Here is a 113,641-nt window from a genome sequence, read left to right as displayed (position 1 = left end):
GACGGCCTGGTGGTGGACCGCATCCCGGCCGGCTTCGAGATCGAGAACCTGAACCTCAGCCAGGGCCCGCAGGCCGGCGAGTTCACCGTGGACGGCGTGAACGTCGCGCAGGCCAACGCCAGCGAGCGCATCGTCCACACCGAGTACCGCGACGACCGCTTCGTCGCCGCAGCGCGGCTGGGCGCGCCGATGGACCTGTTCTACCTGCTGCGCGCGGTGACGCCGGGCCGCTACGTCGTGCCGGCGACCTTCGCGGAGGACATGTACCGGCCGGAGATCCGGGGCGTCGGCAAGGCGGGCGGGGAGGTCGTCGTCGTGGACCGGCCGTGAGCGCGCGCCCGGCGCGGCGTTAGCCGGGTGGGCCCGCCGCCTCGTCCGCGCACCACCCGCCGCTCTTGCCGCCCTGCTTCTCCAGCACGCGCACGCCGTCGATGACCATGCCGCGGTCGGCGGCCTTGCACATGTCGTAGATGGTCAGCAGGCCCAGCTGCACCGCGCACAGCGCCTCCATCTCGACGCCGGTGCGGCCCAGCGTCTCGACCTGGGCGCGGCAGCGCACGCGCGAGCCGGCCTCGTCCAGCTCGAAGTCCACCGACACCCGCGTGAGCGGCAGCGGGTGGCACAGCGGCACCAGGTCGGCGCAGCGCTTGGCGCCCTGGATGGCGGCGATGCGGGCCACGCCCAGCACGTCGCCCTTGCGGGCGCTGCCGCTGGCGATCAGCGCCAGCGTCTCGGGCCGCATGCGGATCTCGCCGGCGGCGACGGCGACGCGGTGCGTCTCGGCCTTGGCCGACACGTCCACCATGCGGGCCTGGCCCTGCGCGTCGAAGTGGGAAAGCGGTGGGGTCATGCCGGAGAAACAAACAGGAAACCGAGATGCGGGCATCATAGGCAGCCGGCCCGTGGCCGGCCGGAGCCCCTGTTCGATGATGAAGAAGCCGTTCGCCGCCCGCCCCCTGATCACGCTGGTCGCGGCCGCCACGCTGGCGCTGCCCGGCGCGCCGCTGCGGGCCCAGGTCAACCTGCCCGCCCTCGGCGACGCGGTGTCGCAAGACCTCGACGTGGGCACCGAGCGCCAGCTCGGCGAGCGCTACATGCGCCAGATCCGCATCGACCCGGCCTATGTGCAGGATCCGCTGCTGCGCGAGTACCTGGACGGCATCTGGAACCCGCTGATCGCCGCCGCGCGCAAGCTCGGCAACATCAGCGACGAGACGCAGACCCGCTTCGCGTGGGAGCCCTTCCTGGTCGAGGACAAGAGCGTCAACGCCTTCGCGATGCCCGGCGGCTACGTCGGCACCCACCTGGGGCTGATCGCCATGACGGTGTCGCGCGACGAGCTGGCCTCGGTCATTGCGCACGAGATCTCGCACGTCACGCAGCGCCACATCGCGCGCCGCATCGCGGGCGACTCGCGCAACAGCTGGGTGGCCGTGGCCGGCTTGCTGCTGGGCGTGCTGGCCGCGTCGCGCGGCAACATCGACATGGCCAACGCCGGCATCATCGGCGGCCAGGCGGCTACCGCGCAGATGTCGCTGAACTTCTCGCGCGACATGGAGCGCGAGGCCGACCGCGTCGGCTTCAACGTGCTGGTCGAGGCTGGCTTCGCGGGCAGCGGCATGGTCAGCATGTTCGAGCGCATGGAGCAGGCCTACCACCTGATGGACAACGGCGCCTTCCCCTACCTGCGCTCCCACCCGCTGACCACCGAGCGCATCGGCGATGCGCGCACGCGCCTGGCGCTGGAGCCCTTCGCGCGTCCGCGAGGGCTGGCCGAGCACGCGCTGATGGCGGCCCGCGCCCGCGTGCTGATGGACCCGCGCGTGGAGGCCTGGCAGGTGCTGGAGAACTACGACGCCGGTGCCCGCAACCTGCGCGACAGCGGCGGCTACGAGCAGCTCGGCGCGCGCTACGCGGCGGCGCTGGCGTCCATCAAGCTGCGCCACTTCGACCGCGCCGAGGCCTCGCTGCGCAGCGCCGAGCTGACGCTGCAGCTGCTGGCGCCCGGCGACGCGGAGCGGGCCGCCGCGTCACGCCAGCTCACCTACCTGCGCGCCGAGCTCGCGCAGGCGCGCGGCCGGCCGGCGGACGGCATCGCCGCGCTGGACCGGCTGAACGAGAAGTCCCGCCCGCTGCTGCTGCAGCGCGTGGGCCTGGCGCTGGCCGCCGGCGCGGACCCGGCGCTGCGCGACGCGGCCGAGGCGCTGCAGACGCACGTCAGCCTGGAGCCGCACGACGCCTATGCCTGGTCGCAGCTCGCGCTGGTCTGGGAAAAGCTGGGGCAGCCGCTGCGCGCCATCCGCGCCCGGGCCGAAACCCATGCCGCTGCCGGTGACCTGAACGGCGCGATCGACCGGCTGCGCTCCGGGCTGCGCCAGTCGCGCGGGCCGGACGCTGACCAGGTGGAAGCCTCCGTCATCGACGCGCGGCTGCGCACGCTGGTGTACGAGCGCCAGTCCCTGCTCGCCGAGATGTACCGCGGCCGCTACATCCCGCCGGACGTCGAGCTGCCGAATTAGGGCTCAGCCCAGCCGTTCGACGACCACGTCGATGACCATGCCGCACAGGCTGTAGATCAGCGAGCCGACCAGCGCCGCGCCGAAGCCGGTGACCGTCAGGCCATCCAGCACGGTCGCCGCGGCCCAGAAGATCAGCGCGTTGATGACGAACAGGAACAGCCCCAGCGTCAGCACCGTCACCGGCAGCGTCAGCAGCACCAGGACGGGCCGCACGATGGTGTTGAGCAGGCCGATCACCAGCGACGCGATCAGCGCCGAGGTGAAGCTCTTCACCACCACGCCCGGGTAGAGGTGCGCCACCAGCAGCAAGGCACCGGCCAGCAGCAACCAGCGGATGAGTGTCTTCATGCCGGAGAGCATACCGACACTTCGCGCCTGCTTATCAGAGCAATGAACAGATACGTAATGGGAATAATTCGCATTTAGTGCTAGCATGTGGTTTTCCCTATCCAGGCCCGTCCGGCGTGACTTCAGCTGCCCCCCTTGCCGTCGAAACCGCCTCGCCCGCACCGCAGCGGCCGCTGCTGGCGCCGGCACTGCCGCCCGCGCGCGGCGATGAACTCGGCCCGAACGGCCGGCGGGCGCTGATTGGCGGCGTCGTCGTGGCCCACCTGGTGGGCGGCTGGGCGCTGCTGCAGGTCGACGCGGTGCGCAGCGCGGTGCGCGAGGTCGCGCCGGTGCTGATGGTCAACATGATCGCGCCGCCGGAGCCGCCCAAGCCCGCGCCACCGCCGCCGCCTCCCGCGCCGGCCCGGCGCGTCGCGCCCACGCCGGCGCCCATCATCGCGGCGGCGCCGTCGCCCAGCCCGGCGCCGGCCGCCTTCGTCGCGCCGGAGCCGGATCCCGCGCCGCCGGCACCCGTGCAGGTGGCTGCGGCGCCGGCCCCGCCCGCGCCCCCGGCGCCGCCGGCCGTCGCCCCCGGGCCGCGCCAGATCGCGCCCAGCGCGGTGCGCTACGAGCGGCTGCCCGAGCTGCACTTCCCGGCGCTGTCCCGACGCGCGCGGGAGGAGGGCACGGTCGTGCTGCGTATCACCGTGGACGCCGCGGGCCGGCTCAAGCAGGCCACCGTGCAGCGCTCCTCGGGCTTCGAGCGCATCGACCAGGCGGCGCTGCACGACATCCGCAGCGCCCGCTTCGTGCCCTATATGGAAGACGGCAAGCCCGTCGAATGGCAGACCCTGGCCCCGCTGGTCTACGAACTTTGATCGCTAACTGAAAAATCCCCATGGACGCCACCGCCCTCGCCACCGCCACGCCAGCCCCCGGGTTCGGCCATTTCATCGCCCAGTCGGACGCCGTGGGAAAGTTCCTGCTCGGGGTGCTGGTGGTGATGTCCATCGTCTCGTGGGGCCTGATCGTCGCCAAGGGCGTGGCGCAGTTCCTGCGCAACAAGCGCGCCGCGACCTTCCTGGACTTCTTCTGGAACGCCCGCTCGCTGGACGCGGTGCAGGCCGAGCTCAACACCCACGGCGCGCGCGACCCCTTCTCCCACCTCTCCGCCCACGCGCTGCACGCCCAGGCCCACCACGCCCGCCACGGCGCGGCCAAGCTCGCCGAGGCCGGCACCGCCAACGACTTCATCACCCGCACCATCAAGAAGGTGCTCGACGAGGAAACCACCCAGCTCGAATCCGGCCTGACCACGCTGGCCACCATCGGCGCCACGGCCCCCTTCGTCGGCCTGTTCGGCACCGTCTGGGGCGTCTACCACGCGCTGCTGGCCATCGGCATGAGCGGCGCGGGCACGCTGGACAAGGTCGCCGGCCCGGTGGGCGAGGCGCTCATCATGACCGGCATCGGCCTGGCCGTGGCCATCCCCGCGGTGATGGCCTACAACGCCTTCACGCGCGGCAACCGCGTGCTGACCGCGCGGCTGGACGCCTTCGCCTACGAGCTGCACAGCTTCCTGACGCTGGGCGAGGCGCCCGGGGCGGCCGCGCAGACCGGCGCGGCGGCCACGGTGCGCCCGCTCAAACCCGCCGCGGCGGCGCACTGAGGGAGGGCGCGCGATGGCCTTCGCCTCCTTCGACAACAAGCGCGGCAACGCGCCGGTGGCCGAGATCAACATGGTGCCGCTGATCGACGTGATGCTGGTGCTGCTGGTGATCTTCATCGTCACCGCGCCGCTGCTGACGCACGCGGTCAAGCTGGACCTGCCCAAGGTGAGCTCGCAAACCAACGAGGTCAAGCCGGACAAGATCGAGTTCGCCATCGACGCGCAGGGCCAGCGCTACTGGAATGGCGAGGTGGTGACGCGGGAGGAGGCGCAGCAGCGCTTCCTGGCCGAAGGCAAGAAGCCCGTGCAGCCCGAGATCCACCTGCGTGCCGACCAGGACGCCGCCTACAAGACCGTCGCCCAGACCCTTGCCGACGCCTCCAAGGCCGGCCTCTCCAAGGTCGGATTCGTCAGCGAACCCGAGCGCTGAGCGGGCCACCCCGGCTCAGGCGTCGCGTGAATGCAACGCCCGGCCTCATGACGACGGGACTTTTTGACGCCAGTTAATGAGAATTATTGGCGTTTGCATCGTTGCTGCTGCCAGCAACCGTGCCCACCCCCCGAGGTTCTTCTCCCTGCCCCCTCCGGCCCGGCGCGCGATCCGCGCGCTGGCGGGTGTTTTCGCCCGTCGCCCCCTTTCGAATTCCCTGGAGCTTCCATGTCCCTGATCAAGAGCCGCAAGCATGCGCTTGCCCCCCATGCCCTGGCCGCGCTGGCCGCGCTGAGCGCCAGCCTGCCGCTGGCCGCGCAGACCGCACCCGCCGCCGACGCGAAGAAGGACGAGGCCGCCCTGCCTGCCGTGAAGGTGCGGGCGGGCAACGAAGTGCCCTTCAAGGCCGACAGCGCCGGCAACACCAAGTTCACCGCGCCGCTGGTGGACACGCCCAAGTCGGTGACGGTCGTTCCCAAGCAGGTGCTGGAGGAAACCAACGCCCGCAGCGTGCAGGAAGCGCTGCGCACCGTGCCGGGCATCACCTTCGGCCAGGGCGAGGGCGGCACGCCGACCGGCGACCGCCCCTTCATCCGCGGCTACGACAGCCAGACCTCGATGTACATCGACGGCCTGCGCGACCCCGGCTCGCAGTCGCGCGACGTGTTCAACATCGAACAGGTGGACGTCGTCAAGGGTTCGGACTCCGCCTTCGGCGGCGCCGGCTCGACCGGCGGCTCGATCAACCTCACCAGCAAGCAGGCGCGGCGGGGCAATTCCGGCGCCTTCGACCTGGGCCTGGGCACGGCCCGCTACAAGCGCGTCACCGCGGACCTGAACCAGCAGATCGGCGAAACCACCGCGGTGCGCGTGAACGCGATGCGCGAGAAGAGCGGCGTGGCCGGCCGCGATGCCGTCTTCGACAGCAAGACCGGCGCGGCGCTGTCCTTCTCCACCGGCCTGGGCACGCCCACGCAGATCGGCGTGGACCTGTACTCGTTCAAGAGCGACGGCCTGCCCGACTACGGCATCCCGTTCAAGCTCGCCGGCGGCGCCGGCACGCCGAACGAAGCGGCGGGCCTGAACTCGGGCCACGCGACCCGGGACACCGTGATCAGCACGAAGCGTGAGAACTTCTACGGCCTGAAGGACCGCGACTTCCGCAAGACCGGCCAGGACTCCGGCACGCTGCGCCTGGAGCATCGCTTCGACGAGAAGCTGACGCTGCGCAACCGCACCCGCCTGACCCAGTCGTACAACGACTACATCGTCACCAACCCTGCCGACAGCGCGGGTTGGTACAACGCGGACCCCACGCCGACCAACCTGACCGACACGCCGCCCCGCGGCTCGACCCGCAACGACGCGAGCGGCGAATACCTGTGGCGCAGCCAGAAGAACCGCAACGTGAAGACCGACGCCTGGATCAACCAGACGGAGATCGTCGGCGACTTCGACCTCGGCGGGCTGCGCAACAGCTACACCGCCGGCCTGGAGATCAGCAGCTCGGAACTGGACAGCCGCGGCTACACGGTCACCGGCAATTCCTACGCGCACATCGCCAACCCGAACCCGAACGACCTGTGGAACGGCGTGGTCGGCCGCGCGACGGCCGGCAACAAGACCAAGACCGACGTGCAGGCGCTCTACGCCTTCGACACCCTCACGGTGACCGAGCACTGGCTGGTGAACCTGGGCCTGCGCTACGACCACTTCAAGACCCGCCAGACGGCCTACAACGCCGACGGCGCGCCGCTGACCACCGCGCAGCAGGCCCAGGACATCAAGAGCGACGCCAACCTCTTCAACTACCAGGTCGGCGTGGTGTTCAAGCCCGCCAGCAACGGCAGCATCTACCTGAGCCTGGCCACGTCGGCCAGCCCGTCCGGCTTCGCCAGCGGCGACAGCACCGAATCGGCGGTGGCGCTGACCAACAAGGACCTGGATCCCGAAAAGACCCGCAGCCTGGAACTGGGCACCAAGTGGGAGCTGCTGGACAACCGCCTCTCGGTGACCGCGGCCATCTTCGACATGAAGAAGACCAATGCCAAGGTCACGAACGACCTGGGCGTCACCGCCACGGTCGGCGAGCAGGCGATCAAGGGTGTCGAGCTCGGCGTCACGGGCGCGATCACGCCGGCCTGGAACCTCTCGGCGGGCTACACCTACCTCGACAGCGAGCTGGTGGACGGTGGCTACAGCTGCACCAACGCGAAGCCGCCGGTGTGCACGCCCTCGGCGAACAACGGCAAGCAGTTCGCCAACACGCCCAAGAGCAGCTTCACGCTGTGGAGCACCTACACGGTGGCCCCGGGCCTGCAACTCGGTGCCGGCGCGAGCCACGTGGACAAGGTCTATTCGGACCCGGCGAATACGGTCTGGCTGCCGGCCCACACGCGCTTCGACGCGATGGTCAGCTACCAGATCAACAAGAACGCCAGCGTGCGGCTGAACATCAGCAACCTGACCGACAAGACCTACTACGAGCGGCCGCAGAACCCGCACATGGCCTACGTCGCGCCGGGGCGCCAGTTCATCCTGACCGGCAGCTACAAGTTCTGACCTCGGCTTGACCGGAAGCGCGCCATGCTGCTGCACGTGCCCGCCGTCCTGACCCGCGACGAAGTCGCGGGCCTGCGGGAGCGCCTGGACCGCGCCGACTGGGCCGACGGCCGCGAGACCGTCGGCGCGCAGGGCGCGCAGTTCAAGCACAACCTGCAACTGCCCGAGGCCTCGCCGGTGCGGGCCGAGGCAGGGCGGGTCGTGTCGGCGGCGCTGGAGCGCAACCCGCTGTACTTCTCGGCGGCGCTGCCGACCAAGGTGCTGCCGCCGCGCTTCAACCGCTACCAGGGCGGCGGCGAGTACGGTTTCCACGTCGACGGTTCGGTGCTGGTGATGGGCCCGCCGGACGCGCGCTGGCACGTGCGTTCGGACATCTCGTGCACGCTGTTCCTCAGCGACCCGGACGAATACGACGGCGGCGAGCTCACCGTCACCGACACCTACGGCGAGCACGAGGTCAAGCTGCCCGCGGGCGACATGATCCTCTACCCCTCCACCAGCCTGCACAAGGTCACGCCGGTGACGCGCGGCGCGCGCGTCGCCGCGTTCTTCTGGGTGCAGAGCATGGTGCGCCTGGACTGGCACCGCACGATGCTGTTCGAGCTGGACCAGACCATCCAGAAGCTGCGTGCACGCCACGGCGAAACGCCCGAGGCGGTGGCGCTCACCAGCCACTATCACAACCTGCTGCGCCTTTGGGCCGAGGTGTGACCCGTCAGCGATCCGGGCGCTGAGCGCCCCGCTGCGGGCGTCGCATGGATGCAACGCTTGACCCCATGGAGGCGGGGCTTTTCGTGATTCTTAATAAGAATCATTAACATTTACATTGTTGCTGGCGCCAGCAACATTTCCGCCCCCCGAGTTTTCTCCCGCCCCCCCGGCCCGGCGCGCGACCCGCGCTGGCGGGTGTCTAGCGCCCGCCGACCCCTTGGAGTTCCCATGTCCCTGATCAAAAGCCGCAAGCACAAGCTTGCCCCCCATGCCCTGGCCGCACTGGCCGCATTGAGCGCCGCCAGCCTGCCGCTGGCCGCACAAACCGCGACGGCCGCCACGCCCGCCGCCGACGCGAAGAAGGATGACGCCGCGCTGCCCGCCGTGAAGGTGCGGGCCGGCAAGGAAGTGCCCTTCAAGGCCGACGTCAGCGCCTCGTCCAAGATCACGCAGACGCTGCTGGAGACGCCCAAGACCATCCAGGTCGTGAAGAAGGAAACCCTGCAGGAACAGGGCGCCGTCTCGCTGATGGAGGCGCTGCAGAACACCCCGGGCATCACGATGCAGCTGGGCGAGAACGGCAACACCTCGGCCGGCGACACCTTCCAGATGCGCGGCTTCTCGCTGCAGACCTCCACCTTCGTGGACGGCGTGCGCGACCTGGGCGCCATCACGCGCGACGTGTTCAACCTGGAGCAGATCGAGATCGTCAAGGGCCCGGCCGGCGCCGACACGGGCCGCGGCGCGAGCGCGGGCTACCTCAACCTGATCAGCAAGCTGCCGCAGCTGGACGCCATCACAGACGCCACGCTGACGCTGGGCACCGACAGCCGCAAGCGCGCCACGGTGGACGGCAACTTCCGCCTGGGCGAGAGCAGCGCCGCGCGCCTGAACGTGATGGCGCAGGACAACGGCGTCCCCGGCCGCGACGTGGTGAAGAAGAAGGGCTGGGCGATCGCCCCGTCCATCGCTTTCGGCCTGGGCACGCCGACGCGCCTGTACCTGTTCTCGCAGCACGTGCGCCAGGACAACACGCCAGACGGCGGCGCGTCCACGGTCGGCTTCCCCGGCTTCTACAACGCGACGGCCGCGGTGCGCGCCGCGCCGCGCGCCACCCACCAGTACTACGGCAGCAACAACGACTATGAGAAGGTCGATGCCGACATGGTGACCGCCAAGCTGGAGATGGACCTGGGCGGCGACACCACCGTGCGCAACCTCTCGCGCTACGGCCGCACGCACATGGACCGCGTGCTGACCGGCATCCTCAGCATCGGCGCGACCACCGGCAGCGGCGCCAGCGCCACGGTGCTGCCGATGGAGCAGTGGACCATCAGCCGCCTGCGCCAGCGCATCGACCAGACCAACGAGATCCTGGCCAACCAGACCAGCCTGAACACCTCGTTCACGCTGGCCGGCATGAAGCACGACCTGGCCACCGGCATCGAGCTGTCAGCCGAGGAGCAGCGCACGCTGGGCACCGGCACCGCGAAGCAGACCATCAACGGCGTCGCCTTCGAGGCCATTCCCACCACGCCGCCGGCCAACCTCTACAACCCCAACGCCAATGACGCGATGGGCACGCCCTACCTGACGGGCGCGAACAGCGAGGGCCGCACCACGACGCAGGCCTTCTACGTCTTCGACACCGTCAGCGTCACCGACGCGCTGAAGCTCAACGCCGGCCTGCGCCACGAGCACTTCACGATCTCGACGCTGTCGGCCTCGGTCGGCCTGATCCCGGGCCAGGCCACCGGCAGCAACGTCAACACCATCAACCGCAACGCGCTGCGCCACAGCGACTGGATCACGAGCTGGAACCTCGGCGCCACCTACAAGCTGGCCGACAACGGCACGGTCTACGGCGCCGTCGCCAACTCCATGACGCCCCCGGGCAGCGCCAACTTCTCGCTGTCGACCAGCGGCATCAACTCCGGCGCGGCGGAACCGCAGGAAACCAGCAACTACGAGCTGGGCACCAAGTGGGAGCTGCTGGACAAGCGCCTGAACGTCAGCGCCGCGCTGTACCGCACCGAGAACGACAAGCAGGTCACGCAAGACCCGATCACGCGGGAGAGCCTGCAGGAAGGCAAGACCCGCGTCGAGGGCATCGAGCTGGCCGCCGTCGGCCAGCTCACGAACTTCTGGCAGATCAGCGCCGGCCTCCAGACCATGAAGACCAAGCAGATCAACCAGCAGAGCGTCAGCTCCAGCAGCGGTGTGGTCACCGTCACCGACGGCGTGCGCTGGTCGCCGGAGTTCTCGGCCACGCTGTGGACCTCCTACCAGTGGGGCGACCTGACCCTCGGCGGCGGTGCCCGCCACATGGGCAAGCTGAAGCGCCAGATCAGCTCGACCACCACGCCGCTGGACCAGATCCTGATGCCCAATGTGCCGGCCTACACGGTGGTGGACCTGATGGCCTCCTACCGCCTGTCCAAGCAGGTCAACCTGCAGCTGAACGTGGCCAACATCGCCGACAAGGTCTACCTGCAGGCGCTGAACAGCGGCGGCGCCCGCCTGTACCTCGGCACGCCGCGTTCGGCGACGTTGACGGCGCGCTTCTCGTTCTGATGGATCTTTTGAGTTAGGAGTTTGCGCGGCAGAAGCAGCGCGCCGCAAAAGCAGGCAGTTTCAGGGGTTCTGGACCCCTGCCCACCTCAAGAAAATCGCTCCTGAGCGGTTCTGATCGGTCGAAATTCTGATGACCATTGTCGAATCCTTCTGCCGCGCAGACTCCTAGCCAACACCGGGCCCGCGCCGGCTTCGCACCGGAGCGGGCCTGGCCATTCCAGCCATGCCCCAGAGCATGGTGCGCGACGATGCCCGCCGCACCCTGCTGTACGAGCTAGACCAGACCGTCCAGCGCCTGCGCGTAGCTTCGGGGCATCAGTAACTACTCACCGGCTATAGATGAAATCGCGCTGACCAGCCATTTCTATGCTGACAATTTCTACGTAGATTTCGCGTGCCAATCCCGTCTACAACCATTTTCCAACCATGAGCCGCAAACCTATTATTGACTTGAAGCTGGGCGAATCAGATTTCCGCGAGATTTTTGAGAAAAAGGTAGCCTTCTTTGAAGGAGCCCTTCATGGACTCAATTACGAATGGAGCGACTTCTCTCGGGACTTTCATGGAATAAATCCCGTCGGCGGTGAGGTCCGCTTCTTCCAAAGCGAACGACTTTCTCCACCTGATTACCTCGTAGCGATTGAAGAAAATCAAAATGTGATCCACGAGTACAAAGTTGAGGAAATCGAGGAGCGGTTTCGCCAGGGCGCATCGCTCGTTGTAAATCGTTTTGATAGATACAGTGTCCTGGGTTCTCGAGTTTGCAGTGACTTGGCGCAAATTTCGAAAAACATCGTTCTTGGGAACGCGTATGTCTCCAAGGGACGGTCCAGGACTTTTGGATCGCACTGGGATCGACATTGCGTATTCGCAGTTCAAGTGATTGGCAAGAAACGATGGAAGGTCTATCGACCAACGATGGAGCTACCGCTTTACAATCAGCCGAGCACACTGCACAAATCGAATGGTGTTGACCCGGATGAGAAACTTGAACTAGTGGTTGACAGAGTACTGTCGCCTGGCGATATCCTATATGTTCCCAGAGGTTGGTGGCATGAAACTGAAACCGTGGGCGCTGAGCCATCAATGCATATCTCTTGTGGAGTACACACGCTGCGACTCCACGATTACCTCAGATGGGTGCTGATGAGCAAAGCTGATCAGAAGATTGAGTTGAGGAGATCTGTGTCGTCGCCCGAAGAATTTGGGAAACAAATAAATTTTGCCCTGAAGGTGTTTGCTGAAGAATGCGCCAAAGACGAGAACCACCAGCAATACTCGCTAGAGAGGGAAAGCTTGTACAAGCGGAACAAGCTGGTCCATTTCGAAAATTTTATTTCTGAAAATTTCCGAGCGGAGGAATAGAGGTGCGATACATCAACGAATACAGCGCAACCATCCAGGGTGCCACCGTGTGCAAACCCCCAAACAGTGGGGGGCAAATTCTCACCGCCAACCTGCCGGCGGGCTGGAAAGCCACTGTGAACAAAGAAGGTAATGGGTCGTACACATTTGCCATCAAAAACTCGTATGGCGCTGATGTCGTGAAGGAGAACACTGGGGTCGGATTGATATGTACTGCCTTCGCGGGCGGTGTGGGACTTGCCGTATTTTCTTACAGCGGTGCGAATATCGCATTGGGCAGATACGCTGCGAGCTTGGCGTATGCCGGTTGCTCAACGGTTCTTGACGATAGTTGGGAAGATGGTGACGAGGAAGGGCTTCCGGAATGTTGACCAAGCGACACAGCAAAGCCATGGCCTTCGTGACTGCGGTATTGCTGGCCGGCGCAGGGGCCGGATATTGGTTCGACGACCGACTTGCCGTCAGCGCAGCGTTGATCGCTCCAATGTTTTGGCTAGATTCATGGATAATTGATCGATCACAGCGGATTACCCCCTTCAACTCGTGGAGTTGGTCGTTTATCGGCATAACTTCACTTTGCGCCTCCATACCTGCATTTCTCTGGACCCGGACGCTGTTGGCCCCCTGCTTCCTTGCATCTTTCGGCCTTGCGGCGTTAGTTAAGGCTATTGATGCTTCGTTCTGCAAGCCAAAATTATAAGCAAAGGGCAACCATGAATATCGAAGAGAAAGAGATTTCCGGGCGGCGCCGCCGCGAGTTCCTTCGCATCCTGGGCGTTGGATCAGGCGCTGGAGTTTTGACTGCGTTGCAAGCCTGTGGTGGCGGAGGCGACTATCAATCGAGCGAAAGTCTCTACAGCGACCTGCTGGCTGACTCTGACTTCTGGTCTCGCAGCAGGAAGCTATTTACTGGGCGAACTGGCAACAAGATCTATTTCGACATTGATGCCGATCTAACGAAGCCATCGTCGACCTCTAAGATTCTCGCGGCATCCACGCTGAGAAAAACTCTTTCCACCAGTCTCACTCAAGATGATTTGGTCGAGCCGCGCGACGAGCGCTTGAGAATGGCTCGTAATCTCGGGGTGGATTTGAGCCAGGTTGCATTTGTCGACAGCGCAACTGATGGCATGATGAAACTACTTCTCGGCTTGGCTTGGGAACCGGGACAAGTGGTGGTTACATCCAATCAAGAACATCCGAGCATTCTTGCTTTTTTGAGATCCGCCCGCCACATATTTCAGATAGAAATAGCGGTTGTAAACCTTCCACTGCAAGTGTCCGGCGCAGAAGAGATCGCGGATCTTTCCGCCAACGGATAAAGGCACTAAAAACCTCTGGCAAGAAGCCAAAAGCTTTGCTTTGGTCTTCTCCCACCTACGTGACGGGCCTCATGTTGCCGATTGCGGCGCTGGCCAACTTGGCGCGCGAGCATGAGATGCTCAGCATTTGCGACGCGGCACATCTTCTTGGAATGGTTGAGTTTGACTTCAATGCGTTGAATCTTGATTACCTGGTCACCTCGGGAAGCAAGTGGCAGGCTGGTGCAAATGGCACTGGAATTCTATTAATGAGGAGAGGGCAAGCTGCTCCTTCAATGGTTTACAAAGTAACTGGTGGTGATCAGGACGTCGCGTCTGCGCTCTCCAAAATTTCGTCATCAAAGCTGCCCACTTTCCAGGCGCTGGCCAACTCCTGCGATGTGTACTCTGAAATTGGCCGCTCCAAGATTTCTGGATACACGCTCAGTTTGGCCGCCTATTTCAGGAAGTTGGTTGCCTCGCAATGGGGTAGTGATCGGATTTATGGCTTTTCAGAGACTTCAGAGCTTTCCTCTGGGTTGCTGACCTTTAACCCGTTCACCAATCCCATTGATGTGCAAAATGAGGGAAAGGCTCGAGAAGTAGTTGCAAGGCTCCGCTCGGAGCATGGCTATACTGCACGGGTCGTTAGGTTCCAACGCGACTCTTCGTCCGCAGTGGAGTGGCCGCTTCGCGTTTCAACGCCGCTTTGGCTTTCCCCGCCTGACCTCGACGCGTTCGTTAAGGCGGCGCAAGCGGTAATAAGTACTAAGGCAACCTCTCAAGTGTTTTAGCATCCAACGTGATAAGGGATAATACCAATACGTCGAACTTAAGCCCCATCACCTCTCCTGATCAACACTGATCAACAAGGATGGGCTCTAGCCAACACCGAGCCTGCGCCGACTTCGCACCGGCGCGGGCTTGGCCACTCCAGCCATGCTGCTCCATATCCCCGCCATCCTCAGCAAAGACGACGTGCGCGAAATGCGCCGCGGCCTGGACGCGGCCGACTGGACCGACGGCCGCGAGACCGTCGGCGCCCAGGGCGCGCAGGTCAAGCGCAACCGCCAGCTGCCGGTGGACCACCCCGTGGGCCGGCAGATCGGCGACCACATCCGGCAGGTGCTCGCGCGCCATCCGCTGTTCATCTCGGCGGCGCTGCCGCTGCGCACGCTGGCGCCGCTGTTCAACCGCTACGAAGGCGGCGAGCACTACGGGCTGCACGTGGACGGCGCGCTGATGCGCCAGGCCGGCACCGAGCAGCCGCTGCGCAGCGACGTGTCCACCACCGTCTTCCTGTGCGAGCCCGAGGAGTACGACGGCGGCGAGCTCATCGTCACCGACACCTACGGCGAGCACGAGGTCAAGCTGCCGGCGGGCGACATGGTCGTCTACGCCAGCAGCAGCCTGCACCGCGTCGAGCCGGTCACGCGCGGTGCGCGCGTGGCCTCCTTCTTCTGGACCCAGAGCCTGGTGCGCGACGACGGCCGCCGCACGATGCTGTTCGAGCTGGACCAGACCATCCAGCGCCTGCGCGGCCGCCTCGGCGACGACGCCGACACCAAGGCGCTGACCCACCACTACCACAACCTGCTGCGGCAATGGGCCGAGACCTGACCGCCATGGCCGCACCCTCCGCCTCCGCCCAGCGCTCCGCCTGGCTCAAGACGCTGCACCAGTGGCACTGGATCAGCTCCGCGCTGTGCCTGATCGGCATGTTGCTGTTCTCCGTCACCGGCATCACGCTGAACCACGCCGCCGACATCGGCGCCACGCCCGTCGTCACCCAGCTCAAGGGCCAGCTGCCCGCGCCGCTGCTGCTGCAGCTGAAGCCCGCCGACGACGAGGACGAGCGCAAGGCCCCGCTGACGCCCGAGCTGCGCAGCTGGCTGGCCGACACGCTGAAGCTGCGCCTGGACGGGCGCGACGCCGAATGGTCGCCCGAGGAGATCTACCTGCCGCTGCCGCGCCCCGGCGGCGACGCCTGGCTGCGCGTGCAGCGCGACAGCGGCGCCGTCGAGTACGAGCTGACCGAGCGCGGCTGGATCTCCTATTTCAACGACCTGCACAAGGGCCGCCACACCGGTACCGCCTGGAGCTGGTTCATCGACGTCTTCGCGGTCGCCTGCCTGGTGTTCTCCATCACCGGCCTGCTGATCCTGAAGATGCACGCCACCAACCGCCCGAGCACCTGGCCCATGGTCGGCCTGGGGCTGTTGCTGCCTTTCCTGCTCGCCATCCTGTTCATCCACTGACATCACCACGAGGGCTTTCCATGCAACTCCGCTACTCCTTCGCCCTGGCCGCCGCGACGGTGGCCCTGCCGGGCCATGCCGCCGAACTGGCGCTCAAGCTCGAAATCCCGCGCCTGGCCGTGGCCGAATACCACCGGCCCTACGTCGCCATCTGGGTCGAGAAGGCCGACCAGAGCGTCGCCGCCAACCTGGCCGTCTGGTACGACGTGAAGATGAAGAACAACGAAGGCAGCAAGTGGCTCAAGGACATGCGGGCCTGGTGGCGCAAGAGCGGCCGCGACCTGGCCCTGCCGGCCGACGGCCTCAGCAGCGCCACGCGCGCGCCCGGCGAGCACAGCGTCAGCTTCAGCGGCGCCAAGGGCCCGCTGGCCACGCTGCCGGCCGGCGACTACCAGCTCGTCATCGAGGCGGCCCGCGAAGTGGGCGGCCGCGAGGTCGTCAAGGTTCCGTTCCAGTGGCCGGCCAAGGCCGCCGCCGCCACGGCCACCGCGAAGGGCGAGCATGAGCTCGGCGCGGTCAGCCTCACCGTCAAACCCTGAACCCCCTAGGAGCACTCCCATGAAGCTGAAGCACATCACCGCCGCCATCGCCATCGCCGCCGCCCTGCTGCCCGGTGCCGCCCAGGCCCACCGCGGCTGGCTGCTGCCGTCCGCCACCGTGCTGTCCGGCACCGAACCCTGGGTGACGGTGGACGCCGCCATCTCCAACGACCTGTTCTATTTCGAGCACGTCGCGATGGGCCTGGACAACCTCGTCGTCTTCACGCCCGACGGCAGCCCGGGCAAGGCCGAGAACGCCGCCAAGGGCCGCTACCGCAGCACCTTCGACGTGAAGCTCTCGCAGCCCGGCACCTACAAGATCGCCGTCGTCAACAACGGCGCCAACGCCAGCTTCAAGGTGGACGGCGTGCAGAAGCGCGTGCGCGCCGCCTCGCTGGAGGCGCTGGCCGCGCAGATCCCGGCCAATGCGCAGGAGGTGCAGGTCTCCGTGTCGGCCGGCCGCAACGAGATCTTCGTGACCTCCGGCAAGCCCACCGACAAGGTGCTGGCGCCCACCGGCCAGGGCCTGGAGCTGGTGCCCATCACCCACCCCAACGACCTGACGGCCGGCGAGACCGCCCAGTTCCGCTTCGTGCTGGACGGCAAGCCTGCGGCCAACATCGCCGTCACCGTCATCCCCGGCGGCATCCGCTACCGCGACAAGCTCGGCGAGATCAAGCTGACCAGCGATGCCGAAGGCAAGATCAGCGTCAAGTGGCCCGAGCCCGGCATGTACTGGCTGAGCGCCGCCCCGGCCCGCGACCCCAATGCGCCGCGCACCGCTGAGGCCGGCACGCTGGACAAGCCGGCACGCCGCGCCAGCTATGTGACGACGCTGGAAGTGCTCGCGCAGTGATGGATGCCCCTCGCCCAGGCCCGCGGCGCTGAACGCGCGCGGGTCTGGTCGATCGCGAGAGGATGGCGATGCATGCGGCATCGAGCCGCATGCATCGCCCAACGGGCCGGCTTGGGAGCGGCCCGGCGCTCGGCCCTTGGGCCCTTGAATACCGAACTGAATACCGACATGAGTCCGTCCCTGGCCGAGCCGCGCGTGCTCGTGCCGCTGCAACTGGAGCCGCAGGCCGAGCCCGCGCTCGGCGCGCGGCTGCATGCGCTGGGCGGCGCCACGATGGGCACCACCTGGCGCGTGCTGGCGCTCGCCGGCCTCGCGCAGCCGGCCGCATGGGCGCCGGCCATCGACGCCTGCCTGCGGCTGGTCATCGAGCAGATGAGCACCTGGCTGGCCGACTCGGCGCTCAGCCGCTTCAACGCCGCGCCGGCCGGCAGCTGGCATGCGCTGCCCGATGAGCTGATGGGCGTGCTGGACTGCGCGCTGCGGGTGGCCGCCGCCAGCGACGGCGCCTTCGACCCCGCCGCCGGCGCGCTGGTGGACCTGTGGGGCTTCGGCCCCGGCCCGCAGCGCTTCGACGCCCCCGGCTTCACGGCGCCCGATGCCGCCGCCTGCGCCGCCGCGCTCGCGCACGGCGGCTGGCGCCGGCTGCGCGTGGACGGCGCCCGCGTGCTGCAGCCGGGCGGCCTGCGGCTGGACTTCTCCGGCATCGCCAAGGGCTATGCGGTCGACCTCGTCGCCGACACGCTGCGCGCCCTGGGCGTGCGGCACTGCCTGGTCGAGATCGGCGGCGAGCTGCGCGGCCACGGCCTCAAGCCCGACGCCCAGCCCTGGTGGGTGGACCTCGAAACCCCGCCCGACATCGCCGCGAGCCCGGCGCTGCCGGCCACGCGGCTGGCGCTGCACGGCCTGTCCGTCGCCACCTCCGGCGACTACCGGCGCTTCTTCACCGCCGCCGACGGCCGCCGCCATGCGCACACCATCGACCCGCGGAGCGGCCGCCCGGTCGCGCATGCGCCCGCCTCGGTCAGCGTCGTGCATGCGCAGTGCATGTGGGCCGACGCCTGGTCCACCGCGCTGACCGTGCTCGGCCCCGACGACGGCCTGGCGCTCGCCCGCCGCGAGCGCATCGCGGCCCGCTGGCTGGTCCGCCGCGCCGACGGCGGCGTCGACGAACGGCTGTCGCCGGCCCTGCTGGAGCTGGCCCAGTGAACGCGCTGGCGACGCTCGCGCCGGAGCGCATCGCGCTGGCGCTGCTGGGCGTGGCGCTGTACGCGCTGCTGTGCGGCGGCATCGCGTGGCGCCAGCGCCGCCGCGCCCAGGCGGCCGCCGCCGCGGCGCAGGCGCTGCTGCCGGCCGCCGACGGCCAGGCGCCGCTGCTGGTGCTGCACGCCAGCCAGACCGGCCAGGCCGAGGAGATCGCCTGGCAGACCGCCCGCGCGCTGCACCTGGCCGGCGTGCCCGTGCGGCTCGCGGCGCTGGGCGAGGTCACGCACGCCGAGCTGCAGGCGGCCGAGCGCGCGCTGCTGATCGCCAGCACCTACGGCGAGGGCGACGCGCCCGACGGCGCCGCCGCCTTCGTGCGCCAGGTCATGGGCGCGGCCGGCGGCGCCGGCCTGTCCGGCCTGCACTTCGGCCTGCTCGCGCTCGGCGACAGCAGCTACAAGCACTACTGCGGCTTCGGCCGGCTGCTGGACGACTGGTTGCGCCGCCAGGGCGCGCAGCCGCTGTTCGAGTGCATCGAGGTGGACTGCAGCGACGCCGCCGCGCTGCAGCGCTGGCGCGAGCAGCTCAGCCACATCGCCGGCACGCTGGACCTGCCGGACTGGACGGCGCCGGACTTCCAGCCCTGGCGGCTGCTGCGGCGGGAGCGGCTCAACCCCGGCAGCCAGGGCGAGCCCGTCTGCCACCTCGAACTGGCGCCGCCCGAGGGCAGCGCGCTGCCGCACTGGGAGGCGGGCGACCTGGTGCAGATGCAGCCCGCCGCCGACCCGCAGCGGCCGCGCGAATACTCCATCGCCTCGCTGCCCGCCGACGGGCGGCTGCACCTGCTCGTGCGCCAGGCGCAGCGCAGCGACGGTAGCCCGGGCCTGGCCTCGTCGCAGCTGTGCGCGCAGGCCGCCGTCGGCGACACCGTCGCGCTGCGGCTGCGCGCGCACACGGGCTTCCGCATCGGCGACAACGCGCAACGCCCGCTGATCCTGATCGGCAACGGCACCGGCCTGGCGGGCCTGCGCGCGCACCTGAAGGCGCGTGCCGCGCAAGCCGCCGCGCCGGCCTGCTGGCTGCTGTTCGGCGAGCGCGAGGCCGAGCACGACGCGCTCTACCGCGCCGACGTCGAGGCCTGGCAGCGCAGCGGCGTGCTGGCCCATGTGGACTGGGTGTTCTCGCGCGACCAGCCCGAGCGCCGCTACGTGCAGCACCGCCTCGCCGAGCAGGCGGCGCAGCTGCGCGAGTGGGTGGCGGCCGGCGCGGCCCTCTACGTCTGCGGCAGCCTGCAGGGCATGGCCGGCGGCGTCGAGGACGTGCTGCGCGACGTGCTCGGCGACGCGCGGCTCGACGAGCTCACGGTGCAGGGACGCTACCGCCGCGACGTGTATTGATGCACGGCCACGACAACCCGCGGTTTTCACCCCCGCCGATGGGCGGATGCGGCCTTTTCACGCCTAGAAATCCTTCTCTTCCCAGAGGGAGCGCAGTACCATCGCCGCCGCAGGGTGCCAGCGAGTATTGAAGGCTTACGCGGCCTTCACCCGGACCCGGCACATCAACAACTTTTGATGGAGTGAATCGACATGGCAACTGCGAAGAAGGCCGCGCCCGCGAAGAAGGCAGCGGCGCCGGCCAAGAAGGCCGCCCCGGCGAAGAAGGCGGCGGACCCGGCGAAGAAGGCCGCCGCGCCCGCGAAGAAGGCAACCGCGGCCAAGAAGGCCGCGGACCCGGCCAAGAAGCGCACGCCCAACGCCGCCTTCATGAAGGCCCTGACCCCCAGCGCCGCGCTCGCGGCCATCGTCGGCGCGGCCCCGCTGCCGCGCACCGACGTGACCAAGAAGGTCTGGGAGTACATCAAGAAGAACAAGCTGCAGGACGAACTGCAGAAGCGCGTCATCAACGCCGACGCCAAGCTGAAGGAAATCTTCGGCAAGGCCAAGGCCGACATGTTCGAGATGACCAAGCTGATCAACAGCCACCTGAAGTGACGCGGCCGCCGCGCGCGGCGCGGCCCCCGCAGGTTCCGAGCCCGGCACTGCCGGGCTTTTTCATGTCCGGCGTCAGAACAGCGCCTGCAGGTCGCGCTGCAGGCGCGGCACGTCGATGGGCTTGAGCCAGTAGTCGTCGAAGCCGGCCTCGCGTGCGGCGCGCACGAGGGCGCCGGGGTCGTCGGCCGACAGCGCGATCCAGCGCACGCCCCGCAGCGCACCGGCCAGCGCCGCGTCCGCCGCCACGCGGGCGCGCAGCGCCAGGCCGCTCATGTCGGGCAGGTGCATGTCCACCAGCACCAGCGCCGGCCGCTGCGCGGCCAGCGAGGCCAGCGCCTCGGCGCCGGTCTCGGCGCAGCACAGCTCCCAGCCCGGCAGCAGCCGGAACACCTCTTCCATCAGGATCAGCTGGATGCGGTCGTCTTCGACGTAGAGCACCTGCGGCGGGGCGCGGTCGGGCATGGGGCGGAGGAGGAGCGGCGAGGGGGGCGGGTCGGCACGATAGAGCAAGCCCCGGCGCCCCAGGGGGGCTGCGGCGTCACGGTTCCTTGCAATTCCGTGACATTCCTCACTGGATGCTTACCCCATGTCCGAGGGACGGGGCCGCAGGCCGGCCCACCCGCTCTCTAACATGCGGGCATGCGCCCTGATTCGTGCGCGCCCTGTGTTTTCGGGCCCTATTTATGTCACTGATCGCCACCTTTGCCCTCGCCGTTTCCGCCGGTTCCACGCTGCCGCAATGCAACTGGGACCGCCCCGGCGTCAACCCCTTCATGGGCGACGTGGTGGCGGCCGTGGACCGCTACCAGGACATCCCCGCCGCCACGCGCGAGAAGCTGAAGGCGCGCATGAAGGCGCGCAGCTATGACGACATCGCCGTCATCGCGCGCGACGGCATCCAGGGCCAGGGCAAGGCGCAGTACGCGCCCGAGATCACCGACATGCATTTCGGCCCCGGCGCGGTCTGCCGCACGGTGACGCGCGCCAAGTGGTCCGCCCAGATGCAGGAGCGCGGCCTGGTGTATTGCGAGGACGGCCAGTGCATCCTCGTGCCCACGGTGTGCCGCAACGTCAGCCGCATCCGCCGGCAGGAGGCACCCGCCGCCGCGGCGGCGCCGGCCGCCGGTGGCGGCAGCACGGCGGCCGCGCCCGCCGAGCCGCTGGAGTTCGAAGCCCCGGGGGCCGGCCCGATGGCCGCCGCGGCGCCGGACAGCTTCGCGCAGCAGGCCGGCCTGCCGGTCGGCCTGTCCACGCCGCCGGCCAACAGCTTTGCCGGCCTGGGCGGCGGCATGCTGCCGAGCGCGCCGGTCGCGGGCGGCGGTGGCGGCGGCGTCGCCGTGCCGCCGCTGATCTTCCCCGGCATGCCGATGCTGCCGCCCGGCACGGTGCGCCCGACCGAGGTGCCGCCGGCCGTGCCGGAGCCCGGCACCTGGGCGATGCTGGCGGCGGGCCTGCTGCTGGTGGGCGCCCGCGCCACGCGGCGCCGCCGCTGAAGCGCGCCGGTCAGCGTTTTTTGAGCAGCGGCGCCAGGTAGCGCCCGGTGTGGCTGGCCGCGCAGGCGGCCACGGTTTCCGGCGTGCCGGCCACCAGCAGCGTGCCGCCGCCGGCGCCACCTTCCGGCCCCATGTCGATCAGCCAGTCGGCCGTCTTGATGACGTCCAGGTTGTGCTCGATGACGACGATGGTGTTGCCCGCGTCGCGCAGCTGGTGCAGCACCTTGAGCAGCAGCGCGATGTCGGCGAAGTGCAGGCCGGTGGTCGGCTCGTCGAGGATGTAGAGCGTGCGGCCGGTGTCGCGCTTGGAGAGCTCCAGCGCCAGCTTGACGCGCTGCGCCTCGCCGCCGGACAGCGTGGTCGCGCTCTGGCCCAGCTTGACGTAGCCCAGGCCCACGTCCAAGAGCGTCTGCAGCTTGCGCGCCAGCGCCGGCACGGCGCTGAAGAGCTGGTAGGCGTCCTCCACCGTCATGTTCAGCACCTCGGTGATGTTCTTGCCCTTGTAGAGCACCTCCAGCGTCTCGCGGTTGTAGCGCCGGCCCTGGCAGACGTCGCAGGGCACGTAGACGTCGGGCAGGAAGTGCATCTCCACCTTCAGCACGCCGTCGCCCTGGCAGGCCTCGCAGCGGCCGCCGGCGACGTTGAAGCTGAAGCGCCCCGGACCGTAGCCGCGCTCGCGCGCGGTGGGCATCTCGGCGAACAGCTCGCGGATGGGCGTGAACAGGCCGGTGTAGGTGGCCGGGTTGGAGCGCGGCGTGCGGCCGATCGGGCTCTGGTCGACGTTGATGACCTTGTCGAAGGCGTCCAGGCCCTCGATCTCGTCGTGCGCGGCCGGGTCGGCATGGCTCTGGTAGAGCTTCTTGGCGACGGCGGCGTACAGCGTGTCGTTGACCAGCGTGCTCTTGCCCGAGCCGCTGACGCCGGTCACGCAGGTCAGCAGGCCGACCGGGATCTCGACCGTCACGCCCTTCAGGTTGTTGCCGCGCGCGTTGACGATGCGCAGCCGCTGGCCGTCCACGGCGCGGTGGCGCTCGGCAGGCACGGCGATGCCGGCCGCGCCGCTCAGGTAGCGGCCGGTCAGCGAGGCCGGGTCGGCCGCCACCTGCTCGGGCGTGCCCTGCGACATCACGCGGCCGCCGTGCACGCCGGCGCCGGGGCCGAGGTCCAGCACCCAGTCGGCGGCGCGGATCGCGTCCTCGTCGTGCTCGACGACCAGCACCGAGTTGCCCAGGTCGCGCAGCCGGCGCAGCGTGGCGATCAGGCGGTCGTTGTCGCGCTGGTGCAGGCCGATGCTGGGCTCGTCGAGCACGTACATCACGCCGGTCAGCCCCGAGCCGATCTGCGATGCGAGGCGGATGCGCTGCGCCTCGCCGCCGGACAGCGTGTCGGCGCTGCGGTCCAGGCTCAGGTAGTTCAGGCCCACGTCGTTCAGGAAGCGCAGCCGGGACGCGATCTCGCGCACCACCTTGTCGCCGATCTCGGCCTTGTTGCCCTTGAGCTGCAGGCCCTCGAAATAGTCCAGGCATTCGCGCAGCGTCGCGTGCTCGACCTCGTAGATGGGCCGGCCCTTGAAGCCCGGCGGCGCGTCGGCGGGCTGCAGCACCACGTGGCGGGCCTCGCGGCGCAGCCGCGAACCCTCGCAGGCCGGGCAGGGCTTGGCGGCCATGTAGCGGGCCAGGTCCTCGCGCACGGCGGCCGAGTCGGTTTCCTTGTAGCGGCGCTGCAGGTTGGGCAGGATGCCCTCGAAGGGGTGGCTGCGCTTGACCGAGCGCTTCTTGCCGCTGGCGCTCTCGGCCTGGTAGGTGAAGGCGATGTCCTGCTCGCCCGAGCCGTGCAGCAGCACCTGCCGGGCGTCGGCCGGCAGCGTCTCCCACGGCGCCTCGACGTCGAAGCCGTAGTGCGCGGCGACCGATTCCAGCATCGAGAAGGTGTAGGGGTTGCGCCGGTCCCAGCCCTTCACGGCACCGCTGGCCAGGCTCAGCGTCGGGAAGGCGACGACGCGGTCGGCGTCCAGCGCGGTGACCTGGCCCAGCCCCTCGCAGCCCGGGCAGGCGCCCACCGGCGAGTTGAACGAGAACAGCCGCGGCTCCAGCTCCGGCAGCGAGTAGGCGCAGACCGGGCAGGCGAACTTGCTGGAGAACAGCGTGGTCGCGTTCGAGTCCATGTCCAGCACCAGCGCGCGGCCGTCGGCCAGCCGCAGCGCGGCCTCGAAGCTCTCGGCCAGGCGCTGGCGCAGCGAGTCCGCGGCGTCGTGGCGCAGCTTGATGCGGTCGATGACCACGTCGATGTCGTGCTTCTCGGTCTTCTTCAGCGCCGGCACGTCGGGCGCCTCCACCGTCGCGCCGTCGACGCGGAAGCGCACATAGCCCTGCGCCTGCAGGTCCTGGAACAGCTCCGCGAACTCGCCCTTGCGGTCGCGCACGACGGGCGCCAGCAGCATCAGCCGCGACTCGTCAGGCATCGCCAGCACCGCGTCCACCATCTGGCTGACCGACTGCGCCTCCAGCGGCAGACCGTGGTCGGGGCAGAAGGGCGTGCCGGCGCGGGCGTAGAGCAGGCGCAGGTAGTCGTGGATCTCGGTGACCGTGCCGACCGTGGAACGCGGGTTGTGGCTGGTGGCCTTCTGCTCGATGGAGATCGCCGGGCTCAGGCCCTCGATGACGTCCACGTCCGGCTTGTCCATCAGCTGCAGGAACTGGCGCGCGTAGCTGGACAGGCTCTCGACGTAGCGCCGCTGGCCCTCCGCGTACAGCGTGTCGAAGGCCAGCGACGACTTGCCCGAGCCCGACAGCCCCGTGATGACCACCAGCGCATGGCGCGGCAGGTCCACGTCGATGTTCTTCAGGTTGTGGGTGCGCGCGCCGCGCACGCGGATGAATTTCGACTCAGGGGACGGCATGGGAATTTTCACGAGCGAACCGGCCATGATAGGCGGGCAGAATCCCGCGCTCCACAGCGAGGGGCGGGCGGATGAGGACAAGCACAGGGACTTGGCTGGCCGCGCTGGCCATCGGGCTGGCCGGTGCGGCGGCGCCGGCGGAGGCCGCGCCGGCCGCGGCGCCGCCGTCCATCACCGCGTTCTTCAAGCGGCCGCCGCTGCGCGCGCCCAAGCTCAGCCCGAGCGGCCGCTACCTGGCCATCCAGATGGCCGGCAAGCGCGACCGCATGTGGCTGGCCGTGCTGGACCTGCAGGCCATGGCGCCGCCCAAGGTGGTCGCCGGCTTCAACGATGCCGACATCGCCGCGCACCACTGGGTCAACGAGGACCGGCTGGTGTTCCAGGTCTCCGACTCGCCCGACGGCAGCACCCGCGTGATGGCCGAGGGCCTGTGGGCGGTGGACCGCGACGGCGCCGGGTTCCGCCAGCTCATCAGCAGCCACAAGTCCTTCATCAGCAACGACAGCAGCCGCATCGCCGACCGCCGGCTGGACATCAACTGGACGCTGCACCGCGTCCCGCCGGACGGCGGCAACGAGGTCATCGTGCAGCGCCGCCGCTGGTCGACGGACCCGGAGGCCCGCGGCGTGCAGCTGGCGCGGCTGGACACCCGCACCGGCCTGACCCGCAACCTCAGCGCCGGCGTGCCCGACCACGTGTCCGCCTGGGTGCTGGACTGGCGCGGCGAGCCCTACGCGGTCGAAACCTTCCTGGCCGGCCGCAGCCGCTTCTACAAGCGCGACGCCGAGGGCGCCTGGCAGCCGTGGTTCGAGGACGACGGCTACAGCCGCCGCCAGGCCTGGCCGACCTGGATCGGCCCGGACGGCCGGGTGCTGGGCACGCGCGGCCACCGCGGCTACACGGCGCTGTTCGAGCTCGACCCCGGCACGGGCACGCCGGTCGAGGCGCCGCTGGTCACCACGCCCGGCTACGACTACCAGGGCCGGCTCGTGTTCGACCCCGCCGCCCGCCGCCTGCTGGGCGTGCGCTTCGAGACCGACGCGCCCGGCACCGTCTGGCTGGACCCGGCGATGAAGGCCGTGCAGGCCGACATCGACGCCCGGCTGCCCGGCACCGTCAACCTCGTCGAGTGCAGCCGCTGCCTGGATGCGATGCACCTGGTCGTCACCGCGCTGTCCGACCGGCAGCCGGCGGCCTACTACCTCTACACGCCGGCCGACCAGCGGCTGCAGAAGCTGGCCACCCCGCCGGCCGAGCTGCGGCGCGACGCCATGGGCCAGCGCGACTACCACCGCGTCACCGCGCGCGACGGGCTGGCCTTCCCGGTGCTCGTCACGCAGCCGGCCGGCGGCCTCAAGGGTGGCCGGGTGCCCACGGTCGTGCTCGTACACGGCGGCCCCTACGTGCGCGGCACGCACTGGGCCTGGGAGCGCGACGCGCAGTTCCTCGCCAGCCGCGGCTACCTGGTGCTGGAGCCCGAGTTCCGCGGCAGCACCGGCTATGGCGCGAAGCTCTTCCACGCCGGCTGGAAGCAGTGGGGCCTGGCCATGCAGGACGACCTGGCCGACACCCTGGCCTGGGCCGTCGGGCAGGGCTGGGCCGACCCCGCGCGCGCCTGCATCATGGGCGCCAGCTATGGCGGCTACGCGGCCCTGATGGGCGCCGTCACGCAGGGCGAGCTGTTCAAGTGCGCCGTCAACTGGGTGGGCGTGACCGACATCGGCCTGATGGGCAGCATCGGCTGGAGCGACGTCTCCGAGGAGTGGAAGCAGTACGGCATGAAGCGCCTGGTGGCCGACCCCGACACCGACGCCGAGCAGATGCGCCGCACCTCGCCGCTGCTGCGCGCCGGCGAGATCCGCATGCCGCTGCTGATGGCCTACGGCGGCGAGGACCGGCGGGTGCCGATCAAGCACGGCCGGGACATGAAGGCCGCGCTGCGCCCGGACCAGCCGCTCGAATGGGTGGTCTACCCCGACGAAGGCCACGGCTGGTTCGACCTCGAGACACAGCAGGACTTCTGGGGCCGCGTCGAGCGCTTCCTGGCCCGGCACCTCGGCCCGCCCGATTGAGCGCGGCTCTGAAAGACAATCGGGCTCCTTCATCCGGAGCCCGCTTGTGAAAGAAGAGCTGCGCAAACGCCGGTCCTGGCTGGATGGCTTCATGGCCTATCCGGCCCCGGCCGGCCTGAGCGAAACCCAGCTGCGCGACAACATCATCGTGCTCGACCAGGCGCTGTACGCGCTGTGGCACCTGGGGGACAACCTGATCTTCGCGTGGACGCCGGAGGCCAGCGGCCTGCGCGCGCTGGTGGCGCCGCACCAGATGCTGACCGAGTTCGCCCTCGGCGACGGCGACCTGGCGCCCGACGAGCTGCAGCGCCGCGCGCGGCTGCTGGACGGGCTGCTGTCCAGCCAGGCCCACCTCGACCCCCAGGCCTTCGACGCCGTGGCCGCCGCGCTCGGCATCGCGCCCTGCGCGATCGCGCTGCCGTTCTCGCCCGAACGGGGCCTGGGCCTGCCGCTGATCGCCGCCATCGCCGCGCGCTACGGCGTGCGCCTGGTGGAGGACCGCGCCGTCATCCTGTTCGACGCCGTGGGCTTCTCGCTGCTGACGCCGCTGCAGCAGGTGGTGCAGCTCAACAGCCTGTCCTGCTCCGTCAACGCCGCCTACGCCAAGCTGCTGGACCAGGAAATCAACATCAACTTCGCGCGCACCACCACGGGCGACGGCTTCTACATCTGGAACCGCATGCGCGGCGTCGAGGCCAACGTCGAGCTGTACCAGCTGATGCAGTTCATCCTGGCCGACAACGCGCTGGCCCATGAGCGCGCGACGCGGCCGGAGTCCGTGCCGCGGCTGCGCGCCTGCTTCCACGTCGGCTCGCACTACGAGTTCTACCAGTCCGAGGGCCTGAACCCGACCTCGTTCAGCTACTTGGTCGGCCAGGTCACCATCGAGCTGGCGCGCATGATCGACAACGCGCAGCCGGGCCAGATCCTGGTCGGCAAGTTCAACACGCTGATGCGCGACGAAGCCAGCGGCGAGGACGTGCGCATCGACAGCCTGGACTTCGTCGAGCGCACGCGCGCGCCGCTGCGCAGCCTGAACGGCCTGAAGCTCGCCGGCTCCGAGGTCGACGAGATCGCCTGCTACCTCACCGGCCGCCGCGACGACGCCGGCCTGTGGGGCATCAGCGAGTACCACGTGGCGGACAAGCACGGCTTCATCCACCGCGTCTACAACGCCAAGATCAACATCCACCGCCGCAACGGCGCGCCCATCTACCTCGGCCTGCGCGAAGAAGACCTGCCGCCGGACGCGCGGCGCACCGTCGCCGACGCCCAGCCGCCGCGCGGCTGAGGGGCCGTGACCGCGCTGCCCGCCACCGCGCCCGCCGGCCAGCGCCGGCTGCTGACGCTGCTGTTCACCGACCTCAGCGGCTCCACCGCGATGGCCGGCTGGATGGAGGCCGAGCACTACGCCGCGATGCTGGCCCTGCTGCGCGAGTTGTACGAGCGCATCGTGCCGCACCACGGCGGCGTCATCGCGCGCATCCAGGGCGACGGCATGCTGGCCGTGTTCGGCCATCCCGAGGTGCGCGAGGACGACGGCCGCCGCGCCACCGAGGCCGCGCTGGAGCTGCACGCCGCCGTGCGCGGCCTGCTGCCGCCCGGCCCCCGGCCGGCGGACTGCACCGGCCTGACGCTGCACAGCGGCATCCACGCCGGCATCGTGCTCGTCAACGACGGCGACCAGATGCGCGGCCGCTTCGAGCTGCTGGGCAACGCGCCCAACATCGCCGCGCGGCTGTGCGAGGCCGCGCGGGCCGACGAGATCATCGCCAGCGACGAGAGCCTGGGCCTGCAGGGCCAGTTCTTCGAGACCGGCCCGCGCCTGGGCCTGCAGCTGCGCGGCCGCGCCACGCCGCTGGCCGCCTACCGCGTGCTGGGCCGCGCCGCCGTGGGCCGCCGCTTCGAGGCCAGCATGCGCCGCGGCCTGGCGCCCTTCGTCGGCCGCGCCGACGAGCTGGCCGCGCTGCACGCCGCGCTGGACCGGGCGCTCGCCGGCCGCACGCTGTGGCTGGGCCTGCGCGCCGAGGCCGGCGTCGGCAAGACCCGGCTCATCGAGGAATTCCTGCGCCAGGCCCGCGGCCGGCCCTGCCGCCTGCACCGCGGCTACTGCGAGAGCTACCTCAGCGCCGAGCCGCTGCAGCCCTTCCTGCAGATGCTGCGCGGCCTGGACGGCCTGGCGGATGCGCCGCCCGAGCTCGCCGCCGCGCGGCACAGCCCGCCGGGCGCGCGCGCCGATGCGCTGCTGGCGCTGCTGCTGGCGCTGGTGCGGCGCGCGCCGCAGCTCGTCTTCATCGACGACCTGCAATGGGCCGACGACGCCTCGCTGCGCCTGCTGCACCGCCTGCGCGCCAGCGCCGCGCGCGAGGGCCTGCCGCTGCTGCTGCTGACCGCCAGCCGCCCGCCGGCCGGCGACGGCAGCGTGCCGGACGGCCACGACGGCGGCGCCGAGCGCATCGTGCTGCCGCCGCTGGCCGAGCCCGAGGCCGCCCGCGCCGTGCGGCAGCTGTTGCCGCAGGCCGACCCCTTCATCGCCGCCGAGGTGCAGCGCCATGCCGGCGGCAACCCGCTCTTCATCGAGGAGCTGTGCCACGCCGCGGCCGACGCCCGCGACCCCGCCGGCACCGGCCTGGCGCCGGGGCCGAGCAGCTCGGCCTGGCTGGCCGCGCTGGTCGAAAGCCGCATGGGCCGGCTGCCGCCCGAGCAGGCCGCGCTGGTGCGGCTGGCGGCCGTGATCGGCAACGTCATCCCCGTGTGGCTGCTGCAGGCGCTGTCCGGCTGCGGCGAGCAGCACCCGGCCGTGCAGGCGCTGGCGGCGCAGGACTTCATCTTCCCCGACCAGCGCCCCGGCCATTTGCGCTTCAAGCACGGCATCACGCGCGACGTCGTCTACGAAGCCACCGGCCTGCACGAGCGCCAGGCGCTGCACCGCCGCATCAGCGCCGCGCTGGCCGGGCACGGCGGCGCGGCCGCGCAGCTGCACGAGCCGCTGGCCTACCACGCCGCCGCCGCCAACGACTGGCCCGCCGCCGCCGCGCACGCCGAGGCCGCGGGCGACCAGGCGCTCGCCGCGTCCGCGCTGGACCGCGCCAAGAAGCAGTTCCGCGCCGCGCTCGCCGCGCTGGAGTTCCTGCCCGACGACGACGCGCGCCGCCGCCGCTGGGTGGGCATCGCGCAGCGCCTGGGCATGGCCTGCGTGTTCGACGCCTCGCGCGACGACCTGCGCGTGCTCCGCCACGCCGCCGCGCTGGCCCATGCGGCGGCCGACCCCGGCCTGGTCGCCCGCACCGAGTACTGGCTGGCCTACGTCGGCTACGCGCTCGGCGAGACGCGCGACAGCCTCGCCCACGCCCGCGCGGCCGTCGAGACCGCGCAGCGCTGCGGCGACGAGGCGCTGCTCGCGCAGCTGCCCGGCACCGTCGGCCAGCTGCAGGCGGCCGCCGCCCACTACGCCGAGGCGCTGCCGATGCTGGACCTGGCCATCGCCCGCCAGCGCCCGCGCGCCAGCCGGAGCGCCGTCAACCAGATCGGCCTGTCGTTCTCGCTGTGCTGCCGCGCCTACGTGCTGGGCGACCAGGGCCGGTTCGCCGACGCGCACGCCGTGTTCGCCGAGGCGCTGGCCCCGTTCGACGGCAGCGGCCACGCGGTGGAGGCCAGCATCCAGGGCTGGCGCGCCGCCGTGCTGCTGTGGCAGGGCCGCTGGGCCGAGGCCCGCGAGGCGGCCGCCGTGGCGCACCGCGTCGGCGCGCAGGTGCGCAGCATGTTCACCTGCGCGATGGGCCACGCGGCCGGCGCCTACGGCGCGTGGATGCAGTCCGCCGACCCGGCCGCGCGCCAGCAGATCCTGGACGCCACCGCCTGGCTCGCGCCGCGCGGCGGCGGGCTGTACAGCAGCTTCCAGCACGGCTGGCTGGCCGACATCTTCGCCACCCAGGGCGACGCCGCCGGGGCGCGCCGCCACGTCGCGCTGGCGCTGCGGCGTGGCCGGCAGGACGACTGGATCGGCGGCGCCATGGCCTACCGCGCCGCCGCGCGTCTGGCGGCCCGGGCCGGCGACACCGCGCAGGCGCGGCGCTACCTCGCGCGGGCGCGCGGCGCCGGCGAGCGCCGCAACTCCGCCCACGAAGCCGCCGTCACGGCGCTGCTGGAGGCCGAGCTGCGGCTGGACGACGGCTGGCGCGCCCTGCTGGACGTCGCCAGCGCGGAGTTCGAGCGGATGGGGATGACGGGCTTCTCTGCACGCGCCGTGTGGCTGGGCTGAGGCGGCCATCCGCATCGGAAAAAGTTGCAAATGAGAATGAATCTCATTACATTTCCGAGCTGTTAGGTTAGAGCAGAGAGAGAATTATGTTTAGAGCCTTAATGTTAATAATTCTTGTTGGCTTGAGCGCATGCGGCGGTGGAGGCGACGCTGGCGCTGATAAATATCAACCCACGCTAAGTAAAGCAACTGCTTATGTGGGAATGTTTAGGCTGGCAGCCTTTTCAAGGGCAAATTGCATAAACAACGAAAGCATTAGCTGGGACAAAGGTTTTGATGTTTGGAACTTGGCTGTGGGGTCTGAGCAAACAAATGATATTGGTGATGTTGTCTGGGAATACTACGATGCTCCAGGGGAATTTTGGGCTAACGCAGCTAATTGGGGTGGCGGACTTAGCCCTGGAAAATGGAAGGTCAGAGGCTTCCACTGGGTGGATGGCGCAGGGGACCATGGAAAGAATCATTTCTTGAGTGAGTCCTTTTGTACATCTCCCGACTATATTGGGTCGCATTGGTACAAAGCCGATCTATGCAAGGAAACGGTCGCAACTGACTGCAATCTGACGGAGTTCTAGAATGTACAAAAACTCGTTGATAGGGTCGTTGGTGATATTGTTGTTTGCCTCAGCATATGGCAGCTCATCAAGCCCTCAGGTCCAACAACGCATTCAGGCCGCGTATGAAGAAGCTAGTAATTCAGCGCAGCAGTCGGCAATGCAGGCGGGAGATTTTTCCGCGCCAAAAATTGTACCTCCTGAAGACATATTGTCAGTTGAAGTGTTAAGGGGGAGGTTCAAGTTATTGGAGCGCCAGTTGAAGCCTGAGTTCCATAAGAACATGTTGGCATCGCCACAAATCAGCCTACTTCAAGAAGCAAACTGCCAGCCAGAAATTACTTTGCCGGCGGGTATTGAAGTTGAGCCCGGCCGCTTGAATGGCACATTGACGCTCTTTGTGTGTAACGATGGCAGCTATGGGAGGCTGGGCATATACAAAAGAGTAGTGACGCCCACCAAGGTTTATGATCGAAAATGTCAAAAAAACGACCGCATAGGTGAAAAACCTGCACTCAGCCGACATTATCAAACGCATACCGGACGCAGAAGCACTATTCTAGGATGGGAAAATGCGAACAATGAGATCGTGACTTTATATTTGGTGGAAAACGAAAAACCAGCCTGCATGAAAGGATTTGAAGGCGCACAAGAAAGAGCCAAAATGATCGCCAAGAAACTGCTCAAAATAAGTGCTGGAGAAGAGTCTTCAAGGACCGCCAAGTAATTGCGGTAGAAATGTTGCATCAATAGGCCGCAGGTATGGTTCGTGAGCGATAGCTGAGTTCCACCAGATCGGGATCAGCTTCCTGGGCCGTCCGGCGCAGGATCTGGGCCGCCAGGCCATCACGGGGCGTGCCGAGGATGCGGGTGCCATGCGCGTGCCCAGCCTGCGCGGCGTGTCCCGCACGGCGCCCTATATGCACCAGGGTGCCGTGCCGCAGTTGCGCGGCGTGCTGGACCTGTACAACGCCGGCCTGCCCCAGCCGCGCGGCCGCGAGCCGCCAGTGCCCCCGCCCTCGCCGCTGATCAAGCCGCTGAAGCTGACCGTGGAAGAGGTGCAGGCCATCGAAGCCTTCCTGCGGACCTTGTGACGCGGTGCCGAAGCCTCCCGGCACGCCGGCCGTGCGCGTCCGGAACTACGTGAAATCACGTATCCATAAAAACAGAACAACGTTCCATGATTGCCGGGCGATGCGCGGCGGTGCCGCGCCGACCTGACGTCGCCGCGCCGTGCGCGCGGATCGACCGGTAGCGGCCTGACGCCGCGGCCCCGGTTCCCTCCCCGCCACCCAGCCTTCGCGGCAGGCGCTCCGTTCCGGCGCGCGGCCGACGCGGGCCTGGCTGCGCGCGCGAACCCGAGGGTTGCCGCGCGGCCGCCTACCGGAGACAAGCCATGACGACCCAGATCACGATCCCGCCCCTGACCCCGCCGCCGCTGCCGCCGCAGCGCCAGGCCGCCCCGCTGCGCGCCGCCGGCACCGCGCTGTCGCTGCTGCTGGCCGCCTCGGCCGGCCATGCGGCGGACTGGCCCTCGGGCTATTCCAAATGCGCCGACGAGGGCAAGACCTGCAAGGCCGGCACCGCCACGCGCGCCGTGTCCTTCGGCATCAAGAACCAGTGGGTGGTGAAAAACCTCAGCGGCGACCTCGCCTGCACCACCGCCACCTTCGGCAGCGATCCCTACCCGGGCCTGAAGAAGAAGTGCGCCGTGGGCCCCACCGCCGGCAGCCCGGCGCCCGCGCCCGCGCCGACGCCCGCCCCGGCCCCCGCGCCGGCCCCGGCCGGCCACAGCGGCGGCTATGCCGGCCTGGTGACCGGCGGCGGCACGGCGGCGGTGCAGACCGTCAGCACCGCCGCGCAGATGCAGGCCGCCATCAACGCCTACGACGGCAGCTCCGGCCTCAGGCTGCGCTACACGGGCGGCTTCGACTTCTCGTCCATCACCGACAGCTGCGCGCAATGGCAGAAGCCGGCGGGCACCATCGTCGAGATCAAGAACAAGGACAACATCACGATCGAGGGCGCCAACGGCTCGGCCGCCAACTTCGGGCTGGCCATCAAGGCCGACTCGCAGAACATCATCATCCGCAACATGACCCTCGGCCTGCTGCCCGGCTCCATCGACGCCATCGGCATCGAGGGCCAGGGCGGCAAGGCCCCGGCCTATGTGTGGATCGACCACAACACGCTGTTCAGCAGCCTGAAGGACTGCAGCGGCGCGGGCGACATGGAGTTCGACGGCCTGATCGACAGCAAGGCCGGCGCGCACCACATCACCTACTCGTACAACCACATCCACGACCACCAGAAGGTCGGCCTGATCGGCTCCAGCGACAGCGACGCGAGCGACCGCTTCATCACCTTCCACCACAACCACTACCAGAACGTCAGCTCGCGGCTGCCGCTGCAGCGCGGCGGCTACACGCACCTGTACAACAACCTGTACAGCGGCGTGAAGACCTCGGGCGCCAACATCCGCATGGGCGGCTACGCGCTGATCGAGGGCAACTGGTTCGAGAACGCGCAGAACCCGGTCACCTCGCGCGACAGCTCGGCCATCGGCTACTGGCAGCTGCGCAGCAACAACATCACCAGCCCGGCCGACTTCGGCACCTACGGCATCACCTGGGTGGCCAGCGGCTCGTCGCCGTCGCGCGACGCGACCGACTGGGCGACGACCGCGAACTTCCCGCTGGGCATCCCGTATGGCTACACGCTGCAGCCGGCGTCCTGCGTGAAGCAGAAGCTGCCCGCGGCGGCGGGCGCGGGGACGAACTACGCGCAGGTGAGCTGCTGACGCCGTGGGGTGGGGGCGCGGCCCCCACCCTGCGCGCTCACTCCAGACCCATCGCCAGCACCGTCGGCGCGCCGGTGGGGCGCAGCACGCCGGCATCCAGCACCGCCGCGATGACGCCCAGCATCACGCCCATGCCCATGCCGTAGCCCGGGCAGGCGTGCGGCGGCGGGCCCTCGGGGTCGGCGCGGTCGCCGCCGAAGGCGAGGTGGTGGCGCCGCGGGTCCTGCTGCGTCGCCGAGCCCAGGCCGACGACGAGCACGCGGCCCGGCGCCACGTCCACCCGGCCCAGCCGGTGCGCGACGCGCGCCTTGCGCCAGACCTGGAAGGGCGTGGGGTGCTGGTTCAGCGTCGCGACCAGTGCGGGCCGCAGCCGCGCGACGGCCTCGGCGTAGGGGCGCAGGCCGGCGGCGTCGGCCGGCGCTTCGTGCCACTGCGGCTGCAGCTCCCACAGCCTGCGCGTGTGCACCCAGGCGGCCAGCACGCTGACGAGGTTGCCGTGCGTGGTGGGCGGGAAGCCCAGCATGATGCCGGCCAGCGTGCGCGCGGGCAGGTCGGGTGGCGCGCCGGGCACGGCCCGGGCGGCGGCGATGATCTTGGCGGCCAGCGGCGGCAGCTGCGTGCCGGGTTCCGCCAGCCAGGTTGCGATCGCGGCCAGGAAGCGCTGGCCGGCGGCGCGGCCCTCGGCCTGCACGGCCTTGGCCGGGTGGGGCCCGAACACGTGGCGCGACACCTTGAACAGGTCGCGCGGGCAGCGCGGCGCGGCGCCGCCCGGCTGGGCCCCGGCATGGAACTCGGTGCCCCAGATGTGGCGGCCGTCGGGCTGGCCGAACCAGGCGGTGCACAGCGCGGCCAGCACGTTCTCGCTGAGGCGCTCGAGGTCCAGCGGCGTGTCGGCGGGCAGGTCCCGGGGCTTCTGCGAACCGGGGAGCACGGCCAGCAGCGCGTGCGCCTCCTGCTTCAGCTGCGCCAGGCCCAGCCTGGCGATCCTGTAGGCCGCCAGGTAGCAATGCTCCTCGCCACAGGCCTCGATGGCGGCGTTGACGGCCGGCGCCTGCTCGCGGTGGCCCGTGTCGTCGTCCAGGCCCAGGTAGCCCACGCCGATGGCGTCGTGCATGCGTTCGCCGTAGCCGCCGACGGAGTAGCGGTCGGGGGCGTTCCTCAGCACCTCGCAGACGCGCTCGGCCGCGCCGACGAGCACGCCGTAGGCGGTGTCCACGACGCCGCCGGGCTGGGCGCGCACCCAGGCCCAGGCGGCGTCGCGGGTGTTGCCGTCCTCCAGCCAGAGCTGCCAGGCGGCGAAGTCCTGCGGGTCGGGCGCGCGCAGCGGCACCGGCACGGGCGCCGGCAGCGGCAGGGGCAGTTCGACCAGGCCGGGCAGGGCCTGCAGCGCGGCGATGGACGGCACGAAGAAGTAGGCGCCCCACTGCAGCGTGACGAAGGGCTCGGGTCCCAGGTCGATCTCGTAGGCCTTGCCGCCGTGCTCGAAGGGGTAGAGGCGCGGGCCGGCGCCGCCGTCGACGACGGCCAGCAGCGGGTCGGGCTGGCCCGAGTAGCCGCCGCTGGCGTTGCCGCCCGAGATCCAGCGCTGCATCACCTCGAACTGCTCGGCCAGGTGGGCGTTGTAGGCCATGAAGACCAGGCCGCGGTCCCGGTCGTCGGGCGCGTCGGCCTGCACCGGCGCGCCGTAGCTCATGCCGCGGCGCAGCAGGCGCGGCATGCGGCTCCTGGCGAACGCGGTGCCGGCCAGGTCGCGCGGGTTGGCGCGGCGGATGTGGGCGTGGAAGGGGCAGGCCGCGCCCTGTTCGTCCCGGGCGTAGTTGAAGTCGTTGCCGGTCATGCCCGGCGCGGCCAGCGCGCGGCCGTCCGGCCAGCGGCCCATCAGCTTGGCCAGCACCAGGCCGTGGTCCAGGCCGATGGCCTGGGCCTGTCTGTAGGTCTGGCGCGCGAAGCGGCCGGTGTACTGGCGCAGCTTGCGCACGACGAGGAAGCTGCCGCGGTCCAGCAGCGGGTCGGGCTGCTCGGGCACGGCGTGGCCCTTGTCGCGCGCGGTCGGGAAGCCCTGCAGGATCTCGCCGCGCGGCACCTGGTCGTTCCATGCGGTGCCGGGGCTTTCGTCCAGCGTGGGCTGGCTGATGCCGTCCTTGAAGCCGAAATGCTCCCGGTCGGCCGCGTTGCTGCGCATGGGCTCGATGGCCATCAGCGCCAGGCCGGTGCCCAGGGTCAGCGCCTCGGCCAGCTCGCGCAGCCGCCGCTCGTCCGCGGGCGAGAAGGCGTCGCCGGGCTCGTCGGCCGGGAAGCGCAGCTGCACCAGCACGTGGGCGTTGGCGGGGTCGAAGCGGTCGACGCCGTTGACGTGGCGGGCCAGCGCCCAGTGCGCCGGGTGGTTGTGGCGCACGTCGCCCAGCAGGCCGGCGCGGGCGGCCATGCCTTCCTTGAAGGCCTGCGGGAAGCGGTCCAGCCGCGCGGCGGGCACGCCCAGCGCCTGCAGGCCCGCCAGCGTCAGCGCGACCTGGCGCCATACGTCGCGCGGCGCAGCGTCCTCGTGGTCGCGCTGCACCGGCGCGGTGCCGAGCCAGGCGACCGCCAGCGCCGGCTGCGCCACGCGCAGCATGACCAGGCCGCCGCGGTGGGCGGGCGGCTTGGCCAGGATGCAGCACTGCAGGTCGCCGGGCTCCAGCGTCAGCGCGCGGGCCTGCACCGCGGGCTCGGGCAGGGACTGCTCGAACCAGGCCAGCATCTCGTGGTGGCGCAGGCGCAGCAGGCCGCCGGGGGTCGCGCCGCCGTCCTGGGGGAACTGCCGCGCGGTGTCCAGCGCGCGCAGCTCGAACAGCACGTCCTGCGCCGCGCGCAGCAGGCAGTCGCGGTCGGGCGCGTCGGCGCCGAAGAAGCGCTGCAGCCTGTGCAGCGCCGCCAGCGGCGGCAGGCCGCGCACGGCCATCGCGAAGCGCTCGGCGGGGGCGGCGGGCAGCGGCTGCGTCTCGCCGGACGCGGGCGCGCGCAGCCGGTTGAACGCCAGCTCGCTGGCGCGGCCGCGCTGCGCGGCCTCCAGCCGGGCGAGGTATTCGGCATCGCTGACGGTGCGGCCGGACTCGACGAACAGGAAATCCGCCGACACCTCGTGCCCGCGCACCCAGCGCGCATAGGCCTCGAAGCTGCATTCGCGCGACAGCCGGTAGCCCTCGGTGTGGCACAGCATCAGGTCCAGCGTGCTGCCGAGCTGGTCCCAGATGACGCGCAGATAGGGCTCCCAGCCGCCGTCGAAGTGGACGCTCAGCAGCAGCCGGTCGGGCGCGCCGCCGGTGCCGTCCACGATGCTCCAGCGGAACGAATGGACGATGCGCCAGCGGGCGACGATGTCCGTGTACGGCGAGGCCGGCGCGCTGGACTCGCGCGCGCCCAGGCGCAGGCCGTTGAGCGTCTTCAGCACCTTGCGCAGCCGGTCCACGTGGGTGACGGCCTCCAGCGCCGCGACGAAGCCGGGCTTGATGTCCGCCAGCAGGTTGAGGTCCGTGATGCCGCCCAGTTGGACGTCGTTGCCGCGTGCCATGCCCTTCTCCCCGGTGCGTGATGCGGGCGCAGTATGCGTGCATGCCCGGGCGCGCGGCACCCCCTGCCGGCGGCCCTTCGGCCCCCCCCAGCCGCAGCCTGTGCGCGGTGCGGCGCAGCCCGTCGCAAAGCGGCGGACGCGCCCGCCGGCGGCCGGCACAGTCACGCCCACACCGAACCGAGAGGGCACGCCATGAACCGCATCCGCACCACCACCGCCGCCACCCGCAACCGCCTGCAGGCCGCCAGCGCCGCCGCCCTCGTCGCGCTGGCCGCGCTGGCCGGCGCCGCCTGGATCACCCTCGCCGTGCCGGCGCACGGCCCCGCGGTCGTCCAGCTGGAGCGCGTCGTCATCGAGGGCCGGCACACGCCGGACGCCACCACCACCGCCGCCGTGCAGAAGCTGCCGCGCGTCGTCATCGAAGGCCGCCGCGAGGCCGGCGCCGACGGCACGCAGCTGGCCAGCGCCTGCGCGGCGCCGGCCGCCGCCTGCTGAACCGCCGCTACACGCGGTCCGGCGGCGCGCCCTGGTCGCACTTGCGGCAGGGCAGCCGCCGGCCCAGCACGCTGGCGCGGCCCGCCGCGCTCTGCGTCCACGGCCGGTTCTGCCACGGCGGGTCGTGCCGGGTGTGCTGGTTGTGGCCGCAGGCCAGCTCGGCCACCCAGTGGCCCTCGTCGTCGAGATGGAAGCCGGTGATGGGCTGCTCCATCACCGCCCCAGCACCCGGAGGATTTCCCGGCCGTAGGCCTCCAGCTTCTTGGCGCCCACGCCGCTGATCTCGCCCAGCTCCGCCAGGTCCGCCGGCAGCACGCGGGCCATCTCGGCCAGCACCGTGTTGTGGAAGATCACATAGGGCGGCAGGCCGTGCTCCTTGGCGACCTCGGCGCGCCAGGCCTTCAGCGCCTCGAAGCGCTCGGCCGCCTCGGCGTCCAGGCCCAGCGACGGGTCGGCCTTCGGCCGCGCCGCGCGGCCCGCCTTCCCGGCCTTGCCGCGCGGCTTCTTCTCCTCGGCCTCGCGCAGCCGCACCTCCACCTCGCCCTTGAGCACCGCGCGCGCGCTGTCCTGCAGCGCCAGCGTGTTGAACTCGCCCTCGGCGGCCACGTGGCCCAGCGCGATCAGCTGGCGCAGCACGGCGCGCCATTGCTGCTCCGACAGGTCGGCGCCGCAGGCCCAGGTGGACAGCCGGTCATGGCCGTACTGGCGCGTCTTGTCCGTCGCCTTGCCGCGCAGCACGTCGATCAGATGGCCCGCGCCGAAGCGCTCGCCGCGCTGGTGGAAGCGGTAGATGCAGGAGAGCAGCTTGCGCGCCGCCTCGGTCGCGTCCCAGGTGGCGGGCGGGTGCAGGCAGTTGTCGCAGTTGCCGCAGGGCTCGCTGGCTTCGCCGAAGTAGCCCAGCAGCCGCACGCGCCGGCAGTCGGTGGCCTCGGCCAGCGCCAGCAGCGCGTCCAGCTTGCCGCGCTGGCCCTGCTTGAAGGCCTCGTCCGCCGGGCTGTCGTCGATCATCCGGCGCTGGTTCACCACGTCGGCCAGGCCGTAGGTCATCCAGGCCTCGGCGGGCGCGCCGTCGCGGCCGGCGCGGCCGGTCTCCTGGTAGTAGGCCTCGATGTTCTTGGGCAGGTCCAGGTGGGCGACGAAGCGCACGTCGGGCTTGTCGATGCCCATGCCGAACGCGATGGTGGCCACCATGACGATGCCCTCCTCGCGCAGGAAGCGGTCCTGGTGGCGGCGGCGCAGGTCGGCGTCCAGGCCGGCGTGGTAGGGCAAGGCGTTGATGCCCTCGCTCTTCAGCCAGTCGGCCGTCTCCTCGACCTTGCGGCGGCTCTGGCAGTAGACGACGCCGGCCTCGCCCTCGTGCTCGTCGTGGATGAAGCGCAGCAGCTGCTCGCGCGGCGAGCCGTTCTTCTCGACGATCAGGTAGCGGATGTTGGGCCGGTCGAAGCTGCTGATGAAGACGCGCGCGTCCTGCAGCTGCAGCCGCTCGATGATGTCGGCGCGCGTCAGGTCGTCGGCGGTGGCCGTCAGCGCGATGCGCGGCACGTCGGGGAAGCGCTCGTGCAGCAGGCTGAGCTGTAGGTACTCGGCGCGGAAGTCGTGCCCCCACTGGCTCACGCAATGCGCCTCGTCGATCGCGAACATCGACAGCAGGCCGCGCTCGCGCAGGCTCTCCAGCTGGGCCAGGAAGCGCGGCGTCGTCAGCCGCTCGGGCGCGGCGTACAGCAGCGTCAGGCGCCCGCTCATCATCTCGCGCTCGACGCGGCCGGCCTCCTCGCCGGTCAGGCTGCTGTTCAGGAAGGCGGCATGCACGCCGGCCTCCTCCAGCGCGCCGACCTGGTCGTGCATCAGCGCGATCAAGGGGCTGACGACGATGGCCACGCCCTGGCCGCGCGCGTGGCGCAGGATGGCGGGCACCTGGTAGCACAGGCTCTTGCCCCCGCCGGTGGGCATCAGCACCAGCGCATCGCCGCCGGCGGCGACCTGCTCGACGATCTCCGCCTGCTGGCCGCGGAAGGCGGTGTAGCCGAAGACTTCGGAGAGGACGCGCTGCGCGTCGGAGGCGTCGGGGAGGTGCTCGGGCGGGTTCATTCGGCCGCCATTGTCCCAGCCTCCCCGGCGCCTCAGTAATGCGGCGGCAGCTCGTCGCGCAGCGAACGCGGCGCGCCGGGCTCGGCGGCGGCCGCGCGGTCGCGCAGCTCCACCAGCTCGCGCACCAGCCGGTCGATCTGCGCCTGCTGGCGCACGACGACGGCGTTCAGCTGCTCGACCACGTCCTCGGCGAAGCTGGCCTTGATCTCCAGGTCGGTGATGCGCTGCTCCAGCGCTTGCGGGTCGATGTCCATCGCCGTATTGGGCCAGAAGGCACGGGGCTTCCGCGCATTTTTCCGCGCCTCGGCCCCGGGCCGGCGCGCACGGGCGGCGGCGCCCGCCTAGCATCCCGAAGCCTCGCCACTCGCCTGTTTCCGCCGTGCTCACCACCCTGCGTTCACGCATCGTCGCCACCTCGCTGCTCGTCGTCGTCGCAGCCGTCGCGGCCTCTGCCCTGGGTGCCTTCGTCGCCATCGAGCGCGACAACACCCGCTCCGTCGGCGAGCAGCTCGCGGCGGTCTCCAACGCGCACCAGCTCGCCATCGACGAGTGGCTGGCGGTCAAGTCGGCCGCCGTGGCCGGCGCGGCCAGGCACCTGCCGCTGGACGACCCGCAGGCGGCGCTCGTCACGCTGCAGGACAGCGGCGGCTTCGACGTCGCCTTCATCGGCTTCCCCGACAAGCGCCACGTGTTCTCGAAGGACATCGGCATCCCGCCCACCTTCGACCCCACGTCGCGTGGCTGGTACAAGCAGGCGCTCGCGGCCAAGGCGCCCATCATCACGGCGCCCTACCGCGACGCCGGCCGCAACAAGATGCTCGTCACCTTCGCGTCGCCCATCCTGAAGGGCGGCGAGGTCGTCGCCGTGGTCGCCGCCTCGGTGCTGATGGACGGCGTGAACACCAACGTCGTCGCCATCCGCCCGACGCCGGCCAGCCTGGGCTTCCTGGTGTCGGCGGACGGCAAGTTCGTCGCCCACCCCGACGCGGAGCGCGCGCTCAAGCCCGTCATCGACACCGCGCCGACGCTGGACGCCGCGCGCCTGCAGGCGCTGGCCGCGGACGGCAGCGTCGCCGAGGCCGACGTGGACGGCGTGCCCAAGCGCGTGCGCGTCTCCAAGGTCGCGCAGGCCGGCTGGTTTCTCGTCGTCGCGCTGGACCGCCGCGAATCCGTCGCCGGCCTGCGCAACGTGCTGTGGACCTCGCTGGCCGTGTTCGGCGTCGTCGTGCTGCTGGCCGGCGCCGTGATGGGCGTCGTCACCGGGCGCGCGTTCGCCAAGCTCTCGGCGGTGCGCGACGCGCTGGCCGACGTCGCCAGCGGCGACGGCGACCTGAGCAAGCGCCTGCCGGCGGCGGGCCGCGACGAGGTCGCGCAGATCGCGCAGTCCTTCAACGCCTTCGTCGAGAAGATGAGCGGCGTGCTCGGCGGCATCCGCGAGACCAGCGCGTCCGTGCGCACCGCCAGCGACGAGATCGCGCTGGGCAACCAGGAGTTGTCGTCGCGCACCGAGCACACGGCCTCCAGCCTGCAGCGCGCGGCCGCGTCCCTCGAGGAGCTGACGGCCACGCTGAGCCATTCCGCGGACGCCGCCGGCGAGGCCAGCCGCATGGCCGCCGCGGCCGCGGACGGGGCGGCGCAGGGCGGGCGCGTGGTCGCCGGCGTCGTCACGACGATGGACGAGATCCGCGACGCATCGCGCCGCATCGCCGACATCACCTCGGTCATCGACGGCATCGCGTTCCAGACCAACATCCTGGCGCTGAACGCCGCCGTCGAGGCGGCGCGCGCGGGCGAGCAGGGCCGCGGCTTCGCCGTCGTCGCGGGCGAGGTGCGCACGCTGGCGCAGCGCGCCGGCCAGGCGGCGCGCGAGATCAAGGCGCTGGTGGGCACCAGCGAGGCCCGCGTGGAGGCCGGCGCCACGCTGGTGTCGCAGGCGGGCGCGACGATGACGGACCTCGTCGGCAGCGTGCAGCGCGTGGCCGCGCGCATCCAGGAGATCACCGTCGCGGCGGCCGAGCAGAGCGCCGGCCTGTCGCAGGTCAACGTCGCGGTGAACCAGCTCGACGAGGCCACGCAGCAGAACGCGGCGCTCGTCGAGGAATCCGCCGCGGCGGCCGAGAGCCTGAAGGACCAGGCGGCGGCGCTGGCGGCGGCCGCCGCGTCATTCCGGCTCGCGGGGCGCTGAGGTCAGCGGCGGCGCTCAGCGCGCCGCGCACGGCCGCGCCTCGGCCGTCTCCACCGTGGCCGGCGTGGGCAGCAACTGCATCACGGCCAGGCCGCAGCGCTTGGAGGCCTCATCTCTCAATGGAGTCACTGCCGGTTTTCGACCTCGCACCGCTGCTGCCCGTTCGGTCGCACCGGCAGCAACAGCTGAGGCTGCTTGGTGGCCTCGTCCATCAATTGCAGCGTGCAGCCCGTGCTGACCGGCAACAATGATCCCGAGAATTGCCGCTCTCCGCTGATCGTGTACTTCTTCGCCGCCTCCAGCACCGTCATCCCGACCACGGTGCAGCGGGTATCTGAGATGTAGAACGAATAACTGATCAGCACGGGCGTGCCTGCCTTTACCCGCACGCCATCGGTTTGTTCCGCTTTCGACTGAAAGACCGAAGCCCAGCGCTCTTCCCTGATACCCACCGACAAAAGGGGAATAGGCTTGCACAGGCCGTATTCTCCAATGCTCAGTGCAGAGCGCCGGTCGAGCTCATGCAGCGGCTTGATGGTGGCATAGGGCGTACTTGCGTCGATGGCCAGCACTTCAGGTGGAACGCCCGAGCCTGGTGCCGCACAGCCGGCGAGCGCGAAGCCAAGTGTCAACAGTGGATATTTGCATTTGTTCAGCATGGGAACGATCTCGAAGTTGTGGATGGTTGGTTTTGCATACGTTGCCTGAACGGGCGCCCTACAGAATTGCCGGATTAATACCGTAGCCACGGAGCAGCATTGATCCAGCGTAGCATTTGTCCGGTCTGCCAGTCGTACTCGACCACCATGTCGTAGTGGCCATCACTTGCTGGGGAGCCAAAGGGAATCCCTCGTTCGCTGAAGTTGCGCGGCTCCTCGATCCAACTATCTTTGGGCCGGGAGTAATCATCGATGTGCGGAGGATAGATTCGCAACCGCAGGCTTCCATCAGGATTGAGTACGCGCAGGTGTCTGGGATAGGGTTCCGGCCCTGTCATGGGCTGGCTTTGGAAGTGCCACTCGTCCATCAGCACCACGCCACTGCGATCCGGGAGCACTGTGGCGGGAAAGGGGCTGGACACAGGCTTGCCGTCATGAACCCAGCGCAGCTCAACCACTTGTGTGGTGCTGGTGCGATCTTTAAATGCCAGTGTTCGCTCAAGGTTGTCAGACAAGTTGTCCTCGGCTGCGCCCTGCAAGTCGCCTGTGTTCCAAACCTTGACAATCTCATCCATATCTCCAGCCATCTGAATCCCTTGATCCCTTTGGGATGATCAGCTTGAACTTGTGCAGCGGGGACCTCAACACGTCGTGTGTCGGCCACATTCTCGTTCGGCATGCGTCACATGGGACTGGAATAGGGCATGAAGTCGAATTCGCCCGGCACGCGGGTGAGGACATGCTCGAAGTAGCGGTCCAGGCATTCAGCCAGCGTCGAGGGATTCATCACCCGGATTTGATCGAACCGGCATTCGCGGACGTGATAGATCACCTTGTCAGATCGATCCATGCGGACGAGCAACTGGTCGCCGAGTGGGCGAGGCAGGGTCAGCGGCGGGCGGGTGTCCAGGAAACAAAGCAGCGCCACGCGGCCCGTTTGGAATTTCTTGGTCACCGTGTCGGCGCCAAACATCTCCTTGAGCAATGGCATGTAGGCGCGCTTGGCCTTGGGGCCCAGCGCCTCCACCAGGTGATTGATGCCCGTGCCATAGTAAGGGCCGGCCAGCAAGGGGCCAGCCCAGTTGCCAACGGATCCCAGTAATTCTCGAAGAAATTTGTAGCCAGACAGGCGGTACCACCAAGAGCGCAAAATAAATTCTGGCCAGGCATCGCCAGCAAATCCGGGGATGCCGTTTTCTTCGGGCGATCCGGTGTTGAACAATTCGATGCCTAACGCGCGATCCTTGACCAGCAGGAATTCCAAGGTGATGGCGTGATTTCCCGGGTTGGGGGGGCGATCGACGTAGTAGCTGTGGTAGCCGCAGAGCAACGTAGATTCAGCCAGCACGGCATAGGAGCGGGGTTGGAGTTCTCGCAGAGGTTCAATGAACCAGTCTTTGCCGCGAGCCAGTATCTTAGTTGCCCGTTCGAATGCCCATTCCTGAGTATCAGTTACATAGTCGAACTCGAAAAATCTGCTCCCCAGCATGCCTTCTGTGGTGGTGAACAGGTTTCTGGCAAATGTGGTCAACGAAACCTCGTCAATACCAGCGCGCCATAGGTCGGCTGGGTGTAATTCAGGTCCGAGCCCATCATTGACCCCCCTCAGGTCGCCAAGCAACTCGGGTTTGCGGGGGTGGGCTGCCAATGCTTCATCAAAGTTCATGGTTCAAGTCTTTGCGATTGCCGGCCATTCCGCAGGCCTGGCGTCCACTATCGGCCGATGGGCGGTTCTGCATCACGTCCAGGAGCATCGCGCCACCAGTCAGACCATCGATAGTGATGGTCGTCGCTCCAAAATTCATTGCCCTCGGGCTGATTCGGGCGTTTCCATGAATAGTCCAGTGTCGGGTCATTCAATATTCCCAGAAGCGCATCGGGATTGAACAGCTCCGAGAGATATCGGCGGATCGGGTCGTGTCCATGTGGCGGCAAGCGGTCATTGAACACGTCCCAGCCGACATCGCCAGCCTCGTAAAGGCGTTCGCGTTCAGCTTCGGTGACGTCGGCTCCAAACTCTAAATCATCCAATTCATTGGTCTCTGCAATGACCAGCCCGCTTGGATTGGCATCAGCGAATCGGGTGTAGAGCAAGCTGAGTAGCGCAGGAGGAAGCATTAGGTATGTCCGGCGTGGCGTGGCGGCCTCATCAATGCGTGATGACATAAATACTGGACCTCGGAATGCGCTCAGCGGCCAATTCCTGTGTCCTGGGCCGAGGCTTAAGGTTTCCCTGGTGTCTAGTCCAAGTAGATGAAGATCTTCAGGTCGAGTCCTCATGTTTTTTTCGGCTCAATGACGCAAGGCACGAATGCAGAGAAGCCACATCGCCTGTGCGACCTTTTTCTGGCTGCGACTGCGGGCGGGGGCCAAGGAAAAACTCTCTTCGATGTGTCAGGTCAAGACCAGCTGGTTGTCCGAGCTGATACGCCAGGAGCTGTGAAGTCCGCCGGTTTTGATTCATTTTGCGCGAGTCCTGGTTTTATCGAGGTTCATCGGCGTGCTGTATGCAGCTCACACCGCACCTTGCAGCACCTCTTGCAATCCAGGAACTTCTGAACAAGCACGGCGAATGATGCGGTCCAGGCGTTCATCATGAGGAATGGGCTGCGGCGGTAAGTAAGGCCCCAGCGGCACTTGCATCAACGGGTGATCCAGCTTCTCCGGCAGCGCCAGGTTGAGGCGCTCTCGCAGCCGGTAGACCATATGCACTTCCACGGGCCATCCCATCAGGGTGTCATTGATGAAGTCCACATTCTTACTCGGCCGGTCGGAGCGGCTGTACATGCATTCATGCGTGTGCCAGTCGCAGGCTGCCAGTAATGGCTCCACAAGTGTGCGTGGGTCAGAGTCCTGCCAACAAGTCAGCAACGTGTCGTAAACAGGGGCGCTGTAGGGGTGCGGCGGCTGTCGGGGCAGTTCAATGCCCATGAACTTTGCCCATAGTGAAATGGCAAAGCGTGCAAACGGCTCGCGCCGCTTCTCCCACCGCGGGTCAAACTCTTCAGGTGCCCACAATGCACCGTCCGCAATCATGGGTAGCGCCAAACGTGTCAGCCGTTCGGCCGACTCCGTCCACCCGAATGAACTGGCGCATGCAAGAGCCTCGGCCAAGTCGCGGGCCGAGCACGCCCACGCATTCGGTGGATGCCCGCTGATCGACCCAACGGCAAAACGAATCAACAGCTCGATAAGACGGTATCTAAACCCCTGCGCGAGGGCGCTGCGATCATTTCTGCCCCCGGCGTATATTTCGTACTCGGCTTCGCGCATGCGTTTGCGCGCCACGCTGGCCATACTGCCGATGCCGCGCAATACGTCTTCATCGCCATCTCCGTCGGCATATGCGCTGACCTCGTTCTCGTAGCTCATTTGGAAACCTATGGCCTCAGCCCGCCGCTCCGCAGAAAGTTCGGAATGCTCAGGAATTCTATAGGTTATTTCCTTGAGTAGGAATCCAAGATTCCAACGCTTGTTGATTGCCGACTTCATGATTTCACGGCCCCCACGTCTTGATGGTCACGGTTGGCGTTGCCGACTGACCTGACTTTGGAATTGAAACTTCAAATTTATATCCAATCACTGTGGGAGGATTTGTTCCACCATTGCGAAAGTTCGTGCCAATGTCTTTGGCAGCCAATTTTACTTCGTTTGAAACATTCGCGTCTCGCCAGAATCCTTGTCCCGTCTCCGCCTTCGCTGCTCTGTCTCTCAAAAATGCTTCCGGACCGATCGCCGGCAGCGATCCAAAACTACCCGTCGTTGAACTCTTCACTTCAATCACATAGGACTTACGCAAACGTTTAAATAAATAGACCCTGCATGGTATTTGTTGGATAATGTGCCGCATCGACCTCAGCATGCAAATTGTCCATCAAAAGAATCGACTACTGCCAGTTCATCCTGACCAGCCAGACCAATTTCACCATGACGAACTTTGCGGATCACGGCCAGGGATTCAGCCACGATGCGGTGAAGCGATACCTGCAAGGCGACAAGCTGTCGGCCAGCTTGGTTTGGGAGCATGCGCAGCGTGACATCGTTCCATCCCCCCGGGGATGCATCGTGTTTGATGACACCATCCTCGACAAAGGCCATTCGCACCAGATCGAGTTGGCTCGCCGGCAGTACAGCGGCAATGCCCACGGCATCATCAAAGGGATCGGCCTGGTGAACTGCCTCTACGTCAACCCCGACACCGGCGAGTATTGGCCCATCGACTATCGATTGTTTGCGCCCGAGCAGGACGGCAAGACCAAGCTGGAGCACGTGCGCGACATGTTGGTCAGCGCTGCGGGCAACAAAGCGCTGCCCTTCACCCGGGTGCTGTTCGACACCTGGTACGCCACGATGGAGCTGATGCTGCTGGTGGACAGCCTGGGCAAACGCTTTTACTGCCGGCCCGATCAAGGCCAACCGGCTGGTCGATGACAGCGCCGGCCAAACGCCGTACCGGGCAGTGAGCGGCTTGTGCTGGACGGCACAAGAGGCTGAGCGCGGCAAGCTGATCAAGATCAAGGGGCTCCCCAGGGACTACAAGGTGAAGCTCTTCCGGGTGACGGTGTCTTCCCACCGCACGGATTGGATCGTGACGAACGATCTGGCTCAAGATTCGACGCAGGGCACGCAAAAGGCGTGTGCGCTGCGCTGGAAGATCGAGCAGTTTCATCGAGAACTCAAGCAGTTGACGGGCGTTGAGAAATGTCAGTGCCGCAAGGCGCGAATGCAGAGAAACCACATCGCCTGTGCGATCTTGGTTTGGCTGCGGCTGCGGGCGGTGGCCAAGGAAAAACTCTCTTCGATGTATCAGATCAAGACCAGTTGGCTTTCCGAGCGGATGCGCCAGGAGCTGCGAAGTCCTTCGGTTTTGATGCGTTTTGCGTAAGTCCTAACCTTGACAAGTACAAGCATATTTCCGGTCATCAGCAATCTTTAATACATTTTGGATTGCCAGTCAATCGGAAGTGCCAATCAGGCTTCATTAACCTGCCGAGCTGATTGTTAATAATGTTGGTGTGTAATTTTATGTGATGGAACAATTAATATCTAAGCCAAGGCGCTCTACTCCATTGTTTCATTGCGCCAGTTTCCCAGTCATATTCAGCAACGATATCTCGGAAGCCGTCCCTGGCAGGGCATCCGAACGGTATCCCGTGAGTCTCGAAGTTGCGTGGACCTTCAATCCAACTATCCTCGATGCGCGAGTGGTCATCAATTAGTGGCGGATAGATGCGCAAACGCAAGCTGCCATCAGGGTTGAGCACCCGTAGATGGCGAGGGTAAGGCTCCGGCCCTTCCATGGGTTGACCCTGGAAATGCCATTCGTCCATCAGAACTACACCGCTACGATCTGGAATTACTGTGGCAGGAAAAGGGCAGGAAACGATTTTTCCCTGATGCATCCAGCGAAGCTCCACAACTCTTGTGGCTCCTGTGCGATCGGTAAATTCTTCCAATCGCTCCAGATTGCCTTGCTGGCCAGGCGGCAACCAAGGTAGTGTTTCCCCGTTATCCCAGACTTCAACGATGTCAATCATTTCGTATGGCATCAGCAGCCCTCGACGCATTTTGGATTCCCGATGACGCGAAGGTACGAGCCTCGGTTTGCGTAGTCTGTGAGCTGGATTCTGCGTCCCGCCCCCAATATACTTTGCAGGCTCACCCTGTCTTCCAGCTTGCGCGCCTACAAAGCCAATGTTCGCCGGCATGATCTTGGTAACTTCAAGTTCAACAACAAATAACCCCTTGTCGGTCGGTTTAAAGGCTTGCGACAGAGCAGAATCTTGCCGCAATTGGAAGGCAGAGCTGGGAGGCGTATCGAATGTAGCCCAACCGCCGAGATGGTTCATCTCCCCTTTGTGCAGAAATTCTGCTTGCTCCTTGGTTACATACATCCGCATCCGCGTGCCTACGCTGATTTCTCCCTGCAGAATTACCGAGCCATCAGACCAAGCCGCCGTATTGCCGGCTTTTACCGCCATCCACTCCGCATTGGCTTCGGCGGCTGTCAGCACCTTGCCGACCCCGGCGCGATGGGCAAGATAGGCATATCCAAATCCTGGCCCAGCTGCCGGGCCGGCCGCTATTTCTGCGGCAGCAATGCCGCATTGTGCAATATTGGCCAAGCAGGCCGCAATTGCCGCTGGTGCCACCGGCGCCAGCGCTACCCCACCGGAGAACAGGGTTGCCAACTTTGTCAAGAGTCCTGCATTATCTCGTCCTTGCAGGTAGCGTTGAACAGCATCAGCCACAGCTGTGAAGTCCGCCGGTTTTGATTCATTTTGCGCGAGTCCTGGTTTTATCGAGGTTCATCGGCGTGCTGTATGCAGCTCACACCGCACCTTGCAGCACCTCTTGCAATCCAGGAACTTCTGAACAAGCACGGCGAATGATGCGGTCCAGGCGTTCATCATGAGGAATGGGCTGCGGCGGTAAGTAAGGCCCCAGCGGCACTTGCATCAACGGGTGATCCAGCTTCTCCGGCAGCGCCAGGTTGAGGCGCTCTCGCAGCCGGTAGACCATATGCACTTCTACGGGCCATCCCATCAGGGTGTCATTGATGAAGTCCACATTCTTACTCGGCCGGTCGGAGCGGCTGTACATGCATTCATGCGTGTGCCAGTCGCAGGCTGCCAGTAACGGCTCCATCAAGTTTATTGGCTCTGGATTTCGCCAACAGGTCAACAGGCTATCGTAAGGCGGAGATTCATAAGGATGCGGTGGCATCGTCGGCAAGGTCACGCCTGCAAAATCTGCATACAAATCCAAGACGAAACGGGCGAAGGGCTCGCGTCGCTTTTCCCAACGCGGATCGAAGTCTTCATCGGACCATAGTGCACCGTGTGGCATTACTTGCAAAGCGCACTGGGAAATCTTGTCGCCAACTGCGTTCCAACCAAGAGAGTAAACCATTGAAATGGTTTCTGATATATCTCTAATGGATGACCACCAGCACGGGGAGCTGTTGAGAACTGCGACTCCTCGTCCAAAATGAAGCAAGGCTCTCACAGCCTCGTTCCATACTCCGACCAACAGTGCTGATCGATCTGGGTTGCCATGTTTGTAAATGTCGTATTCTGCTCTGCGAATCAGCTGCTGTGCGTGCCAATGCATAGGCAGTAAAACATCAACCAACTCAGTATCAGGATCGCCATCTGCATAGCTTGCTATTTTATCTTCGCGTCGTTTGTGCCCGAGCAATGACTCGGCAAGGCGGTCTGGGCTTAGGCCAGCTTGCTCGGGGACGCGGCACGAAATTTCACTGAGCAAAAATCTGAGATTCCAGCGTCTATGGATACCTGGTTTTGTCACTTACGGCCCCCACTTCTTGATCGTAACCGCCGGTGCGCCGGATTGGCCTGCCTTCGGTATGATTATCTCATATTTGTTAGGACTTACGCAAAACGCATCAAAACCGAAGGACTTCGCAGCTCCTGGCGCATCCGTTCGGACAGCCAACTGGTCTTGATCTGATACATCGAAGAGAGTTTTTCCTTGGCCACCGCCCGCAGCCGCAGCCAAACCAAGATCGCGCAGGCGATGTGGTTTCTCTGCATTCGCGCCTTGCGGCACTGACACTTCTCAACGCCCGTCAGCTGCTTGAGTTCTCGATGAAACTGCTCGATCTTCCAGCGCAGCGCACACGCCTCTTGCGTGCCCTGCGTCGAATCTTGAGCCAGATCGTTCGTCACGACCCAATCCGTGCGGTGGGAAGACACCGTCACCCGGAAGAGCTTCACCTTGTAGTCCCTGGGGAATCCCTTGATCTTGATCAGCTTGCCGCGCTCAGCCTCTTGTGCCGTCCAGCACAAGCCGCTCACTGCCCGGTACGGCGTTTGGCCGGCGCTGTCATCGACCAGCCGGTTGGCCTTGATCGGGCAGTAAAAGCGTCTGCCCAGGCTGTCCACCAGCAGCATCAGCTCCATCGTGGCGTACCAGGTGTCGAACAGCACCCGGGTGAAGGGCAGTGCTTTGTTGCCCGCAGCGCTGACCAACATGTCGCGCACGTGCTCCAGCTTGGTCTTGCCGTCCTGCTCGGGCGCAAACAATCGATAGTCGATGGGCCAATACTCGCCGGTGTCGGGGTTGACGTAGAGGCAGTTCACCAGGCCGATCCCTTTGATGATGCCGTGGGCATTGCCGCTGTACTGCCGGCGAACCAATTCGATCTGGTGCGAATGGCCTTTGTCGAGGATGGTGTCGTCAAACACGATGCATCCCCGGGGGGATGGAACGATGTCACGCTGCGCATGCTCCCAAACCAAGCTGGCCGACAGCTTGTCGCCTTGCAGGTATCGCTTCACCGCATCGTGGCTGAATCCCTGGCCGTGATCCGCAAAGTTCGTCATGGTGAAATTGGTCTGGCTGGTCAGGATGAACTGGCAGTAGTCGATTCTTTTGATGGACAATTTGCATACTGAGGTCGATGCAGCAAATTATCCAACAAGTACCCTGCGGGGTCTATTTATTTAAACGTTTGCGTAAGTCCTAAATTTGTAGTAAAGATTTGAGACCTGACCCCGAATTCCGCTAATAAATCAGCCGGCCTGTAAGTTAATGAACGGTGGCACTTGCGCAGCATTGAAAAAAGCCGCCAGCCGGAGGAACTCGGCCAGCTCTTCTTTTTCCAGAAGCACTGCGAACTCTTCCACGTAGCCCGCCAGCGTGTCGAGTGCCATTAGATTCTCTCCATGTGCCACGTAGTCCAAAGCAGCAGACACGTAGTCTTCTTCCAAGCGGCCGACCAGCCGCTTGCCGAGGTTTGAGATTTCTTCGCTGATCTGTTGACTCATGGTTTTCCTTTTTTCACCGGCTTCAATGCTGGGGGAATGGGATTGGTATCGGGGAAGCCTGTGATGACCCGCCCGGTGACGGGCTCGTAAGCCACACGAATTCTCACGCCGTCACGCACTTCAAACGCGACCCAGACGCCCGGGTTTCCGCTTGCGGTCAATCCATTGGCGCTGCCTTTCTGTATGTACCACTGCGTGTTTGGAGACGTCGCAATATCTCCAATCTCATGAATGATCTTGTCGCCATTCCAGGATTCCGGAAACGCGGTCTTGCCAGGCGGCCCCGGCCACAGGCTTAGACTCAACTTCCAAGTGCAACGCCCCCATATCAGGGCGTTGCACTTGGAAGTTGAGTCTAAGCATGAGCCCAGCGCAACTCAACCACTTGTGTGGCGCCGGTGCGATCTTTAAATGCCAGTGTTCGCTCAAGATTGTCAGGCAAGTTGTCCTCGGCTGCGCCCTGCAAGTCGCCTGTGTTCCAAACCTTGACAATCTCATCCATATCTCCAGCCATCTGAAGCCCTTGACCCCTTTGGGATGATCAGCTTGAACTTGGGCAGCGGAGCCCTCAACACGCCGTGTGTCGGTCACATTCTCGTTCGGCATGCGTCACATGGGACTGGAATAGGGCATGAAGTCGAATTCGCCCGGCACGCGGGTGAGGACATGCTCGAAGTAGCGGTCCAGGCATTCGGCCAGCGTCGAGGGATTCATCACCCGGATGTGATCGAACCGGCATTCGCGGACGTGGTAAATCACCTTGTCAGATCGATCCATGCGGACGAGCAACTGGTCGCCGAGTGGGCGAGGCAGGGTCAGCGGCGGGCGGGTGTCCAGGAAACAAAGCAGCGCCACGCGGCCCGTTCGGAATTTCTTGGTCACCGTGTCGGCGCCAAACATCTCCTTGAGCAACGGCATGTAGGCGCGCTTGGCCTTGGGGCCCAGCGCCTCCACCAGGTGATTGATGCCCGTGCCATAGTAAGGGCCGGCCAGCAAGGGGCCGGCCCAGTTGCCGATGGATCCCAGCTCCCGCAGAAATTTGTAGCCAGACAGGCGGTACCACCAAGAACGCAACAGAAATTCTGGCCAGGCATCGCCAGCAAATCCGGAGATGCCGTTTTCTTCGGGCGATCCGGTGTGGAAAAGTTCGATACCTAACGCACGATCTCGGGTCAGCAGGATTTCCAAGGTGCTAGCGTGATTTCCCGGGTTGGGGGGGCCATCGTCGTAGTAGCTGTGGTAGCCGCAGAGCAACGTAGATTCAGCCAGCACGGCATAGGAGCGGGGTTGGAGCTCTCGCAGAGGTTCAATGAACCAGTCTTTGCCGCGAGCCAGTATCTTAGTTGCCCGTTCGAATGCCCATTCCTGAGTATCAGTTACATAGTCGAACTCGAAGAATCGACTGCCCAGCATGCCTTCTGTGGTTGTGAAGAGATTGCGGGCATACGTGGCCAAAGAGGCCTCGCTGATACCCGCGCGCCACAGGTCGGCTGGGTGCAACTCTGGCCCAAGTCCATCATCGATCCCCCTCAAGTCACCGAGCAAATCGGGCTTGCGGGGGTGGGCTGCCAATGCTTCATCAAAGTTCATGGCTTACGTCCTTCCAATTGGCAATTTTGGATTATCCACCATTGCGCTTCTTCTCAATGGCCTTTGTAATATCTAGCCTCATCTTCGTCTGAATGTCTTTCAAGTGCTGCTTGTAGTCCGCGTTGACGGGCTGACCCAGCCAAGTCTCCCAGCCCGTTCCAAGTGGTGGCTCCACTCGGCAACCTTTGGAGCAATTGGCGGATGCCAGCATTGGCTGCAGATTGTCAGCGCTGCTGAGTAGTTTTGTCTGTTCGGCCTTGGTCAACGTGTTCCATCCGTCAATGTCTTCCGCCGCTTTCCTGGCAAAGATGTGATCGACATGGACGACATTGCCTGCGGGGATCTTCTCGATGGCGTTGGTGATGGGGTTGCGCCACGTCAAGTCCCCAGCCGTATCCAGCCACTTGGGGTTTAGATATGAGCTGTTGACAACCAGCACCTCACCAAGGTTGTCGAGGTGGCGCAGTTCATAAACCTTGCCGATGCGGGCAAGGCCCAGCGTTCCGACCCCGGCCGCGCCCCACCAGCGACTCTCGTCTTCGCCGAGGAAATTCTTGCCATACAGAAGAATGTTGGCAGATTCGGCCAAGCCGTAGAGCGTCGATGCTACACCCAGGGCGGTGGAGGTGATGGCGGCGCGCCGCTGCAGGTCTGCGGCCGTCAGGCCTTTGTCCTTCTGGGCCGCGGCGGCACGGTAGGAGGCCAAGTTGCCGGCGATGTATTGGCTGTTGACGTTGGGGTCGTGGTAGTCGGCATTGGTTTTGTAATAGCCGCACATGAGGATTTGGCAGCCCACCAGGCTGACGATTTGCTCGTCGATTCGGAATCCGTCCGACAGCGCGGTCTGGTAATCCATGTTGCGCTGCATTTGCCGGACGATGCGCCCTTCCGCCTCTGCCTCGCTGATACCGAGCTTGTCTGCGACTACCTTTCGAATTCGCCGGGCTGTGGCGTATTCATCCGGATGCAGCTGCCGGTTATTCGCATCCGCATTGAACGCAGAAGCCGCCCCGGCCGTGCCGCCGACGCCCGCCCCGGCCGCGGTGACGGCCAGTGTCTTGAGCGTGTTGATCGCCGTCGCGTCGGTGATGCTCAGGCTCTGTATCACCTTGTCCATCGCGTTGAGCGCCAGCGTGCCCGCCGCATTGCCCACCGCGCCGGGGGCGCCATAGCTGATGCCGCCGATGGCGGCATGCAGCGCACCCCGGTAGAGGCCGCCCTCCTTCCACTTGTCGGCTTCGGGGCAGTTGGCGGCCGAGCCGCAGTTCCCGAGGGCTGTGCGGTACTGGGCATTGGCGTAGTCCCCCGCCGCCTTGTAGGCCGCCTTGCCGAACGCCGCCGTCACGGCCACGCCGTCGCGGAGTTCCTGCGTGGCCTTGGCCTTGTCGAAGGTGTGCAGCAGCGGCTGGTGCAGGCCGCTGGGGCTGGTGCTGAGGCTGCCGTGGTCCTGGTAGACCTTGGCGTCGATGGCGCCGATGCGGCCGTCGAGCTTGGCGATGTCCGCGCGCAGCGCCTGCACGGCGGCATTCCAGGCTTGCCACTGGCTGTTGCCGCCGATGAGGTCCAGGCTGCCGGGCTCGCCGATGGTGGCGGCGGGGCCGGCCGCGGCGGTGGCGGCCGCGTGCTTCGGGCCGCCGGCCTGGCCGTCCGCCGCCCCGGGCAGCGCGTCGTAGTAGCAGCCGTCGCAGCGCGGCGGCTCGCGCCACAGCAGGTCGTCGAGCTGCGCCTGCCGGGCCGCGCGCTCCGTGGCCAGCGGGCTGCGCTCCGCGGCCTTCATGGCCGCCACGCGGGTGGCCTGCAGGTCCGGGCGGGTCAAGTGCGCGCCGCCGGCGATGCTGCTGCGGGTGGTGAAGGTTTCCTGGGTGTCCAGCCGTGCGAAGCCGACGCTGGACCCGCCCATGGCCCCCGCGCCGCCGCCGCTGCTCACGCTCAGGCTGACGCTCCAGCTCTTGCCGCTCACCACGTCGCGGTTGGCCACGTCCTCGTGGGTCAGCGTCTGGGTCTCGAAGTGGTTGCTGGCGCCCTTGCTGGCGATGGCGCTGCCCTTGAGGTGGGTGTGGCCGTTCACGCGCACGTCGAAGCCGCCGCTGCCGGCGACGATGCTGCTCTGCTGCTTGACGGACTCGTTCTCGGCCAGCAGCTTGAGCTGGCTGGCGCTCAGGCCCAGGCTGGGGGCGCCGACGCCGACGCCCGGGATGGGGATGCTGACGTTGATGCCGTAGCTCTGTTCCTTGGCCTGGTAGAACGATTCGTCCTGCGGGCTGACGAGGGTGAGGTTGCCGCTGCCGGACGAGCCGACGCGGGCCTGCACCGTCTGCCCGGTCGCCCGGGCGCCGCTGAGCGTCCAGTCGCGTGCGGCGTCCACGCTGAGCAGCTTGCCGGCGGTCAGTTCGCTGTCGTAGAAGGTGGTGCCCCAGCCGTTGCTCCAGGCGTTGGAGCGGCTGGCGGCGAGGTTGGCGCTGAGGCCTTGCGTGGAGCCGCCGACGCCGAAGCTGATGCCCACCGAGGCGGCACGGCTGGTGCGCTTGGTTGTCTCGGTGTCCTTGCCCACGGCCGCGGTCATCGTGATGTCGCGCGCGGCGCGCAGCGTGAGGTTCTCGCTGGCGGTGACGCGGCTGCCGATGAGGCTGATGTCGCCGGCCTCGCCCGTGCCGGTGGCGGTGAGGCTGGCGTTGCGGCCGGCGTTGATGCCGGATTCGACGGGCGTGCTGGTCTTGGTGAGGCTTTCGAAGTCGCTGGCGCTGGCGCCGATGCTGGCGCTGAAGCTCCAGCCCTCCGCCGTCGCCGCGCCCGACAGCGAGTCGGCTTGCAGCAGGTTGGCGAACTGGGTGAAGTTGTTGTAGATCGTCAGGCCGCTGGTGAGCAGCGCCATCGCCTGGTAGCGGCCGTTCTCGGTGCGCTTGGCCACCTTGGCCATTTCGCCGAGGGTCTGGGCCGCGGCGATGAGCGGGCTGGTGGCCGCCAGCGTCAGGCCGCTCTGCCGCTCCCGCACGATGTTGAGCACGCTGCGCGTGTTGTTGTTGCTCTGCAGCGCGATGTTCTGCGCGGCGACGTGGATGTCGCCTTGCGGTGCCGTGATGTCGCTGGAGAGCTGCAGGTACTGGCCGCCGGCCGTGGCGAGCACGTCGCCGGCCAGGCTGCCGACGCTGCTGCTGGCCTGGCGCGTTTCCTGGGTGCTGGTGATGTCGGTGCGGCTCTTGGCGCCGATGGTGATGGACAGGCCGCCGTTGCCGAAGATGCCGCTCTTCCTGACGGTGCGGGATTCGTAGGCGTAGCTGGCTTCCTGGGTGGCGAGCAGGTTGAGGTCCTGGTCGGCGTGCAGCCCGACGGCGCCGTCGGCCATGACGAGGCTGCCGACGATGTTGAGGTTGCCGCCCGCGCCGAGGCTGACGGAGCGGCCGGCGATGTCGCTGGGGTTGGCGGTCTCCTCGACGCTGGTCTTGGTGATGTCCGTCACCTTCTTGCTGAACCAGCTGCGCTTGACTTCGTAGAAGCGCTCGTAGGTGGTGTCGGTGGTGATGTCGTGTGCGACGTCGAGGTCCTGGGCGGCGAGCAGCGAGACGTGGCCGTTGTTGGATTCGATCTTGGCGCCGGTGACGAACATCCGGCCCTGGTCCGCGCCGGTGCCGGTGGCGAGCATGGCGATGTCGCCTTCGGCGATGAGGCGGGCCTGCACCAGGTTTTCGGTGGTGGGCGCGAGCGTGGTGCTGCCGTTGACCGTGGTTGCCTTGGTGAGGTCCTTGCGCGCCAGCAGGGCCACGCCGTTGCCCTGCACGGCGATGCTCGCGCCGGACTGGATTTGCGCGCCGTCGAGGGTGACGATGCCGTTGGCGGCCTGCAGGGCCACCGGGCCAGCGGCGTCGAGCGTGGTGCGGGTGAAGCGGGTGAAGTCTTTCGTGCTGCCGCCCTCCACCACGCGGCTGCTGGCGGAGGTGGGCGACAGCGTGAGGTCGCCCGCTGCGGACAGCGTGGCCGCGCCGCCGGCCGTGAGGCTGCCGGCGCGCAGGGTCAGCTCGCCGCCGCTGTTCAGGCGCAGGTCGCCCGCGGCTTGCAGCGCGAGGCCCTGGGTGGTGAGCGGGCCGGCCGAGGCGAGCAGCACGTCGCTGCCCTTGACGCTGCCGCCGCTCCAGTCCAGCGCGCCGCCGGCCTGCACCAGCGCCAGGCCGGCGGCGTCGATGCCGCCGCTGGCGGCGACGGCGGCGGCGCTGGCGACCACGGCGCCCGCGCCATGGGTCTTGAGCGTGCCGGCGAGGGCGAGGTTGCCGGCGGCGTCGAGCGTGAGGCCGCCTGAGCCGGCTTCCAGCCGGCCGCGGAGGTTCACGCCCGGCCCTTGTTCGTTGGCGAGCAGGTAGATCTGGTTGGCGTACATGCCGGCGGCGGCGCCCACGTCGATGGCGACGGCGGGGCGGGCGTCGCTGCGGCCTTGCGCGGTGGCGGCCAGCGTGGCGTAGGCGACCTGGTTGGGGCCGATCACGGCGTAGATGGCGCTGTTGCCGGCGGGCAGGTTCACGCTGCCGTCGACGCGCAGGCCGCCGCCGATGAGGTCGAGCGCGGCCAGGCCGTTGCCGTTCAGGCCGGCGGCGCCCACGGCGACGCTGCCGCCGCTGACCGAGAAGCCGTCCAGCGTCGAGCCCACCAGCGGCTTGCCGCTGACCAGGCTCGCGCGGCTGGTGTTGATGAAGCCGCAGCCGTTGCAGGTGATGCCGTTGGGGTTGGCGACGACGACGTCGGCCGGCTGGCCGTAGACCTCGATGGCGCCAGCCAGCGTGCTGGTGGCGGCGCCGGTCACCTCGTTGACGATGAGCCGGGCCTGGGCGGCGGCGTTGCCGGCGAACAGCACGTTGCCGCCGATGGCGCCGGCGAGCTGCGAAGCGGGCGCGGCGTTCGTGGTGGAGGCGGCCACGGGTGGGGGCGGCGCGCCCAGCTCGACGGGCGCCAGGTGCGTGCCGCCCTGCGCCAGGGCGGGCATCTGGAGCTCGAACTGGCAGAACTTGATGCAGGGGCGGCGTGGTGGTGTCGGCGCGGGGCTGGGCGCCGGGGCCGGTGAAGGCGCCGGGACGGGGGCCGGGGCGGGCGTTGGCGCGGGTGCAGGCGCGGGAGGCAGGGCGGCGCCGGGGGCTGCCTGACCGGAGGTGAGATATCCCAAGAGGGAGCGGCGCGATAAATCCGGGATTTGATGGGACTGGGCGGGAAGGGGCGGAACGACTCGGTAAAAAGTCTTTCACCAGGAGAAAAGGGGCGCGTGGGCGCCCCTTTCGCCATTTTGGTCGGGCTACACCTCCAAGAAGGTGGCCAGGATGTCGAGTACGGCCCGCTCGTCGTCAGGCGCCAGGGCGCCGGCGTCGGGGCCGTCCATCAGCAGGCCACGGCGCGGCATGCGCTCGGTGCCCCACTCGTGATACGTGGCCACCGGGTTACCGAAGCCGATGCGCACGCTCGTGGCGTCAGCCTGACTGGTCAGGCTGTCCAGCATGTCACCGTGTCGGTCCAGGATTCGACGATTGCCGCCCTTGGGGTAGTTCTCCACCGTCGATGGCGCCCACGGCGCCCAAGGGTGGCCGAGCGGGTCGGACTCGGCCTCGAAGCGGCCGCTGACCCTGGTCTCCAGCGTTGTGCCGATGGACTCCATCGCTGGCTGCAGGTTGCCCAGGCGGTCCAGCAACTGGCCGAGGACGCTCTGCACGCCGGTGTTGGTGACGGTGACGGTCAGCATGCCTACCTCCTAGAATGACACCAAGGTCTTGCGGCAAAGTCTCCCGGCAAATGCTGAGGGTGTACCTGGCGCCCAAAGGTTCCGTTGGCGGTCAGGGGAGCCCGCCACGCAAGACCCACGAGGCGGCCCAGGTGCCGCCTCATCTTTTTTTGAACCTCTGGATCAAGCGCTGAATCTCTGCATCGGCCTGCGCCTGTTGCCTGGACAGGCGGCGCATGCTGGTGAGGAACAGCCCCTTGCCCGTGCGCGTGGCCTTCACAACCACGACCCAGCCGCCAGGCTCTTTCGCCTCCCAAACGAACACGGTGCTATGCGGCCCATCCGGAAGCCTGGTCTGCGCGCTATCGATGATGTGCTGCACCCTCGCGTAGTCCGCTGCGTCAATTTCCGGATGGTGGTCGAACTGCTTCTTGGCGGTTTGCGCAGATAGGTGGACGACATGGGCGCTGGCGCCCATTGCCATTGAGACCTCATCGGTCAGGCGAGCCACCGGGAAGTTTCCGACGGGTTGCTGGAGCCATGCGCTGAAGGTCGGGCTGGATGTCAAATCCCTGATCGCCGCGACGGCGAGCGGGGCGGCCAGGTTTTCCAGCTTGCCGCCAATGACGGCTTGGTCACTCAACGCCCGCTGCCGCGCTGCGCCCGCGTTGTACCCGAACCCTGGGTCAATCCCCGCTGGCACTTGCATCACCTCGCCGGTGCGCTTGTTGAGCCAGTCGCGCATGACTACCGCGGGTACGGTCTTGACCATCGGCGCGCCCGTCGGCGTCACGCCCCGGTCGTACTCGGCCTGGCTGACGGCCACAACGCGGCAGCGGCAGCGCCAGCCGTTGGGCGGGCAGTGTGTTTGCCAGAACGCGTCGTCAATGGGCAGCGTCACGTTGTCACACGCCCGATGCGCCTCGCGCACGCGCTCGTCGCGCTTGGTGATGTAGCGCAGGTAGGGATGCGTTCGCTTCGTGCGCTGCATCCGTTCCCACTGCCCGGCCGCATGGGCCTGACGCGTGTTCACGTCGAAAATCAGGTTCAGGCGGCTCGGGTTGAACCTGGTCGTGTGGATCTCGCCGGTCGCAGGTTCGACCACCTCCTTCTTGCCCCACCAGCCCGCCTCGGCCAGCGCTGCGCGCGCGTCGCGCAGGAAATCGCGCCGGCTCAGATCGCCCTGCACGCTGGCCGTGATCTTGTCCTGCAGCGCCTGCAGCAAATCAGTCCTCGTGAGACGGCTGATGGTGAACTGCCGCGCATGCTCCTCCTGCCAGAGGTCTTCCCACCCATACGTCACCGCCAACTGGCCGCGCGCCATCAGGTAAGCCGCCGCCTCGGCGGGCGCCAGCTTGTGCAGCTGGGCGAATGCTTGTGCGTCCGTCGTCATGGCTTGAGTAGCAGCAGCTCATCGCGCCGCGACCGGCGCACGACCGGCCTGCGCGCACTGGCCCGATGCGCCGCCCTGATCGGATGGTCCGGCTCACGAGGGCCAGGTGGCCGCGCATCGAGCGCGCCCAGGCCCTGCATCGCCATCAAGCGGGGACCGAACCCCAGCCCCTGTGCGGCAATGGCGAGCCGGTCAGGCACGTGCCACCGTCACCGTCGCACCGTCGTCGCTGATGGTCTGCGCCAGATCGCCGGCCGTACGGCTGGTCTTGCTCACCATCAGCGGCTGGCCGGGCACCAGCCCATGCACCTTCGCCAAGTCCTCCACGTGGCCCAGCTCGGCCTCCAGCTCCTGCCGCACGCTGGCGGCAATGGCCTGAGGCGAGCCCGTGCCCGCCGCCAGATACGCCCGACCGGGGTCCATCTGGATCGACCCCGACCCGGCCGCGATCACCGTGGAGCCATCTTTGCGCGTGAGGTACCCGCCGCCCAGCACCAGCGGCGCGCCGCTGATGTTGTCCAGCTTGATGTTCGCCCTCGCCTGGTCCACCAGGTAGTTCGCAGCGTCGCTGGCCGTCATGGCGCCGAACAGTGGCCCGGCGATCCCTGAGGCCGTCGTCTGGTACCACTGCATCCAGGCATACAGCCGCTGGATGCTGGTCACGCCATCCGAATCATTGATGTCGATCTCGATGTTCGAGCCGTCGGCCGAGAACTCATCACAGGCTCCACCGTCGATGCCATTGGCCGCGTAGACCACATCGTCGGCCTGCGCATCCAGGAACGTCAGCCCCGCGGCCGTCAGCAGGCCCACAACTTCGAGCGGCAGCTTCGCCGCGTGGTCTGCGCGCAGGCGGACCATCTTGTCCGCCACCCAGTTGACAGAATGCGCCAGGCCGGCACCTGACAGCTCGGTATTCAACAGCTGCAGCCCGCCCGCCATGTCGTACAGCTGCACACGCGATCCGCTGATGAGGTTTGGAGCCTTGATTGCCACGCGCCGACCCGCGTCGGACACGATGGTCACGCCGGTGTCGCCGTTGCCGCTGAAGGCCCGGCCCGGTGCCAGCGTGACGGTGCCACTGCCGGCCAGCGATGCGTTGAGCACGAGGCTGGCGTCAAGCGAGAACGACACGCCGTCGGCCGAGGTCATCATGACCTGCTGGTCCTGATGCGTCGCCTCGTAATACTTGGCCCAGTCGTACAGGTCGCGCACCGAGCAGCCGCTGCTGATCGTGATCGTGCCGCCGGCGTAGGCGATGCCGGCCATCGCCGCCGCAGCCGCCTCGCTGCTGAGGACCACCGGGTCGGGCGTCAGCGCAGCCGTGGTCGCGGGCAGATAGCCGTAGTGGCGCACGGCCTGGATCATCGGGTAATGGCACACGCCGTCCAGCCAGGCATAGCCGGCGGTGCTGGCCGATTGGACGGTCACCGTGACCGCGACATCGCCCGTCGCCGTCGGCGTGAAGTCGAAGTCGAACCGCTGCCAGGCGTCGGCTGTCGGCGCCGCCACGAAGCTCTGCACCACGCCTTGGCCCTCGAACGCGATGGCCGGCGGTGTAGCGGCGCCATAAGCCGCGTCGAAGCGCAGGTAGCCGACGACGCGCTGCGCCACGCCGGCTACCGCCGGGATCGTGAACCGGTACTGCCCGGCGGCGCCCGCAAGCTTGGGCTGAAGCTTGACCGACCAGGCGCCGCGGTGGCGCACCGCGGCGTCCGTCGAGGCCCAATAGTTCAGCGTGAGCACCCGGTGGTCCGTCGGGTCGCCGTTGACCGCCACCAGCGTTGCGCTGGCGCCTGGCCCAGGCGTCGCTGAAGCCGTATTGATCCCCCCGACCAGAATGCCCGGGCCGAGCGTGCAGTTCGTCGCCGTCACTTTCGTACTGGCGAAGGCGGTCGTTGCGGTGCCCCAGTAGGACTGCACGCTCAGCACGCAGTTATCAAACGCGGCCGAGCCCCACGACAGCGTTGCCAGGCCAGCCGTCGCGTGACCGGCGGCGCCAAAGAAGGCGACGGTGCCGCCGCTTGCCGAGACCAGATTGCCGCCCCAGAACTCGCCGCCAGTGACAGTGCAGCCGACGCCGCCGACACCGTAGCCGCAAGAGAACACATTGCCCGCACGGTAGACCACGCACGATTCCACGGACGTGAGCGACGCGTCGGCGAACATGCACGCGACGTCCCCCGCGGCCTCCGAGTAGATGGCGCAGTCGTAGAACGTCCTCGGCAGCGCCGACCCGAACTGGGTCGAGATCAGCACTTTCGACCCAGCGACACTTGCGTGCTCGATGGCGACTCGCTCCACCCGCTCAGCCAGCGCCGTTGGCAGCCCGACGCTGACACCGTAGTTGACCGGCGTGGACGCCACCGCCCATCCAGCGCTGTAGCCGAGGTTCTCAGCCCGGAAATCACCGACGTCCAGCACCTGCACTGCCGTCACTGAATCGCAGCTGAAGCTCACGAAGGACGGGTACGCCGCGCTCACCGCCCGGATCACCACGTTGGACGACAGGTTGCCGACCCGATGCCCGGCCGGCCGGGCGTAGGCCACGGCGGGCGTCACCCCCCAGCCGGCGGCCTGGCTGCCGCCGGTGATCGTCACGACCTGCGCGCGGGCGCGGTCGTCCGTGTCCGACGCGATCACCAGCCGATCGCCCACGGCCCACTGGTCGCTGGCAGCCACCCTGACCGTCGTGGCGCCCGCCGCGATGGCCGCCGACAACCGCGTGTTCCGCGTGCGCCGCACGCCCCGGATGCGCCAACGCGGCGCGCGCGCGTTGTGCGAGGTCGCGCCGTGCTTCATGGCCGCTGGCGCCGCGCTGTCGTTGAGCACCAGCGTTGCCGTGACCGCCGCAGGGATCGCATCACCCATGGCCCCCATGTCGAAGATGCCCCCGAACCCCAGGGCGAGCGTGCCGCGAACCGTCAACTGCGAGCTGACGGTTCGCGAGAACTTCAGCGTGCCGCTGACGCTGACGGCGTTGTTGGCGAGCGTCGTGCTGCTCGTGTCGTCGCCGCACGAATAGGTGCCGTCCACCTCCACCACGTGACCCGCGTTGATGATCTTCGCGGCGCTACCTGCTGGGATGGCCCTCGCCAGCCCGGGCGCCGCGAGGGTCAGCGTGCCGCCGCTCAAGCTGACCACGGGGTAGTAGGCCGGGTCGCCCTCGATCTGCACGCAGTCGCCTGCGAGGATCGAGCCGGCGCCACCGCTCACGGCAATCGCTGTCGTGCCGACGGCATGGCCGGCCACCCCGGTCACCCACGCCGCCGCCGCGTAGTTGTTGCCGCCACCGCGGCTGATCGTCACCTTGTCGCCCAGGCCCGGCACCACGCCGCCCGCCCAGGTGGACGCGGCTGACCACGGGCCGCTCCTCGCTGATGTGATCGCTGCCATCAGGCCTCCCTGCTGTAGATCGTCACCGTCTTGACGATCTCGTCATTGCCATCGCGCTCCACGACCTGCTCGGCCCGCGTCGGATGCGTGTCCACCACCGTCACGTCGGCCGGCCGCACCTCGTTCGTCACCGTGATCGGCGTGGGCTGCACCTCGTTGACCACGTTGACCGGCGTCGGCTGCACCTGCACCGTGGCCCGCACCACGGCGGGCGGCTGCTCCGGCACGTGGATGTTGGGATGCACATGCACCACCACCTGAGGCGCCGGTGCCGCAGCCGGTGCCGCCTCCGCGAACGCCGGCTGCGGCGCCGGCCTGGCCGGCGCGTCGCTGCCGTCCAGCGCCAAGCCGGCCGCGCCGCCCAGGCGTGCCACATAGGCCGCCTTCGCCAGCACCTCGTGCAACGCGCGCGAGTCCATCTGCGCCAGCAGGCCCGGCAAGCGGGCGATCAGCTCGCCCGCGCTGTCACCGCGCGCCGCCGCATCGTCGATGGCCGCCTGCAGCACGGCCACCTGCGGATCAAGCGCCGGCTCCCAGTCCTCCAGCGCCATGTCCACGAGCCCATCCAGCGCGTCCCGCTGCACCTGCGCCGCCGGCCGCTCCGCGAAGCTGGCCGGCCGGCGATCCGGCGCCGCGCCCGCCGCCGGCGGAACGCCGCCGGACTGCGGCACTGGCGGGACAGGTGGCGCCGGCTCCTCCTTCTTCTCCCAGCCCTCGCCGTACTTGGCACGCACCGCGTCCAGCGACAGCTCGAAGCCCATGTCGGAGACCACCTTGTCCGTCTCCGCCGACGCCTTCAAGTCGTCCTCCTGCTTCACCTGCCGCCACACGTGGCACGGCTCCAGGCCGTTCAGCTCACAGATCCAGGTCAGCAGCGTCGAGTTCAGCGTCTCGCTCAGCAGGTCGGCATCGGCCTGCGTCAAATCCTCGCGCACATCCGCGCGCTCCTTGCTCGCCGCCGCCAGCGCGCCGCCCCCCTTCGAGCGGGCCTCTTGCCCCGTCAGCACCGCAGCGATCCAGTCGTCCATGTACTCGCACAGCGCCTGCTGCAAGGTCGTGTCGCCCTGCAACTTGCTTTCGACCAGCGCCACCTTCATCCCCTCGGGCGTCATCACGAAGCCGTCCGAGCGGAATGCGCGCAGCGCGTCCGCCAGCGTGTCCTTCTCCTTCTTCGACGCATTGCGCGGGTACTCGCCATGCAGCGTCGGGCTGCCCACGCGGTCGTTGAGCTGGTTCCAGCTCACCACCGCCTTGCGCTTGAAGAACACCGGCCAGTACAGCTGCAGGCCCAGGCCCGTGCCGTAGGGGTTGTCGTCCTCCGCATTCACGCGATGGACGATGAACTTCCGCTCCGGCACCGGAATGCCGGTGACCATGTTCTCCCGCGTCAACAGATGCAGCCGCGGCGGGCTGATCTCGTCGACCTGCACGAACTTGAAGCGCCGCTGCGCGCGCTTGACCACGCGGCCGGGCACCACCATGCCACCGCGCACCGTCCACACCACTTCCGCCGGCGCGAAGCCCCCGATCAGCGCCTCCAACAACTCCATGCAAAGCCGGTCAAAGCTCGCCGCCTTCAGGATGCCCGTCACCGTCTCGGCATCCTGCGTGCCCTTGGCCGACTCGGTCACCGGCTCCACCCGCCACGGCTTGCCGACCAGCGCCAGCTGGCGCTTCTGCAAACCGTCGAACACCTTGCCGTCGCGCTTCAGGTCGCGGTAAATCTCCGGCCCCGCGCCGCGCTCGATGAGCAGCGGATCGTTGGGCTGGATCACCCCCATGAACAGCTGCTCGAACGGATCGCGCAGCCGGTGCGCGAACTCCGAATTCAACTCCGGCACGGCCGGCGCCGAAGCCTCCGCGCCCGCCGCCTTGAGGCGCCTAGTAGCCATGGACAAACTCCGACATCGCGCCGGCCGACTCGCGCGGCCCGCCACTGGTGTATTCGATAGGGGCGGCCGGATTGCCGCCCGCATGCAACGCCAGCGCCAGCGCCCAGAAGCGGTCGGCGTGGCCGTCCGGCGTGCTCTCCGCGACGAAGCGGATGTTCCCGGCCGACGTCGTCACCTTCTGCACCTTGCGCAGGTCCGCGCGAATCCTCGGGTCATCGGGGATGCGCACCTTGCGATCCTCCATCGCGCCGCGCAGCGGATAAGCCAGCGCCTCCTTCACCGGCCCGCTGAAGTTCACGCCCTCCACCCGGCGCGCGCCGAACCTGTCCTGCGCGTCATCGGCCCAGCCAATGCCCAGCCCTGTCGAGTCGATGCACACCCGGTCGCAGCGCTCGAACCACGGCCACAGCACCGCCTCCTGCGCGCTCTTGCGCATGCGCTCCATCACCTCCACGTGCCGCGTGTAGAACACATCGCCCAGCTGCTCCACCACCCACAGCACCGTCAAGTCCTTCTTGCGCCCGATGTCCACGCCCGCGAACAGCCGGCCCTGGAACGGCCCCTCCAGCCCGCGCCGCCAGTCGTCGCCGCCCGCGTACTCGCACGCCGTGATCAGGCCGTATTCCAGGAACTTGGCGTCGTCGTCCGCCGGCACGCACTGGTACTCCTGGTCGAACGATTCCTCGTCCGCCGCGCCGTGCTTGATGAAGTCGAAGTAGGCCGCCTCATCCATGTCCTGCTGCTCGGCGTCGGCCGGCAGGGCCTGCTGCAGCTTGAAGAGAAAGCCCTGCTCCAGCGCATCCTGCAGCGTCACCCGGTGCAGGCTGATGCGCTTCGGGTTGCCGCCGTGCCGCGCCTCGCGCACCAGGCTGTTGAAGAAGGAATGCGAGCCCCGATGCGTGCTCACGATCTCCATGCTGCCGCCCCAGGTGATGCCCGGGTACGCGATGGCCCACATCTTGCGCTGGTCACGGTGCAGCGCGAACTCGTCCAGCACGCGGCTGCCGCGCTTGCCAGCCTGCGCATCCGGGTTGCTGCTCATGCTGTGAATGCGCCGCCCGCTGGCGAACTGCAACACGTAGGCGCTGATGCGCTTCTCCGCGTCCAGCACCTGCTCGCCCAGGTCGTTGGCCGCCATGCCCATGATGCCCGCCCACAGCTTGCAGTCCTCGATGAACAGCCGTGCCTGAATGTCGTCACGCGAACTCACCCACTCGTCGAAGCGCGCGCCCTGCGCCGCCGCGCGCTCGTCGGCGCCATAGGCCGTTGACCAGCTGATGCCGATCTGCCGACTCTTCTCCATCAGCTTGATACGCGAGGCGTCCTTGATCCAGCGGCTCTGGAACGGCAGAAAGACGGCGTCCCGATCCTTCGGGATGCACTTGGCACGCCCCTTCAGCGTCATGGCGCGCGCCGGGGCGCGATGCGCCCGGTGATCTGGATGGGATACAGCGGCTCGAACTCCGGGTCGAGTTGCTCGGCCACGCTGCAAACCGCGTGGAACAGCCATGTCACCGCACCGAGCCACCAGCCCGGCACCCAGTTGCGCTCGGCCATGATGGGCGCGTCCTGGTGCGGGTCGCCGATGTACACCGGCACCAGGCCGACGAACCAGCCATAGTGCGTGAACCGGGTGCCGAGATCCTCGGCGGGGATGGGGTCCAACCAGCTCATACGATTCCCAGCGCCTCGCGGATCGCCCGCTTCGTGTCCTCGGTCACGCCGCCCTTGCTCGGCATCGCCTCCAGCTTCGCGCGCTGCTCTTCCAGCAGCGCCTGGCGCGCATCGGCTTCCACCTTGGCCTGGAACACCTTCAGGTTGATGGAGCTGCGCGTCAGCGTCGCGATGTTCTTCGCCGCTGTCGACAACATCGCCACCCGCTCGCCGGCGTCGGCCTCCGGGTCATCGGCCTCCTGCAGCGCCAGGATCAACTCGCAGAACCCCGAGGTCCGCGAGGTCATGCAGCGCTGCGAGCTGGTGGACCTGGCGCCACTGGACGGCGACCTGGAGGCCTACCTGCGCCACAAGCTCGCGCGCTTCGACCGGCGCTACGAGGACGTGTTCGCCGACGACGCAGCCGACGCCATTCGCGCCCGCCTCATCCACGTGCCGCGCGGCGGCCGCGTGCAGGACGCGCGCTCGATCTGCTACCCGCTCGTGGTCAACAACCTCGTCAGCCGCGCCATGAACGCCGCCGCCCGCGCGGCCTGGCCCAAGGTCGATGCGCAAGTCATCGCGGGGTGCTGACATGTTGGCCCCCACGCTTGACGCTACGCGCGCTGCGCTGCCCCGCGAGGGGGCGCGCTGCGGCTTGGGGCGGCCCGGCGCCGCAGCCATGCACGCCTACCTCGTCACCATCGCCATGCCCGACGGCTCGCGCGGCGAGCACCACGGCATCTACGCCTGCGGCTGTGATGCCATCTGCGCCGCGCTGGACTTCTTCCCCAGCGCCTGCCGCATCTCGGCGCGGCGGGTGGCCGCATGAAGCCGCGGCACCCATTCGCGCCGGGCGTCATCGAGGGCGCCGCCCGCCCGCGCCACACCGGCGCGCTGGCCGTCTGCCTGGTGCTGGTGATCGCCTGCATCTCGGCGGCCAGCCTGTTGCTTGGGGGGGGGGCGCCACTGTGAGCGATCTGTCCTGCCCCATCTGCGGCACCGAGCTGACCATGGCCGGCCTGCTGGCCGACTCCGACGCGCAGCAGGCCTTCGCACGCCTGGCCGCCGTCAGCATCCCGCTCGGTGCGCGCGTCATGCAGTACCTCACCCTTTTCACGCCGCCCAAGACCCGTCTCACGGTGGCCAAGCAGGTCAAGCTCGTGCTGCAGCTGCTGCCCGACCTGGAGCGCGAGGCCATCACCGCCAAGGGCCGTGATTGGGCCGTGCCGCGCCAGGCCTGGGCGGCTGGGCTCGACCAGGTGCTTGCCAGCCGCGAGCGGCTGGACCTGCCGCTCAAAGGCCACGGCTACCTGTTCGCCATCCTCGTCGGCCTGGCCGACAAGCATGAGGCCAGGCAGGAGCGCGACGCCGAGGCCCAGCGCCGTGCCCGCGCCCACGTGGCCGGCGCGCAGCCGCTGGCCGCCGTGCTGCCTGGCCAGGCCGCCTCGCCCGCCGTCCCCGCCGCCGCGGCACCCGCCGCGCCGGCCGGTCCCAGCGCAGCCGCGCGCCGCATCCAGGCCGAGATCGCGGCCAAGCTGGGCCAGCGCCCGGGCGCGCCCACACCACAGGAGTACTCCGCATGAGCACCCATCAGCAAGCCCAACACGAGCAGGCCGTCGACCTGGCCACCCGTCTCATCCTCGCCGTTCCCGAGGGTGCGGCAAGCGATGTGGCCGCCATCGCCGCGCTCACGCTCGTCCGCTACCTCGCCACCCTCGACCCCGCACAGGCGCCGCGCATCGGCGCGGTGCTGCAGCACATGGTCCACGAAATCGCTACCGGCGCGCTGTTCGCCGGCCCTGCCCACTGACCCACCGAGGAGACCCGCATGTCCGATCTCGACTCCATCTCCAAGCAGGCCGACGCCTTTGCCGCGGCGCGCGCGCTGCTGGCCGAGCGCGTCACCGCGCTGCACGACGGCATGGCGCTGCTGCGCCGCCAGCACATCGCCGGCATCAAGCGCGCGCTCGCCAAGGCCGCCGAGGCCGAGGCCACGCTGCGCGAGCTGGTGCAGGCCAGCCCAGGCGCCTTCGCCAAGCCCCGCACCCGCGTCTTCAACGGCGTGAAGGTGGGCTTCGTCAAGGGCAAGGGCGTGCTGAACATCCCCGACGTGGCCGCCGTCATCGCCCGCATCAAGAAGCTCCTGCCCGACCAGGCCGATCTGCTGATCAACACCAAGGAAACGCCGGTCAAGGACGCGCTGGCCCAGCTCGACGGCGCCGACCTGAAGAAGCTCGGCATCTCCATCACCGACGCCGGCGACCAGGTCGTCGTCAAGCCGGTGGACAGCGAGGTCGACAAGATGGTGGACGCGCTGCTGAAAGACGCCGCGGGCGCCGATGATCCGGAGGTGCAGTGATGGCCAGCATCGAAGTGGCCCAGCGCACCATGGGCTTCAAGACCAGCAGCGAGCGCGAGCGCTGCGGCAACTGCCGCAACCGCGAGGCGCGGGAGTACTACGGCCGCGACGGCCTGCGCTGCGCCGTTGGCGGCTTCATGGTCGGGCCGTATGCCGTCTGCGAGAAATACGCGGCCGACCGCCGCCACGAGCCGCAGGAGGCCCAGGGATGAGCCGCTCCACCAAGCAACTCGCCGCCGGCCAGCGCCGCACCCTGCGCACCCTGCGTGAGCGCCTGCTGTGCATGGCCGACGAGTGGGAGGACGTGGACGAGTTCATTCGCGGTGAACTGACCGACCTGGCCGACCAGACTGAAGAGCTGATGGTGGCGCTCGCGCCCGACCCGAATCAGGAGGGCCTATGAGCGGCCATTTCGACGACGACATGGTCCAGTGCGCCGACTGCTGGAACCGCCACCCCGACACGGCCCGCGTGCCCAAGGCATGGCCGGGTTGCGGCGGCGTCAACGTGTTGACCTGCCCGCACTGCGGCTGCGAGGAGTTCTACGAACTGCCGTCCGGCCACGCTCCTGCGCCTGCGTCCACCCCGCCGAAGGCGCCCATCCAGATCGGTCCGTTGGACGTTTGACCGCCATGGCCATCACCGTCCGCCCCATTCGCCGCGGCGTCGTGGTCCGCTTGACCGGCGCGCATGCCCAGGCGCTTGCCGGCCTGCTGCTCAACCTCATGGACGGCGCCGCACAGCCCGCCGACGCGCCAAACCGCGTTCCAGAACGTTCCGAAACCGATGCCGGGGCCGGCGCCGCAGCCGCCACCTCCAACGGCTCCCAGCCCGCTTAGAGCGGCTAACAAAACTGAATCAATGCTCGCACGCAGATGACGCTGCACGCCAGGGATAGCAAGGCCACATGGGTATGAACGCTTCGCTCGAAACGCACGCGCAGCTTGCCGAAGGCGGCCAGCCAAGCATGCGTGCGTTCGACGACCCAGCGATGGCACCCGAGTCGGTCGTTGCGCTCGATACCCCTGCGGGCGATCCGATCCTGGATGCCTCGGCGCTTGAGGTGCTCCCGACAGCGTGCAAAGTCGTAGCCCTTGTCCGCGTGCAGCTTGTCGGGCCAGCGGCGCGGCTTTCCACGCTTTCCTCGCACATCGGGCAAGGCATCGATCAACTGCTCGAAGACCACCGAGTCGTGGCGGTTGGCTCCGGTCACGCAGAACATCAGCGGGATGCCCTGGCGGTCCGTGATGATGTGACGTTTGCTGCCGAGTTTTCCTCTGTCCGTGGGGTTGGGGCCAGTGTGCGAGCCCCCCGGGGGCTGGGCACGCTGGCCCCGTCCAGGCTGGCTCGGCTGAAGTCCAGCCGCCCGGCGCTACGCAGTTCGGCCAACAACAGCATATGCAATTGGTGCCACACACCGGCATCCTGCCATTGGCGCAGTCGCCGCCAGCAGGTCATGCCACTGCCGAAGCCCAGTTCCTGGGGCAACTCTTCCCAGGGGATGCCGGTGCGCAGCACGAACAGGATGCCGTTCAGAGCCATCTCGTCGCTCACCCGTGGACGACCGCCCTTGACCGAGGGCACGAATACCGGCAGCAGTGGCTCAATCTTCTTGAACAGCGCCGCGCTGATTTCCTTGTTCTTGGTTCGACCCATGTACCGTCAAACGCACTTCAACCGCCTGACGATGACAGGGTTGTGTTAGCCGCTCTAAATCCGATGGCCTTCAAAACCACCCTCCGCGCCGAGCGCGCCCGCCTGGTCAAGGTGATTCACGTGGCCCGCCGCGAACTGGCCATGGATGAGGACACCTACCGCCTGATGCTGACCAACGTCGGCGGGGCGGACTCCACCACGGCCATGGACCTGCGCCAGCTCAATGCCGTGCTGGCGCACCTCAAGCGCAAGGGCTTCAGGGTGCGCCGCGCTGCGCCTGCAGCGCCGGCCGCCGCAGCGCGCCCCGACCGCCGCCAGGCCGATGCCCCGTCGGCGCGCAAGGTGCGCGCGCTGTGGCTGTTTTTGCATCGCCTCGGCGGTGTGCGTGACCCGTCCGAACGCGCGCTGGCGGCCTACGTCAAGCGCATCGCCAAGGTGGACGACCTGCACTGGGCCGACGGCCAGGCGCTGCACCTGCTCGTCGAGAGCTTGAAGAAGTGGGCCATGCGCTACCTGCCGGCAGCCGTCAAGCAGCTGTGCCAGCAGCTCACCGAAATCACCGACCCAGCGCGCATGCCTGCCGCGCTGCGCGCGCTGGACGCAGCCGGCAGCCGTTTGCAGCGCGGCGAAGGCTTCGACGCGCACTGGTGGGCCTGGGAAGTGCTCTGCGCAGCTGCCGGCCAGCCGGTGCCTGCCGACCAGGCTGCAGCGGCGCCCGCCGCGGGGCGGCCGTGACAGCGCAACGCCGCTTCGCCACGGCGGCCGAGCTGGCCGTGCTGGAGCACGCGCTGCCGGTCGGCCTGGCCGAAGGCATGCGCGAGCTGGCGTTGTGCATGTACGAGGCCCTGGTGCTCACCGACGTGCGCGCCGGCACGGCCGCGCCCGCCGGCCAATGGGCCGAGCAGCTCGCCACCTGGGCGCGGCTCGTGCTTGCGCAGCTGCAGCACCTGGCGCAGGAGATGGGCGGCCGCGGCGGCCTCTACATCGCCAAGGGCCTCGTCGCGCAAATCTCCGCGCGTGACCATGAGATGTGCGCCAAGTTCAAGGGCAACAACTACCGCGAGCTGGCCCACGAATACGGCCTGACCGAAATGCGCGTGCGCCAGATCGTCGATGCCTGGCAGCGCCAGCGCTTCGCGGCGCGCCAGGGCGTGCTGCCCGGCCTCGATGCGGCCTGACCGCGCCACCTGATTTTCTAAAGCGCTTTACTCGGCGCCGCGGCGCTCTCGCCGCGACAGTGGCGGCATGCCCACCGCCGCCACCACCACCCAGGCCACGCTGCCGCCCGGCATCGAAGTCTTCCGCGCCGGCGCGCGCACGGCGGACAACGGCCAGACCTACACCATCACGCCGGCCGACATCGCCGCCGCCGCGGCGGCCTACGACCCCGCGCTGCACGAGGCGCCGCTGACGGTTGGCCACCCCGCCCACAACCTGCCCGCCTACGGCTGGGTCACCGGCCTGCGGGCCGATGGCGACGTGCTGCGCATCGACAGCTACGGCCAGGTTGAGCCGCAGTTCGCGGAGATGGTCCAGGCCGGGCGCTTCAAAAAGCGCAGCGCCTCCTTCTACCACCCCGCCGATGCCTCCAACCCCAAGCCGGGCGTCTGGTACCCGCGCCACGTGGCTTTCCTCGGCGCGCAGCCCCCGGCGGTGAAGGGCCTGAAGGACATCGAGTTTTCCGAGGCGGCGGACGCCGTCAATTTCTCTGACCCCGTCGAACCACAGGAGCCCACCCCAATGGACGAGGAAACGAAGAAGAAGCTGGCCGAGGCCGAAGAGGCTGCCGCCAAGGCCAAAGCCGAACGCGACGCCGCACTCAAGCGCGCCACCGATGCCGAGGCCCAGGCGGCCAACTTCGCCGAAAAAGCCCGGGCCGACCGCAAGGCCCAGTTCGTGAGCTTCGCCGAGGACCAGCTCCACGCGGGCATCCTGACCTCGCCCGAGGACCGCGCGATGGCCGTGGCCTCGCTGGTGGCGCTGGACGCGGCTGCGCCGGTCGAATTCAGCGAAGGCGAGACCACGCGCAAGGCCAGCCTCGTGCAGTGGCTGCAGGGCCTGATCTCCAGCGCCACGCCCAAGGTGCAGTTCGGCGAGATGGCCGTCGGCAAGCTGCCGGCCGCCGGCGGCGGCGCCAAGGGCAAGTCCGACGCCGAGATCGACCAGGCCGCGCGCGCCTACGCCGCGCAGCACAAGGTCAGCTACGCCGAGGCGCTGGGCGCCGTCACCTCGTTCACCGCCTGATCCAGGGAGCCCATCGCCATGATGACCGCCGCCGAAATCCGCCTCAAGCAGAACCCCATCCTGACCAACCTGCTGCTGGGCCTGGGCCAGGGCACTTTCATCGCCGAGCGGCTGTTCCCGCGCCTGCCGCAGTCGCTGTCCAGCGTCACGCTCGCCCAGGCCGGCGACGAACGCCTGCGCCGCTACAACCTGCGCCGCGCGCCGGGCAGCGCCACCAAGCGCGTGGACATCCGCTACGACGGCAAGACCTACACGGTCAACCAGTACAGCGTGGAGGTGCCCATCCCGCGCGAGCTGATCCGCGAGGCCGACGAAAGCCGCAAGCTCAACGTTGGCAACTACCTCGACGTGTCGCGCATCGCCATGGCCACGGCCAACGACATCCTGCTGCTGGACTACGAGCTGGAAGTGGCGGGCGTGGCCACCAACGTCGGCAGCTACGCGGCCGGCCACGTGCTGGCCCTGGCCGGCGCCACGAAGTGGAGCGCCCCCACCGGCACGCCGGTGACCGACATCCGCGCCGCCAGCGAGACCATCCGCAAGAAGATCGGCAAGCGGCCCAACACGCTGACGCTGTCGGCCGACGCGGCCCAGGCGTTGCAGACCAACGCCGAGGTCAAGGGCTACCTGCCGTCCACGCAGATGGGCCCGGCCACGCTGGAGCAGCTCAAGACCATCCTGGGCGTCGCGAACATCGTCGTCGGCGAGGCCGTCTCGCTGGATGCCGCGGGCGTCGGCTCCGACGTGTGGGGCAACAACGCCGTGCTGGCCTACGTGCCCAAGATCGGCGCGGGCGGCACCGGCGATATCAGCCTGGCGGAGCCCGCCTTCGGCTTCACCAACGTGCTGGAAGGCCACCCCTTCGCCGAGCAGCCGTACTACGAGCCCGGCGCCAAGAGCTGGATCTATGGCGCCACCTACGAGCGGCAAGCCAGCGTGGCCTACAACACGGCGGCCTTCCTGTTCACCAACCCGAAGTAACACCTCGTCGCCGCCGAAAGGCCCTCACGGGCCTGCTGGAACCCCGTGGGCCGCGTTGCCCACGGGGGAGCCAGCGAAGCGACCCAAACGCAGACATACCCCCCGGAGCGAAGCCGCCCCCCGGCCGCATTGGCGGCCGGGGCCGGGGGCCAGGAAAGGACTTTGACCATGAGCCAGCTGATCGCCCTCGTCGCCACGGCCGTGATCGTGGACGGTGTGCGCACCGTCATCCAGCCGGGCGAGCCACTGCCCGACTTCGGTGAGCACGACAACGTGGCGCTGCTGAACAGCGGCGCGGCCGCCGACCCGCAGCGCGACCGCGCTGCTGCCGCAGTCGCCGCCAAGGATGCCCGCGCTGCGGAAGCCGAGTTCGAGGCCGCCCGCGAGCGCGTGCAGGCCGAGGCCGCATCCATCGCCCAAGCGCCGCAGGAGCCGCAGGAGGAGCCTGCCGACCAGCCGCCTGCCGGCAAGGCCGCGAAGAAGCGCTGACCCACCCCCCACCAGGAGCACCCTGCCATGCCTTCCCAGAACAACGCCGGCCGCCAGTACGACAAGCAGCACGCGCTCACCGTCGTGGCCACCGCCGCCATCGCCGCCTACCGCTTCGTGGGCTATGACGGCCAGCACGCCACCGCCGCCGGCGGTGTGCGCGATGCCCAGGGCATCAGCGAAGCCCCCGCCGCCGTCGGCGAGGCCACCAGCGTCGTGACGCGCTACAGCTACCTGGTCGAGACGGCCGAGGCCGTGGCCTTCGGCGACTACCTCAAGCCCGCCGCCGACGGCTCCGGCCGCGCGGCCGCGGGCACCGCCACCGCGCACTGCGGCCGCGCCCTCGGCGCCGCCGCGGCCGGCCAGCTGGTCGAGTGCCAGATCGTCGCGCACCGCAACGCCTGACCATGCGCTACGCCACCGTCCAGGACCTGGTGGACCGCTTCGGCGAGCTGGAGCTGATCCAGCTCACCGCCGGCGCGGCCGCCGATGCCGTGTACATCGACAAGGCCGAGCAGGCCCTGGCCGATGCGCAGGCGTTCGTGGACGGCTTCGTCGGCGCGGTGTACCAGCTGCCCCTCGCCGGCTGCGCCAAGCCCGCGCCGATGCCGGGCGACCCAGGCGCCGTCGCCCTCGTGCCGCCGCCCGTGCTCACGCGGGCGGTGTGCGACGTGGCCCGGTACTACCTCTACGACCAGGTCGCGCCCGAGCACGAGGTGTTCGTCCGCTACAAGGCCGTCGAGAAGTCGCTGGCCGGCCTGGCCGCCGGCACGACGGTGCTGACCTGCCCGTGGGGCGGCGCGCCCGGCATGCAGCTCAGCGGCGCCGAGCCGGGCGCGGCCGAAGTCGTGCATCACTTCCGCGCGCGCGACCCCGGCGAGTTCGAGGGCTACCGCTGATGGCGACCGCCCACCACAACAACTTCCTCGCCGTCGAGCCCCACCTGGTGGCGCGGCTGCAGGCCGCGCTCGCCGACCTGCACCCCGCCGTCTACGTGCTCACCGAGGCCGACCTGGCCGGCGTGAAGGAGGCTCAGCAGCGCGTGCCCGCCGTGCATGTGGTCTGGAGCGGATTCCGCGTGCTGGAGGCCAACGCCCTCGGCGACCGCGCCCGGCTGGAGCACACCTGGCTGTGCGTGGCGGCGGTGCGCAACGTGGCCGATGCCCGCAGCGGCTCCGCAGCGCGCCAGGACGCCGGCGAGCTGCTGGCCCGCGCCGGCGCGGCGCTGATGGGCTTCGTGCCGCCCGGCACCAGGCACCCGCTGCGCCTGGCCCCGGCGCCGCGCAGCTGGGCCAGCGCGGGCTACGTGTACGTGCCGCTCGCTTTCACCGTCGAAACCCTGTTCACCAACTGACCACCAGGAGAGAGCCACATGGCCAGCGCCCCGCAAACCATCACCCGCAAGGTCTACAAGCCGTCCCTCAACGTCGGCCAGCTCTACGCCCGCGCCTACGGCAGCTCGGGCCTCATGCTGCCGGTGGGCAACGTATTGGAGCTGTCCATCGACCACACCGAGGACGTGATGCAGCAGCCCGACATGACCCGCCTGGGCGGCGGCACCTATGCCGAGGTGCGCCGCGTCAAGCAGGCCGAGATCGCCATCAAGTTCGCCGACTTCAACGTGCTCAACCTCGCGCGCGCCACGCTGTCCACGGTGGCCGAGATCGATGCCGGCACGGTGGCCAGCCAGGCCGTCACGCTGCACAAGGGCGGCCTCATCCCGCTGCCGCACATCGCGCTGAGCAGCGTCGTGCTCAAGGTGGGCGCGGACACCATCGCGGCGGCCGGCAACTACGAGGTGCGCCCCGAGGGCATCTTCGTGCTCGACACTGCCGCCGACATCGACGACGGCGAGGCCGGCACCCTCAGCTACAGCTACGCCGGCCAGGCGGTGCTGGAGGCGCTGACCACGAAGGCCGCGGAGCTGCAGCTGCGCTTCGGCGGCCTCAACGAGGCGGACGACGGCAAGCCGGTGATCGTGGACGTGTGGCGCGCCAGCCAGTCGGTGGCCAAGACCCTGGGCCTGCTGACCGGAAAGTTCGGCGAACTGGACGTGACCGGCACCTTGCTGGCCGACCAGACCCGGACCGGCGCCGGCATCAGCCGCTACTACCGGGCCACGATGGTCTGAGGCTGACGGCGCGTCAGCGCCGGGGCGGGCGCAGCAACTGCGCCAGCATCACGGCAATGCAGAGCGCCCACACCGCCGCCGTAACGGCGCCCAGCGCCAGGCCCACCCGGGCCGAGGCGCTGAAGCCCAGCACGGTCAGGCAGACGAAGAACAGGATCAGGCGCGGCATGCGCGCCATTTTGGACGCACATGGCCACCGGCAGCAACTCAGTCAACGTCGAGGTCAAGGCCAGCGTCTCCGGTCAGGAGGGTGTGGCCAGCCTGACCCAGCGCCTGGACGACATGGCCAAGGTGTTGGAAGGCGACCTCAAGCAGCAGGCCCAGGCCGCCGCCGACAAGCTGCGCGAGCTGGCTGCCCAGCAGCAGGCGATCAGCACCTTCGAGCGGCTCAAGCGCGAGGCCACCGATGCCGCTGCCGCGCTCAAGCGCGCCGAGGCCGAGGTCCAGAATTTCGGCCAGCAGATCGGCCAAGCCGGCCCGCCCACGGCGCGCGAGGCCGAGGCGCTGCAGCGCCTGCAGGCGGCGACCGACGCCGCCCGCGCCAAGATGGTGGAGCAGCGCACCGCCCTGGCCGGCGCGGTGGGCGAGCTGCAGAACTACGGCATCGCCAGCAAGAACACCCGCGATGCCCAGGTGCGCCTGGCGGCCGAGTCCGAGCGGGTGCGCGCATCGGTGGCCAACCTGGCGCCCGCGTACCAGGGTGCCGCGCGCGGCGCGGCCGAGGCGGGCACGCAAATCCAGCGCAGCCACCGCGCCATCGGCGAGGGTGTGGACTCCATCAGCACGCAGCTGGGCCGCGTGCAGAACGCCTTCATCGCGCTGCAGGGCGGCGGCTTCCTGGGTGGGCTCATCAAGGATGCCGCCGAAACGGCCGACGCCTACAACGGCCTGGCCGCACGCATCAAGCTGGCCACGGGCGAGGGCCAGGCATTCCGCGCGGGCATGGAGGGCGTTCAGCAGATCGCCATGGAGACGCGCTCCAGCCTGGAGGCCACCGGCGAGCTGTTCACGCGCATCGCGGGCGCGGGCAAGCAGCTCAACCTGACCAATCAGGAGTCGCTGGACCTCACGCGCACCATCAATCAGTCCATCCAGATCACGGGCGGCAGCGCGCAGGCGGCCGAGGCGGCGATCACGCAGCTCAACCAGGGCCTGCAGTCGGGCGTGCTGCGCGGCGACGAGTTCAACTCGGTGATGGAGCAGGCGCCGCGCCTGGCGCGCGCGCTGGCCGAGGGCCTGGGCGTGACCACCGGCCGGCTGCGCGAGATGGCCCAGGAGGGCCAGCTCACCAGCGAGACCATCATCAAGTCGCTGAAGGGCCAGTCCGACACCATCGCCGCCGAGTTCGGCAAGCTGCCGCCCACCGTGGGCGGCGCGCTGCAGAACCTCTCGACGGCCTGGACGGTCTACATCGGCGAGGTGGACAAGTCCACGGGCGCCAGCAAGACCGCCGCCGAGGCCATCGCCTACCCGGTCGCCGGCACCTACGTCTCCAGCGCGCTCGTCTTCGGCGACCTCCACGCCCGCGTCTCGCTGACCATCGACCAGGGCACCTGGTCGGGCTGGTCCGACGGCCCCAGCGGCGCTGCGGCGACGGCCACCTTCAATGACATCCAGAACCCCATCACCGTCACCAACGGCGGCGCGTTGACCGAGCGCTGGGCGGTGGTGTTCACGAGCGCGACGAGCTTCAACGTCATGGGCGAGCACCTGGGCGTCATCGCCACGGGCAACACCGGCAGCGACTGCGCGCCGCTCAACCCGACGGCGGGCCAACCCTATTTCACGATCCCGGCCGTGGGCTGGGGCCTCGGTTGGGCCGTGGGCAACGTGCTGCGCTTCAACACGGTGGGCGCGATGGCGCCGGTGTGGGTGGCCCGCACGATCCTGCAAGGCCCCGAGACCGTTGCCAACGACTCGTTCACGCTGCTCACGCGCGGCGACGTGGACCGCCCCTGACACCTGAGAGGACAAGCCCATGAGCATCGACACCTCGGTCAAGTTCATTCACTCCGCCATGCCCGGCGCACCCTCGCTGACGCCGGATATCGGCGCGATGATCGCGTTGCTCGACGCCTGCCTGGTCAACGGCTACGCCGCCGGCAACGTCGACTCCATCGTGATCTCCGGCGGCATCGCCACCGTCACGCGAGGCGCGGGCCACCCGTTCGAGGTCGGCAGCGTGGCGCTGATCTCGGGCGCCGCCGTCTCGGGCGGCGTCATCAACGGCGAGCGCAAGGTCACGGCGGTGACGACGACGACGTACAAGTTCAACGCGCCGGGCATTGCCGACCAGACGGCCACCGGCGTGACCATGCACAAGGTGGCGCCGCTGGGCTGGGCCAAGCCGTTTGCCGCGACGAACCTGGCGGCGTACACGCCGGCTGACCCGGCCTCGACGGGGCACTACCTGCGAGTCGACGACTCCCGGGCGACCTGGGCCTACGTGCGCGCCTATCGCTCGATGGCGGGGATCGACGGCGGGGTCGATGGGACGGGCGATCTGTACTGGCGCAAGGGCAGCCCCGGGGCTTGTTCGTGGGTGCTGATCGGCGACGGCCGCATCTTCTACCTGGCGGTGAGCCATTCGCATACCGGCGTCGACTACCCGCGCGGGTTCGGCTTGGCGCATGCTTTCGGCGACATCGCGGCCGTGAAGTCGCCCGACGCCTATGCCTGCATCCTGAACGGTTACGGCACGACGAACCCTTTCGACTCGTCCGGGCGGAACTCCGACTACGACCTCGATTTCTCGAACGCGACCACGGCCGCCGCAGGGCTCCTGCTCTCGCGAGCGCATACCGGCCTCGGCCCCTGGGTCAATGCGCGCCGCACGTTCTCGGCGGTGTGCTGCGGGTCCACGTCCTTGCGCTCGGGCAACCTGGGCAACTACGGCATGCCTTACCCGAATCCTGCCAACGGCGGGGTCTACCTCTCGCCGGTGTTCATCTCTGATCACGCGACCTCTGTCTTTCGAGGCACGCTTCCCGGCCTTTTCGCTCTCCCGCAGAACGTGGGCGCCACCACGTTCGGGGCTCGCGAGCGCGTCGCCGCTGTCGAGGGCTACCCGAGCCGTGTGTTCGCTGCGGTGAACAGCGGCGACGGGTGCTTTTTCCTGGACACCACCGGCCCGTGGAGGTGACCCGTGTCGAGGGTCCAGGATTCTTCGGCGGCCGCCTTGGGCTCTCTGAGCGGGGGCTACGTGAGCGTGGACCCCCCGCGGTCGCTGTTTGGCGCGCCGTCGCTTCGCTTCGATGGCGGCGCATGGTTCACACTGCCCCTGAACGAAGGCCATGTGCTGAACGTCGGGGACTTCACGATCGACGGCTGGGCGCAGTTCGACGGGCCGGCCCCCGGGCATCCTCACGGGGTGTTCCTGGGGAAGGGTGCGAGCTTCAACCAGAGCTATTACATCGGCGTCAACGGCGCTGGATACCTGTGCTTCTGGTGGTCGCGAACCGGGTCTGGTGGTGCAGTCTCAGTGATCGGGTCGACAAGCGCTGTCGGCGTGGGGTTTTTCCACTTCGAGGTGGCGCGTGCCGGGAGCACGATCAGCCTGTTCCTGAACGGTGTGCTCGAAGCCTCAGCGACCGTCGATGGCTTCCACGAGGGACCGGGCGCGCCGCTTGAGATTGGCCGCCTGGGCGTCGTCGGGTACGAGTACTACTGGCGCGGCAATCTCCGCGAGGTCCGCGTGACAAAGGGCGTTGCCCGCCACACGGAGTCGTTCGCCGTTCCGACCGCGCCGCCGGCTGACAACCTGGCCGGTGATGAGCACTACGGCAGCACCACGCTGCTGGCGCATCTCGATTCGACGCTGACGCACCAGACCGCAAGCGCCATCACGGGGCCGTGCGCCGTCTTGGCGCTCGGCGCACGGCCGCTTGGCTTTCGCAGTCACGATGCACCTGTGAACCTCGGTGACCGCTTCTGCGGCGGCCGTGGCGTCGTAGTAGGCACGGTCAAGGAAAAGAGCTCCCCCGCCAACGTGCCGCTGCACCGCAAGGTGTGGCTGCTGCGCGAGCGCGACGGCATCGTCATCCGCGAGGCCTGGAGCGACGCCGCCACCGGCAGCTACGCCTTCACCAGCGTGGACGAGCGCGAGCGCTACACCGTCATCGCTTTCGACCACGAGCACAACTACCGCGCCGTCATCGCCGACAACTTGATCGCCGAGGTGACCTGATCATGGCCTGGAGCATCCCCGCCGCCCACAACGAGGCCCGGCTGACGGGCACGCTGTCCTATCTGGACCTCGGCGCCAACCCCGCCAAGCTGCGCCTCTACAACGGCACGCGCCCGGCCACCGGCGGCGCGCCCACCACGCTGCTCGCCGAGATCGTGCTGGACAAGCCCGCGGGCACGGTGGCCGGCGGTGCGCTGACCCTCGCGTCGTCGGACCTGTCGCTGTGCCAGGCCACCGGCACGGCCACGTGGGCGCGGATCGTGAACGGCGCCGGCGCCGTCGTGGCCGATGGCGACGTGTCTACCGTCGCGGCCGGCACCGGCCAAGTCCAGCTCGACGAGGTGAACCTGCTCGCTGGCGGCCGCGTGCAGCTCGTCTCCGCAGTCCTGACCTGAGCCCGACGTGCCTGCGGTCGTCGACCTGCTCTTTCGGCAACCGCCGAGCCCGGCGACACCGCCCGTCGAGCTGCTGTTCGGGCAGCTGGAGTCGCTGCCGGATCAGGTCGTCACGCTGGCCGGCGCGCTGCCGGGCCTGCAGGGCGCCCTTCGCGCCGGCCAGCCGGCCGCTGGCGTCAGCCTCGCTGGTGCGCTGCCGGGCCTCCAGGGCGCCGTGCTGCTGGGCGCGCCCGTCGAGGTCGAGCTGCTGGGCGCGTTGCCCGGGCTGGGCGGCGCGGCGCGCCTGCGCTACGACGTGGCCGTCGAGCGCCCCGTGGTGGGCCAGGTGAGCAGCGCTTGGCAGCGTGCGGCGACCCGCAGCGCCATGGTCGAGGACCGCAGCCAGCCGGCCGTGCGGCTGAAGGTGTCGACCTCGATGCGAGTGGGAGGCGGCGTCTCCGAGCCCGTCGCGGCCCACGGCCGCGCGGTGGCCGTGCAGGGCCTGGGATTCGATGCCTGGCTGATGGCGACGCAGGGCGTAGGCATGCGCGGCCAGCAGGCCGGCCATGCAGGGCGGCTGCGGGCCGGCGTCGAGATGCGCTCGCGCGCGCTGCAGCCCTTGCGCGCGCAGGGCGAGCTGCGCCGCCGGCCGACCTTCCGGGCCGAGCGCCTGGTCGTCCAGTCGGGGCACCAGGTCATGGGCCGCTTGCACAGCGCGCTGCAGGCGCTGCATCAGGATGCTGCCGCGCGCCGTGCCGAGCGGCGCGCAAGCTACCAGGACCGGGTGCGCCTGCGAGCGTCGGCCAGCGCTGCCGCGCAGGCGGCGCTCGCGCTGCGCCGCATGGCGCTGCACCAGCAGTCGGCGGCGCAGCGCCTGCGGCTCGAGCTCGTCTCGCATTGGCAGGAGGCCATGGTGCCGCCGCCCGGCTACGGCTGGCGCCCGCCGCTGCCGCCGACGCGCCAGCCGTGCTACCTGCCCGATCCGCACCTCGTCTTCGCAGACGCCGCTGCCGTCGACGGGCATCTCGTCTTCATCTGCCGTCGGCATGCCGACCCCGGCAGCAACACCGTCATCGTCCCGATCAGGAGGGTCTACATGGTCACCAACGGCGTGAGCCTGGTGCGCGCCAGCGATGGCGTGCCCGTCCACTCCACTTCGCTGCGCTTCTCGCTGGACGTGGAGAGCTGGGCGTGGGGCTTCTCGGCCTCGCTGCCGGCCAGCATGCTCAGCCTGGTCGAGCCGACCGACGACGGGCCGGTGGAGTTGCTCGCCACCGTCAACGGCACGGCGCTCCGCCTGCTGGCCGAACAGGTAGGCCGCGAGCGGTCGTTCGGGGCGGCCAGCATCAGCGTGCAAGGGCGCGGCCGCATCGCCGAGCTGGACGCGCCCTACTTCCGCCATCAGTGCGAATACGTTGTCTGGGGCAGCAATGGCTCGCTGCTGTCGTCGAGCCATGGCGGGCCGTGGCCTGGTCTGGTGCGGGAGCGGGTGGATCACCGCAAGAAGCTCCACATGACCGGCAAGCCCATCGAGCTAATGGAGCGACTCATCGCCTGCGCGCCACCGGGCGGCCTGGTGCTTGACCCGTTCATGGGCTCGGCCAGCACGGGCGTCGCCGCCCTGGCAACGGGCCGGCGTTTCATCGGCATCGAGAAGAGCCCGCACTATTTCGACGTGGCCTGCCGACGGTTGGAAGAGATGCAAGAGCCCCATGCCTTTCGGCTGGAGTAATTTCTTTTCGTGCCGCGAAACCGCAGAACTGGCTCGTTTATCGCACGGCGATGGCTTCAAATATCGCGGCGCGCTTCAGCTGCCGCGGAGTTGTTCAGCACGAGCCCGGCCGCCCCGGCGTTGAACTGCGTGAACAGGTTGTGCGACACGCCCGAGCCGTTGGCCGGTGCGATGTGGACGACAGGGGTGCCGTTGGGCGCCACGTCGACCTTGGGCTTGCGGCCCGCGGGGGCGTTGACGTCGGCCACCGTCTGGGCCTGGACCCAGGGCAGCGCGCCGGGCGCCGCGGCGTGCAGGCCGGCCAGCAGCAGGACGGCCTGTGCGATGCGTGTCTGCGGCGTGCTTTTCATCGGTTTCTCCCTGGGTCAGTAGGTGGCGTTGAAGCTGGCGTAGAGCACGGCCGATGCCGCGTCGAAGCCCTGGGGCTTGTGCAGCGGGGCGGCCAGGGCGAGGTCGCCGGACAGGCCGCCGGCCTGGATGCGCAGCCCGGCGGCGGCGCCGGCCAGGGTGCGGCCGGCGAGCGGGCTGCCGGCGATGCGCCCGAGGTCCAGCGCGGCGTAGGGCTGGCAGGCCCAGCCGGCGCGCCATGCGACGCCCGGGCCGCGCCAGTCCTGTTTCAGCGTGAGCTGTTCGGTGCCGCTGAGCAGCCCCTGGGCGTCGAACCCGCGCACCGTCCAGCGCGAGCCCAGGGCTTGCAGGTCGGCGCCGCTGGCGGGGTCGCGCACGCCGGCCCAGGCCAGGCGCACCTCGTGGCGCCAGCGCCCCGCGTCGTGCTGCCAGCTCAGCTGGGCGCGGGCGGTGTGGGTCAGCGGCGGCGGGGCGATGGCAAAGTCGTCGCCCAGGGGCTGGCGGATGCCGACGGCCCGCTCGTAGTCCAGCTGGAATTCGCCCAGCGCCTGGCGCCACCAGCCGTTCAGGCCCCAGTCGTTGGAGCGCAGGTTGCGCCGCTGCAGCAGCAGCTCGACGTCGTCGATGAAGTTGCGCGTGCGGCGCTGCGTGGCGCCCAGCCACACGGCCCAGCGTGCGTTGGCGCTGCGCCAGGCGGTCCACTGCCATTTCGCCTGCAGGCTGCTGTCATGCCCGTGTTCGCTGAAGTCCGTGGACAGCCCGGGGATGGGCCGGGCGTGCTCGCTGCGCGAGCCGCTGAGGCTGAAGAGGTGGCGGCCCCACGGGATGCTGTAGCTGGCGATGCCGGTGCGTTGATACCGCCGGCCGCCGCCGTGGGCGGGGCCTGCGATGTAGGCCGACAGCTGGTCCGACAGGCCCAGCGGCGCATCGAGCACCAGCTGGGCGCTGGCCTGCCAGCGGCCGAAGTCCCGCGTGCCGGCGTTGTCGGCGCCGACGCCGATCCGCCAGCGGCGGCCGCCGGCGGCGGCCAGCACCAGCACGCTTTCGTCGGCCGATTCGGCGGCCTCGATCTGCACTTGCGCCGCCTGGCTGGGCAGGCGGGACAGGTTTTCCAGGGATTGCTCGACATCGCGCAGGTCGAGCACCTCGCCTGCGTGGACGGCCAAGGCATTGCCGCTGATCGCGGCGGCCGGGCCGCGTTTCTCGATGCGTGCGATGCGCCCGAGATGGAGCTGGAGGCGCAGCGTGCCGTCCGCCAGGTTCTGGGCCGGCAGGCCGACGCTGCTGGTGACGTAGCCGAGCGCGGCCAGCCGGGCCTCCAGGTTGCGCCGCAGCCGCTCGAGGCCCTGGACCCCCAGGCAGGCCTCGGTGAAGGCGCCGAGGTCCGACAGCACGGCCTGGAACCGGGCCGGCGCGGCCAGCCATTCGACGTGCCGGATCGGGAAGCAGGGCGTTTCGCCCGCCACAGGTGCCTGCCAGGCGACGGCACCGGCCCCGAAGCCCTGGGGCGTGCTGCAGAGTTGCGCGTCCCGGATTTGCTGCGTCCGCTCGCGCTCCAGGGCTTCGAGCGCGTCCCGGCGTTCCTGGGCATGGCCGGCCGCCGCGCCCAGCAGCGCGATCACGCTGACGATGATGGTGCGCCATGGGCGCCTGACGATCCGCCTCAACCCAGCCTCCCTGCCGGCGAGCTCTTCGTTACGTGGAGTTACGGAGCGGGCTGATTCTGCGGATGTGGCGGTGGGCGGTGCGTCAGGGGTTTCCTGCTTTGTGCGGCTGGGAGACGGACGTGGAAAGTGGGACGTGGGCTGGGGCGTGCTCAGCGCCGGTTGATGGACCCCATGCCCGAGATGGAGCGCTGCACGGCCGGGTTGCCGACATAGTCCACCGAGCCGATGCCCGAGATGTGGGCGTTGAGGTCGTCCGTGACCCACAGCATGACGTTGCCGATGCCGCTGACGTTGACGCGCGCGCGCTGGGCCTGCAGCCGTTCGGCCTGCACCCGGCCCTTGCCGGAGATCTGCAGCGCCAGCTCGTCCACGCGGCCGCCGAGCTGGCCGTCGCCGGCGCCGGAGATGACGAAGCTGAGCTGCCGCGCCTGCAGCTGGTCCAGCCGCGCCAGGCCGGCGCCGCTGATGCGGAGCTTGAGCTGGTCGGTGCGCAGCGGGCCGGGGGCGTGCACGTCGCTGGCGCCGGAGACGGACAGCTGGTGCAGCTGGCGCATCTCCACCTGCACGAACGGCCGGGTGGCCGCATGCCAGAACTTCCAGCCGCCGGCGGGGCGGATGACGAGCTGGCCGTCGGCCAGCGCGACCTCGACGCCCTTCTGCGCCTCGGCGTCGCCGGCGACGAAGGCCTGGTCGCGCTCGCCCTGCACCAGCAGCACGCGCGCGGCGCCGGCCAGCGCCAGCCGGTCGAAGGGGCCGGGCGCGTAGACCCGGCCGGCCGTGGCGGGCGTGGCCGGGGGGGCGGGCGGCGCGGGCTGGGCGAACGCGGCGCCCACGGCGAGCGCCAGCCCCAGCCCCGGCGGCAGCGCGGCCTTCACAGCGACTGCTCCCGCAGCATCCTGGACACCTCGCGGTTGGCCGTGATGCGCGTGCCGTCGCGCAGCTGCACGACGAGCTGGGAGTTCTCGTCCGGCGTCATGCTCTCCACGGCGTCCAGGTTGACGATGCAGCCGCGCTGCACGCGCAGGAAGCGCGCCGGGTCCAGCCGCGCCTCGAAGTCGGCGATCGGCAGTCGCACCAGGAAGTTGCGGCCCCGGGCGGAGATGGCGGTGTATTTGTTGTCGGAGCGCAGGCATTCGATGCTGTCCACCTGCAGCGGGAAGATCCGGCCCTGGTCGCGCACGAGCAGCCGCGTCAGCGGCGCGTCGGCCGGCGCGCCCAGCGCCTGCGCGACCTCGGCGTTGCTCGGCGCGGCGTCGCGCAGCGCATGGGCGATGGCTTCGTCGAAGCGCTCGCGCGAGAAGGGCTTGAGCAGGTAGTCCACCGCGTGCAGCTCGAAGGCCGCCAGCGCGTGCTGGTCGTAGGCGGTCGTGAAGAGGATGCGCGGCTGGTGGGCGTCGCGCTGCAGCGCCTGCACCACCTGCAGGCCGGTCAGCCCGGGCATCTGGATGTCGGTCAGCACGAGGGCCGGCCGGAGCGCGCGGATCTGCGCCAGCGCGTCCTCGCCGTCCTCGCAGACGGCGGCGAGCTGCAGGCCCGGCGTGGCGCGCACCCAGTCGGCCAGCGACTCGGCGGCCAGCGGTTCGTCTTCGGCGATCAGGACGGTCGTGGCGGTCATGCGGCGGGACTCCAGGAAGTCATGGCGGGCTCATGCCTGTGGGATGAAGAGGTCGACGCGGAAGCCGGCGCCGGGGGCGGTGTGGATGCGCAAGCGGGCCTGGCCGTCGTAGTCCAGGGCGAAGCGCTTCCTCAGCGCGGCCAGGCCCACGCCGCGGCGCTGGCCGGGGCGGGGCTCCAGCGCCTCGGGCTCGCAGCCCGGGCCGTCGTCGGCCACGGCCAGGTCCAGGCCGTGGTTGAGCGCGTTGCGGCGCGCGCTGATCGAGACGCGGCCGCCGCCCTTGCGCGGCGCCACGGCGTGCAGGATGGCGTTCTCCACCAGCGGCTGCAGTGTCAGCGGCGGCAGCTCGTCGGCCAGCACGCGCTCCTCCAGGTCCCAGTCCACGCGCAGGCGCGGGCCCAGGCGCAGCGCTTCGAGCGCCAGGTAGTCGCGCAGGAAGTCGACCTCGTCGGACAGCAGCACGCGGTCCGCCGCGGCCGCGGCCGCGGGGCGCGGGGGCCCGCCCCGTTTCGTGTCCAGCACGTAGCGCAGCATGGACGCGAACTTCAGCAGCGCGGCCTCGGCGCCGGCCGGGTCCTTGCGGGTCAGCGCGATCAGCGAGTTCAGCGTGTTGAACAGGAAGTGCGGGTTCAGCTTGCCGCTGATGGCCGACAGCTCCGCGCGGGCCAGCGCGCTCTCGGCCTGCGCCGCGGCCACCGCCGCCGCGCGGGCGGCCCGGGCCTGCAGCACCGCCGTGAACGCCGTGGCGATGGCCGCGTAGACCACCAGGCCCCACACCGAGCGCCACAGCAGCCCGGCCACCAGCACGGCGCCCGCGTGGCCGGCGCCGAACAGCGCGGCGTTGACGCCGAACTCGCCCGCCTGCCACAGCGCGGCGAACGCCACCGCCGCCAGCCCGTGCGCCATCGCCGTGGCGGCCGGGCCGGCGTCGCTGCCGTGCAGGCGGCGCGCGACGGGCCAGACGGCGACGCCCAGCAGCATCGGCGCCCACAGCATGGTGGTGGCCTGGTAGACCGCCAGCCAGAACGGGTCCAGCCCGCGGTCGAATTCGCTGCCGGCCAGCACGAACAGGCACCAGGCCAGCACGCAGCAGCCGGCATAGGCCAGCCACAGCCGGGCGCGGGGATGCGGGGTGCCGGACGGGTGCATGGCCTCATCTTAGGGACGGGCCCCGCCCGGCCGGCCCGGGGCGGGACGAAGTGCGGGAGCGGTGGTGCGGAATGCGGTGCCCGGCATAATCCGCCCCCTTCCACATGCAACACGGGCGAGCGTCATGGCATCCGTCAACAAGGTCATCCTCATCGGCAACCTCGGCCGCGACCCCGAGGTCCGCTACAACCCCAATGGCGTGGCCTGGTGCACGATCAGCCTGGCGACGACCCGCAACTGGAAGAACCGCGAGACCGGCGAGCGCCAGGAAGAGACCGAATGGCACCGCGTGGTCTTCAACGACCGCCTGGCCGAGATCGCCGGCGAGTACCTGAAGAAGGGCCGCCCCGTCTACGTGGAAGGCCGCCTGAAGACCCGCAAGTGGCAGGACAAGGAAGGCCGCGACACCTACACCACCGAAATCATCGCCGACCAGATGCAGCTGCTGGGCAGCCGCGAAGGCATGGGCGGCGGTGACGAGGGCGGTGGCGGCGGCTACGGCCGCGGCGCTGGCGACGACATGGGCGGCAGCAGCCGCCCGGCCACCCGCCCCGCCGCCCCGCGCCCCGCGCCCCCGCGCGCGCCGGCCCCCGCGCCCAAGGCGGCGACGGGCTTCGACGACATGGACGACGACATTCCGTTCTAAGCCGCTGCCGCCCGCGCGGCATCCGCCCGGATCACCTGGCGCCGCGCGTGCAGCGAGACATCGCCCACCCAGGCATCCAGCGCGCGCAGGTCGGCCTCGCCCTCGCCCGGCCGCAGCGGGATGCAGCCCGTGCGGCCCTCGGGGTCGCCGAGGCGGCAGCCGCCGCCGCCCAGCGGCGCCACGGCCCAGGCGCGCAGCGGCCGGCGCTGCACCGGCACGCCGGCCACGAGCTGCAGGTCCACGCCCAGGATGCCGTGCCGGTAGCGGGCCTTGCTCGCCAGCACCTCTTCGTCGCGCGACAGCGTCGCGTCCAGCACGAAGGCGTCGCGCATGCCGGCCGTGCCGCAGGTGACCAGGAAGTCCGGCGTCAGCTCCGGCTTGCCGCGGCCGACGCCCCAGCCGGTGACGGGCAGGGTGGCCTCGGACACGCGCGGGTCGATCCAGACGACGAGGTCGGCCGCGTCGCGCCGGACGAACTCGACGCGGCCGCCCAGGAACAGCGGCCCGACCAGGTCGCCGCGCCGCGTCCAGCCCTGGCGCTCGAACGACCGCAGCAGCTGCAGCCCGCACCAGCGCTGGTAGAGGAAGGGCAGGTCCGCCAGCGGCACCGGCGCCGTGAGCAGCGGGCCGAGCAGCGCGCCGAGCAGGGCCTCGGGGTTCAGCAGCTCCCGCGCCAGCCGCTTCAGGCGCGACCAGGCCGGCCGCTGCGGATAGGGCGACGGCGGCCGCTCGCCCGGCGTGATGCGCCGGCCGGCCGCCGCGCGGACCTGCGCCTCCGCCTGGCGCAGCGCCACCGCGCGCCGCCGCACGCCGGCGGCCAGCCCGCGCAGCGTCTGGGCGTCCTGCAGCGCATGCTCGCTGTCGCCCGCGCGCACCAGCAGCGCGTCCTGCAGCTGCGAGTCCAGCCGGGCGGCGTGGGTGTGCAGCGCCTGGCCGAGCCGGGCGGCGAGGTGCAGCGCCCAGCGCAGCGCGGCCTCGTCGGGCTGCTCGCCCGTGTCGCGGCGCTGCCAGCGCAGCGGCAGCGGCCGGCCGCCGTGCAGCGCGAAGTCGTAGGGCGCCGGGGACGGCCGGGCGCCGCGCGGCGTGCGGGCGGCGCGCCAGTCGGCGGCGTCGGCATCGGCATGCACCTCCTCCAGCAGCTGCGGCAGAAGCGCGGTGAAGGCATCGACGGCGGCGAGCAGCCCGCGCAGCAGCGGGCCATGCCCGGCCGTGGCGCCGGCCTGGACCGGCTTGGCCAGGCCGGGCGCGAGCAGGTCGGCGGAGACGGCGCGCAGGTCGGCCACCACCTGCGGCAGCCAGGCCGGCGGGGCCGCGCTCGCCGCTGCCATGCTCATGGGCACTCCTTCGGCCCGCGGCCCGTCCCGCCAGGCGGGAGCGAACTCATGCCTGGAACACGTCGCGCCCGCTGGCCAGGGCCTCGGCCCAGCCGGCGATGCGGGCGGCGCAGGCCGCGAGGTCGGCGCATTCGGGCCGCTGGCTCCAGTCCTGCAGGCGCGCCAGCAGCTGCTCGTCGCGCGGGTCGCCGGCCAGCAGGCGCACGCGCGACAGCACCTCCTGCGCGAGCACCAGGTCCAGCGCCTGCGGCGCCGCCAGGCCGCCGGCCGCCATCGCGCGCTGCAGCGACCGGGCCGAGCGCAGCGAGAACGCCGCGCCGCGCGGGGCCAGCAGGTCGTTGAGGTCGTCGATCAGGTCGGCCAGCGCGTCGGGCACGGCCAGCCCGGCGCGCTGCAGCGCGACCCGCCCGCTGCTCGACACCTCGATCAGCGCGGCCCGGTCCAGCACGCGCGGCGACAGCGGCTTGACGGTGTGGTCGTTGTTCAGCGTGGCGACGAAGCGCAGGCTGGGCACCAGCACCACCCGGCAGGCCCGCCCCGGCCGCCCCGCGATGGCCGCGCCGCCCAGCGCCACGGTGCGCTCGGCGCGCCGCTCCGGCTCGTACTCCAGGCGCACCAGCAGGTCGCTCAGCCAGTGCTCGGGCTGGCTGAGGTTGAACTCCTCGAACACGACCAGGCGCGCGCGCCGGTCGCCGCGCTCCCAGGCGGCCTCGGCGTCGAGCAGGAAGTGCGTCAGCTCCGTCGGCTCGAACTGGCCGTTGATCGGGTTGACGTAGCCCAGCAGGTCCTCGCGCCCGCGCCAGGTGGACGCGACGGGCACGATCACCGCGCGCTCGCGCTCGGCGTCGTCCAGCAGGCGGCTGGCGATCCAGCTCTTGCCCGCGCCGGGCGCGCCGCTCAGGATGACCAGGCTCTTGGTGGCGAAGCCCACCTTCAGCGCGGTGACCAGGGCCGCGTCCCAGCGCTCGGCCAGCGCGGCGGCGGCCTGCGCCTCCGGGAGGGCGGCCGGTGCCGGTTCCGGATCGGGGGCCGGGCTTTCCGCGGGCCGGGCCGGCACCGTGGCGACCCTCACCTTCGAAATCTCCTTCGACAGCTTGTCGGCCAGCGCGGAGGGCAGGGCCGGGGCCTGGACCACGGTGCGCTGCATCGCCTGCGGCGGGGGCAGGCTGGACAGGGTCTCCTCAGCCCGGTCCAGCCATTGCGGCAGCAGCTCCTGGGCGCGCCGGAGCTGGCGGTCGTGCTGCGGCGTCCAGCCTTCCAGGCGCGGCGTGGCGGCGTCCTGCAGCGCCTGGTCGACGGTCTCCAGCAGCGTCCGGGCGCGCAGCTGCTTCAGGTAGGCCACGCCGGGCACGCTGCGCAGCGTCGCCGGCCCCAGCTCCAGGCGCGGGAGCATCGCCCAGTCGTCCGGGTGGGGCTCGATCAGCAGCCGGTGCGGCAGGCGGCTGTCGTCCAGCACCACGTCCTTGACCCGGTAGAGGCCGTACAGCGCGTTCTCGAACGCCCCGGGCGTGATGCCCTGCTGCGACCCGAACCGCCCGCCGTAGAACACCAGCACCTGGTCGTCGAGCAGGCGGGGCTGTTCGCGCACGGCCTGGATGACGGTCGGGTCGGGCGTCACGAAGCGCGGACCGAGGGGCTTGAACACGTCCAGGTGGAAGCAGCGCGCGACGCCGTCGGCGCAGTAGTTCTCGCGGAAGGTCGCGGGCGCCCCGCAGTTCCAGGCCTGCGGCTGCGCGCAGATGCTGCCGTCCCACTGGTGGCGGTGCGCGTTCATCTTCGCCGCCAGCACATTGCCTGCTTCCAGCCGCATCGCGTTGCTCTCCTTGGGCCGCCGGATGGCGTTGTAGGGCGAGGCATAAGACGCGACACCGCCCTCTTACAAATCAACAGCTTACGCGTGCCTGCAAGACATAATCTGCGAAAGTGGCAGCCATAAGGTGCGAAACCGCTACCAGCTACGCGGTCATGGACAGATGCCGGTCAAGAAGATGCGCGGAAAGGCCCATGGCGAGGTGCCTCGTTCAGGTGGAGTGCTCGGCACACGCCAGTGTTGCTGCAGTTTATAGCGAGAAACCCGCCTATTTGGCAGCAGTTCCCGCGAAACGCTTCCCGCCAATCTGCCGCTTTGGTTGAACTGCAGATGTCGGCGCGCTACCAGTGGGGTACCACGGTCATCAAGGTTTTGCCCGCGTGCAACAGAGCCACGGCCTTGCCCGGCTGGGGCAACGGCGCCAGCGCGCTGCGATGGGCTTGCTTCGCCAGTCTGCGGACCTTCCGCCCCAACGCGCGGAGGTCCACGGCGGCAATGGTGTGCTGCCCTGCGAACGCGGCGATGGTTTGCGGGTCCAGCAGCCAGGCGAGGCGGCCGAACAATCCCGAGTTGTCCAACAGCTTGGTGATGTCCGGCGCCATCGCATCGAGCAACTCGCGCATCTCCTGGACACGGACAGACAGCGTCGCATTCACGCCGGCCGGTGTGAGGGGTGTCGCCATCCGCCAGGCGGGTTCATGGTGGGAGACGCGGTTGCGCAGATCCTTGATGCGCTCGAGCAAATGCAGTGCGCGCGCCCGGGTCATTCCGGGGTCGTTCGGGAACGTCCCCGCAGTGCAGTTCGGCCAAAGAGCCAAAGGGTCGGTTACCGATTCGAAGGTGGGGTCCAAGAGCGCCACCCAGAAGCCGAACATCGCATGAGCTACGACCTGATCCGGGGTCTGGTGTTTCCCGTTCCGGCTCAACCGGCTTTGAATCTCCTCGAGCTTGCCTTCGCCAGGCGAGCGCCAGTTCTTCAAGGTCTTCTTGATCCCTGCGATCCAGACGTTCTTCTTGTGGTAGGGCGGCACGCCTTTCCGGTAGTAGTGCTGTGCGAGGGTCGGCGTGGCCGCGACCTTGGCCTGCCAGGTGAGGTCTCCCTCCCGCTTCAGCACGTCCTGGTACCAGTCGGGCTTGCCGAAATGGGCGGTGAACGCCCCGTGCATGCTGTTGCGCAGCACCACCTCGATCATGCTCAACAAGGGAGACAGGGCGGAGTTCAGCTCCAAGCCCCAGACATAGGCTCCGACAGCGGAATCCGTGGCCGTCGAACCCACCAGACCCTGATACGAACCCAGGCGACTGGCGGACAGCGCCGTCTGAACTGAGGCGATGTGTAGACTTGAGCAGAAGGAAATCACAGGGTGGCTGGTTGACGGAGAGGTGCTATACTCTCCCGCGAGAAGCGCCCTTGTGGCGCAACGACGGGTTAGAGGCGCGAACGGTCTGCTAGTAGCATCGCTATCCCACCTATTCCAAAAAGCTGCTCACCGAGCAGCTTTTTTCTTGCCTGTTCTGAGCAGGAACTGGCCCTCGAGCCACCTGACTCCTGGGAACTGCGGAGTGCGCCGACCAAGTGTAACGGCTGGGTTGAAGTGGTCAGCCATGATGCAGCCCAGTGCCAACGCTGCAAAGCAGTTCTTGGCCGAAAGAATCGTGGGCAGCATGTTCACTTCAGGCTTCATGTCAGAGGAGCCTGGGCGCGATGGAGTAGCCCATCGCGTTGTAGCCGCGCAGTCGTTTCTCCCACATGCGCTGCAGCGCCGGGTGGCCTGTATCGACGAAATCCAGGATGCGGACATCCGTCTTCGCGCTGTGCTCCCGGTGCAGCCGGCCAGCGTACTGCTGCAGTGTTCCCTTCCACGACACCGGCATGGCCAACGCCAACGTGTCGAGTGCTGGATGGTCGAAGCCTTCTCCCACGAGTTTTCCGGAGGCCAGCAGGATGCGGGCAGCGTCGGGCGGCAGTTCGTCCAGTTCGGCGATGGTCGCCGCGCGCTGCTTGCGGGACATGCGCCCATGCAGGACGAAGATGCGCGGCACCACCTTCTGCAAGGCATCGGCCAGCGTGGCAAGGTGATCCGTACGCTCAGTCAGGACCAGCACCTTGCGTCCTTGGCTGTAGCATTCCAGCACGGCATCCACAATCGAGCGCGTCCGCCGTGCGTCCTGGACGAGCTTGGTGAAGAGCTCCTGGATTCCCGCGTCGCCAGGGACCTCGAGAGGTCCGGCCAATCGGATCGGATGGACCTCCATCCGTTGCGGCGCGCTGTCGGGCCGCTGGGCCGTGTGCCGGATCGGCCCACACTGCATGAAGATGATGGGGTGTTGACCGTCGCGACGTATGGGCGTCGCGGTCAGGCCGAGGACGTACTTGGCCTTGACCCGCCGCATCAGCAGGTCGAACGACACAGCGCCGATGTGGTGGCATTCGTCGACGATGACCTGGCCGTACTGGTCGAGCAGCGCGCCGAGTTCTTCGTTCCTTGCCAGGGACTGCATCACCGCGATGTCGATCTTGCCGGTGGGCTTGGACTTGCCGCCCCCGATGCGGCCGATCATGGTCTTGTCGACGGCCAGGAAGCTTTGCAGCCGCTCGTGCCACTGGGCCAACAACTCGGTGCGATGGACCAGCACGAGGGTGTTCACGCCGCGCCGGGCAATCACCGCCGCCGCCGTGACGGTCTTGCCGAAGGCGGTCGGTGCGCAGAGGACGCCAGTGTCGTGTCGCAGCGTCGCGGCCACCGCCGCCTCCTGGTCGTCGCGCAGCGTGCTGGCGAAGCGCACGTCGATCTCCATGCCCTGGAAGCGCTCGTCCTGCACGACGGCACGGATGCCGTTGGCGGTCAGCAGGGAGACCGCGTCGTCCAGGCAACCGCGAGGCAGCGCGATGTGCTTGGGGTAGTTCTCCGCGCAGCCGATGACGCGGGGCTTGTCCCAGACCGCGAAGCGCATGGCTTGCGCCTTGTAGAATTCGGGGTTCTGGAAAGCTGCCAGGCGGATGAGGCGGTTGGCCAACGCCTGAGGGAGCCCTTCTTTCGGAAAGTAGACCAGGTTGGCGAGCGTCAGCTGGAGGCTCTCGGGCAGCGGCCCAGCGATCTTCTTGCTGGTACGCGGTGGCGCAAGCCACGGCGTCTGGTGGTCCTCGTCCTCGATGAAGGTCACGTCCAGAGGGTGGGAACCTCCCGTCGCCTGCAGGATGGTGGGCTCGATGTCTTCGACAGGCATGAGGCGCACGGACGCCAGAAACCCCCATTGGTCGGGATGGGGGCGAAGCGCATCGTCGACGAACACGCTGTGGCCGGCTTCGCGCGGCTTCTTCTGCAAAGGCAGCGCAATCAGATTGCCGAAGCCCCCTTTCGGCATCGTGTCCTGGTTGGGGAACAGCCGGTCGTAGGAGCTCAGCTTCAACTGTCGGGTCCGCGCACAGACATGGCTGATGAGGGCGGTCCCGAGGCGACGGGCATCACGCGCGTCGACCTTGTGCGAAAAGAAGACCCAGACGTGGGCCCCGGTGCCCGAGCGGGAAATCTCCAGCGCAGCAGGAACCCCAAGCATTCGGCAGGACCCGACGAACGCCTGCGCGTCCTCGCGCCACTCCTGCTCGTCGAAGTCGACCGCCAGGAAGTGGCAAGTGTTGTCCTGGAGCAGTGGATAAATGCCAACCGTGTGTTCGCCTGCCAGGTGGTCGTAGATCACCGGGTCGGTGATGGAGGCGAGGGACCGATGCTCGCAATCGGCGCATTTGATCCTGGGCTTGTGGCAGATGCCCGCCACCCACTCGTTCAGGCACGCCGGCGTATAGCCCGACTTGCCGGTGGTCTTGCTCTCCCAGCGCACGGGATAGACGTCAGTCCGTCCCCGAAAAAGGCTGCGAAACAGAGCGACTTTCTCGGCTGGAGACAGCTTGACGAACGCAGGGGGAGGAGCGCGATCCGCCGGTGGTCGAGGCGCGCGCCATTCGACGCCATGGGCTTGCAGGAGTGCAATGAGCCTGGCGTTTTCGGCGCGTAGCGCTGCGTTGGAATCCAGTTCGGGAGCGTCCATGCAGAAGGCGCGAAGAACCGCTGTCAGCCGCCGATGGCGACCCACTCGGCAACTTCGTCGGCGATGCCTTTGGGGGCGGGTGGGGACCACACGGACGATCCGGCTCGCGACCAGCGCGGCTTTGCACTGTGGCCACCACCGCCGCCGTAACCGCCACGGCGATAGCGACATGCACGGCAGGCCGCCGCCGCTGAGACGTGTCCACGTACTGGTGCAGTGCATTGAGCCATGCAGTTCATGATACTGGCGCACCTCTGCGCAATCTCCCATTTCCGGTTCCTTCCAAGTCGCGCGCCATGCACGGCTTCGAGGCGCGCCTTCAGCGCCCAGGCATCGGCAAGTGCGTGGTGCCGCGGCAGTCCGCGCAGTGGGTCCGTGGCCAACCAATTGGCGTCAAGGCCGATTCGTCGTCAGCGCCTCGCGGATGAACGGTAGATGGCCACGATGGAGTCCGCCCCCCACACTGCAAAGCAGCACCCGACCCGCCTTGTCGTGGATCGACCCGACGAGGCTCGCACCACTGTCCTGGTCGTCGATGACGCAGTACGGCTCGCCGCGATGGTGTTCCGCGAGCCAGGCGTCGATGACTTCGACCCTGGTGACTGCCGAACCTCGCGGTGCGCTCCAGGCATCATGCAGTGACAGGGCGACCTGCTCGTAGCCCGCCAGCCGCAGAAGCCTCTCGAAGGCGGCGCGCGACGTGAACCGTACCCAATGGGACGTGACCACGATCCTGACCGGGAACTCATGCAGCAGCTCCGTGAGTGCCAGCCCAGCCGGTGGGTGGATCAGCTGTCGGCAGACCTCAGGCGCCAGTTCATGCACACGGTGCTTGTCGAATGCCGAAGTCCGGTTCAGGACGACGACATCATCCATGTCCAGGAAGATGATGGGGCATGGCTGTGGGGCATCAGGATTCATCACGCAGCACCTCCAGGATTGACCATGATTCGCCGGAGCTGTTCGTCCACCCGTTTCAGGCCGCCTGGCTCATCGACGATGTCGATGGGCAAACCGCCCAGTCCGATGGCAGGTCGAATCATCCAGCCCGCGAGCCAGGCGGCCGACTCACCAGCCCCGTAAGTGCGAACCGTGGCCTGCAGGCGCGCGAAGGCCGGCGTCAGCGCGAACAGCTCCAGTCGATCCAGGAGCACGCGCTGACCGGAAACGAATGCACCGACACCATCGCCTGCCGGTTGTTGAAGGGTGCTTCCAACACCGGCTCGATCTTGCAGCGCCGACAGTGCTCGGTCGACGACGGTCTCGACGGGACCGACGGCCCTGGCAAGGTTCGGTGAGGGGATCAGCGTCACCTCCGTCCCCAACGCAAAGGCCAACCGGCACCACGCCGCCAGCGGGACGCGGCCCGAACCCTTCAGCGCCGCAGCAACCAACTCGACCTTCACGTTCGCCTGCCGAGACAGCTCCCACTCGGAGATGCCCCGCTCGTCGAGCAGGCGCTTCAATGCTTGTCCCAACGCGGCTTCGTGAAAGAGGATCGGTCGCGCTGCATTCGGTCCATCACTCATTTCGGCGTCCTTCTGTCAGCCCGCGCGTCCCGCACCGCGAGCCGTCCGAGGTTGGTGGTTCCCATGGCCAGCGCCGCAACGTCTGCCAGCCGCACAAGCATTCCCCGCTCCGTCCCATTGCGGGTAGGGCGGCCACCGATCACACCGATTTCCGCCAGGCGCCGCTTCATGAACGCCGACCGGCTGCCAACGAGCCGCGCCAGGTCCGACATCGGCATGTACGTGCGGTTGAAAGCCAGGAGCTGCGCCGGCATCACGACCCTGCACGGCTGCCCACGGAGCACGATGGAGAACGACTCCAGCAGGCCGGACTCGATCCAATGGTCGATGCTGTCGTGCTTCCAGCCCGTCAGCTTGGCCAACTGATTGACCGACAGCCCGCCCTCCAGCAGCGGAGTGCCGAAGAACCGGCGTACGTCGGACAGCAGGTACTGCAATGTGCCCACCGTGGCGGCAGGCTCCTGTGCCTGGACTTCGCCAGACAGGATGGCACGCATCAACGTCTGGATGGCCGTGTTGTCACCCAGGCGCCGACTCGTCAGGCCCTGGAAGGCGATTCGTTCGCCAGCGGCCGCGGATGCTGCCACGTTCGCCATCAGCGTCGCCTGCACCTGTTCCACCGCGTTGACGCGAACCGGTCCGCCCTTGAGTACGTCCTTCACCCATTCGTGGTCCGCCTCGACCAGGCCGGCGTCCGCCATGTTGGTCAGCACCTTCGCCGGCACGTCCAGCGCCTTGCAGGCTGCCGCCCCAGTCATCCATCCTTGCCGCATGGCCACGATGCGGTCCAGGTCGGTGCGCAGCACCTCGTACACCTTGCCCTTCGTCCCGAGCCGGCGCGTGCGGTACTGGACCTGGCCTGCAGCGATGGCGCGGCGCAGCGTAGGCACGGTCATCTGGCCGTGATTGGCTGCGTCGCCCAGGCGCACGTAGCGCAGGTCGTCCCAGCTGTCGACGTCCTCGATCCCGACTACGCCATCGAACTCGGTGGCGGCGATCCGCTGCACAGGCGCCAGAAAGGCATGCAGCGGCCCGTCAGCCGCCACATCCCGCAGCTGGCGGTACCACAAGCCCAGCAAGGCCTTGAGGGTGCGAGCCTCTTGCGGCCCTGCCGCCATCCGGGATCGCACATGGGCCTCGTAGGCCTGCGGCCATTGCGCCAGCAACGACTGCAACGGCGCGAGGAACTCCACTGCTTCACCAACCGATTTGGGCGCCGCGGCGTTCCTGCGAGGAGGCGCTTCCGCAACATCGGCCTGCTGGCACAGGGTTCGGACCAGTTGCGCGACCGCTTGGGGCTCTGCGCCGATGACCTCTGGCGCGATGACAGGGGCATCGCCCTCCTTCGCCCCAGCGAGCAGGCCGGACAGCCACAGTTCAGCGTCCGTGGCCGGTTCGCAAGGCAGATGAGCCAGTTCCTGGCTGCAATTGCACAGCGCGATGTGCTCCCGCAGGATGTCCAGCGGCGAAGCGCACACCGTGCAGCGATCCACCAGCCGGACCCGATGCCGGGTACAAGCGGTGGCATAGGCATGCTCCCAGTGGACCCGCAGGTACATATCCTCCGCCAGGCAATGCGGACAGACAGCGTCCCTGCCGGAGCGGTGCAGCGACCGCAGTGCGCGCAGCCCCCGCTCCTGCTGCGCCAGCTGCTCCGTCCATGGCTGCGGCATGGAGAGCATCTTGGCGACGTGCTCCGGCGTGCCGAGCAGGCCGGAGCGGGACGGCGAGACCTCGGCCATGAGGGCCAGTTCCTTCCAGCCCGTCAGCGCGTTGGCGGCCGAGAGCCGCCGGTAGTACCCCAGCGGCGACTCGTCAGCCTTTGGTTCGAACAGGTAGGTCAGTTCCACTTCCGTGCTCCTTTCTCGCGCTCGATGTCAGCGCTTTCCCCGCGTGGGCAGGCCGTAGGTTTCCAGCACATACCCATAGGCTTGGTTCAGTTCCGCAGCGGAGACCTCTTCTGACTGGAAGGGCTTGTGCAGCGCGTGGCCGGTGCCTTCGGCCCGCTGCGCCGCATCCAGGCAGTCCGCCAGCGTCAGCGGCCGCGGTGATTCGCCGCGCTTGCGGATGCACAGTTCGCGCATGAAGGCGCTCAACACGCCGATCAGGCCACCGCAGTGGAAGTAGCACTGTTTAACCAGCGCGGCGAAATCCATGTCGATGGGCCAGCCGTACCGGTCGAACAGGTCGGCGTAGGTCCTGACGCATTGCGCGAAGGCCATGCGGTCCTCGGCTTCCGCGAAGTTGTAGGGCTTGAACATCCGCCGCGCGGAAGCCCGCAGCCGCAGCTGCTCGTTGCTTTGGAAGAGGCGCTCCAGGTGCGGAATCCCCGTGGCGAAGATGCTCAGGTTGGCGTCGTCCGACAGCGACTTGACCATGTCGCCCGCGGCGCGGGGTGGCACGCGAGCGCCAGGCTCCACGAAGTGGCTGGCCTCGTCCAGCAGCAGAACCCGGGTCCCTGCCAGCTTGAATTGCTCGCACACCCGGCCTAGCAGTTCGCCAGAGGTCTTGACCTTGGCAGGGATGGGCACCTTGAGTGCCTTGAGCAACTCCGCAGGGAAGAGCTTGGGCGTGATGGCCGGCGGCAGCTTGACACGGAGCACGGGAACGTCGCGCACGCCGTCGACGCGTTTGGCGGGGTAGTCCTGCTCCAGCGCCTCCAGGAGCATGGACTTGCCGGCCCGGGAAGGCCCGATGAGCCCTTCGATGCGCGGGCTGAATCCGTCGAGTGCGTCGTCGATGCGGTCCTTGAGCCAGCGGTAGTGCTCGTCATAGGCAACATGGCTCAGCCGGCAGGTCTCGATGCTGCGGCGCAGTTCTGCTGCGCTGTTCATGGGCGAATCTCTCCAGTTCTACGGTCGATGATGTTCAGACCCTGCACACCGGCCCAGTCGTCTTCCATGGACCCGAGCGGAGGATGGCCCAGGACAGGAATGCGCGGCGGCAGCGGGTTGCTGGCGCTGCGCGCGACGGCGGCGTGGCGCCGGGCCTGCGTGGTGGTGTCCTTGGATTTGGCGGCCTTGGTGGTGGGCGCACGTCCGCTGCCTTGATCCTTGCGCCCCGTGCGTCCCTTGGGTGCGCGTTCCACCGACCGATTCAGGATGTCGCGGCGCAGGTTCTCGGAGGCCACGTCTACACCGTCGTCGGCCGCCTCCTGCAACAAGGCTTCGGCCTCGTCATAGCTGTACGCCGGGGTGATTTCGGAGGTGCTGTCGTTGATGAGCGGTACCAGGGTGCGCCCGTCCCGGTCCATGACGTAGACGCGGCGGAAATCGTCGGGGTCGACAAGCACCTCGACCTCGGTCTGACCGAACAAGCCGATGAGGTACGGAAGCCGGTCGCCCGTGAAGTGGTAGTTACCGTAGCTGATGCCGGTCTTGCGCGACAGGGTCCGGAACTCGTGGTCGTAGATCGTGGAGCGCCATGCATGGACGCTGGGCGGCAGAGGGATGGGGTAGCCGCGCTCTTCGACGAGTGCACGGTAGCGCCGCAGCGGCGTGTTGCCCAGGTTCTCGTTGTCGATGAAGATGCACTTCGCCAGCCGGTCCAGCGGGTTGTGGACCCAGTGCTCGAAGTAGAAGCGCACGATCCAGCGCTCCATTTCCTCGATGGTCATGACGGGATCGCCCAGGGCGGCAGGATCACGCTGGCCGTCCCTGCCGTTGACGCGCGTGCAGCCTGGCAGCGTCTCCAGGTGTTCCTTGAGCGACTTGTTGAGCCGTTCGATGAAGGGTTTGCGGTGCGCGTGGCGCGCCTTCAGGCGGTTGAGGGTGATGGACAGGCGCGACAGCCGCATCACACGGGCGCCCTTGTTCTCCGGGCCGTTGTCGACGACGACCATCGACGGGGTCCCGTAGATGTCGAAGTCGTATTTCAAACCCAGTTCTTCCACGCGACGGCGCTTGGGGAACAGGATGGTCTCGATGCACTTGAGCGTGTCCGGCACTCGCGCCGAGCCGATGACCATGCACCAGCCCAGGGGGATCGAGGTGCAGCAGTCGATGGCGTGGACCAGATACACCTGGTCCGAATCACCGTAGGGCGTCCTGAGAAGCCACGGCAGATGCAAGGCATCCTGCTCGACCCGCACGAACATTCCGTCGATGCGAATCCGCTTGCCCGCGACTGCCAGCGCAGAAATGGCGTCCCCGGGTTTCATCTGATCCAGTTCAGGATTCGGCTGCACCTGGGTGAGGATGACCCGCTTCACGAGCTCCCGGCTGACATCGCGCCGTTTGGGCAAGAAGCCGCGCTCGTGCAGCAGCTGGTTGATCCGCTCCGTCAGGGTGCGCAGCGTCCATTTGGACTGCGTTTGCAGGAGCAGCTCCTCCGCCTGTTCCTTGATGTAGTCATAGACCTCAGGCCTGTAGCGGGGCTCGCGATTGCCCTTGGTCGCGTTGGCCATGCGCACCGGCATGCCATTGCGCTTGCGCTCCCACAGCCGATAGGCCTGCGAAAGGGACAGGGGCTTGAGCGCCTGCGCACCTTGCTCCGGAAGCACCTCCTTGACCAGCATGGCGTAGGCTCGGCGGAAGGTGACCCCATACTGCCGCGCGAGGTTGAGAATCTCCTGAAGAAACTGGAGGGCTTCCTGGGCTGCCTGGTCCTCCTTCTCAGAACGGTCGTGCAGCATCTCTTCCCGGTCCGCGCCATGACGCAGTACGCGGAGCTGACCGGAAGCCACCTGCATGCGCAGTTCGGCTTCATCCAGAAGCCTCTCGTCGCGGTTCTCCAGGTCGAGGACCTTCACCCGCTGAATGCGGGGAACGACGCTCTTGACCTGGTACAGCACGTTCTTCGCCGACGACGGCACGAGCTCATCGCCGGGCAGGAAACCCGGCGTCATTGGACGAGCCTTTCCATCAGCCCCAGGTGGTCCAGGCTGCCGAAGGCCGGTGCCATCACCATGCGGCCTTCGATTCGGGAGTTGTCACCGACCGCCGTAATGGAGCCACCGATGTCCGCCGTATTGGAGCCAGCAACAGGTGGGTAAAACGGGGGTCCCGAGGGGTTAGGCCAGGGTGGATTTTGAGGGCTTTTGCGGTGCCGGTTTGGTGGCCGCCGCGATCTGTTTGGGCGCGCGGTACGACTGCCCGTCCAGCACCAGGCAGTAGGCGTTGTGGCGCAGCCGGTCGAGGCTGGCGCTGGCCAGCAGCCGGTTGGCTGGGAAAGCCTGGTCCCACTCGGTGAAGTCCAGGTTGCTGGTCACGATGGTGGCGGCCTGCTCGTAGCGCTCGGCGATCAGGTCGTGCAGGTCCTCATCGGCCGGCGCACGCAGCGGCTTCAGGCCGAAGTCGTCAATGATGAGCAGCGGCACACGGGCCAAGGTCGCCAGCTTGCGTTCATAGCTGCCGGTCGCCCTGGCCGCGTTCAGGCTCTGCGTCAGGCTGGCGCAGGTGGTGAAGACCACGTCCACGCCCTGGCGCACCGCGCAGTGGCCCAGCGCCTGGGCCAGGTGGCTCTTGCCGGTGCCGCAGGGCCCCACGATGAGCACGGGGGCCTTCTCCTGCAGGTAGCGTCCAGTGGCCAGGTCGTGCACGAGCGCGCGGTTGAGCTGCGGCAGCCGCTCGAAGTCGAACTGCTCCAGTGTCTTGGTGGTGCGGAACTGCGCGCGGCGCAGCCGCGTGCTGAACTTCTTCTGCTCGCGCCGCGCGACCTCATCGCTGATGAGCAGGGCCAGGAAGTCGGTGTAGGCCAGCTTGGCCTCGATGGCCTGGCGGTTGCGCGCCTCCAGGGAGTCAAAGATGCCGGACAGGCGCAGCTGCTTCAACTGCGGGGCGAGTTCGGGGGCGGGGTTCATGGGTCTTCTCCTTCGGGGTCAGTGCAGCAGCTCTTGCTGCGGGTGGGCGATGAGGTCGGCGAACAGCTCGGTGGCAGGCCGGGTGAAGCGGGTGCGGCCGTACTGCGCCGGCGTGGCCGCAGGCACGTCGGCGCGCTGGTCGGCGCCGCTCGCCAGGATGGTCTTGACGGTGCGGTAGTGGGGCGAGCCATGCGCCATGGCCCGTGCGCAGGCCGCCTCCAGCCGGGCGGCGCCGTAGGGCTTGAGCAGGGCCAGCACGCCTTGCGCGGCGCGCAGCCGCTCCAGAACGCGGTCGCTGAGCAGGTTCTCGATCAAGGCGGCGCAGGATGCGCCGATGTGCTCGGCCTGGGTGACGCACCACGCCCGGTCGCGACCGAAGAAGGCCTGCGCCTCGGGCGGCAGGTGCCCGCGCACGCTCACGCGCTGGCCGGGCTTGAGTCCTCGCGGATGGGTGGCGACGTGGCGGTAGTCTTCGAACAGCGCGACCGCCGCATCGGTGGCGCGCAGCCACAAGGTCTTGCCCACCAGCGTGAACGGTGCGGAGTACAGCACTCGCTCGAACTGCACATGGCAGTCGCGGTGCACGCTCACGCGGTGCCAGGTGCCCAGGTCGGGCGCAGGGGTGGGCAACGCCTGCAGCAGCGGTGCCTCCAGCGCGAACAAGCTCAGCGGAGTGCGCCGGGTGGTGCCGTGGCAGCGCCTGCCTGCCTCCTCAAGCACCCAGGCACGGGCCTGCGCGTTGAGGTCGGCCAGGTCGCGGAAGGTGCGCAGCGGCAGGAAGTTGCCCTTGAGGTACTTCACGCCGGACTCGACGATGCCCTTCTTCTGCGGATCGTGCGGTGGGCAGGGGTCGATCTTGAAGCCGTAGCCTTCGGCACATTCGGCGTAGGCGCGCTGCACGGTGGGGTCCTGGGCGCAGGCGCGGGTGATGGCGCACTTGGCGTTGTCGATGATGACGCGCTGGGGCACGCCGGCGAACCACTCGAAGGCGCGGCGGTGGCAACCCAGCCAGGTGGCCACGGTCTGGTCCCAGACGAACTCGACGTACTGGTGGCGGCTGCTGGCCAGCGTCATCACGAAGGCCCAGGTGCGCCGGGGCTGGCCGTCGGGGTGGATGAGCGTGGGGCCGGCGCCAAAGTCCACTTGGGCAGCCTCGCCGGGCTCGAAGTCCAGTCGGCAGGTGGTCTCAGGCGGCAACTGGCGGCGAACATCGGCCACCAGGCGGCGCACGGCCGAATAGCTGCCGGTGAAGCCGTGCTGGCGCTTGAGTGCGCCGTGGATGGCGGTGCCCGAGACGCCTTGCTCGAGCCAGGACGCGATGGCGCCGCGATGTGGCTCCAGCGTGGAGATGGTGCTGCTGGCCTTGCGCGGGCAGCCTAATGCCGCGGCGATGGTCTCATCGTCGGGCAGGGGCTGGGCGGTGTCCAGCCAACCGCGCTCGGTGGCCAAGCTGCGCCACTGCGCCGCCTTGGGCCGGCCCATGACGCGGGCCGCAGCGATGTCGCGGTCGGAGTCGCCTTGCCGCATGCGCAGCAGGGCCTGTCGATAGTGATGCATCTCGAATCTCCTGCGCGCCATCCCTGGCCCTCCGGGCAAATGGCCCGAAGGGTAGAGATGGCGTCGCGGTGTTCGAGACACCCGTCAACCCAGTGCCGACTGGCTCCTATATGCCGATCCGGCACTGGCTCCATGACGCCGATCACGCGCTGGCTCCAATATGCCGGTCAGCCGCTGGCTCCTACATGCCGATCACGCACTGGCTCCTATACGGCGGTCGGTGACAGGAGTCGATGAGGTCGGCCGAGAGCACGCCGTAAACGATGAGCGCCGGGATCAGGTTGACCGACAGTCCCAGGCCTCTCGCGAAATCGAACAGCGTGCGGGCGCCGCGGTCGGCCAGGTGGTGCACGCGCTCGGCGAGCTCGTCGTCGGGACGCAGGTCCAGGCGCTGGGCCGCGGCGTGGAGGAGGCCGATGTTGAAACGCAGGGGATGGTGCGTGGTGTTGGGAAACACCACGCGGGCGACCTCGTGGCCGTAGTGCGCCAGCACCTGTGTCGCCAGGTTCAGGCGCTCATGGTCCGCATCGCCACCGACGAAGCCGCCCAGCTTTACCTCGACGGCGAGTTGCTTGCCGTCGGCCCGCTCGACGTAGAAGTCCGGGGTGTAGATGGAGGCGCCTTTGCGCGCGCCGTACATGCTGCGTGCCGCCTTGCGTTCTTCCGCGGTGCGCAGCAGTTCGCCCGCGACCAGGTCGACGGCGAAGGGTTGCGCCTGAATGCGCCGCACCCGGGGATCGAAGCCGAGCATGTGCGCCACCAGGCGCTCGGCGTCGTTGTCGAAGACCAGCGTGCCGCCGCCCTTCTCCACGAACGTGATGAACGCTTCTTTTCCGTACGTCGGGGATGCCTTGCGAACCCCGGTATCGACACCTTTCAAGCCTGGCCGGCTGTTGTATTTCCTCATGACCTTCGAACCCAACACTACGACGCACCTCGGGCCGTTCGCGAGCGCGTCGGTGCTCGCAACGGTTCAGGATTCAAGCGTCTCGGGATGAGATTCGAAGCCGCCAGCTCCAGTCCAAAAGGCCATTTTTTGGTGGGGTACCGACTAGGGTCAAAGGCTTTCTGAGGCCGGTTGGCAAACGGCAAATTCTTGGCTATACGGATTCCTGTTAGCCGTTGTATGTGTGCGACAGAGACGTTGGTTCAGACGGTTGGAGTCTCAGAGCACGATCACCGAATCACCAGGGACGTGCGCCTCTGTGCAGTTGCGCTGCGAGGTTAAAAAAGCGGCGTTCTGGTTCAACCAGAACGCCGCGGCCCATCAAGGAGCCCGCGTCATCGCCAAATAACAGGACGGGCTCCTGCAACGGTATAGCGCGCCGAAGCCTCATGAAGTGCATGGTGCCGCCGCGTCGCAAAACGCCTTTAGCCGCTGGGCGTTTTTGTCGTGAACCCGGGTGGCTACTCGTGGGTTCGAAACTGCGGCGCATCCACGTCAAGTAGAACTTGGCACTGGGGGCGACACCGGCGCATGTAGAGAGATTTTTCCTATACGGGCGTAGCCCCTCGTTTCGAAGCCATCTGGCCCGAGGGAACAACAAAGGCCCATCACATGTTTTCCCTCATCATCACCATCATCTCGATTGCCTTCGTGGTTGCCCTGGTGGCCATCAGCGCCTACTACGGCGGCTCCAACCTTTCCGAGGCTGAAGCGCAGGCCGAAGCCACGCGCCTGAAGAACGAGGAACAGCAAATCCTCGCTGCGGTCGAGTCCTTTAATGCCCAGAACGGCCACTATCCCCGCGACATCGAGGAGCTGGTCCAGGCACGCTACCTGAGCACTGTGCCAATGGGGGTGCGTGAGGTGGCCGCGGCCTCGACGCCGGAGTTCATCCGGATGGCAATAGCGCAGTCGGCGAGTGCAGGCTGGGGAACTCCGGTGGCAGGAACGCCGATCTTCATGACGGCCGCTTCGGTACCGCTGGAAGTCTGCCGCAAATACAACCTGCTCTCTCGGGGTGACGACGGCATCCTGCGGCAGCCGTTCGACTCTCTGCCGAGCCAATGCTATGGCAGCGACGGCATATTCAGGCTCGTCGTGATGAAGGCTGACGTGGCGAGGGCCATGCTGTCCACAGCAGTGGCGCCGACGCAGGTCGCTGTCGGCGGATTGCCTTCGGTCGACACGGGCGACACCTGGTGGGAAATGACTCCTACGGGCCCGATCAAAGCTGTTGTGGACGACGGCAAGCGTCCCTATGCTCAGTTGTCGCTGCACCCGACGACAGCGGAAAGCTATGGTGACGTTCAGGTCGGCGGAACGCGTACTTCGGCGTCCCGCACTCTCATCAACATGGGCAACATCGCCGCGCAATCGGTGGGGGTGCAGGTGCCCGAAGGCTTCCAGTTGACCAACAATTCCTGCGCAAGCGGCCTGGCGCCGGGTGCCAGTTGCTCATTCTCGGTCGACTTCATGCCGGCGCAGGCGCAACTGTACAGCGGCGAGGTCACCGTGGGCAGCGCCAATGGTGGCACACTTGGGTTCTCGGTCTCCGGCACAGGGCGTATGGCCGGCGCCACGCTGAGCAGCATCGCGTTCGGAAATCTCGCAGCCGGCGCGGTCACTACCCGCGAGGCAACGTTGCAGAACACCGGAGTTGGTTCGCTGGCCTTGGGGGCTCCTACCGTCGAAGGTTCGGGCTATGCCGTGGCCGGGACGACCTGCGGTCAAAGCCTGGCTGCAGGGGCCAGCTGCGCAATCCAGGTCAGCTATACACCCTTCGGCGCTAGCCAGGGCGCGGGAACCTTGAGCATCTCTGCCACACCGGTTGGCGTACTCGCTGCGGCCCTGACGGGCCAGAGCCAGCAGGCCACTGTGAGCGCGAGCCCTGCCACGCGCGAGTTCGGTCCGGTCCAGGTCGGTCAAGCCGGCACGTCGGTCATCGCGCTCTCCAACACCGGCAACATCGCTGCCACGGGCCTGACGTTCACGCCGCCAGCAGGCTACATCCTGTCGGACAGCACCTGCTCAAGCACCCTCGCTGCCAGCGCCAACTGTTCGTTCGCTGTGATGTTTTCTCCAGTGGCGGCCGAAGCCTACAACGGTAGCCTCACCATCACCACGGACAACGCCAACAGCGCTGTAGTCGCACTGACGGGTACCGGGGTGGCACCGACCGCCACGCTAACGGGTATCGCCTTCGGAAATCTCGCAGCCAACGCGGACACTACTCGCGAGGCAACGTTGCAGAACACCGGTATCGGCCCGCTGAACATCACCAAGCCGACCGCCTCGAGCATCTCTGGTTCTGGCTTCTCGTTCCTCGGGACGACCTGCGCAAGCAGCCTGGCGCCGAACGCCAGTTGCACAGTGTCCGTGCGCTACACGGCCTCAGGTAGCGAAGCGGCATCGGGTACGCTGACCATCACCACGAATGCGGGCAACAAGTACGCTGCGCTGTCTGGCCAGAGCCAGCAAGCCAAGCTTTCTGTGACGCCTACCAAGAGTTACCTAGGCACGGTGGACGCGGGCGATAGTTCCACCACGGGCACCCACATCCTCAATAACATGGGTAACCTGCCCGCCACTGACCTGAACTTCGCGCCGCCGCCCGGGTTCAGCATGGATGGCAACACCTGCGGCAACACCCTTGAACCAGGGGCCAGTTGCCAGTTCAGGGTGAAATTCTCGCCAACGGAAAATAAGTCTTACACGGCTGAGTTGCTTATCTCTTCAAGCAACGTCCCGTCGCTCAAGGTGCTCCTAAATGCCACGGGGTACCTGCCCTGGTACGTCTACCAGACGGCGGACAACGCCTACATCCGGCTGAGGCAAAGCGGCTACGCGCTCATGACAACGCCTGAGGCCATTTCTGCTTGTAGCTCGTTCAGCTACAAAGGTGTGGGCGGCTGGCGTATGCCCAGCATTCAGGAAGCTATCGTCATGCGAAACGCGATGGCTAGCGATTCTGTGACGCTGTCGACGCACGCGGGCAGCGGTGGAAACTACGTCATGTCGAGTTCCATCCAGTCGGGTCAGTCCTACTATGGAGTAACCCTGCGTGAGGGGACTCAGTATTCGAGCTCTGGTGGCTTAGGCTATCCGTACTGCATTCGCGATGGGCGCCTCTTCTGAGGGGCGGCGGGGCGCCTGAAAGGCCGCCTTCCCGAAGATGGCCACAGCACAGTGCTGGCCATCTTTCTTGCGCCTTATGCCAGAGCATGGCCTTCTCCCGTTCTGGCCACATTCGCCGCGAGCATCCCGGATGCCTTGTGGGCCTACATGAGGATGAGGACTACATCCGGTTCCTCGGAGCCACCAACAAGCCTCTTCTTTGCTTGCGACGCGAACGTGGAACAGCTTTCGTTCCTCGCTCAGATCCCTATACGGAGGACCGAATCAACTTTTCAGTTCCTCCATGCTCTCCCTTTTCGCTGAAGAAATCCACGGTCTGCCCGTGTGGAATTGGCTGCTGCAAGCACTCATCATCTGTGGCAGCTACACCGGGGCTGTGCTCAACAGTCGTCTGCGGTTGTCAGGCTTCTACTTCTACTCCATTGGCACGGGACTCATCGCCATCCTGCATTTCACCAGTGGCATGTGGCTGCTTTTCGTTCTCGACCTGTTGTATCTGCGGATAAATATCCTTGGCATCTTCATGTGGGCCAAGAAGTATCCGGACCAGTGCCCAAAAGTATTGCGGCGTTGGGTTCGTATGCCCATCCCCGAGAACCAGCCGTAGCCGTCCGATGTTGTCTGCAGTTAAGTACCGGGGCCAACCAAGCTGATGCACTCTCGGACATGGCGAAGTGTCGCTACCGGACCCCACTGATTGCCGGAGCGCGCAACATCAGCAGTTTCCGGAGACTTGCCATGACAGCGGCTGACGCAGATCAGAACCTTGCCACCCCACCCGGGAGTCTTCCGTCCCACTCTGCGCTGGACGCAAGATCGAGCACTCGTTGTGGAAGAGCATCAGCGCTTGCTGAAATGGCAGCTTCGCCTGACCGTTCTCGTCGATGAGGTACGGGATAGCGACGACTACTGCACTTGGTACGCCATAGCTCAAGCCTCGCTCGAGCAGCTGGACAACGACATCGACCGGCTTTTCCAGTGGCTGTTGGATACCGAGCGGGCGGTGCAGGTGAGCAGTAGAGAGTGACTGTGTATCCGGAGAACATGCGCCGGTGAGCGACTCGTTTCTTGGTTCACAGCGCACGCGACGCCCCTGTTACCATTTGCAAAGCGCTAGCATTTTCCATACAGGAGCACATTCTTGGCCGTCACCAAAACCGAAGTCGTCAGCGTCCGGGTTCCACCTGACGTGAAAGCCGCCTTGGTCGCAGCGGCGGAACACGAACGGCGGAGTGTGGCCTCCATGGTGGAGTACATGGTGCTCGACTACTGCAGAGCGCACGGCATCGTGCCGGCGTCGCCCGCCAAACCGACCGGGGTGCGCAAGACGCCGTGAGCCCGGCAGCACCTTCCGAACAACCAGAACAAGCTTGCCCAGACCGCATGACTGCTCTCTCCCTGCTGCTCGACCATTACCGCCAGTCCTCCATGTTTGAGCACAAAAATGGCAGTTAAACTGTAAAGTTTTCCAAAATTTAGGCGTACTCCGCTTTTCAATGTCGAGCCCTTGTTGCGCCCCGTCGGGTAGTTCGATGGTTCCATGACCTAAGCACGAGAAAAACTACTGATGTCGCGGTGCAGTGAAATTCCGGTGATCGACTTGTTCGCTGGGCCAGGAGGGCTATGCGAAGGCTTTTCGTCCATCTTTGACGAGACCGGCGTGCGGCGCTTCGCTGTCAAGGTTTCGGTCGAGATGGACCGCATCGCCTACCGGACGCTGCTGCTGCGGGCGATCTTCCGAAAGTTCCCCAAAGGCAAGGTCCCGAACTGCTACTACGACTACATTCGCGGGACGATCACCCGCGAGGCGTTCCTGGCCCATCCCGACATTAAGGACGCGGCCGAGCAGGCCACCAAGGAGGCGCGCTGCGCGGAACTCGGCGTCACCCCAGCCAAGGAGGTGGATGGCTGGATTCGAGAAGCGCTTGGCAATCAGACCGACTGGGTGCTCATTGGCGGCCCGCCGTGCCAAGCCTATTCGCTCGCTGGGCGCTCCCGCCTGCGCAGAAAGGACCCGAAGAAGTTCGAAGCTGACGCCAAGCACTTCCTCTACACCGAATATCTGCGGATCATTCAGCAGTTCGCCCCGGCCGTCTTTGTGATGGAGAACGTTAAGGGAATGTTGAACTCCACCAATTCGGGCAAGCGCATCTTCGAGAGAATCCTCACTGACCTCAAGTCACCGAGAGAGAACCTGAGTTACGAGGTTCGGTCGCTGGTGGTTCACAGGGCCGAGGGGGAAGAACTTGACCCTAACGACTATGTGATCGAAGCCGACGACCATGGTATCCCGCAAAGCCGCCACCGCGTCATCCTCTTTGGCATTCGCTCCGACGTGGCGGAGGCCACTCCAGCCCTCGCCGAGGACCCCGAACGCTTCCTGTTGACAAAGGTCAAGAAAAAGGTGGGCGTGAGCGCCGCGCTCGCGGGCCTACCGGAGCTTCGCAGCCGCTTGTCCAAGGAGCCAGATTCACAAGAGGCTTGGATGAAGGCTCTGCGGGAGTCTCCCCTGACCCTCAAAGGGTGGTGCATGCCAGTGCGTAACGACATCGAAGCGGCCATGGAAAAGTTCATCAAGAAGGCCGAAAAGCACGCCACCTATGGCTCGACCTTTATCCCCATGGCTGTCGATCCAGGGGAGGCAATGCCCAAGCCCCTGCGCGAGTGGTATCTGGACTCCAGGGTGGGCGGCGTCCTCCAGCACGAGACTCGCAGTCACATGCGGTCGGACCTGCACCGCTACATGTTTGCGGCGTGCTTCGCTGCCACACAGAAATACGCCCCGAACCTGCACAACTTCCCTCCAAAGCTTTTGCCAGAGCATGGAAACGTGGATGGGGAAACCATTCCGTTCAAGGATCGCTTCCGCGTGCAGATGGGCAAGTTCCCGTCGTCCACGGTGGTGGCCCACATCAAGAAGGACGGGCACTACTACATCCATCCGGACCCCGCGCAATGCCGGAGTCTGACAGTGCGCGAGGCCGCGCGGTTACAAACCTTCCCTGACAACTACTTCTTCGAGGGGAATCGCACCGAGCAATACGGGCAGATTGGCAACGCAGTCCCACCACTGCTAGCCAAGCAGATCGCAAAGGTCATCTACGATTTCATGTCCTCGCCTCGCGCGTGAGGCTGGCGAGGGCGACCCTTCCCGGACAAAACTCCAAGGGGTTGGGCTGCTTGGGCGGGCCACAGCTCAACCCCGCGATGGCGTTCCGATCTGGCCAAGTGGCTCGCCGCCCGTAAGCGGACGGTGAACCCGTCTTGACGGCGGAAGTTCTGTCAGCCGTGTGCTGGCGTCACGGTCCAGCGATGCGGCAAGAGCTCGTCGATCCGGCTGGCCGGCTGCAGTGGCAGGCGCTCGAGCACGTCGCGTAGATACGCATACGGGTCGTGCCCATTGATGCGTGCCGAGTGCAGCAGGCTCATGACGGCCGCAGCCCGCTTGCCGGCGCGCAGGCTGCCGGCGAAGAGCCAGTTGGACCTGCCCAGAGCGATGGGTCTGATCTGGTTTTCTACCCAGTTGTTGTCGATGGGCAGGCGCCCGTCGTTCAGGTAGCGCGTTAGCGCTTCCCAGCGTCGTCGGCTGTAGTCGAGGGCCTTCGCAGTGGCTGAGCCGTCCGGCACCTTCTGCCGGTGCTCGTCGAGCCACTGTTTGAGCGCATCGGCGACAGGCTTGGCTCTCTCAAGTCGCAGGGCTCGCCGGTCGTCTGCGTTCAGGTCTGCAGCGTCGCGCTCGACGTCGTACAGCGTCTGGAAGAACTTCAGCGCCTGCTCGCCCACCTTGCTCTGGTGGTTGGCCCAGAGCTCGTGGAACTTGCGTCGCGCGTGGGCCATGCAACCGACCTCGGTTACGCCCATGTCGAAGCACTGCTTGTAGCCGCTGAAGTCGTCCACCACCAAGCTGCCCTTCCAACTGGTATCCGTGCCGAGCTGCAAGAAGTCCCGCGCGTTCTGACCACCGCGGGTCTCGGCGAAGTTGAAGACCACCGCTCTGACGTCGTGGAACTGCGTCGTGCACCAGCTCCACATGTAGGCTCGGTGAGTCTTGCCCTTGCCAGGCCTGAGCATCGGCACTGGTGTTTCGTCGGCATGCAGCACCGGGGCCTTCAGCAGCTCCGCTGTCAGCGCGTCCAC

110 protein-coding genes and 1 pseudogene (2 of these 111 running past the window's edge) are annotated in these 113,641 nt (G+C 68.0%); 62 read left to right on the top strand and 49 right to left on the bottom strand.

Translation table 11 applies throughout. The annotated features are described in order from the left end of the window. Nucleotides 1-330, top strand: partial view of an alpha-2-macroglobulin family protein gene (locus QM788_RS05725; RefSeq protein WP_415660517.1) — the end only. Its footprint begins 4,731 nt before the window's first position; the window shows 330 of its 5,061 coding nt (coding positions 4,732-5,061); its start codon lies beyond the left edge, outside the window; its stop codon occupies nt 328-330. Nucleotides 331-349: 19 nt separating this feature from the next. On the opposite strand, the gene moaC is transcribed toward QM788_RS05725, so the two are convergent. Beyond that, nucleotides 350-850: a cyclic pyranopterin monophosphate synthase MoaC gene (gene moaC, locus QM788_RS05720; RefSeq protein ID WP_415660516.1), complete on the bottom strand. Its 501-nt coding sequence runs from the start codon at nt 848-850 to the stop codon at nt 350-352. A 76-nt stretch (nt 851-926) separates the two neighbouring features. Here moaC and QM788_RS05715 point away from each other — a divergent pair, with 76 nt between their 5' ends. Then, nucleotides 927-2,519: a M48 family metalloprotease gene (locus QM788_RS05715; RefSeq protein ID WP_415660515.1), complete on the top strand. Its 1,593-nt coding sequence runs from the start codon at nt 927-929 to the stop codon at nt 2,517-2,519. Between the two features lie 3 nt (nt 2,520-2,522). On the opposite strand, the gene QM788_RS05710 is transcribed toward QM788_RS05715, so the two are convergent. Further along, the gene (locus tag QM788_RS05710; RefSeq protein ID WP_415660514.1) at nt 2,523-2,867 is read right to left on the bottom strand and encodes a phage holin family protein; all 345 of its coding nucleotides are present in this window, start codon (nt 2,865-2,867) and stop codon (nt 2,523-2,525) included. A gap of 116 nt (nt 2,868-2,983) precedes the next feature. Between QM788_RS05710 and QM788_RS05705 the strand changes: the two genes are divergently transcribed. From QM788_RS05705 to QM788_RS05615, 19 genes are all read left to right on the top strand, one after another. Further along, nucleotides 2,984-3,724, top strand: a complete 741-nt coding sequence (locus QM788_RS05705; RefSeq protein ID WP_415660513.1) for an energy transducer TonB — start codon at nt 2,984-2,986, stop codon at nt 3,722-3,724. A gap of 20 nt (nt 3,725-3,744) precedes the next feature. Beyond that, nucleotides 3,745-4,515, top strand: coding sequence for a MotA/TolQ/ExbB proton channel family protein (locus QM788_RS05700; RefSeq protein ID WP_415660512.1), 771 nt, complete (start codon nt 3,745-3,747; stop codon nt 4,513-4,515). A gap of 13 nt (nt 4,516-4,528) precedes the next feature. Continuing rightward, nucleotides 4,529-4,945, top strand: coding sequence for an ExbD/TolR family protein (locus tag QM788_RS05695; RefSeq protein ID WP_415660511.1), 417 nt, complete (start codon nt 4,529-4,531; stop codon nt 4,943-4,945). A gap of 228 nt (nt 4,946-5,173) precedes the next feature. Beyond that, entirely contained in the window at nt 5,174-7,507 is a 2,334-nt protein-coding gene (locus tag QM788_RS05690; protein ID WP_415660510.1) for a TonB-dependent receptor, read from the top strand. Between the two features lie 24 nt (nt 7,508-7,531). Further along, nucleotides 7,532-8,218, top strand: a complete 687-nt coding sequence (locus QM788_RS05685; RefSeq protein ID WP_415660509.1) for a Fe2+-dependent dioxygenase — start codon at nt 7,532-7,534, stop codon at nt 8,216-8,218. 228 nt (nt 8,219-8,446) lie between these two features. Next, nucleotides 8,447-10,792, top strand: coding sequence for a TonB-dependent siderophore receptor (locus QM788_RS05680; protein ID WP_415660508.1), 2,346 nt, complete (start codon nt 8,447-8,449; stop codon nt 10,790-10,792). A 223-nt stretch (nt 10,793-11,015) separates the two neighbouring features. Then, a complete protein-coding gene (locus QM788_RS05675) occupies nt 11,016-11,114 on the top strand; it encodes a hypothetical protein (RefSeq protein ID WP_415660507.1) in 99 nt (32 codons plus the stop codon). Nucleotides 11,115-11,218: 104 nt separating this feature from the next. Next, nucleotides 11,219-12,157: a JmjC domain-containing protein gene (locus QM788_RS05670; RefSeq protein WP_415660506.1), complete on the top strand. Its 939-nt coding sequence runs from the start codon at nt 11,219-11,221 to the stop codon at nt 12,155-12,157. Nucleotides 12,158-12,159: 2 nt separating this feature from the next. Next, a complete protein-coding gene (locus QM788_RS05665; RefSeq protein ID WP_415660505.1) occupies nt 12,160-12,528 on the top strand; it encodes a hypothetical protein in 369 nt (122 codons plus the stop codon). A gap of 20 nt (nt 12,529-12,548) precedes the next feature. Then, nucleotides 12,549-12,857: a hypothetical protein gene (locus QM788_RS05660; RefSeq protein ID WP_415660504.1), complete on the top strand. Its 309-nt coding sequence runs from the start codon at nt 12,549-12,551 to the stop codon at nt 12,855-12,857. Between the two features lie 13 nt (nt 12,858-12,870). Then, a complete protein-coding gene (locus QM788_RS05655; RefSeq protein WP_415660503.1) occupies nt 12,871-13,479 on the top strand; it encodes a hypothetical protein in 609 nt (202 codons plus the stop codon). Continuing rightward, the gene (locus tag QM788_RS05650; RefSeq protein WP_415661163.1) at nt 13,380-14,252 is read left to right on the top strand and encodes an aminotransferase class V-fold PLP-dependent enzyme; all 873 of its coding nucleotides are present in this window, start codon (nt 13,380-13,382) and stop codon (nt 14,250-14,252) included. The genes QM788_RS05655 and QM788_RS05650 overlap by 100 nt, the downstream gene beginning before the upstream one ends. Before the next feature lie 145 nt (nt 14,253-14,397). Further along, a complete protein-coding gene (locus QM788_RS05645; RefSeq protein WP_415660502.1) occupies nt 14,398-15,078 on the top strand; it encodes a Fe2+-dependent dioxygenase in 681 nt (226 codons plus the stop codon). A 5-nt stretch (nt 15,079-15,083) separates the two neighbouring features. Beyond that, a complete protein-coding gene (locus QM788_RS05640) occupies nt 15,084-15,716 on the top strand; it encodes a PepSY-associated TM helix domain-containing protein (RefSeq protein WP_415660501.1) in 633 nt (210 codons plus the stop codon). 20 nt (nt 15,717-15,736) lie between these two features. Next, on the top strand, nt 15,737-16,255 hold the full coding sequence (locus QM788_RS05635; RefSeq protein WP_415660500.1) for a DUF2271 domain-containing protein: 519 nt from the start codon (nt 15,737-15,739) through the stop codon (nt 16,253-16,255). 19 nt (nt 16,256-16,274) lie between these two features. After that, on the top strand, nt 16,275-17,111 hold the full coding sequence (locus QM788_RS05630) for a DUF4198 domain-containing protein (RefSeq protein WP_415660499.1): 837 nt from the start codon (nt 16,275-16,277) through the stop codon (nt 17,109-17,111). A gap of 168 nt (nt 17,112-17,279) precedes the next feature. Further along, entirely contained in the window at nt 17,280-18,317 is a 1,038-nt protein-coding gene (locus QM788_RS05625; RefSeq protein WP_415660498.1) for an FAD:protein FMN transferase, read from the top strand. Nucleotides 18,318-18,322: 5 nt separating this feature from the next. Continuing rightward, nucleotides 18,323-19,708, top strand: a complete 1,386-nt coding sequence (locus tag QM788_RS05620) for a sulfite reductase subunit alpha (RefSeq protein ID WP_415661162.1) — start codon at nt 18,323-18,325, stop codon at nt 19,706-19,708. Between the two features lie 192 nt (nt 19,709-19,900). After that, nucleotides 19,901-20,305, top strand: coding sequence for an SWIB/MDM2 domain-containing protein (locus QM788_RS05615; RefSeq protein ID WP_415660497.1), 405 nt, complete (start codon nt 19,901-19,903; stop codon nt 20,303-20,305). A gap of 72 nt (nt 20,306-20,377) precedes the next feature. Here the strand turns inward: QM788_RS05615 and QM788_RS05610 are convergent, their stop codons facing one another. Beyond that, nucleotides 20,378-20,767 carry a response regulator gene (locus QM788_RS05610; protein ID WP_415660496.1) on the bottom strand — a complete coding sequence of 130 codons (390 nt, stop codon included), beginning with the start codon at nt 20,765-20,767 and terminating at the stop codon, nt 20,378-20,380. A 221-nt stretch (nt 20,768-20,988) separates the two neighbouring features. Here QM788_RS05610 and QM788_RS05605 point away from each other — a divergent pair, with 221 nt between their 5' ends. Then, nucleotides 20,989-21,798 (top strand): MHFG family PEP-CTERM protein, encoded by an 810-nt coding sequence (locus QM788_RS05605; protein ID WP_415660495.1) that lies wholly within the window; start codon nt 20,989-20,991, stop codon nt 21,796-21,798. Nucleotides 21,799-21,808: 10 nt separating this feature from the next. Here QM788_RS05605 and uvrA read toward each other — a convergent pair whose 3' ends face one another. Continuing rightward, entirely contained in the window at nt 21,809-24,697 is a 2,889-nt protein-coding gene (gene uvrA, locus QM788_RS05600; protein WP_415660494.1) for an excinuclease ABC subunit UvrA, read from the bottom strand. Nucleotides 24,698-24,768: 71 nt separating this feature from the next. Between uvrA and QM788_RS05595 the strand changes: the two genes are divergently transcribed. The 7 genes from QM788_RS05595 to QM788_RS05565 all read left to right on the top strand — a co-directional run bounded on the left by QM788_RS05595 (nt 24,769) and on the right by QM788_RS05565 (nt 34,384). Further along, a complete protein-coding gene (locus QM788_RS05595) occupies nt 24,769-26,769 on the top strand; it encodes an alpha/beta hydrolase family protein (protein ID WP_415660493.1) in 2,001 nt (666 codons plus the stop codon). A gap of 91 nt (nt 26,770-26,860) precedes the next feature. Next, on the top strand, nt 26,861-28,060 hold the full coding sequence (locus tag QM788_RS05590; RefSeq protein WP_415660492.1) for a hypothetical protein: 1,200 nt from the start codon (nt 26,861-26,863) through the stop codon (nt 28,058-28,060). 6 nt (nt 28,061-28,066) lie between these two features. Further along, complete coding sequence (locus QM788_RS05585) at nt 28,067-31,030, top strand: ATP-binding protein (protein ID WP_415660491.1); 2,964 nt, start codon at nt 28,067-28,069, stop codon at nt 31,028-31,030. A gap of 86 nt (nt 31,031-31,116) precedes the next feature. Beyond that, nucleotides 31,117-31,605 (top strand): hypothetical protein, encoded by a 489-nt coding sequence (locus QM788_RS05580; protein WP_415660490.1) that lies wholly within the window; start codon nt 31,117-31,119, stop codon nt 31,603-31,605. Between the two features lies 1 nt (nt 31,606). Continuing rightward, nucleotides 31,607-32,311, top strand: a complete 705-nt coding sequence (locus QM788_RS05575; protein ID WP_415660489.1) for a hypothetical protein — start codon at nt 31,607-31,609, stop codon at nt 32,309-32,311. Nucleotides 32,312-32,459: 148 nt separating this feature from the next. Then, nucleotides 32,460-32,678 carry a hypothetical protein gene (locus QM788_RS05570; RefSeq protein ID WP_415660488.1) on the top strand — a complete coding sequence of 73 codons (219 nt, stop codon included), beginning with the start codon at nt 32,460-32,462 and terminating at the stop codon, nt 32,676-32,678. Nucleotides 32,679-32,980: 302 nt separating this feature from the next. After that, on the top strand, nt 32,981-34,384 hold the full coding sequence (locus tag QM788_RS05565; RefSeq protein ID WP_415660487.1) for a pectate lyase family protein: 1,404 nt from the start codon (nt 32,981-32,983) through the stop codon (nt 34,382-34,384). A gap of 37 nt (nt 34,385-34,421) precedes the next feature. On the opposite strand, the gene QM788_RS05560 is transcribed toward QM788_RS05565, so the two are convergent. Continuing rightward, nucleotides 34,422-37,931 carry a hypothetical protein gene (locus QM788_RS05560; protein ID WP_415660486.1) on the bottom strand — a complete coding sequence of 1,170 codons (3,510 nt, stop codon included), beginning with the start codon at nt 37,929-37,931 and terminating at the stop codon, nt 34,422-34,424. 192 nt (nt 37,932-38,123) lie between these two features. Between QM788_RS05560 and QM788_RS05555 the strand changes: the two genes are divergently transcribed. After that, nucleotides 38,124-38,426 (top strand): hypothetical protein, encoded by a 303-nt coding sequence (locus tag QM788_RS05555; protein ID WP_415660485.1) that lies wholly within the window; start codon nt 38,124-38,126, stop codon nt 38,424-38,426. Nucleotides 38,427-38,433: 7 nt separating this feature from the next. Here the strand turns inward: QM788_RS05555 and QM788_RS05550 are convergent, their stop codons facing one another. Genes QM788_RS05550 through QM788_RS05540 form a run of 3 tightly spaced genes read right to left on the bottom strand, consistent with a single transcriptional unit; the run spans nt 38,434 to nt 40,768 of the window. Further along, nucleotides 38,434-38,640, bottom strand: coding sequence for a DUF3565 domain-containing protein (locus QM788_RS05550; RefSeq protein WP_415660484.1), 207 nt, complete (start codon nt 38,638-38,640; stop codon nt 38,434-38,436). Then, nucleotides 38,640-40,514, bottom strand: a complete 1,875-nt coding sequence (recQ, locus tag QM788_RS05545) for a DNA helicase RecQ (RefSeq protein ID WP_415660483.1) — start codon at nt 40,512-40,514, stop codon at nt 38,640-38,642. Before recQ ends, QM788_RS05550 begins: the two co-directional genes overlap by 1 nt. 32 nt (nt 40,515-40,546) lie before the next feature. Continuing rightward, nucleotides 40,547-40,768, bottom strand: a complete 222-nt coding sequence (locus QM788_RS05540; RefSeq protein WP_415660482.1) for a SlyX family protein — start codon at nt 40,766-40,768, stop codon at nt 40,547-40,549. A gap of 125 nt (nt 40,769-40,893) precedes the next feature. Between QM788_RS05540 and QM788_RS05535 the strand changes: the two genes are divergently transcribed. Next, nucleotides 40,894-42,699 carry a methyl-accepting chemotaxis protein gene (locus tag QM788_RS05535; protein ID WP_415660481.1) on the top strand — a complete coding sequence of 602 codons (1,806 nt, stop codon included), beginning with the start codon at nt 40,894-40,896 and terminating at the stop codon, nt 42,697-42,699. A 125-nt stretch (nt 42,700-42,824) separates the two neighbouring features. Here QM788_RS05535 and QM788_RS05530 read toward each other — a convergent pair whose 3' ends face one another. The 6 genes from QM788_RS05530 to QM788_RS05505 form a co-directional block, all read right to left on the bottom strand. Further along, nucleotides 42,825-43,358: a hypothetical protein gene (locus QM788_RS05530; RefSeq protein ID WP_415660480.1), complete on the bottom strand. Its 534-nt coding sequence runs from the start codon at nt 43,356-43,358 to the stop codon at nt 42,825-42,827. Between the two features lie 74 nt (nt 43,359-43,432). Then, nucleotides 43,433-43,933: a hypothetical protein gene (locus tag QM788_RS05525; RefSeq protein ID WP_415660479.1), complete on the bottom strand. Its 501-nt coding sequence runs from the start codon at nt 43,931-43,933 to the stop codon at nt 43,433-43,435. A 107-nt stretch (nt 43,934-44,040) separates the two neighbouring features. Continuing rightward, nucleotides 44,041-45,024 (bottom strand): hypothetical protein, encoded by a 984-nt coding sequence (locus tag QM788_RS05520; protein WP_415660478.1) that lies wholly within the window; start codon nt 45,022-45,024, stop codon nt 44,041-44,043. A 47-nt stretch (nt 45,025-45,071) separates the two neighbouring features. Then, the gene (locus QM788_RS05515) at nt 45,072-45,452 is read right to left on the bottom strand and encodes a hypothetical protein (RefSeq protein ID WP_415660477.1); all 381 of its coding nucleotides are present in this window, start codon (nt 45,450-45,452) and stop codon (nt 45,072-45,074) included. 420 nt (nt 45,453-45,872) lie between these two features. Beyond that, a complete protein-coding gene (locus QM788_RS05510; RefSeq protein ID WP_415660476.1) occupies nt 45,873-46,850 on the bottom strand; it encodes a hypothetical protein in 978 nt (325 codons plus the stop codon). A 4-nt stretch (nt 46,851-46,854) separates the two neighbouring features. Next, nucleotides 46,855-47,220 (bottom strand): hypothetical protein, encoded by a 366-nt coding sequence (locus QM788_RS05505; protein WP_415660475.1) that lies wholly within the window; start codon nt 47,218-47,220, stop codon nt 46,855-46,857. 5 nt (nt 47,221-47,225) lie between these two features. Here QM788_RS05505 and QM788_RS05500 point away from each other — a divergent pair. Then, a pseudogene (locus tag QM788_RS05500) lies at nt 47,226-48,243 on the top strand (transposase). Between the two features lie 154 nt (nt 48,244-48,397). Here QM788_RS05500 and QM788_RS05495 read toward each other — a convergent pair. The 14 genes from QM788_RS05495 to QM788_RS05430 all read right to left on the bottom strand — a co-directional run bounded on the left by QM788_RS05495 (nt 48,398) and on the right by QM788_RS05430 (nt 68,074). Next, entirely contained in the window at nt 48,398-49,549 is a 1,152-nt protein-coding gene (locus tag QM788_RS05495; RefSeq protein WP_415660474.1) for a hypothetical protein, read from the bottom strand. A 139-nt stretch (nt 49,550-49,688) separates the two neighbouring features. Further along, on the bottom strand, nt 49,689-50,669 hold the full coding sequence (locus QM788_RS05490) for a hypothetical protein (RefSeq protein WP_415660473.1): 981 nt from the start codon (nt 50,667-50,669) through the stop codon (nt 49,689-49,691). An 83-nt stretch (nt 50,670-50,752) separates the two neighbouring features. Beyond that, nucleotides 50,753-51,766 carry a transposase gene (locus tag QM788_RS05485; protein ID WP_415660472.1) on the bottom strand — a complete coding sequence of 338 codons (1,014 nt, stop codon included), beginning with the start codon at nt 51,764-51,766 and terminating at the stop codon, nt 50,753-50,755. Nucleotides 51,767-51,895: 129 nt separating this feature from the next. Beyond that, nucleotides 51,896-52,150, bottom strand: a complete 255-nt coding sequence (locus QM788_RS05480; protein ID WP_415660471.1) for a MafI family immunity protein — start codon at nt 52,148-52,150, stop codon at nt 51,896-51,898. Next, on the bottom strand, nt 52,147-52,455 hold the full coding sequence (locus QM788_RS05475; RefSeq protein ID WP_415660470.1) for an EndoU domain-containing protein: 309 nt from the start codon (nt 52,453-52,455) through the stop codon (nt 52,147-52,149). The genes QM788_RS05480 and QM788_RS05475 overlap by 4 nt, the downstream gene beginning before the upstream one ends. Nucleotides 52,456-52,759: 304 nt before the next feature. Beyond that, nucleotides 52,760-53,740, bottom strand: coding sequence for a hypothetical protein (locus tag QM788_RS05470; protein WP_415660469.1), 981 nt, complete (start codon nt 53,738-53,740; stop codon nt 52,760-52,762). 31 nt (nt 53,741-53,771) lie between these two features. Continuing rightward, the gene (locus tag QM788_RS05465) at nt 53,772-58,709 is read right to left on the bottom strand and encodes a hemagglutinin repeat-containing protein (RefSeq protein WP_415660468.1); all 4,938 of its coding nucleotides are present in this window, start codon (nt 58,707-58,709) and stop codon (nt 53,772-53,774) included. Nucleotides 58,710-59,012: 303 nt separating this feature from the next. Further along, a complete protein-coding gene (locus QM788_RS05460; RefSeq protein ID WP_415660467.1) occupies nt 59,013-59,453 on the bottom strand; it encodes a phage virion morphogenesis protein in 441 nt (146 codons plus the stop codon). Nucleotides 59,454-59,592: 139 nt separating this feature from the next. Further along, entirely contained in the window at nt 59,593-60,825 is a 1,233-nt protein-coding gene (locus QM788_RS05455; protein WP_415660466.1) for a phage minor head protein, read from the bottom strand. A 192-nt stretch (nt 60,826-61,017) separates the two neighbouring features. Then, a complete protein-coding gene (locus QM788_RS05450) occupies nt 61,018-64,221 on the bottom strand; it encodes a hypothetical protein (RefSeq protein WP_415660465.1) in 3,204 nt (1,067 codons plus the stop codon). Beyond that, a complete protein-coding gene (locus tag QM788_RS05445; RefSeq protein WP_415660464.1) occupies nt 64,221-66,113 on the bottom strand; it encodes a DUF935 domain-containing protein in 1,893 nt (630 codons plus the stop codon). Before QM788_RS05445 ends, QM788_RS05450 begins: the two co-directional genes overlap by 1 nt. Beyond that, nucleotides 66,103-67,518: a terminase large subunit domain-containing protein gene (locus QM788_RS05440; RefSeq protein WP_415660463.1), complete on the bottom strand. Its 1,416-nt coding sequence runs from the start codon at nt 67,516-67,518 to the stop codon at nt 66,103-66,105. Before QM788_RS05440 ends, QM788_RS05445 begins: the two co-directional genes overlap by 11 nt. Next, nucleotides 67,515-67,787, bottom strand: coding sequence for a hypothetical protein (locus QM788_RS05435; protein WP_415660462.1), 273 nt, complete (start codon nt 67,785-67,787; stop codon nt 67,515-67,517). Before QM788_RS05435 ends, QM788_RS05440 begins: the two co-directional genes overlap by 4 nt. Beyond that, nucleotides 67,784-68,074, bottom strand: a complete 291-nt coding sequence (locus QM788_RS05430) for a phage protein Gp27 family protein (protein ID WP_415660461.1) — start codon at nt 68,072-68,074, stop codon at nt 67,784-67,786. Before QM788_RS05430 ends, QM788_RS05435 begins: the two co-directional genes overlap by 4 nt. Between QM788_RS05430 and QM788_RS05425 the strand changes: the two genes are divergently transcribed. The 10 genes from QM788_RS05425 to QM788_RS05380 all read left to right on the top strand — a co-directional run bounded on the left by QM788_RS05425 (nt 68,073) and on the right by QM788_RS05380 (nt 70,967). Then, nucleotides 68,073-68,360 (top strand): hypothetical protein, encoded by a 288-nt coding sequence (locus tag QM788_RS05425; protein WP_415660460.1) that lies wholly within the window; start codon nt 68,073-68,075, stop codon nt 68,358-68,360. The genes QM788_RS05430 and QM788_RS05425 overlap by 2 nt on opposite strands. An 88-nt stretch (nt 68,361-68,448) precedes the next feature. Beyond that, entirely contained in the window at nt 68,449-68,598 is a 150-nt protein-coding gene (locus tag QM788_RS05420) for a hypothetical protein (RefSeq protein WP_415660459.1), read from the top strand. Then, the gene (locus QM788_RS05415) at nt 68,595-68,741 is read left to right on the top strand and encodes a hypothetical protein (RefSeq protein ID WP_415660458.1); all 147 of its coding nucleotides are present in this window, start codon (nt 68,595-68,597) and stop codon (nt 68,739-68,741) included. The genes QM788_RS05420 and QM788_RS05415 overlap by 4 nt, the downstream gene beginning before the upstream one ends. Further along, complete coding sequence (locus tag QM788_RS05410; protein ID WP_415660457.1) at nt 68,738-69,352, top strand: hypothetical protein; 615 nt, start codon at nt 68,738-68,740, stop codon at nt 69,350-69,352. Before QM788_RS05415 ends, QM788_RS05410 begins: the two co-directional genes overlap by 4 nt. Next, nucleotides 69,349-69,579, top strand: coding sequence for a hypothetical protein (locus QM788_RS05405; RefSeq protein WP_415660456.1), 231 nt, complete (start codon nt 69,349-69,351; stop codon nt 69,577-69,579). Before QM788_RS05410 ends, QM788_RS05405 begins: the two co-directional genes overlap by 4 nt. Nucleotides 69,580-69,597: 18 nt before the next feature. Beyond that, complete coding sequence (locus tag QM788_RS05400; RefSeq protein WP_415660455.1) at nt 69,598-70,128, top strand: hypothetical protein; 531 nt, start codon at nt 69,598-69,600, stop codon at nt 70,126-70,128. After that, nucleotides 70,128-70,340, top strand: a complete 213-nt coding sequence (locus QM788_RS05395) for a hypothetical protein (RefSeq protein ID WP_415660454.1) — start codon at nt 70,128-70,130, stop codon at nt 70,338-70,340. The genes QM788_RS05400 and QM788_RS05395 overlap by 1 nt, the downstream gene beginning before the upstream one ends. After that, nucleotides 70,337-70,531 carry a hypothetical protein gene (locus tag QM788_RS05390; RefSeq protein WP_415660453.1) on the top strand — a complete coding sequence of 65 codons (195 nt, stop codon included), beginning with the start codon at nt 70,337-70,339 and terminating at the stop codon, nt 70,529-70,531. Before QM788_RS05395 ends, QM788_RS05390 begins: the two co-directional genes overlap by 4 nt. Then, on the top strand, nt 70,528-70,755 hold the full coding sequence (locus QM788_RS05385) for a hypothetical protein (protein WP_415660452.1): 228 nt from the start codon (nt 70,528-70,530) through the stop codon (nt 70,753-70,755). The genes QM788_RS05390 and QM788_RS05385 overlap by 4 nt, the downstream gene beginning before the upstream one ends. Nucleotides 70,756-70,760: 5 nt before the next feature. Next, nucleotides 70,761-70,967, top strand: coding sequence for a hypothetical protein (locus tag QM788_RS05380; protein ID WP_415660451.1), 207 nt, complete (start codon nt 70,761-70,763; stop codon nt 70,965-70,967). 5 nt (nt 70,968-70,972) lie between these two features. On the opposite strand, the gene QM788_RS05375 is transcribed toward QM788_RS05380, so the two are convergent. After that, nucleotides 70,973-71,784 (bottom strand): IS5 family transposase gene (locus tag QM788_RS05375; protein ID WP_415659607.1). Its coding sequence is split into 2 segments (ribosomal slippage): nt 70,973-71,454 and nt 71,454-71,784, totalling 813 coding nucleotides; the frame shifts between segments, so codons are not numbered across the junction. A 63-nt stretch (nt 71,785-71,847) separates the two neighbouring features. Between QM788_RS05375 and QM788_RS05370 the strand changes: the two genes are divergently transcribed. From QM788_RS05370 to QM788_RS05330, 9 genes are all read left to right on the top strand, one after another. Next, nucleotides 71,848-72,519 (top strand): gp16 family protein, encoded by a 672-nt coding sequence (locus QM788_RS05370; RefSeq protein ID WP_415660450.1) that lies wholly within the window; start codon nt 71,848-71,850, stop codon nt 72,517-72,519. Further along, entirely contained in the window at nt 72,516-72,962 is a 447-nt protein-coding gene (locus QM788_RS05365) for a Mor transcription activator family protein (RefSeq protein ID WP_415660449.1), read from the top strand. The genes QM788_RS05370 and QM788_RS05365 overlap by 4 nt, the downstream gene beginning before the upstream one ends. A 67-nt stretch (nt 72,963-73,029) precedes the next feature. Then, nucleotides 73,030-74,028 carry a hypothetical protein gene (locus tag QM788_RS05360; RefSeq protein WP_415660448.1) on the top strand — a complete coding sequence of 333 codons (999 nt, stop codon included), beginning with the start codon at nt 73,030-73,032 and terminating at the stop codon, nt 74,026-74,028. A gap of 18 nt (nt 74,029-74,046) precedes the next feature. Continuing rightward, the gene (locus QM788_RS05355; protein ID WP_415660447.1) at nt 74,047-75,009 is read left to right on the top strand and encodes a hypothetical protein; all 963 of its coding nucleotides are present in this window, start codon (nt 74,047-74,049) and stop codon (nt 75,007-75,009) included. 168 nt (nt 75,010-75,177) lie between these two features. Beyond that, nucleotides 75,178-75,498: a hypothetical protein gene (locus tag QM788_RS05350; RefSeq protein ID WP_415660446.1), complete on the top strand. Its 321-nt coding sequence runs from the start codon at nt 75,178-75,180 to the stop codon at nt 75,496-75,498. Between the two features lie 27 nt (nt 75,499-75,525). Continuing rightward, nucleotides 75,526-75,903 (top strand): capsid cement protein, encoded by a 378-nt coding sequence (locus tag QM788_RS05345; RefSeq protein ID WP_415660445.1) that lies wholly within the window; start codon nt 75,526-75,528, stop codon nt 75,901-75,903. 2 nt (nt 75,904-75,905) lie between these two features. Next, the gene (locus tag QM788_RS05340) at nt 75,906-76,397 is read left to right on the top strand and encodes a gp436 family protein (protein WP_415660444.1); all 492 of its coding nucleotides are present in this window, start codon (nt 75,906-75,908) and stop codon (nt 76,395-76,397) included. After that, nucleotides 76,397-76,852, top strand: coding sequence for a hypothetical protein (locus QM788_RS05335; protein WP_415660443.1), 456 nt, complete (start codon nt 76,397-76,399; stop codon nt 76,850-76,852). The genes QM788_RS05340 and QM788_RS05335 overlap by 1 nt, the downstream gene beginning before the upstream one ends. 18 nt (nt 76,853-76,870) lie before the next feature. After that, the gene (locus QM788_RS05330; protein WP_415660442.1) at nt 76,871-77,629 is read left to right on the top strand and encodes a hypothetical protein; all 759 of its coding nucleotides are present in this window, start codon (nt 76,871-76,873) and stop codon (nt 77,627-77,629) included. Between the two features lie 13 nt (nt 77,630-77,642). Here QM788_RS05330 and QM788_RS05325 read toward each other — a convergent pair whose 3' ends face one another. Next, nucleotides 77,643-77,798 (bottom strand): hypothetical protein, encoded by a 156-nt coding sequence (locus QM788_RS05325; RefSeq protein ID WP_415660441.1) that lies wholly within the window; start codon nt 77,796-77,798, stop codon nt 77,643-77,645. Nucleotides 77,799-77,818: 20 nt separating this feature from the next. Here QM788_RS05325 and QM788_RS05320 point away from each other — a divergent pair, with 20 nt between their 5' ends. Genes QM788_RS05320 through QM788_RS05300 form a run of 5 tightly spaced genes read left to right on the top strand, consistent with a single transcriptional unit; the run spans nt 77,819 to nt 83,921 of the window. Continuing rightward, nucleotides 77,819-79,588, top strand: coding sequence for a tape measure protein (locus tag QM788_RS05320; protein WP_415660440.1), 1,770 nt, complete (start codon nt 77,819-77,821; stop codon nt 79,586-79,588). A 19-nt stretch (nt 79,589-79,607) separates the two neighbouring features. After that, nucleotides 79,608-80,771, top strand: coding sequence for a hypothetical protein (locus tag QM788_RS05315; RefSeq protein ID WP_415660439.1), 1,164 nt, complete (start codon nt 79,608-79,610; stop codon nt 80,769-80,771). 60 nt (nt 80,772-80,831) lie between these two features. Beyond that, entirely contained in the window at nt 80,832-81,815 is a 984-nt protein-coding gene (locus tag QM788_RS05310; protein ID WP_415660438.1) for a LamG domain-containing protein, read from the top strand. 2 nt (nt 81,816-81,817) lie between these two features. Then, nucleotides 81,818-82,210, top strand: a complete 393-nt coding sequence (locus QM788_RS05305) for a hypothetical protein (protein WP_415660437.1) — start codon at nt 81,818-81,820, stop codon at nt 82,208-82,210. Nucleotides 82,211-82,217: 7 nt separating this feature from the next. After that, entirely contained in the window at nt 82,218-83,921 is a 1,704-nt protein-coding gene (locus QM788_RS05300; RefSeq protein WP_415660436.1) for a DNA-methyltransferase, read from the top strand. A 56-nt stretch (nt 83,922-83,977) separates the two neighbouring features. Here the strand turns inward: QM788_RS05300 and QM788_RS05295 are convergent, their stop codons facing one another. From QM788_RS05295 to QM788_RS05275, 5 genes are all read right to left on the bottom strand, one after another. Then, nucleotides 83,978-84,271 carry a hypothetical protein gene (locus QM788_RS05295; RefSeq protein ID WP_415660435.1) on the bottom strand — a complete coding sequence of 98 codons (294 nt, stop codon included), beginning with the start codon at nt 84,269-84,271 and terminating at the stop codon, nt 83,978-83,980. Between the two features lie 15 nt (nt 84,272-84,286). Next, entirely contained in the window at nt 84,287-85,936 is a 1,650-nt protein-coding gene (locus tag QM788_RS05290; protein ID WP_415660434.1) for a ShlB/FhaC/HecB family hemolysin secretion/activation protein, read from the bottom strand. Between the two features lie 149 nt (nt 85,937-86,085). Next, nucleotides 86,086-86,811, bottom strand: coding sequence for a head GIN domain-containing protein (locus tag QM788_RS05285; protein ID WP_415660433.1), 726 nt, complete (start codon nt 86,809-86,811; stop codon nt 86,086-86,088). Beyond that, nucleotides 86,808-87,551, bottom strand: coding sequence for a LytR/AlgR family response regulator transcription factor (locus tag QM788_RS05280; RefSeq protein ID WP_415660432.1), 744 nt, complete (start codon nt 87,549-87,551; stop codon nt 86,808-86,810). Before QM788_RS05280 ends, QM788_RS05285 begins: the two co-directional genes overlap by 4 nt. Nucleotides 87,552-87,581: 30 nt before the next feature. Next, complete coding sequence (locus QM788_RS05275) at nt 87,582-88,700, bottom strand: sensor histidine kinase (protein ID WP_415660431.1); 1,119 nt, start codon at nt 88,698-88,700, stop codon at nt 87,582-87,584. A 124-nt stretch (nt 88,701-88,824) separates the two neighbouring features. On the opposite strand from QM788_RS05275, the gene ssb reads away from it, so the two are divergent. Further along, nucleotides 88,825-89,346: a single-stranded DNA-binding protein gene (ssb, locus tag QM788_RS05270; protein ID WP_415660430.1), complete on the top strand. Its 522-nt coding sequence runs from the start codon at nt 88,825-88,827 to the stop codon at nt 89,344-89,346. On the opposite strand, the gene QM788_RS05265 is transcribed toward ssb, so the two are convergent. From QM788_RS05265 to QM788_RS05205, 13 genes are all read right to left on the bottom strand, one after another. After that, the gene (locus QM788_RS05265) at nt 89,343-90,680 is read right to left on the bottom strand and encodes a hypothetical protein (RefSeq protein ID WP_415660429.1); all 1,338 of its coding nucleotides are present in this window, start codon (nt 90,678-90,680) and stop codon (nt 89,343-89,345) included. The genes ssb and QM788_RS05265 overlap by 4 nt on opposite strands. Before the next feature lie 46 nt (nt 90,681-90,726). After that, nucleotides 90,727-92,490 (bottom strand): AAA family ATPase, encoded by a 1,764-nt coding sequence (locus tag QM788_RS05260; RefSeq protein ID WP_415660428.1) that lies wholly within the window; start codon nt 92,488-92,490, stop codon nt 90,727-90,729. 341 nt (nt 92,491-92,831) lie between these two features. After that, entirely contained in the window at nt 92,832-93,683 is an 852-nt protein-coding gene (locus tag QM788_RS05255; protein WP_415660427.1) for a hypothetical protein, read from the bottom strand. Nucleotides 93,684-93,977: 294 nt separating this feature from the next. Then, nucleotides 93,978-94,175 (bottom strand): hypothetical protein, encoded by a 198-nt coding sequence (locus QM788_RS05250; protein ID WP_415660426.1) that lies wholly within the window; start codon nt 94,173-94,175, stop codon nt 93,978-93,980. Nucleotide 94,176: 1 nt separating this feature from the next. Then, on the bottom strand, nt 94,177-96,537 hold the full coding sequence (locus QM788_RS05245) for a TOTE conflict system archaeo-eukaryotic primase domain-containing protein (protein WP_415660425.1): 2,361 nt from the start codon (nt 96,535-96,537) through the stop codon (nt 94,177-94,179). A 393-nt stretch (nt 96,538-96,930) separates the two neighbouring features. Then, nucleotides 96,931-97,458, bottom strand: coding sequence for an HAD domain-containing protein (locus QM788_RS05240; RefSeq protein ID WP_415660424.1), 528 nt, complete (start codon nt 97,456-97,458; stop codon nt 96,931-96,933). Then, nucleotides 97,458-98,066 carry an antitoxin Xre/MbcA/ParS toxin-binding domain-containing protein gene (locus tag QM788_RS05235; protein WP_415660423.1) on the bottom strand — a complete coding sequence of 203 codons (609 nt, stop codon included), beginning with the start codon at nt 98,064-98,066 and terminating at the stop codon, nt 97,458-97,460. The genes QM788_RS05240 and QM788_RS05235 overlap by 1 nt, the downstream gene beginning before the upstream one ends. Beyond that, nucleotides 98,063-99,916, bottom strand: a complete 1,854-nt coding sequence (locus QM788_RS05230) for a TniQ family protein (RefSeq protein WP_415660422.1) — start codon at nt 99,914-99,916, stop codon at nt 98,063-98,065. The genes QM788_RS05235 and QM788_RS05230 overlap by 4 nt, the downstream gene beginning before the upstream one ends. A 27-nt stretch (nt 99,917-99,943) precedes the next feature. Then, on the bottom strand, nt 99,944-100,900 hold the full coding sequence (locus QM788_RS05225; protein ID WP_415660421.1) for a TniB family NTP-binding protein: 957 nt from the start codon (nt 100,898-100,900) through the stop codon (nt 99,944-99,946). Next, nucleotides 100,897-102,912, bottom strand: a complete 2,016-nt coding sequence (locus QM788_RS05220; protein WP_415660420.1) for a Mu transposase C-terminal domain-containing protein — start codon at nt 102,910-102,912, stop codon at nt 100,897-100,899. Before QM788_RS05220 ends, QM788_RS05225 begins: the two co-directional genes overlap by 4 nt. A gap of 165 nt (nt 102,913-103,077) precedes the next feature. Continuing rightward, on the bottom strand, nt 103,078-103,866 hold the full coding sequence (gene istB / locus QM788_RS05215) for an IS21-like element helper ATPase IstB (RefSeq protein ID WP_415659531.1): 789 nt from the start codon (nt 103,864-103,866) through the stop codon (nt 103,078-103,080). 18 nt (nt 103,867-103,884) lie between these two features. Further along, the gene (gene istA, locus QM788_RS05210; RefSeq protein WP_415660291.1) at nt 103,885-105,423 is read right to left on the bottom strand and encodes an IS21 family transposase; all 1,539 of its coding nucleotides are present in this window, start codon (nt 105,421-105,423) and stop codon (nt 103,885-103,887) included. A gap of 181 nt (nt 105,424-105,604) precedes the next feature. Then, entirely contained in the window at nt 105,605-106,330 is a 726-nt protein-coding gene (locus tag QM788_RS05205; protein ID WP_415660419.1) for a hypothetical protein, read from the bottom strand. 651 nt (nt 106,331-106,981) lie between these two features. Here QM788_RS05205 and QM788_RS05200 point away from each other — a divergent pair. From QM788_RS05200 to QM788_RS05180, 5 genes are all read left to right on the top strand, one after another. Continuing rightward, nucleotides 106,982-109,504, top strand: a complete 2,523-nt coding sequence (locus QM788_RS05200; RefSeq protein ID WP_415660418.1) for a choice-of-anchor D domain-containing protein — start codon at nt 106,982-106,984, stop codon at nt 109,502-109,504. Between the two features lie 283 nt (nt 109,505-109,787). After that, nucleotides 109,788-110,111 carry a hypothetical protein gene (locus QM788_RS05195; protein ID WP_415660417.1) on the top strand — a complete coding sequence of 108 codons (324 nt, stop codon included), beginning with the start codon at nt 109,788-109,790 and terminating at the stop codon, nt 110,109-110,111. Nucleotides 110,112-110,333: 222 nt separating this feature from the next. Next, entirely contained in the window at nt 110,334-110,531 is a 198-nt protein-coding gene (locus tag QM788_RS05190; protein WP_415660416.1) for a hypothetical protein, read from the top strand. Nucleotides 110,532-110,645: 114 nt separating this feature from the next. Next, entirely contained in the window at nt 110,646-110,840 is a 195-nt protein-coding gene (locus tag QM788_RS05185; protein WP_415660415.1) for a hypothetical protein, read from the top strand. Nucleotides 110,841-111,095: 255 nt separating this feature from the next. Further along, nucleotides 111,096-112,634 (top strand): DNA cytosine methyltransferase, encoded by a 1,539-nt coding sequence (locus QM788_RS05180; RefSeq protein WP_415660414.1) that lies wholly within the window; start codon nt 111,096-111,098, stop codon nt 112,632-112,634. A gap of 152 nt (nt 112,635-112,786) precedes the next feature. Here QM788_RS05180 and tnpC read toward each other — a convergent pair whose 3' ends face one another. Beyond that, nucleotides 112,787-113,641, bottom strand: the 3' portion of a protein-coding gene (gene tnpC, locus QM788_RS05175; protein WP_415660317.1) for an IS66 family transposase. Its footprint extends 624 nt past the window's final position; the window shows 855 of its 1,479 coding nt (coding positions 625-1,479); the start codon falls outside the window, past its right edge; the stop codon is at nt 112,787-112,789.

Origin of the sequence: Roseateles sp. (genome assembly GCF_047654785.1) — a bacterium.
In the GTDB taxonomy this organism is placed as follows: domain Bacteria; phylum Pseudomonadota; class Gammaproteobacteria; order Burkholderiales; family Burkholderiaceae_C; genus Pelomonas.
The sequence above is the reverse complement of the archived record's forward strand: the minus strand, read 5'-3'. Positions and strand labels throughout refer to the sequence as shown.

Bases quoted from the DNA above. Each gene is read 5' to 3' on its own strand.
- QM788_RS05645 (WP_415660502.1), top strand. From the start codon at position 14,398: ATGCTGCTCCATATCCCCGCCATCCTCAGCAAAGACGACGTGCGCGAA.
- QM788_RS05635 (WP_415660500.1), top strand. From the start codon at position 15,737: ATGCAACTCCGCTACTCCTTCGCCCTGGCCGCCGCGACGGTGGCCCTG.
- QM788_RS05250 (WP_415660426.1), bottom strand. From the start codon at position 94,175: ATGAAGCCTGAAGTGAACATGCTGCCCACGATTCTTTCGGCCAAGAAC.
- QM788_RS05525 (WP_415660479.1), bottom strand. From the start codon at position 43,933: ATGGATGAGATTGTCAAGGTTTGGAACACAGGCGACTTGCAGGGCGCA.
- QM788_RS05360 (WP_415660448.1), top strand. From the start codon at position 73,030: ATGCCCACCGCCGCCACCACCACCCAGGCCACGCTGCCGCCCGGCATC.
- QM788_RS05670 (WP_415660506.1), top strand. From the start codon at position 11,219: ATGAGCCGCAAACCTATTATTGACTTGAAGCTGGGCGAATCAGATTTC.
- QM788_RS05280 (WP_415660432.1), bottom strand. From the start codon at position 87,551: ATGACCGCCACGACCGTCCTGATCGCCGAAGACGAACCGCTGGCCGCC.
- QM788_RS05390 (WP_415660453.1), top strand. From the start codon at position 70,337: ATGAGCCGCTCCACCAAGCAACTCGCCGCCGGCCAGCGCCGCACCCTG.
- QM788_RS05195 (WP_415660417.1), top strand. From the start codon at position 109,788: ATGCTCTCCCTTTTCGCTGAAGAAATCCACGGTCTGCCCGTGTGGAAT.
- QM788_RS05405 (WP_415660456.1), top strand. From the start codon at position 69,349: ATGAGCACCCATCAGCAAGCCCAACACGAGCAGGCCGTCGACCTGGCC.
- QM788_RS05680 (WP_415660508.1), top strand. From the start codon at position 8,447: ATGTCCCTGATCAAAAGCCGCAAGCACAAGCTTGCCCCCCATGCCCTG.
- QM788_RS05255 (WP_415660427.1), bottom strand. From the start codon at position 93,683: ATGATCGAGGTGGTGCTGCGCAACAGCATGCACGGGGCGTTCACCGCC.
- QM788_RS05565 (WP_415660487.1), top strand. From the start codon at position 32,981: ATGACGACCCAGATCACGATCCCGCCCCTGACCCCGCCGCCGCTGCCG.
- QM788_RS05350 (WP_415660446.1), top strand. From the start codon at position 75,178: ATGAGCCAGCTGATCGCCCTCGTCGCCACGGCCGTGATCGTGGACGGT.
- QM788_RS05625 (WP_415660498.1), top strand. From the start codon at position 17,280: ATGAGTCCGTCCCTGGCCGAGCCGCGCGTGCTCGTGCCGCTGCAACTG.
- QM788_RS05610 (WP_415660496.1), bottom strand. From the start codon at position 20,767: ATGCCCGACCGCGCCCCGCCGCAGGTGCTCTACGTCGAAGACGACCGC.
- QM788_RS05325 (WP_415660441.1), bottom strand. From the start codon at position 77,798: ATGCCGCGCCTGATCCTGTTCTTCGTCTGCCTGACCGTGCTGGGCTTC.
- QM788_RS05615 (WP_415660497.1), top strand. From the start codon at position 19,901: ATGGCAACTGCGAAGAAGGCCGCGCCCGCGAAGAAGGCAGCGGCGCCG.
- QM788_RS05510 (WP_415660476.1), bottom strand. From the start codon at position 46,850: ATGAAGTCGGCAATCAACAAGCGTTGGAATCTTGGATTCCTACTCAAG.
- QM788_RS05315 (WP_415660439.1), top strand. From the start codon at position 79,608: ATGAGCATCGACACCTCGGTCAAGTTCATTCACTCCGCCATGCCCGGC.
- ssb (WP_415660430.1), top strand. From the start codon at position 88,825: ATGGCATCCGTCAACAAGGTCATCCTCATCGGCAACCTCGGCCGCGAC.
- QM788_RS05470 (WP_415660469.1), bottom strand. From the start codon at position 53,740: ATGAACTTTGATGAAGCATTGGCAGCCCACCCCCGCAAGCCCGATTTG.
- QM788_RS05465 (WP_415660468.1), bottom strand. From the start codon at position 58,709: ATGCCCGCCCTGGCGCAGGGCGGCACGCACCTGGCGCCCGTCGAGCTG.
- QM788_RS05460 (WP_415660467.1), bottom strand. From the start codon at position 59,453: ATGCTGACCGTCACCGTCACCAACACCGGCGTGCAGAGCGTCCTCGGC.
- QM788_RS05630 (WP_415660499.1), top strand. From the start codon at position 16,275: ATGAAGCTGAAGCACATCACCGCCGCCATCGCCATCGCCGCCGCCCTG.
- QM788_RS05240 (WP_415660424.1), bottom strand. From the start codon at position 97,458: ATGAATCCTGATGCCCCACAGCCATGCCCCATCATCTTCCTGGACATG.
- QM788_RS05555 (WP_415660485.1), top strand. From the start codon at position 38,124: ATGAACCGCATCCGCACCACCACCGCCGCCACCCGCAACCGCCTGCAG.
- QM788_RS05660 (WP_415660504.1), top strand. From the start codon at position 12,549: ATGGCCTTCGTGACTGCGGTATTGCTGGCCGGCGCAGGGGCCGGATAT.
- QM788_RS05205 (WP_415660419.1), bottom strand. From the start codon at position 106,330: ATGAGGAAATACAACAGCCGGCCAGGCTTGAAAGGTGTCGATACCGGG.
- QM788_RS05455 (WP_415660466.1), bottom strand. From the start codon at position 60,825: ATGACGACGGACGCACAAGCATTCGCCCAGCTGCACAAGCTGGCGCCC.
- QM788_RS05640 (WP_415660501.1), top strand. From the start codon at position 15,084: ATGGCCGCACCCTCCGCCTCCGCCCAGCGCTCCGCCTGGCTCAAGACG.
- QM788_RS05695 (WP_415660511.1), top strand. From the start codon at position 4,529: ATGGCCTTCGCCTCCTTCGACAACAAGCGCGGCAACGCGCCGGTGGCC.
- QM788_RS05225 (WP_415660421.1), bottom strand. From the start codon at position 100,900: ATGAACAGCGCAGCAGAACTGCGCCGCAGCATCGAGACCTGCCGGCTG.
- QM788_RS05520 (WP_415660478.1), bottom strand. From the start codon at position 45,024: ATGAACTTTGATGAAGCATTGGCAGCCCACCCCCGCAAACCCGAGTTG.
- QM788_RS05265 (WP_415660429.1), bottom strand. From the start codon at position 90,680: ATGAGCATGGCAGCGGCGAGCGCGGCCCCGCCGGCCTGGCTGCCGCAG.
- QM788_RS05590 (WP_415660492.1), top strand. From the start codon at position 26,861: ATGGCCTATCCGGCCCCGGCCGGCCTGAGCGAAACCCAGCTGCGCGAC.
- uvrA (WP_415660494.1), bottom strand. From the start codon at position 24,697: ATGCCGTCCCCTGAGTCGAAATTCATCCGCGTGCGCGGCGCGCGCACC.
- QM788_RS05220 (WP_415660420.1), bottom strand. From the start codon at position 102,912: ATGACGCCGGGTTTCCTGCCCGGCGATGAGCTCGTGCCGTCGTCGGCG.
- QM788_RS05550 (WP_415660484.1), bottom strand. From the start codon at position 38,640: ATGGAGCAGCCCATCACCGGCTTCCATCTCGACGACGAGGGCCACTGG.
- QM788_RS05385 (WP_415660452.1), top strand. From the start codon at position 70,528: ATGAGCGGCCATTTCGACGACGACATGGTCCAGTGCGCCGACTGCTGG.
- QM788_RS05295 (WP_415660435.1), bottom strand. From the start codon at position 84,271: ATGAAAAGCACGCCGCAGACACGCATCGCACAGGCCGTCCTGCTGCTG.
- QM788_RS05540 (WP_415660482.1), bottom strand. From the start codon at position 40,768: ATGGACATCGACCCGCAAGCGCTGGAGCAGCGCATCACCGACCTGGAG.
- QM788_RS05395 (WP_415660454.1), top strand. From the start codon at position 70,128: ATGGCCAGCATCGAAGTGGCCCAGCGCACCATGGGCTTCAAGACCAGC.
- QM788_RS05685 (WP_415660509.1), top strand. From the start codon at position 7,532: ATGCTGCTGCACGTGCCCGCCGTCCTGACCCGCGACGAAGTCGCGGGC.
- QM788_RS05710 (WP_415660514.1), bottom strand. From the start codon at position 2,867: ATGAAGACACTCATCCGCTGGTTGCTGCTGGCCGGTGCCTTGCTGCTG.
- QM788_RS05595 (WP_415660493.1), top strand. From the start codon at position 24,769: ATGAGGACAAGCACAGGGACTTGGCTGGCCGCGCTGGCCATCGGGCTG.
- QM788_RS05655 (WP_415660503.1), top strand. From the start codon at position 12,871: ATGAATATCGAAGAGAAAGAGATTTCCGGGCGGCGCCGCCGCGAGTTC.
- istB (WP_415659531.1), bottom strand. From the start codon at position 103,866: ATGAACCCCGCCCCCGAACTCGCCCCGCAGTTGAAGCAGCTGCGCCTG.
- QM788_RS05320 (WP_415660440.1), top strand. From the start codon at position 77,819: ATGGCCACCGGCAGCAACTCAGTCAACGTCGAGGTCAAGGCCAGCGTC.
- QM788_RS05560 (WP_415660486.1), bottom strand. From the start codon at position 37,931: ATGGCACGCGGCAACGACGTCCAACTGGGCGGCATCACGGACCTCAAC.
- QM788_RS05200 (WP_415660418.1), top strand. From the start codon at position 106,982: ATGTTTTCCCTCATCATCACCATCATCTCGATTGCCTTCGTGGTTGCC.
- QM788_RS05235 (WP_415660423.1), bottom strand. From the start codon at position 98,066: ATGAGTGATGGACCGAATGCAGCGCGACCGATCCTCTTTCACGAAGCC.
- QM788_RS05275 (WP_415660431.1), bottom strand. From the start codon at position 88,700: ATGCACCCGTCCGGCACCCCGCATCCCCGCGCCCGGCTGTGGCTGGCC.
- QM788_RS05425 (WP_415660460.1), top strand. From the start codon at position 68,073: ATGCAGCGCTGCGAGCTGGTGGACCTGGCGCCACTGGACGGCGACCTG.
- QM788_RS05260 (WP_415660428.1), bottom strand. From the start codon at position 92,490: ATGCGGCTGGAAGCAGGCAATGTGCTGGCGGCGAAGATGAACGCGCAC.
- recQ (WP_415660483.1), bottom strand. From the start codon at position 40,514: ATGAACCCGCCCGAGCACCTCCCCGACGCCTCCGACGCGCAGCGCGTC.
- QM788_RS05700 (WP_415660512.1), top strand. From the start codon at position 3,745: ATGGACGCCACCGCCCTCGCCACCGCCACGCCAGCCCCCGGGTTCGGC.
- QM788_RS05430 (WP_415660461.1), bottom strand. From the start codon at position 68,074: ATGACCTCGCGGACCTCGGGGTTCTGCGAGTTGATCCTGGCGCTGCAG.
- QM788_RS05480 (WP_415660471.1), bottom strand. From the start codon at position 52,150: ATGAGTCAACAGATCAGCGAAGAAATCTCAAACCTCGGCAAGCGGCTG.
- QM788_RS05370 (WP_415660450.1), top strand. From the start codon at position 71,848: ATGGCCTTCAAAACCACCCTCCGCGCCGAGCGCGCCCGCCTGGTCAAG.
- QM788_RS05580 (WP_415660490.1), top strand. From the start codon at position 31,117: ATGTTTAGAGCCTTAATGTTAATAATTCTTGTTGGCTTGAGCGCATGC.
- QM788_RS05340 (WP_415660444.1), top strand. From the start codon at position 75,906: ATGCGCTACGCCACCGTCCAGGACCTGGTGGACCGCTTCGGCGAGCTG.
- QM788_RS05380 (WP_415660451.1), top strand. From the start codon at position 70,761: ATGGCCATCACCGTCCGCCCCATTCGCCGCGGCGTCGTGGTCCGCTTG.
- QM788_RS05415 (WP_415660458.1), top strand. From the start codon at position 68,595: ATGAAGCCGCGGCACCCATTCGCGCCGGGCGTCATCGAGGGCGCCGCC.
- QM788_RS05530 (WP_415660480.1), bottom strand. From the start codon at position 43,358: ATGCTGAACAAATGCAAATATCCACTGTTGACACTTGGCTTCGCGCTC.
- QM788_RS05570 (WP_415660488.1), top strand. From the start codon at position 32,460: ATGCGCGTGCCCAGCCTGCGCGGCGTGTCCCGCACGGCGCCCTATATG.
- istA (WP_415660291.1), bottom strand. From the start codon at position 105,423: ATGCATCACTATCGACAGGCCCTGCTGCGCATGCGGCAAGGCGACTCC.
- moaC (WP_415660516.1), bottom strand. From the start codon at position 850: ATGACCCCACCGCTTTCCCACTTCGACGCGCAGGGCCAGGCCCGCATG.
- QM788_RS05420 (WP_415660459.1), top strand. From the start codon at position 68,449: ATGCACGCCTACCTCGTCACCATCGCCATGCCCGACGGCTCGCGCGGC.
- QM788_RS05400 (WP_415660455.1), top strand. From the start codon at position 69,598: ATGTCCGATCTCGACTCCATCTCCAAGCAGGCCGACGCCTTTGCCGCG.
- QM788_RS05440 (WP_415660463.1), bottom strand. From the start codon at position 67,518: ATGACGCTGAAGGGGCGTGCCAAGTGCATCCCGAAGGATCGGGACGCC.
- QM788_RS05245 (WP_415660425.1), bottom strand. From the start codon at position 96,537: ATGGACGCTCCCGAACTGGATTCCAACGCAGCGCTACGCGCCGAAAAC.
- QM788_RS05690 (WP_415660510.1), top strand. From the start codon at position 5,174: ATGTCCCTGATCAAGAGCCGCAAGCATGCGCTTGCCCCCCATGCCCTG.
- QM788_RS05330 (WP_415660442.1), top strand. From the start codon at position 76,871: ATGGCCAGCGCCCCGCAAACCATCACCCGCAAGGTCTACAAGCCGTCC.
- QM788_RS05445 (WP_415660464.1), bottom strand. From the start codon at position 66,113: ATGGCTACTAGGCGCCTCAAGGCGGCGGGCGCGGAGGCTTCGGCGCCG.
- QM788_RS05355 (WP_415660447.1), top strand. From the start codon at position 74,047: ATGATGACCGCCGCCGAAATCCGCCTCAAGCAGAACCCCATCCTGACC.
- QM788_RS05675 (WP_415660507.1), top strand. From the start codon at position 11,016: ATGCCCCAGAGCATGGTGCGCGACGATGCCCGCCGCACCCTGCTGTAC.
- QM788_RS05345 (WP_415660445.1), top strand. From the start codon at position 75,526: ATGCCTTCCCAGAACAACGCCGGCCGCCAGTACGACAAGCAGCACGCG.
- QM788_RS05715 (WP_415660515.1), top strand. From the start codon at position 927: ATGATGAAGAAGCCGTTCGCCGCCCGCCCCCTGATCACGCTGGTCGCG.
- QM788_RS05435 (WP_415660462.1), bottom strand. From the start codon at position 67,787: ATGAGCTGGTTGGACCCCATCCCCGCCGAGGATCTCGGCACCCGGTTC.
- QM788_RS05505 (WP_415660475.1), bottom strand. From the start codon at position 47,220: ATGCTGAGGTCGATGCGGCACATTATCCAACAAATACCATGCAGGGTC.
- QM788_RS05335 (WP_415660443.1), top strand. From the start codon at position 76,397: ATGGCGACCGCCCACCACAACAACTTCCTCGCCGTCGAGCCCCACCTG.
- QM788_RS05605 (WP_415660495.1), top strand. From the start codon at position 20,989: ATGTCACTGATCGCCACCTTTGCCCTCGCCGTTTCCGCCGGTTCCACG.
- QM788_RS05575 (WP_415660489.1), top strand. From the start codon at position 31,607: ATGTACAAAAACTCGTTGATAGGGTCGTTGGTGATATTGTTGTTTGCC.
- QM788_RS05305 (WP_415660437.1), top strand. From the start codon at position 81,818: ATGGCCTGGAGCATCCCCGCCGCCCACAACGAGGCCCGGCTGACGGGC.
- QM788_RS05450 (WP_415660465.1), bottom strand. From the start codon at position 64,221: ATGGCAGCGATCACATCAGCGAGGAGCGGCCCGTGGTCAGCCGCGTCC.